The organism is Micromonospora sp. CNB394 (genome assembly GCF_000374985.1).
GTDB lineage: Bacteria > Actinomycetota > Actinomycetes > Mycobacteriales > Micromonosporaceae > Micromonospora > Micromonospora marina.
Window position 1 is genome coordinate 1 of sequence record NZ_KB895825.1, and the last position, 115,343, is coordinate 115,343.

The 115,343-nt window shown below is 71.4% G+C and carries 104 protein-coding genes (1 of these 104 running past the window's edge); 76 read left to right on the forward strand and 28 right to left on the reverse strand.

Features of this window, described 5'->3' with window-relative positions; translation table 11 throughout:
• From C569_RS33545 to C569_RS29515, 10 genes are all read left to right on the forward strand, one after another.
• The coding region (locus C569_RS33545) for a hypothetical protein (protein WP_018783754.1) at window positions 1–743 on the forward strand (743 nt) is incomplete at its 5' end.
• Between the two features lie 232 nt (window positions 744–975).
• Entirely contained in the window at window positions 976–2,298 is a 1,323-nt protein-coding gene (locus C569_RS0100010; RefSeq protein WP_018783755.1) for an ABC transporter substrate-binding protein, read from the forward strand.
• 5 nt (window positions 2,299–2,303) lie between these two features.
• A complete protein-coding gene (locus C569_RS29495) occupies window positions 2,304–3,260 on the forward strand; it encodes a carbohydrate ABC transporter permease (protein ID WP_018783756.1) in 957 nt (318 codons plus the stop codon).
• Window positions 3,257–4,171 (forward strand): carbohydrate ABC transporter permease, encoded by a 915-nt coding sequence (locus C569_RS0100020; RefSeq protein WP_018783757.1) that lies wholly within the window; start codon window positions 3,257–3,259, stop codon window positions 4,169–4,171. Before C569_RS29495 ends, C569_RS0100020 begins: the two co-directional genes overlap by 4 nt.
• Window positions 4,168–4,578, forward strand: a complete 411-nt coding sequence (locus tag C569_RS0100025; protein WP_026267520.1) for a VOC family protein — start codon at window positions 4,168–4,170, stop codon at window positions 4,576–4,578. Before C569_RS0100020 ends, C569_RS0100025 begins: the two co-directional genes overlap by 4 nt.
• On the forward strand, window positions 4,575–6,017 hold the full coding sequence (locus C569_RS29500; RefSeq protein ID WP_081635869.1) for a four-carbon acid sugar kinase family protein: 1,443 nt from the start codon (window positions 4,575–4,577) through the stop codon (window positions 6,015–6,017). Before C569_RS0100025 ends, C569_RS29500 begins: the two co-directional genes overlap by 4 nt.
• Window positions 6,010–6,849, forward strand: a complete 840-nt coding sequence (locus C569_RS31650) for an amidohydrolase family protein (protein WP_018783760.1) — start codon at window positions 6,010–6,012, stop codon at window positions 6,847–6,849. Before C569_RS29500 ends, C569_RS31650 begins: the two co-directional genes overlap by 8 nt.
• Window positions 6,846–7,943, forward strand: a complete 1,098-nt coding sequence (locus C569_RS0100040) for an isocitrate/isopropylmalate dehydrogenase family protein (protein ID WP_018783761.1) — start codon at window positions 6,846–6,848, stop codon at window positions 7,941–7,943. The genes C569_RS31650 and C569_RS0100040 overlap by 4 nt, the downstream gene beginning before the upstream one ends.
• Before the next feature lie 21 nt (window positions 7,944–7,964).
• On the forward strand, window positions 7,965–9,035 hold the full coding sequence (locus C569_RS29510) for a Gfo/Idh/MocA family protein (RefSeq protein WP_081635871.1): 1,071 nt from the start codon (window positions 7,965–7,967) through the stop codon (window positions 9,033–9,035).
• Window positions 9,032–9,697 (forward strand): GntR family transcriptional regulator, encoded by a 666-nt coding sequence (locus tag C569_RS29515; RefSeq protein WP_018783763.1) that lies wholly within the window; start codon window positions 9,032–9,034, stop codon window positions 9,695–9,697. Before C569_RS29510 ends, C569_RS29515 begins: the two co-directional genes overlap by 4 nt.
• 254 nt (window positions 9,698–9,951) lie before the next feature.
• Here C569_RS29515 and C569_RS0100055 read toward each other — a convergent pair whose 3' ends face one another.
• From C569_RS0100055 to araB, 8 genes are all read right to left on the reverse strand, one after another.
• Window positions 9,952–11,646 (reverse strand): hypothetical protein, encoded by a 1,695-nt coding sequence (locus C569_RS0100055; RefSeq protein ID WP_081635872.1) that lies wholly within the window; start codon window positions 11,644–11,646, stop codon window positions 9,952–9,954.
• 119 nt (window positions 11,647–11,765) lie between these two features.
• Window positions 11,766–12,593: a carbohydrate ABC transporter permease gene (locus C569_RS0100060; RefSeq protein WP_155945475.1), complete on the reverse strand. Its 828-nt coding sequence runs from the start codon at window positions 12,591–12,593 to the stop codon at window positions 11,766–11,768.
• A 2-nt stretch (window positions 12,594–12,595) separates the two neighbouring features.
• Window positions 12,596–13,537 (reverse strand): carbohydrate ABC transporter permease, encoded by a 942-nt coding sequence (locus C569_RS0100065; protein WP_081635893.1) that lies wholly within the window; start codon window positions 13,535–13,537, stop codon window positions 12,596–12,598.
• Between the two features lie 5 nt (window positions 13,538–13,542).
• On the reverse strand, window positions 13,543–14,808 hold the full coding sequence (locus tag C569_RS0100070; protein ID WP_018783767.1) for an ABC transporter substrate-binding protein: 1,266 nt from the start codon (window positions 14,806–14,808) through the stop codon (window positions 13,543–13,545).
• Between the two features lie 616 nt (window positions 14,809–15,424).
• Window positions 15,425–16,693, reverse strand: coding sequence for a glycoside hydrolase family 27 protein (locus C569_RS0100075; protein WP_036344920.1), 1,269 nt, complete (start codon window positions 16,691–16,693; stop codon window positions 15,425–15,427).
• A gap of 159 nt (window positions 16,694–16,852) precedes the next feature.
• The gene (gene araA, locus C569_RS0100080; protein WP_018783769.1) at window positions 16,853–18,346 is read right to left on the reverse strand and encodes an L-arabinose isomerase; all 1,494 of its coding nucleotides are present in this window, start codon (window positions 18,344–18,346) and stop codon (window positions 16,853–16,855) included.
• Window positions 18,343–19,041, reverse strand: a complete 699-nt coding sequence (locus C569_RS0100085) for an L-ribulose-5-phosphate 4-epimerase (protein WP_018783770.1) — start codon at window positions 19,039–19,041, stop codon at window positions 18,343–18,345. Before C569_RS0100085 ends, araA begins: the two co-directional genes overlap by 4 nt.
• Window positions 19,038–20,705, reverse strand: a complete 1,668-nt coding sequence (araB, locus tag C569_RS0100090) for a ribulokinase (protein ID WP_018783771.1) — start codon at window positions 20,703–20,705, stop codon at window positions 19,038–19,040. Before araB ends, C569_RS0100085 begins: the two co-directional genes overlap by 4 nt.
• A 232-nt stretch (window positions 20,706–20,937) precedes the next feature.
• Between araB and C569_RS0100095 the strand changes: the two genes are divergently transcribed.
• Window positions 20,938–21,972, forward strand: coding sequence for a LacI family DNA-binding transcriptional regulator (locus C569_RS0100095; protein WP_081635873.1), 1,035 nt, complete (start codon window positions 20,938–20,940; stop codon window positions 21,970–21,972).
• A 173-nt stretch (window positions 21,973–22,145) separates the two neighbouring features.
• Here C569_RS0100095 and C569_RS29520 read toward each other — a convergent pair whose 3' ends face one another.
• Together C569_RS29520 and C569_RS0100105 are read right to left on the reverse strand one after the other, a co-directional pair.
• Window positions 22,146–23,567 carry a serine/threonine-protein kinase gene (locus tag C569_RS29520; protein ID WP_018783773.1) on the reverse strand — a complete coding sequence of 474 codons (1,422 nt, stop codon included), beginning with the start codon at window positions 23,565–23,567 and terminating at the stop codon, window positions 22,146–22,148.
• A gap of 34 nt (window positions 23,568–23,601) precedes the next feature.
• Entirely contained in the window at window positions 23,602–24,600 is a 999-nt protein-coding gene (locus tag C569_RS0100105; protein ID WP_196806652.1) for a LacI family DNA-binding transcriptional regulator, read from the reverse strand.
• An 883-nt stretch (window positions 24,601–25,483) separates the two neighbouring features.
• Between C569_RS0100105 and C569_RS0100110 the strand changes: the two genes are divergently transcribed.
• The 4 genes from C569_RS0100110 (at window position 25,484) to C569_RS0100125 (ending at window position 31,175) form a co-directional block, all read left to right on the forward strand.
• Window positions 25,484–27,466 (forward strand): cellulase family glycosylhydrolase, encoded by a 1,983-nt coding sequence (locus tag C569_RS0100110; RefSeq protein ID WP_026267523.1) that lies wholly within the window; start codon window positions 25,484–25,486, stop codon window positions 27,464–27,466.
• Between the two features lie 388 nt (window positions 27,467–27,854).
• The gene (locus tag C569_RS0100115) at window positions 27,855–29,153 is read left to right on the forward strand and encodes a DUF1800 family protein (protein ID WP_036344922.1); all 1,299 of its coding nucleotides are present in this window, start codon (window positions 27,855–27,857) and stop codon (window positions 29,151–29,153) included.
• Between the two features lie 11 nt (window positions 29,154–29,164).
• Window positions 29,165–30,406, forward strand: coding sequence for a DUF1501 domain-containing protein (locus tag C569_RS0100120; RefSeq protein WP_018783777.1), 1,242 nt, complete (start codon window positions 29,165–29,167; stop codon window positions 30,404–30,406).
• Window positions 30,407–30,536: 130 nt separating this feature from the next.
• On the forward strand, window positions 30,537–31,175 hold the full coding sequence (locus C569_RS0100125) for a nitroreductase family protein (protein ID WP_155945488.1): 639 nt from the start codon (window positions 30,537–30,539) through the stop codon (window positions 31,173–31,175).
• A 42-nt stretch (window positions 31,176–31,217) separates the two neighbouring features.
• Here the strand turns inward: C569_RS0100125 and C569_RS0100130 are convergent, their stop codons facing one another.
• Both C569_RS0100130 and C569_RS0100135 read right to left on the reverse strand, forming a co-directional pair.
• Window positions 31,218–31,601, reverse strand: coding sequence for a hypothetical protein (locus C569_RS0100130; protein ID WP_231394697.1), 384 nt, complete (start codon window positions 31,599–31,601; stop codon window positions 31,218–31,220).
• A 201-nt stretch (window positions 31,602–31,802) separates the two neighbouring features.
• Complete coding sequence (locus tag C569_RS0100135) at window positions 31,803–32,639, reverse strand: MaoC family dehydratase (protein ID WP_018783780.1); 837 nt, start codon at window positions 32,637–32,639, stop codon at window positions 31,803–31,805.
• Between the two features lie 310 nt (window positions 32,640–32,949).
• Between C569_RS0100135 and C569_RS0100140 the strand changes: the two genes are divergently transcribed.
• The 8 genes from C569_RS0100140 to C569_RS0100175 all read left to right on the forward strand — a co-directional run bounded on the left by C569_RS0100140 (window position 32,950) and on the right by C569_RS0100175 (window position 42,897).
• Window positions 32,950–33,870 carry an ABC transporter substrate-binding protein gene (locus C569_RS0100140; protein WP_255327229.1) on the forward strand — a complete coding sequence of 307 codons (921 nt, stop codon included), beginning with the start codon at window positions 32,950–32,952 and terminating at the stop codon, window positions 33,868–33,870.
• On the forward strand, window positions 33,867–34,694 hold the full coding sequence (locus C569_RS0100145) for an ABC transporter ATP-binding protein (RefSeq protein ID WP_018783782.1): 828 nt from the start codon (window positions 33,867–33,869) through the stop codon (window positions 34,692–34,694). The genes C569_RS0100140 and C569_RS0100145 overlap by 4 nt, the downstream gene beginning before the upstream one ends.
• 2 nt (window positions 34,695–34,696) lie before the next feature.
• On the forward strand, window positions 34,697–35,527 hold the full coding sequence (locus tag C569_RS0100150) for an ABC transporter permease (RefSeq protein WP_141708154.1): 831 nt from the start codon (window positions 34,697–34,699) through the stop codon (window positions 35,525–35,527).
• Between the two features lie 73 nt (window positions 35,528–35,600).
• Entirely contained in the window at window positions 35,601–37,610 is a 2,010-nt protein-coding gene (locus tag C569_RS0100155) for a hydantoinase/oxoprolinase family protein (RefSeq protein ID WP_018783784.1), read from the forward strand.
• A gap of 4 nt (window positions 37,611–37,614) precedes the next feature.
• Window positions 37,615–39,177, forward strand: coding sequence for a class I adenylate-forming enzyme family protein (locus C569_RS0100160; protein WP_018783785.1), 1,563 nt, complete (start codon window positions 37,615–37,617; stop codon window positions 39,175–39,177).
• Complete coding sequence (gene purB, locus C569_RS0100165) at window positions 39,177–40,535, forward strand: adenylosuccinate lyase (protein WP_018783786.1); 1,359 nt, start codon at window positions 39,177–39,179, stop codon at window positions 40,533–40,535. The genes C569_RS0100160 and purB overlap by 1 nt, the downstream gene beginning before the upstream one ends.
• Window positions 40,532–41,281 carry an enoyl-CoA hydratase/isomerase family protein gene (locus C569_RS0100170; protein WP_081635875.1) on the forward strand — a complete coding sequence of 250 codons (750 nt, stop codon included), beginning with the start codon at window positions 40,532–40,534 and terminating at the stop codon, window positions 41,279–41,281. Before purB ends, C569_RS0100170 begins: the two co-directional genes overlap by 4 nt.
• On the forward strand, window positions 41,278–42,897 hold the full coding sequence (locus C569_RS0100175; RefSeq protein ID WP_018783788.1) for a thiamine pyrophosphate-binding protein: 1,620 nt from the start codon (window positions 41,278–41,280) through the stop codon (window positions 42,895–42,897). The genes C569_RS0100170 and C569_RS0100175 overlap by 4 nt, the downstream gene beginning before the upstream one ends.
• Before the next feature lie 5 nt (window positions 42,898–42,902).
• Here C569_RS0100175 and C569_RS0100180 read toward each other — a convergent pair whose 3' ends face one another.
• Window positions 42,903–43,739 (reverse strand): IclR family transcriptional regulator, encoded by an 837-nt coding sequence (locus tag C569_RS0100180; protein ID WP_018783789.1) that lies wholly within the window; start codon window positions 43,737–43,739, stop codon window positions 42,903–42,905.
• A 93-nt stretch (window positions 43,740–43,832) separates the two neighbouring features.
• Here C569_RS0100180 and C569_RS0100185 point away from each other — a divergent pair, with 93 nt between their 5' ends.
• Genes C569_RS0100185 through C569_RS0100240 form a run of 12 tightly spaced genes read left to right on the forward strand, consistent with a single transcriptional unit; the run spans window position 43,833 to window position 54,030 of the window.
• Complete coding sequence (locus C569_RS0100185; protein ID WP_018783790.1) at window positions 43,833–45,851, forward strand: hydantoinase B/oxoprolinase family protein; 2,019 nt, start codon at window positions 43,833–43,835, stop codon at window positions 45,849–45,851.
• The gene (locus C569_RS0100190) at window positions 45,848–46,831 is read left to right on the forward strand and encodes a tRNA U-34 5-methylaminomethyl-2-thiouridine biosynthesis protein (RefSeq protein WP_018783791.1); all 984 of its coding nucleotides are present in this window, start codon (window positions 45,848–45,850) and stop codon (window positions 46,829–46,831) included. Before C569_RS0100185 ends, C569_RS0100190 begins: the two co-directional genes overlap by 4 nt.
• Window positions 46,824–47,663, forward strand: a complete 840-nt coding sequence (locus C569_RS0100195) for a hypothetical protein (protein WP_018783792.1) — start codon at window positions 46,824–46,826, stop codon at window positions 47,661–47,663. Before C569_RS0100190 ends, C569_RS0100195 begins: the two co-directional genes overlap by 8 nt.
• Window positions 47,664–47,673: 10 nt before the next feature.
• Entirely contained in the window at window positions 47,674–47,964 is a 291-nt protein-coding gene (locus C569_RS0100200; RefSeq protein ID WP_018783793.1) for a BMC domain-containing protein, read from the forward strand.
• A 23-nt stretch (window positions 47,965–47,987) separates the two neighbouring features.
• Window positions 47,988–48,314, forward strand: coding sequence for a BMC domain-containing protein (locus C569_RS0100205; RefSeq protein ID WP_018783794.1), 327 nt, complete (start codon window positions 47,988–47,990; stop codon window positions 48,312–48,314).
• A complete protein-coding gene (locus tag C569_RS0100210; protein WP_018783795.1) occupies window positions 48,314–48,574 on the forward strand; it encodes a EutN/CcmL family microcompartment protein in 261 nt (86 codons plus the stop codon). The genes C569_RS0100205 and C569_RS0100210 overlap by 1 nt, the downstream gene beginning before the upstream one ends.
• Window positions 48,575–48,590: 16 nt before the next feature.
• Complete coding sequence (locus C569_RS0100215) at window positions 48,591–50,102, forward strand: 2-hydroxymuconic semialdehyde dehydrogenase (protein WP_018783796.1); 1,512 nt, start codon at window positions 48,591–48,593, stop codon at window positions 50,100–50,102.
• A complete protein-coding gene (locus tag C569_RS0100220; RefSeq protein WP_018783797.1) occupies window positions 50,099–50,893 on the forward strand; it encodes a 2-keto-4-pentenoate hydratase in 795 nt (264 codons plus the stop codon). The genes C569_RS0100215 and C569_RS0100220 overlap by 4 nt, the downstream gene beginning before the upstream one ends.
• Complete coding sequence (locus C569_RS0100225; RefSeq protein WP_026267527.1) at window positions 50,890–51,825, forward strand: acetaldehyde dehydrogenase (acetylating); 936 nt, start codon at window positions 50,890–50,892, stop codon at window positions 51,823–51,825. The genes C569_RS0100220 and C569_RS0100225 overlap by 4 nt, the downstream gene beginning before the upstream one ends.
• Window positions 51,822–52,853: a 4-hydroxy-2-oxovalerate aldolase gene (gene dmpG / locus C569_RS0100230; RefSeq protein WP_018783799.1), complete on the forward strand. Its 1,032-nt coding sequence runs from the start codon at window positions 51,822–51,824 to the stop codon at window positions 52,851–52,853. The genes C569_RS0100225 and dmpG overlap by 4 nt, the downstream gene beginning before the upstream one ends.
• Window positions 52,850–53,581: a 2-keto-4-pentenoate hydratase gene (locus C569_RS0100235; protein ID WP_018783800.1), complete on the forward strand. Its 732-nt coding sequence runs from the start codon at window positions 52,850–52,852 to the stop codon at window positions 53,579–53,581. Before dmpG ends, C569_RS0100235 begins: the two co-directional genes overlap by 4 nt.
• Complete coding sequence (locus C569_RS0100240) at window positions 53,578–54,030, forward strand: RidA family protein (protein WP_196806653.1); 453 nt, start codon at window positions 53,578–53,580, stop codon at window positions 54,028–54,030. Before C569_RS0100235 ends, C569_RS0100240 begins: the two co-directional genes overlap by 4 nt.
• A gap of 82 nt (window positions 54,031–54,112) precedes the next feature.
• On the opposite strand, the gene C569_RS0100245 is transcribed toward C569_RS0100240, so the two are convergent.
• Window positions 54,113–54,712 (reverse strand): TetR/AcrR family transcriptional regulator, encoded by a 600-nt coding sequence (locus C569_RS0100245; protein WP_018783802.1) that lies wholly within the window; start codon window positions 54,710–54,712, stop codon window positions 54,113–54,115.
• Window positions 54,713–54,840: 128 nt separating this feature from the next.
• Between C569_RS0100245 and C569_RS0100250 the strand changes: the two genes are divergently transcribed.
• Complete coding sequence (locus tag C569_RS0100250; protein ID WP_018783803.1) at window positions 54,841–56,076, forward strand: alkane 1-monooxygenase; 1,236 nt, start codon at window positions 54,841–54,843, stop codon at window positions 56,074–56,076.
• A 104-nt stretch (window positions 56,077–56,180) separates the two neighbouring features.
• Here the strand turns inward: C569_RS0100250 and C569_RS0100255 are convergent, their stop codons facing one another.
• Window positions 56,181–57,743 carry a S8 family serine peptidase gene (locus C569_RS0100255; RefSeq protein WP_026267528.1) on the reverse strand — a complete coding sequence of 521 codons (1,563 nt, stop codon included), beginning with the start codon at window positions 57,741–57,743 and terminating at the stop codon, window positions 56,181–56,183.
• A 694-nt stretch (window positions 57,744–58,437) separates the two neighbouring features.
• On the opposite strand from C569_RS0100255, the gene C569_RS0100260 reads away from it, so the two are divergent.
• The 19 genes from C569_RS0100260 (at window position 58,438) to C569_RS0100350 (ending at window position 84,337) form a co-directional block, all read left to right on the forward strand.
• Window positions 58,438–61,242: a carbohydrate-binding protein gene (locus tag C569_RS0100260; protein WP_155945476.1), complete on the forward strand. Its 2,805-nt coding sequence runs from the start codon at window positions 58,438–58,440 to the stop codon at window positions 61,240–61,242.
• A gap of 11 nt (window positions 61,243–61,253) precedes the next feature.
• Window positions 61,254–62,930 carry a ThuA domain-containing protein gene (locus C569_RS29525; RefSeq protein WP_018783807.1) on the forward strand — a complete coding sequence of 559 codons (1,677 nt, stop codon included), beginning with the start codon at window positions 61,254–61,256 and terminating at the stop codon, window positions 62,928–62,930.
• A gap of 436 nt (window positions 62,931–63,366) precedes the next feature.
• Window positions 63,367–64,569: an ROK family transcriptional regulator gene (locus C569_RS29530; RefSeq protein ID WP_018783808.1), complete on the forward strand. Its 1,203-nt coding sequence runs from the start codon at window positions 63,367–63,369 to the stop codon at window positions 64,567–64,569.
• A complete protein-coding gene (locus C569_RS0100275) occupies window positions 64,566–66,089 on the forward strand; it encodes a sugar ABC transporter ATP-binding protein (protein WP_018783809.1) in 1,524 nt (507 codons plus the stop codon). The genes C569_RS29530 and C569_RS0100275 overlap by 4 nt, the downstream gene beginning before the upstream one ends.
• Entirely contained in the window at window positions 66,086–67,210 is a 1,125-nt protein-coding gene (locus C569_RS0100280; protein WP_018783810.1) for an ABC transporter permease, read from the forward strand. The genes C569_RS0100275 and C569_RS0100280 overlap by 4 nt, the downstream gene beginning before the upstream one ends.
• Window positions 67,211–67,314: 104 nt before the next feature.
• Complete coding sequence (locus tag C569_RS0100285) at window positions 67,315–68,370, forward strand: substrate-binding domain-containing protein (RefSeq protein ID WP_018783811.1); 1,056 nt, start codon at window positions 67,315–67,317, stop codon at window positions 68,368–68,370.
• 35 nt (window positions 68,371–68,405) lie between these two features.
• Window positions 68,406–69,605, forward strand: coding sequence for a Gfo/Idh/MocA family oxidoreductase (locus C569_RS0100290; protein WP_018783812.1), 1,200 nt, complete (start codon window positions 68,406–68,408; stop codon window positions 69,603–69,605).
• 630 nt (window positions 69,606–70,235) lie between these two features.
• Window positions 70,236–71,396 (forward strand): inositol-3-phosphate synthase, encoded by a 1,161-nt coding sequence (locus tag C569_RS0100295; protein ID WP_018783813.1) that lies wholly within the window; start codon window positions 70,236–70,238, stop codon window positions 71,394–71,396.
• Window positions 71,380–72,348 carry an SCO3242 family prenyltransferase gene (locus tag C569_RS0100300; protein ID WP_018783814.1) on the forward strand — a complete coding sequence of 323 codons (969 nt, stop codon included), beginning with the start codon at window positions 71,380–71,382 and terminating at the stop codon, window positions 72,346–72,348. Before C569_RS0100295 ends, C569_RS0100300 begins: the two co-directional genes overlap by 17 nt.
• Window positions 72,345–73,346, forward strand: a complete 1,002-nt coding sequence (locus tag C569_RS0100305; RefSeq protein ID WP_018783815.1) for a sugar phosphate isomerase/epimerase — start codon at window positions 72,345–72,347, stop codon at window positions 73,344–73,346. The genes C569_RS0100300 and C569_RS0100305 overlap by 4 nt, the downstream gene beginning before the upstream one ends.
• Before the next feature lie 135 nt (window positions 73,347–73,481).
• The gene (locus tag C569_RS0100310; RefSeq protein ID WP_018783816.1) at window positions 73,482–74,105 is read left to right on the forward strand and encodes an EboA domain-containing protein; all 624 of its coding nucleotides are present in this window, start codon (window positions 73,482–73,484) and stop codon (window positions 74,103–74,105) included.
• The gene (locus tag C569_RS0100315) at window positions 74,106–74,957 is read left to right on the forward strand and encodes a TatD family hydrolase (RefSeq protein WP_018783817.1); all 852 of its coding nucleotides are present in this window, start codon (window positions 74,106–74,108) and stop codon (window positions 74,955–74,957) included.
• Window positions 74,957–76,177, forward strand: coding sequence for a metabolite traffic protein EboE (gene eboE, locus C569_RS0100320; RefSeq protein WP_018783818.1), 1,221 nt, complete (start codon window positions 74,957–74,959; stop codon window positions 76,175–76,177). The genes C569_RS0100315 and eboE overlap by 1 nt, the downstream gene beginning before the upstream one ends.
• On the forward strand, window positions 76,174–77,589 hold the full coding sequence (locus tag C569_RS0100325; protein WP_018783819.1) for an alkaline phosphatase family protein: 1,416 nt from the start codon (window positions 76,174–76,176) through the stop codon (window positions 77,587–77,589). The genes eboE and C569_RS0100325 overlap by 4 nt, the downstream gene beginning before the upstream one ends.
• A 330-nt stretch (window positions 77,590–77,919) precedes the next feature.
• Window positions 77,920–79,362, forward strand: a complete 1,443-nt coding sequence (locus tag C569_RS0100330; protein WP_018783820.1) for a Y4yA family PLP-dependent enzyme — start codon at window positions 77,920–77,922, stop codon at window positions 79,360–79,362.
• Window positions 79,359–80,678, forward strand: coding sequence for a pyridoxal-phosphate dependent enzyme (locus C569_RS0100335; protein WP_018783821.1), 1,320 nt, complete (start codon window positions 79,359–79,361; stop codon window positions 80,676–80,678). The genes C569_RS0100330 and C569_RS0100335 overlap by 4 nt, the downstream gene beginning before the upstream one ends.
• A gap of 7 nt (window positions 80,679–80,685) precedes the next feature.
• Entirely contained in the window at window positions 80,686–81,900 is a 1,215-nt protein-coding gene (locus tag C569_RS0100340) for an aminotransferase class V-fold PLP-dependent enzyme (RefSeq protein WP_231394672.1), read from the forward strand.
• Entirely contained in the window at window positions 81,897–83,135 is a 1,239-nt protein-coding gene (locus C569_RS0100345; protein WP_231394673.1) for an ATP-grasp domain-containing protein, read from the forward strand. Before C569_RS0100340 ends, C569_RS0100345 begins: the two co-directional genes overlap by 4 nt.
• Complete coding sequence (locus tag C569_RS0100350) at window positions 83,132–84,337, forward strand: acetyl-CoA carboxylase biotin carboxylase subunit family protein (RefSeq protein WP_018783824.1); 1,206 nt, start codon at window positions 83,132–83,134, stop codon at window positions 84,335–84,337. The genes C569_RS0100345 and C569_RS0100350 overlap by 4 nt, the downstream gene beginning before the upstream one ends.
• Before the next feature lie 82 nt (window positions 84,338–84,419).
• Here the strand turns inward: C569_RS0100350 and C569_RS29535 are convergent, their stop codons facing one another.
• From C569_RS29535 to C569_RS0100370, 4 genes are read right to left on the reverse strand one after another with little or no spacing between them, the layout of a single operon-like run.
• Window positions 84,420–86,336, reverse strand: coding sequence for an ABC transporter ATP-binding protein (locus C569_RS29535; RefSeq protein ID WP_018783825.1), 1,917 nt, complete (start codon window positions 86,334–86,336; stop codon window positions 84,420–84,422).
• On the reverse strand, window positions 86,333–87,130 hold the full coding sequence (locus C569_RS0100360) for an ABC transporter permease (RefSeq protein ID WP_018783826.1): 798 nt from the start codon (window positions 87,128–87,130) through the stop codon (window positions 86,333–86,335). Before C569_RS0100360 ends, C569_RS29535 begins: the two co-directional genes overlap by 4 nt.
• The gene (locus C569_RS0100365; protein WP_018783827.1) at window positions 87,127–88,122 is read right to left on the reverse strand and encodes an ABC transporter permease; all 996 of its coding nucleotides are present in this window, start codon (window positions 88,120–88,122) and stop codon (window positions 87,127–87,129) included. Before C569_RS0100365 ends, C569_RS0100360 begins: the two co-directional genes overlap by 4 nt.
• Before the next feature lie 35 nt (window positions 88,123–88,157).
• Complete coding sequence (locus C569_RS0100370; protein ID WP_018783828.1) at window positions 88,158–89,831, reverse strand: ABC transporter family substrate-binding protein; 1,674 nt, start codon at window positions 89,829–89,831, stop codon at window positions 88,158–88,160.
• Window positions 89,832–89,975: 144 nt separating this feature from the next.
• On the opposite strand from C569_RS0100370, the gene C569_RS29540 reads away from it, so the two are divergent.
• The 3 genes from C569_RS29540 (at window position 89,976) to C569_RS29545 (ending at window position 92,526) form a co-directional block, all read left to right on the forward strand.
• The gene (locus C569_RS29540) at window positions 89,976–91,244 is read left to right on the forward strand and encodes an MFS transporter (protein ID WP_036345023.1); all 1,269 of its coding nucleotides are present in this window, start codon (window positions 89,976–89,978) and stop codon (window positions 91,242–91,244) included.
• A 131-nt stretch (window positions 91,245–91,375) separates the two neighbouring features.
• Window positions 91,376–91,705 (forward strand): helix-turn-helix transcriptional regulator, encoded by a 330-nt coding sequence (locus tag C569_RS0100380; RefSeq protein ID WP_018783830.1) that lies wholly within the window; start codon window positions 91,376–91,378, stop codon window positions 91,703–91,705.
• Window positions 91,705–92,526: a cation diffusion facilitator family transporter gene (locus C569_RS29545; protein WP_036345025.1), complete on the forward strand. Its 822-nt coding sequence runs from the start codon at window positions 91,705–91,707 to the stop codon at window positions 92,524–92,526. The genes C569_RS0100380 and C569_RS29545 overlap by 1 nt, the downstream gene beginning before the upstream one ends.
• 29 nt (window positions 92,527–92,555) lie before the next feature.
• Here the strand turns inward: C569_RS29545 and C569_RS29550 are convergent, their stop codons facing one another.
• From C569_RS29550 to aztB, 5 genes are all read right to left on the reverse strand, one after another.
• Window positions 92,556–93,461, reverse strand: coding sequence for a trans-aconitate 2-methyltransferase (locus C569_RS29550; RefSeq protein WP_018783832.1), 906 nt, complete (start codon window positions 93,459–93,461; stop codon window positions 92,556–92,558).
• A gap of 17 nt (window positions 93,462–93,478) precedes the next feature.
• Window positions 93,479–94,660 carry a zinc metallochaperone AztD gene (aztD, locus tag C569_RS0100395; protein WP_026267532.1) on the reverse strand — a complete coding sequence of 394 codons (1,182 nt, stop codon included), beginning with the start codon at window positions 94,658–94,660 and terminating at the stop codon, window positions 93,479–93,481.
• An 81-nt stretch (window positions 94,661–94,741) separates the two neighbouring features.
• Window positions 94,742–95,653 (reverse strand): zinc ABC transporter substrate-binding protein AztC, encoded by a 912-nt coding sequence (aztC, locus tag C569_RS0100400; protein ID WP_018783834.1) that lies wholly within the window; start codon window positions 95,651–95,653, stop codon window positions 94,742–94,744.
• Window positions 95,650–96,843 carry a hypothetical protein gene (locus tag C569_RS0100405; RefSeq protein WP_018783835.1) on the reverse strand — a complete coding sequence of 398 codons (1,194 nt, stop codon included), beginning with the start codon at window positions 96,841–96,843 and terminating at the stop codon, window positions 95,650–95,652. Before C569_RS0100405 ends, aztC begins: the two co-directional genes overlap by 4 nt.
• Window positions 96,840–97,718, reverse strand: a complete 879-nt coding sequence (gene aztB / locus C569_RS0100410) for a zinc ABC transporter permease AztB (protein ID WP_018783836.1) — start codon at window positions 97,716–97,718, stop codon at window positions 96,840–96,842. The genes C569_RS0100405 and aztB overlap by 4 nt, the downstream gene beginning before the upstream one ends.
• Before the next feature lie 51 nt (window positions 97,719–97,769).
• Here aztB and aztA point away from each other — a divergent pair, with 51 nt between their 5' ends.
• From aztA to C569_RS0100430, 5 genes are all read left to right on the forward strand, one after another.
• A complete protein-coding gene (gene aztA / locus C569_RS0100415) occupies window positions 97,770–98,426 on the forward strand; it encodes a zinc ABC transporter ATP-binding protein AztA (protein WP_231394674.1) in 657 nt (218 codons plus the stop codon).
• Between the two features lie 96 nt (window positions 98,427–98,522).
• Window positions 98,523–98,702 (forward strand): 50S ribosomal protein L32, encoded by a 180-nt coding sequence (gene rpmF, locus C569_RS31895; RefSeq protein WP_081635878.1) that lies wholly within the window; start codon window positions 98,523–98,525, stop codon window positions 98,700–98,702.
• A complete protein-coding gene (locus tag C569_RS0100420; RefSeq protein ID WP_018783838.1) occupies window positions 98,699–99,931 on the forward strand; it encodes a GTP-binding protein in 1,233 nt (410 codons plus the stop codon). The genes rpmF and C569_RS0100420 overlap by 4 nt, the downstream gene beginning before the upstream one ends.
• Window positions 99,932–99,933: 2 nt before the next feature.
• Window positions 99,934–100,674 (forward strand): trans-aconitate 2-methyltransferase, encoded by a 741-nt coding sequence (locus C569_RS0100425; RefSeq protein WP_155945480.1) that lies wholly within the window; start codon window positions 99,934–99,936, stop codon window positions 100,672–100,674.
• 338 nt (window positions 100,675–101,012) lie between these two features.
• Window positions 101,013–101,420 (forward strand): Fur family transcriptional regulator, encoded by a 408-nt coding sequence (locus C569_RS0100430; protein WP_018783840.1) that lies wholly within the window; start codon window positions 101,013–101,015, stop codon window positions 101,418–101,420.
• Between the two features lie 29 nt (window positions 101,421–101,449).
• Here the strand turns inward: C569_RS0100430 and C569_RS0100435 are convergent, their stop codons facing one another.
• The 3 genes from C569_RS0100435 to C569_RS0100445 all read right to left on the reverse strand — a co-directional run bounded on the left by C569_RS0100435 (window position 101,450) and on the right by C569_RS0100445 (window position 103,697).
• Complete coding sequence (locus tag C569_RS0100435) at window positions 101,450–101,884, reverse strand: Fur family transcriptional regulator (protein WP_018783841.1); 435 nt, start codon at window positions 101,882–101,884, stop codon at window positions 101,450–101,452.
• Window positions 101,885–102,102: 218 nt separating this feature from the next.
• A complete protein-coding gene (locus C569_RS0100440) occupies window positions 102,103–102,366 on the reverse strand; it encodes a type B 50S ribosomal protein L31 (protein ID WP_018783842.1) in 264 nt (87 codons plus the stop codon).
• A complete protein-coding gene (locus tag C569_RS0100445) occupies window positions 102,363–103,697 on the reverse strand; it encodes a GTP-binding protein (protein ID WP_051090430.1) in 1,335 nt (444 codons plus the stop codon). The genes C569_RS0100440 and C569_RS0100445 overlap by 4 nt, the downstream gene beginning before the upstream one ends.
• Before the next feature lie 43 nt (window positions 103,698–103,740).
• Between C569_RS0100445 and C569_RS31900 the strand changes: the two genes are divergently transcribed.
• The 13 genes from C569_RS31900 (at window position 103,741) to C569_RS0100510 (ending at window position 115,182) form a co-directional block, all read left to right on the forward strand.
• Window positions 103,741–104,229: a winged helix-turn-helix domain-containing protein gene (locus tag C569_RS31900; protein ID WP_018783844.1), complete on the forward strand. Its 489-nt coding sequence runs from the start codon at window positions 103,741–103,743 to the stop codon at window positions 104,227–104,229.
• Between the two features lie 75 nt (window positions 104,230–104,304).
• The gene (gene rpmB, locus C569_RS0100455) at window positions 104,305–104,541 is read left to right on the forward strand and encodes a 50S ribosomal protein L28 (protein ID WP_018783845.1); all 237 of its coding nucleotides are present in this window, start codon (window positions 104,305–104,307) and stop codon (window positions 104,539–104,541) included.
• Window positions 104,541–104,708: a 50S ribosomal protein L33 gene (gene rpmG / locus C569_RS0100460; RefSeq protein ID WP_018783846.1), complete on the forward strand. Its 168-nt coding sequence runs from the start codon at window positions 104,541–104,543 to the stop codon at window positions 104,706–104,708. The genes rpmB and rpmG overlap by 1 nt, the downstream gene beginning before the upstream one ends.
• Window positions 104,708–105,013 (forward strand): 30S ribosomal protein S14, encoded by a 306-nt coding sequence (gene rpsN / locus C569_RS0100465; RefSeq protein WP_018783847.1) that lies wholly within the window; start codon window positions 104,708–104,710, stop codon window positions 105,011–105,013. The genes rpmG and rpsN overlap by 1 nt, the downstream gene beginning before the upstream one ends.
• A gap of 109 nt (window positions 105,014–105,122) precedes the next feature.
• Window positions 105,123–106,595, forward strand: a complete 1,473-nt coding sequence (locus C569_RS0100470; protein ID WP_196806654.1) for a choice-of-anchor M domain-containing protein — start codon at window positions 105,123–105,125, stop codon at window positions 106,593–106,595.
• Between the two features lie 131 nt (window positions 106,596–106,726).
• Window positions 106,727–107,971 carry a WxL protein peptidoglycan domain-containing protein gene (locus C569_RS0100475; protein ID WP_018783849.1) on the forward strand — a complete coding sequence of 415 codons (1,245 nt, stop codon included), beginning with the start codon at window positions 106,727–106,729 and terminating at the stop codon, window positions 107,969–107,971.
• A gap of 40 nt (window positions 107,972–108,011) precedes the next feature.
• On the forward strand, window positions 108,012–109,607 hold the full coding sequence (locus C569_RS0100480) for a TIGR03773 family transporter-associated surface protein (RefSeq protein ID WP_018783850.1): 1,596 nt from the start codon (window positions 108,012–108,014) through the stop codon (window positions 109,605–109,607).
• Complete coding sequence (locus tag C569_RS0100485) at window positions 109,604–111,202, forward strand: anchored repeat ABC transporter, substrate-binding protein (protein ID WP_018783851.1); 1,599 nt, start codon at window positions 109,604–109,606, stop codon at window positions 111,200–111,202. The genes C569_RS0100480 and C569_RS0100485 overlap by 4 nt, the downstream gene beginning before the upstream one ends.
• A gap of 11 nt (window positions 111,203–111,213) precedes the next feature.
• Window positions 111,214–112,194: a choice-of-anchor M domain-containing protein gene (locus tag C569_RS0100490; RefSeq protein WP_026267538.1), complete on the forward strand. Its 981-nt coding sequence runs from the start codon at window positions 111,214–111,216 to the stop codon at window positions 112,192–112,194.
• Window positions 112,191–112,934 carry an anchored repeat-type ABC transporter ATP-binding subunit gene (locus C569_RS0100495; protein WP_018783853.1) on the forward strand — a complete coding sequence of 248 codons (744 nt, stop codon included), beginning with the start codon at window positions 112,191–112,193 and terminating at the stop codon, window positions 112,932–112,934. Before C569_RS0100490 ends, C569_RS0100495 begins: the two co-directional genes overlap by 4 nt.
• Entirely contained in the window at window positions 112,934–113,839 is a 906-nt protein-coding gene (locus C569_RS0100500) for an anchored repeat-type ABC transporter permease subunit (RefSeq protein WP_018783854.1), read from the forward strand. Before C569_RS0100495 ends, C569_RS0100500 begins: the two co-directional genes overlap by 1 nt.
• Before the next feature lie 36 nt (window positions 113,840–113,875).
• Window positions 113,876–114,532, forward strand: coding sequence for a choice-of-anchor M domain-containing protein (locus C569_RS0100505; RefSeq protein ID WP_026267539.1), 657 nt, complete (start codon window positions 113,876–113,878; stop codon window positions 114,530–114,532).
• Window positions 114,529–115,182, forward strand: a complete 654-nt coding sequence (locus C569_RS0100510; RefSeq protein ID WP_026267540.1) for a choice-of-anchor M domain-containing protein — start codon at window positions 114,529–114,531, stop codon at window positions 115,180–115,182. Before C569_RS0100505 ends, C569_RS0100510 begins: the two co-directional genes overlap by 4 nt.
• 158 nt (window positions 115,183–115,340) lie before the next feature.
• Here C569_RS0100510 and C569_RS29560 read toward each other — a convergent pair whose 3' ends face one another.
• Window positions 115,341–115,343, reverse strand: the end of a protein-coding gene (locus C569_RS29560) for a helix-turn-helix transcriptional regulator (RefSeq protein ID WP_018783857.1). The gene runs 300 nt beyond the window's last position; 3 of the gene's 303 nt are visible here — the last part of the coding sequence; its start codon lies off the right edge, out of view; its stop codon occupies window positions 115,341–115,343.

Genomic DNA, 115,343 nt, shown 5'->3' on the forward strand with positions numbered 1-115,343 from the left:
CCGCGCAGGCCGCCGCGCCCGTTCTCAGCTATCCGTGTGAGCGGATCGCCTGGAGTTCGGACGGCAACTACCACGACCGTGACGACATCGGCGCGTCGGCGATGGCCCTGGCGCTGCTGGCCGAGCGGGGCCAGCAGTCCCGGCTGGTGCACTGGGACTACAACTCGCACCTGGGCAGCTCGACGGCGAGTTGGGAGCGGGACATGGTCACCGCGACCGAGGGTACCGGCGGTCAGTTCGGTTACGACGTGGCCGGTATCTTCCGTAACAGCCAGACGAATCTCAACGCCGCTGTGACCCACCTGCGGTCGGCGGTTGACGTCTCCACCGCCGCCAACCGGCTGTGCCTGGTCGGTGCCGGCCCGATGGGTGTGGTGTACCGGGCGTTGCAGGGCTCGAACACCGCGGCGCGTAAGCACGTCACGTTGATCTCGCACTCGGACTGGAACAACAACCACGACGACGATGACAACAAGTGGAACCTGGCCGACATCCGTCGCGACTTCCCGCAGGTGAAGTACAAGCGGATTCCGGACCAGAACGCCGGTCTGGGTACCGGTGGTGGTGAGGAGAAGTGGGCCTGGATGGCCGGTGACTCCGACCAGCGGCTGCGCTACGTGCACAACGTGGTCAACAACATCATGAACAAGAAGGGCGATGTCTCCGACGCCGGGATGATGTACTACGTGATCACCGGCGACGACTCCGGAAACGCCACCAAACTGCGCACCTTCCTGAAGTGACGGCGGGTGGGGCGGCGCCCCGGTTGGCGACATCCGCGGTCACGCCGCCCCGCCCACCGCCCGGGCAGTGCCGCGGGCTGCTCCGTGACCACCGGGGTGACCGACAGCGGCGCCGTCGTCCGTCACCGCCCGGCAGCGGGCCCGGACGACGTCTCTTCCCGAGACATCGAGACGAGCGGACGCGATCGATTCCACATCCCCACCACACCCTCTCGCCCCTCCTGGAGTAGCCATGGCACACCTGAGCCGCACCGGCATGTCCCGCCGTCACGCGCTGAGCCTCGGTCTCGGCGCCGGCCTCACCGCCGCCCTCGCCGCTTGCGGCGAGGATGGCACCTCGACCGCCGGCGGGACGTCGCTCGGCGGGGCCAGCCTCACCGGGCTGATGCGCGCCAGCTTCATCCCGGCCATCCATGACCTGCAGCAGAAGCAGGTGGCTGCCTGGGCGGACTCCCACGACGGGGCCGTCGAGCTGACCTTCGCCAAGGAGTGGCGGGAACAGATCGCCGCCGTCGTCGAGTCCCGTGCGGGCGAGGACCTCGGCGAACTCTTCGCCAATCAGGCACACATCTATGCGGACCGTCTGGTCGACCTCACCGATCTGTGCGAATCCGTCGGCGAACGCAACGGCGGCTGGTACGAGGTCGCCCGGGACGCCTGCGTCGTCGACGGTCGGTGGCGGGCCGTTCCGCGCGCCTACACCGCGCACGTGATGAACTGGCGCACCGACCTGTTCGCGCAGGTCGGGATCACCGAGTTTCCGAAGACATGGACCGGCCTGGTCGAGGTGGCGACCCGGCTGCGGGACGCGAAGCTTCCCCGGGTCGCACTCACCATGAGTCAGGCCGGGCCGAACGACTCGGCCAGCGTCGCCTACTCCCTGCTGTGGTCCTACGGCGCGGCCGAGGTGGAGAAGGACGGCAGGACCGTCGCCATCAACAGCTCCGAGACGCGTGCCGCCATCAAGGTGATGCAGGACTTGGCCGCCGTGAGTGCCCCGGAGATCTCCTCCTACGACGAGGGCGGCAACAACACAAGCTTCCTCGCCGGCAAGATCGCGGTGACCCAGAACGCCACGAGCATCTGGTACACCGCGCAGAAGCAGGCTCCGGACGTCGCGAAGAACATGAGCCATGCGCGCTACCCGGAGGGGCCGGCCGGTCACCAGCAGCTCGTCGAGATGAACTCGTTGGCGGTCTTCGCCCACAGCAAGCGGCTCGAACCGGCCAAGGACCTGTTCGGCCATCTGATGGACAAGGCGCAGCTCGGCGCGCTGGCCGAGATCGCGCTCACCTACTACACCCCGCTGCTGAAGAGCTACGACGATCTGCCTTCCATGCCGTGGAACTCCGAGGCCAAGCTGAGAGGGCTCAAGGGGCTGGCCGCCGGCGGACACATGCCGGGCTGGCCCGGGCCCGCTTCCCGGCAGTCGGCCCAGGCGTACAACAACCAGACGATCGTCAACATGTTCGCCCGCGTGATCAGCGGCAAGGCCAGTGCGGAGGAATCCATCCGGGTCGCCGAGGGCGAGCTCAAGAAGGTGTACGGGGGCTGACGTCGATGACCGTACGCACAGTCGACCGGGTCGCGGGGCCGCGAAGGCCGGTCCGATCCGGCCCACCGGCCGACCGCGAGCGGTGGTCCTTTCTGGACCGCGAAACCCCGCTGGGCTATCTGCTCGTCCTGCCGATGGCGGTGGTCGTGCTCGGGCTGGTGGGCTATCCGCTGGTGCTCACCGTGTGGTTCAGCCTGACCGACAAGTCACTCGGCAGCGACACGGTCTCCTTCGTCGGGCTGACCAACTACCTGGACCTGCTCGACGACCCGGTCTTCGCCCGGACCATGTGGAACACGTTCAACTACACAGTCACCGCAGTGTTCGCGAAGCTGGTGCTCGGCCTGGTGATGGCGTTGGCGCTCAACGAGGTACGTCGGTTCCGCCGGTTCTTCCGGGCCGCGTTCCTGCTGCCGTGGGTGGTGCCCTCGTCGTTGAGCGTGCTGGCCTGGATGTGGATGTTCCAGGCGGACTTCAGCGTGCTCACCTATCTCGGCCGGCAGGCCGGGCTGGTGGACGGCAACATCCCGTGGTTGGGCGAGGCGGGCTGGGCGATGGCAGCCGTGCAGACGGTCAACATCTGGCGTGGCGCCCCGTTCTTCGGGATCATCATCCTCGCCGGGCTGGCCACCGTACCCAAGGAGCTCGTCGAGGCGGCCGTCGTCGACGGCGCGGGCGCGTGGCAGCGGCTGCGGTACGTCATCCTCCCGCACCTGACCCCGATCCTCGTGGTGGTCACCCTCTTCTCGTTCGTGCAGACCCTCGGCGACTTCCAGATCGTCTGGATCCTCACCAACGGCGGCCCGGTCAACAGCACCCACCTGATCAGCACGCTGGCGTTCCGCACCGGTATCCGGGGCGCGGACATCGCGTCCGGTTCGGCGATCTCGTTCTTCGTGTTTCCCGCGCTCGCCGCGATCATCGCGCTGCAGCTGACCGTGATGCGACGAAAGGCGAAATGACCATGGTCACCGTGTCCGGCCGGGCCGCCCGGCCACCCCTGCCCGCGCGCTCGCCGCGCACCGTACGGCTGTTGCACCGCCTGAAAGTCGGCCGCCGACTGCTGATCACCGGCACGCTGACGTTGTTCACCGTCTTCACCCTGTTCCCGTTCGTCTGGATGGCGCTGACCTCGCTGCGTACCGGATCGGACCTCTACCGGGTCGCCGACCGTCCGTTCTCGGTCAGTGGGCTCACCCTCGACCACTTCCGGGAACTGCTCACCGAGACGAAGTTCCTCACCTGGACGCTGAACAGCCTCATCGTGGCGCTGTCGGCCTCGGCGATCGCGTTGGTCATCGGGGTGCCGGCGGCGTACAGCCTGGGCCGGTTGCGGTACCGCGGCGGCGCCGTGGTCGGCGTGATCGTCTTCTCCACCTACCTCCTCCCGCCGGCGTTGCTGTTCATCCCGATGAACGTCGTGGTCAACCGGCTGCACCTGGGCAACACGCTCGGCGCGTTGATCCTGGTGTACCTCACGTTCCTGGTGCCCTTCATCGCCTGGATGCTCTCCAGCTACTTCCAGAGCCTGCCGGTCGAACTGGCGGAGGCCGCCCGGATCGACGGTGCCAGCCGGCTGCGGGCGATGATGGTGATCGACCTGCCGTTGGTGCTGCCGGGCGTGGTCTCGGTGTTCTTCTTCGCCTTCACCCTCTGCTGGCAGGAGTACCTGTACGCGTTGACCTTCGTGCGCTCGGCCGACAAGCAGCCCGTCGCTGTGGGTCTGGTCAACGCGTTGCAGGTGGGTGACGTGTTCGCCTGGGGCCAGTTGATGGGTGGGGCGCTGCTCGGCGCACTGCCCGTGGTGATCATTTTCTCCTTCCTCATGGACTACTACCTGTCCGGCCTGACCGCGGGAGCGGTGAAGGGATGAGCATGCGCGAGTGGGTCCGAGGGCTCGACCACGTCGGCCTGGTGGTGCCCGACACGGAGCAGGCGCTGGCGCTGTGGCGGGACCGGCTGGGCTTCGCCGTCGCGCACGCCGAGGCGGTGAACGACGGCACGGTTCTGCTCACCCACCTCGACCTTGGCAACGTCCACCTGCAACTGGTGCAGCCACTGGTCCGTCCGCACCCGCTGCACGAGTGGCTGGACCGGCACGGCGCCGGCCTGCACCATCTCTGCTTCGAAGTGGACTCGGTCGACGTGGCCTGGCACGCCGAGGGGGTAGGCGTCCCGCCCGCCCAGCCGGCCCCGCACCAGGGGATCCGGGGCCGGCGGTCGGTCTTCCTCGATCCGTGCCGCTCCGGCGGCGTCCAGGTGGAGCTGACCGGCTCATGAGTCACTCGTCGACCGCGCCGGGCCTGGCGGGGCTGCCCGCAGCATGGGTGGGGCCGCTGGTGCCGCCACTGGCACAGCGGATCGCCGCCGAACGGCGTACGGTCGTCGTCCTCGACGACGACCCGACCGGCACGCAGACGGTGCACGGAGTACCCGTGCTGACCCGATGGGACGCCGCCGCCATCGCCGGGGAACTCTCCTCCGGTCCACCGGCGCTGTTCCTGCTGACCAACTCCCGGTCGCTCGATCCGGTCCGGGCCGCGGAGATCAACGCCCGGACCGGCCGGCAGATCCGTGCCGCGGCTGAATCCGCGCGGCGACGGGTCGTGGTCGTCAGCCGGGGTGACTCGACCCTGCGTGGGCACTTCCCGGACGAGACCCTGGCGCTCGCCGACGGCCTCGGCGGGGATTTCGACGGCGTTCTGCTGGTGCCCGCATTCCTGGAGGGCGGGCGGGTGACCGTCGACGGCCGGCATTGGGTGGCCGCCGTCGACGGCTGGACGCCGGTGGGCCGTACGCCGTACGCCCGGGACGCCACGTTCGGGTTCGGCTCGTCCGACCTGCCCGACTGGGTGGCCGAGCGCAGCGGCGGCCGGATCCCGCGGGAGAGCGTGCAGCTGCTGACGCTGCGCGAGCTGCGCACAGGCGGGCCGGCGGCCGTCTTCCGGCGGCTGTCCCGGTTGCGGGGCGGCGTCGTCTGCGCCTGTGACGCGGCCGAGCAGGCCGACCTCGACGTGCTGGTCGCCGGGCTCCTGGCAGCCGAGGCGGCCGGGGCGCGACTGCTCTACCGCACGGCGGCGTCCTTCGTCCGGGTCCGGGCGGGGTTGCCGCCGCGTAACCTGCTCACCGCCGGCGATCTGGGCCGGAGCTTGCGGACCGGTGAGGGAGGGCTGGTGGTGGTGGGCTCCCACGTGCCCACCACGACCGCCCAACTCGGCCGGCTGCTCGCCGACCCAGCGGTGGTGGGCGTCCAGGCCGACGCGGCGCTGCTCGCCGGGTCCGACCGGCAGGCGGCAACCGAGGTCGAGCGGGTGGCCGCGCTGGCCGACGAGGCGATGGCGGAGGGGCGGACCGCTGTGGTGCACACCAGCCGCCGGGTGTTGACCGCGTCGACGGCGGCGCGGGCCCTCGCCCGGAGCGTGCGGATCTCGACCGGGCTGGTACGGATCGTCGCCCGGACGACGGCACGGCCCGCCTTCGTGGTGGCCAAGGGCGGCATCACGTCCAGCGACGTCGCCGCGGAAGGATTGGGCATCAGCCGGGCCGAGGTGCTCGGGCAGGTGGTGCCGGGTGTGCCGGTGTGGCGGGCCGGCATGAACAGCCGTTTTCCCGGCCTCACCTACGTGGTGTTTCCCGGCAACGTCGGCGGCCCCGACGATCTGCTGGCAGTGGTGGCGAGGCTCGGTGGAGCCGATGGACAGGAGTCGACGCATGCGTGAGCCGTTGAATGAATACGACGTACACGCCACCGGGCCGGCGAGCCGCCGGTCGCCGTTGGTCGACGTGCACGGCCACTTCGGCCGCTCCGCCGCGACCGGATACACCGCGGGCGCCACCGAACTGCTCGCGGCGATGGACCACCACGGCATCGACACCACGCTCGTCATGCCACAGCCGTCGGCCGACCAGGACACCACCGACGAGGTGCACGCCGAGATCGGGGAGGCGGTCGCACGCCATCCCGGGCGGCTGTACGGCATCGTCAACCTCGACCCGCGGCTGCCCGACGCGGAGTACCGGCGACGGGCAGGAACCCTGCTCGACCAGCCGGGTTTCGTGGCGGTGAAGATCCACACTGCCGGGTTCGGGGTGGCTCCCGACGACCCGGTCTGCGACAAGGCGTTCCGGATCGCCGCCGACCACGACGTACCGGTGATGGTGCACACTGGCCTGGGCGGACCGCACACTCTGCCGCACCGCGTGGTGGAGCCCGCCCGCCGGTACGCCGGGCGGCCGGTGGTGCTCTGCCACGCCGGATTCGGCGCGTTCTGCGCCGAGGCGATCGAGGTGGCACTGGTCCTGTCGAGTGTCCACCTCGAACCGTCCTGGTGCCCGGCCTTCAGCGTCCGGCAGATGGTGCGTCGGCTCGGTGCCCACCGCGTCATGTTCGGCAGCGACCACATCGACAACATCCCGGTGGAACTGGCGAAGTTCGACGCCGTCGGCCTGACCCCCGGTGAACGCCGCCTCGTCTACGCCGGCACCGCGGCCACCGTCTTCGCACTCGAACCGTCCGCCCCCGCCACCCCCCGACCGGAGGTTTCCGCATGACCGCGTACCGCATCGCCGTACTGCCCGGAGACGGCATCGGTCCCGAGATCACCGCCGTCGCCACCGAGGTGCTGCACCGCCTCACCGCCGCGCACGGCGGGATCTCACTCGAACTCGACCCGTACGACGCGGGCGCCACCCGCTGGCTGCGCGAGGGCACGGTGATGACCGACGAGACGTACGACGCCTGCGTGCGGGCCGACGCCATCCTGATGGGGGCGATCGGTCTGCCCGAGGCGCGCCACCCGGACGGGCGTGAGGTCAACGGCGACGTCATCTTCCGGCTCCGCTTCGACCTCGACCTGTACGCCGGCATCAGGCCGGTCCGGTCCTGGCCGGGACTGACCAGCCCGCTGTCGGCCGCGCCGTCCGTCGACTACGTGGTGGTGCGGGAGAACGTGGAGGGCCTCTACGCTTCGCGGACCGGTGGCTGCAACGTACGGGAAGAAGTCGCCACGGACACCATCGTGATCACCGCGACCGGCACCCGGAAGGTGACCGAACAAGCGTTCCGGCTGGCCGGTAAACGTGCCGGCCGCCCCCGGGACGGCCGCCGGACGGTCACCTGCGTGGACAAGGCGAACGTGCTCGCCTCGTACGCGTTCTTCCGGCGCGTCTTCGACCAGGTGGCCGAGGACCATCCCGACATCGGCACCGAGCACGTGTACGTCGACGCGATGACCGCGTACCAGGTGCAGCAGCCCGACATGTTCGACGTGGTGGTCGCGGAGAACATGTTCGGCGACATCATCTCCGACCTGGCGGCGGCCACCGTCGGTGGGCTCGGTCTGGCCGCCTCCGGCGACATCGGTGACCGGCACGGGCTGTTCCAGCCCGCGCACGGCTCCGCGCCCACCATCGCCGGCAAGGGCGTCGCCAATCCGATCGCCACCGTGCTGTCGGCGGCCATGATGCTCGACTGGCTGGCGGACCGGCACGCGGATCCGGCCGCGGCCGAGGTGGCCAGGCTGATCGAGGAGGCGGTCGGCGACGTGCTCGCCGACGGCCGGGTCCGCACACCGGACCTGGGTGGGACCGCGGGCACCGCCGAGGTTGGTGCGGCGATCGTCGCGGCGGCGGGGCGGCGGCGGTAGGTGGAAGAGGGAGGAACGGGGATGGAACGACCCTTGCGGGGCCTGATGGTCGGTGCCGGCTACTTCGCGCCGATCCAGCTCGCCGCCTGGCGGGCGGTGCGGGGCGCGGAGATCCACGGCCTGGTCGGGCACCGTGATCCGGATCGGGTTGCGGCGGTGGCCGGCGAGGCCGGCGTCGGCTGGTCGGGGGTCGACCTCGAAGCGGCGATGGCGGAGGTCCGGCCCGACTTCCTGGACATCTGCACGCCGCCGGCCACCCACGGCGAGCTGATCCGGCTCGCGGTCGACCGCGGGTTGCCGGTGCTCTGCCAGAAGCCGCTTGCGCCGACCGTGGCGGACGCCGCGGAGCTGGCGGATCTGGCGCACCGGCACGGCGTGCCGCTCGTGGTCAACGAGAACTGGCGCTGGCAGCCGTGGTACCGGGAGGCGAAGCGGCTGATCGACGACGGCGTGCTCGGCCGGCCGTTCCACACCACCATGCGGATGCGGCCGGGCGACGGCTGGGGGGAGCGGCCCTACCCGGATCAGCCCTACTTCGCCGCCATGCCACGCCTGGTGCTGTTCGAGACGGGCGTGCACTACGTCGACACGACCCGCTACCTCTTCGGTGAGATCGACGAGGTTCGGTGCACGACCGCGACCGTCAACCCGGCCGTCACCGGTGAGGACCTGGTCATCGCGGTGCTGCACACCACCGGCGGCGGCATCGTGGTGTACGACGCCGACCGCTCGGCGGTGGCTCGGACGGTCCGCAGCCTGGCGTACGGGACGATGTCGGTGGAGGGTACGGACGCCACGCTGGAGGTGGCCGACGACGGCACCATGACCGTGCTGCGCCGCGACGGGCGGACGGCTCGGCACGACTACCGGATTCCGGACGGCTGGAAGGGCGGCTGCGCGACCGCCGCCCAGCAGAACTTCGTCGATGCCCTGCGGGGTCGCGCCGAGGCGGAGACGCCTGCCGCGGACTATGTCCGTACGATGCGGGTGGTGGAGGCCTGTTACCAGTCGGCCGCGTCGGGGCAGGCTGTCCGCATCCGGTCCGAGCGGGTGGCAGGTGTGCCGGAACCCGTGGGTGAGAGGCTGCCGTGAGCACTGAGACGACCTACCTTCCGCTGGAGGAGAGCACCTACCAGCGGGTGCGCGCGATGCTGCTCAGCGGCGAGATCCCGACCGGCCAGCCGGTCAACCAGAGCGAGGTCGCCGTCGCGCTCGGGGTCAGCCGCACACCGGTCCGCCGCGCTCTCGCCCGGCTGGAGGGCGAGGGCCTGGTCACCGCCGGCCCGCGCGGCTGGCACGCGGTGGGTTTCGACGCCGACCGGATGACCGCCGTCTTCGAGATCCGTGCGGTGCTGGAAGGTCTCGCCTGCCGCCTCGCCGCGGGCCGGGCCGGCCGCGCCGAGCTGGCCCGGCTGCGGGTGCTGTTCCAGGACGCCTACGAGCAGCTCACCACCACCGGTTCGGCCGAGGCGTACTACCAGGCGGATGTGGTGTTCCACCGGGCGCTGCTGGAGCTGGCCGGGGAGCCGCTGCTCAGCCGTACCGCCGAGGTGCACCACATACTCACGACGAGCCTCGCACCCGGGCTCTACCGCGACCCGCACGAGACGCATCCGGAGCACCTGGCGATCATCGAGGCGCTGGCGGCGGGCGACGCCGACCGGGCGGAGGAACTGGCCCGTGGGCACATCCGCGCGGCCGTGCCGAACATCCGCATTGGCGCCGTGTACGTGCCGGGCGCCGAAACCACCTGACGGTCGTCCCCGCTCCGGGCCCGTGTCCCGGTCGCCGATCCACGGTCCCAGCAGCTCGTACTCGGCCGCCTGGACGCCCTGCCGCTCGGCGGCCCGGGCCAGCGGCGCGGATCCGGTGACCGGGCCGGCGGTGAAGACCCGTTGGTTCGCGCTGCGCAGCGCTGGTCCACCACGACATGCCCCCGCACGTCGCGCCGCACCCGGTGGCGGTCGGCTGAACGGATCGGTGCGTGGCGCCGCCTGAAATTGTGACTTCACCGGAAGCTCAGCGCCGGCGAGCCGGAGATCACGAAACCACCCGTGGTCGTCGCGTTGCCCGCGGTGATGGCCTGACCGCCGATGCGCAGGTTGCGCACGGTCAACTCCAACGGTGCCTTCGCCTGCTTGACCAGGTTGCGGGGCAGATCCTTGCTGCCGTTGCCGCGCAACGAGTTGATCTCCGCTGCGCTGTAGAGCTTGTCCACGGTCGTGTCGGCCAACATGATGTTGCGGAAGGCCTGGGCGGCGGAGGTGTTGGACAGGGCCACGACCCGGGTGGTGGGTCCCATGATCCGGGTGCCGGTGATGCTGACGTTCGAGATGGTGCCCGAACCCCCGGCCTCCTGGTAGTTCAGCAGGCCCCAGTTGGAATTGGTGCCGGTCCATTCGGTGTGCAGCAGGGTGTTGTTCGTGGCCGTGATGTCGGAGATGGTCTTGGCGAACCAGCCGAGCTGGAACACCGCGCCGTTGTCCATCTGCCACAGAGTGTTGTTCTTGACGGTGGCGTTGGAGCTGTAGAGCTTGAAGGCGTCGTCGAAGGCGGAGATGAACGAGTCGCTGATGGTGCCGGTCAGGGCGGGGATGCCGTCGCCGTTCCAGCCCCAGTTGCCGAGCACCTTGACGTCCGAGATGGTGCCGCTGAAGCGGGACTCGTCGTCGCCCTGCTTGGCAGTGATCTCGTTGTCGCGGTGGCCGGTGACCACCCAGTGCGGGGCGTTGACCACTGTGACGTCGTGGAAGCGGAACTTGTCGGTGCCGAGCTGCACCATCTTCACGGTGTGCTCCCAGCAGTCGTAGCTGCACGAGGTGGTGCCGTTGGTCCGCTTGTCGGCCCGCCAGTCGAAGTCCTCACCGGAGAGCACGCCGCGGCCGGTGAGGGTGAAGCCCTGCTGGGTCGACTTGCTCACCGTGGCCGAGTCGATCGCGCCCTTGACGTAGGCGCCCCCGTCCAGGTGCACCCGCCGCACCGAGTCCGGCACCGGCCAGTAGCCGAGATTGTGCATGCCCCGCTTGAAGATGACAGTCGCCGAGCGGTCAGCCCGGGCGCGGTCGAAGGCGGTACCGGGGTCGACCACGTACGTGTCGGGAACGGTGCGCGACGGGTCGGCCACGGCGGCGCGGGAGTCGTCGGCGAAGAGCAGCATCCCGTCCAGCGGCAACTGCCGGAGACCGTCGTAGCGGTTGTCGACGAACTCCACCGGCAGCTTCGCCTTCGGCTTGTTGACCCGGATCTTGATCTGGCGCGCGGTGAGGCTCTTGCTGACGACGGTGAAGTCGCCGGTGCCGCGAACCTTGATGTCGGTCACCGCTCCGGCCGCGGCCGTCCGGGTCACCGTGACCGTCGGGCTGGTGCCGGCAGGGAACCAGAACGAGGCCCAGTTGAACGACCGGTTCTCCGCTCGGGCGTGGTCGCCACCGTCGCAGTCGGTGGTGGGGCAGGTCCGCGGCTTCGGGGCGGTGCGGTAGACCGACGGCTTCTTCCCCTCCACCGACACGGTGTAGGTCGACGACCTGTCGCCCGCCGGCAGCCCGGGAGTCTTCGCGACGGTCACCCCGGCGGCGGCTGCCGGGGTCCGGGGCAGGACGGGCTGCTGCCCGGCGTGCGCGCTGGTGATGCCAGTGACCGCCAGGCCGCCGGCGACGGCCACGCCCAGGGCCAGTGCCCCGAGGCGTCGACTCTTTCCTGCCATGTCCTTGCTCCTTCGGTGGTGGTGGGGATGTGGCGCCTCGGTCCGTCCCGGCCCGGCACAGCGAGGGTGGTACGGGAAGGACACTCCGCGGTGGTCTGGGAGGTTTCCGGACGCCGCGCCTACTTCTCGGCGCCGGCGAGCATGCCCTTGATGAAGTGCCGCTGCAGGAACAGGTACGCCAGCAGGATCGGGGCCATCGCGGTCAGCGACGCCGCGGCGGCGGCACCCAGGTTGCTGGTCTGCTGGGAGAAGAAGGAGCCGATCGCCGGGGCGATGGTGCGGACGTCCTGGGTGGTCAGCATGTAGACCGACATCTGGTAGTCGTTCCAGATGAACACGCCGGTCAGGATCGCCACGGTCGCCGTGACCGGTTTGAGCAGCGGCAGCACGATCCGGAAGAACACCCGGAAGGTGCCGGCGCCGTCCACCCGCGCGGCCTCTTCCAGAGCGGTCGGTACCGTGCGGATGAAGGCGGCGTAGAGGAACACGCTCAGCGGCAGCTGCCCGGTCACCAGGATCACGATGATGCCCCAGTAGGTGTTGACTCCGCCGAGTTGGTTCATCAGCGAGTACAGCGGCACGAGTACGCTCAGCGGTGGCACCATGATCGAGCCCAGCATCAGCAGCATCACCACGCGGTTCACCCAGGTGCCGCGGCGGGCGAGCGGATACGCGGCGAGCGCGCCGAGCAGACAGACCAGGACGGTGGCGACCGTGGTGATGACGAGACTGTTGACGATCGCCCGCAGGATGCCGCCCTGCTCGATGGCGATGCGGAAGTTGTCCAGGTAGGGACGCCCGGTCGGCGGCATCCACTGGGAACTCAGGTCGCTCTTGGGCTTGAGCGCCGTGGTGAGCGCGATGTAGAACGGGACCAGCTGGAGAACGGCGAAGGTGAGCAGGAAGCCGACCGAGGCCAGCCGGAACAGACGGTGTCCGAGCAACATGTTCACGCCTCCAGCCGGCGCTTGTTGAGGGCCGCGTTGAGCACCAGGGTCATGATCATGATCACGGCGAAGAGGGCGACGCCCATCGCGGCCGCGTACCCGGCGCTCTGTGCGTTGAAGTAGGTCAGGCCGATGAAGGTGGAGACCGAGTTGGTCGAGTAACCAGGGCCGCCGCCGGTGAGCACCTTGATCACGTCGAAGAGCTTCATGCCGCCGATCAGGTTGAGCACGATGCTGGTGGCGAAGGCGGGCTGCAACAGCGGCACGGTGATCCGGCGGAACAGCGCCCACCCCGACGCGCCGTCGAGCCGTGCGGCCTCGTAGTACATCGTCGGGATCGACTGCAGCCCGGCTAGGTAGATGATCATAGATAGGCCGACGAACTGGATCGTGTTGACGGCCACGATGATGGCCACCGAACCCGTCGTCGTGCTCAGCCACGCCTGCTGCTCACCCCCGAGCGCGACCACGATGTCGTTGAGGGCGCCGTTGTCGTACTGCAGCAGGAGGTAGTAGATGGTGCCCATGATGACCGGGGAGACCAGCACCGGCAGATAGATGATCGCGCGCAGCAGAGCCCGCCCTCGCATCGGCCGGTCCAGCGCGAGGGCCAGGCCCAGCCCGAGGACCTGCTGCAGGATCGTGCTGCCGAGTGCGTACACCAGGGTGTTGACGAAGACGGTTCGGAAGATGCCGTCGTCGAGTAGCCGTTTGTAGTTCTCCAGACCCACCAGGTGGTGGCCGGCGCTGTAGCCGTCCCAGTCGGTGAACGACAGCCCGATCCCGTTGACCAGCGGATACGCCGTGAACATGGCCAGCAGCGCCAACGCCGGCAGGTAGAGGACGTTCACCAGCCACTGCCGTTGCCGGAACGGCCTGGTGGGCCGGCGGTGCGTCGCGTCCGCGCTGCGACGCACCGCCGTGTCGGTGCCGCGCTCGACCATGTCGGTCACTTCGCCTGCGCGGAGAGCTTGGTGAAGTCGGTCTTGACCTTGGCGACACTGTCGGCGACGGTCGACTGCTTGGTGACCACACCGTCCGTGGTCTTGACGATGGTGTCCCAGGCGCCGTTGGGCATGTAGACCCGGTCGAAGTAGGGGACGGTCGGCACCGTGCCCGGCTGGACGTAGGTGTCGAAGCTGCTCTGCAGGCCGCCCAGGTCGGACTGGGCACTGGTCAGACCCGGCGCGGAGCCGGAGGCCTTGGCCAGCTTGGTCAGGTTCTCCGGCTGGGCCAGGAACGCGAGCAGTTCCTTGGCCTCCTCTGGGTGCTTGGTGTCCTTGTCGACGCCCAGAGCGTTCTTTTCGCCGCTGATCAGGTAGGGCTCGCCGCCGTTGGCGGTGGGCACCGGCATGAAGCCGATCTTCGCGTCCTTCTTGTACTCGAACGCCGAGGTGGCGACGAAGTTCATCAGGAAGCTGAACCCGGTCTTGCCCTCGGCCAGGGCGCGGGCGACGTTGTCCGTTGTCGCGGAGCTGTAGTCCTTGTTGAGCAGGCCGGCGTCGCGGAAGGAGCCGACGGTGTCGAGCACCTTGGTGTAGCTGTCCTCGGCGAACGTGCCCTCCTTCATGCTCTTCAGTTCGGCCTCGCTGAAGATGCCGGGCGCGATCCAGTCGACGAACAGGCCGGTCGGCCACTGGTCCTTGCCGGCCGCGTAGATCGGGGTCTTACCCTTTGCCTTGATCGCGGCGCCGGCCCGGCTGAAGTCGTCCCAGGTCCTGATGTCGTCGGGTTGGAAGCCGGCCTCGGCGAGTACGTCGGCGTTGTAGAGCAGGCCCGCGATGTCGGTGTCGACCGGCATGGCGTACAGCTCGCCGCCCGGGCCGAGCATCGCCGGCTTCAGCGCCGGTGCGAGGTCTTTGGCCCAGGGCTCGTTCTGCAACGGCATGAGGAACTCGCCGTAGCGCGACAGCGACCACCCGTGGGTCATCCAGATGTCGGGGATGTTCCCGGAGGCCAGTCGCACCTTCAGGTCACCTTCGTGGTCGGTGCTCGACGGAACGAGGTTGACCTTGACGCCGGAGTGATCGGCCTCGAACTTCTTGACCAGTTCCTGGTACTGCGCGTAGAGCGGCGAGTCCACCGCGGTGCCGGTGAGAAACTCCAGCTCCCCGCCCTTCGCGTCGCCGCCGGAGTCGGCGCCGCCGCCGGTGCAGCCGGTCAGGGCGAGTGTCAGTGCGGAGATCGCCGCGGTGATGACGAGGCGTCGTCTCATGGGTGTGTCCTTTCCAAGGGGCGGGCTGGTGTGCTCCCACCGTCAGGCGCGGCTTCGGGCGAGCTCGGAACCTTTCCGCGCCGGAACGGGATCGGATGAAGCGCCAGGCGGGTCGGCCGGGGCGTTGAGCGGCGTCGAAGGACGCGACGCCGATAGGTCGACGAGATCATCGCGATGCCTTTCAACGTCCGCCCAGGGCGGTACGGGACGCAGTGGTCAGGAGATTGTGACCGTTAACACTGAGCGTGAGTCTGACCGACGGAAAAGCAGGCGGTCAAGCGTCGCCATTGTTGCAGTTGAGTTACAGATGCTCGCTCAGCAGGAAGTTTGCGGGTTTGCGGGTTCGTCGTGGTACGGATGCATGCCCCTGTTACCGTTCTCAACAGACGAGTCGTCAGGGCTTTCGGTCCCCGCCTGCGACGGCCCTCGCGCCAGGGACGCGGCGGTCGAGCGGGGCCGGCCGCACCCGACGACGCGCTCACCTCAGCGGGCCACGCCGGCTTCCGCGTGGGTCTGCTGCGCCGGACCCGTCGCATGCTTGCCCGGGGGACCGTGCCGGTGTGTGGGCCGGCCGGGTCCGCGGTGCCACACCGGCAGGACCCGGCCGGCGCACCGGTTAGCCGAGATGCTGGACGCGGAACAGCCGTGCGCCGTGCGCCTCGATGCACATGCCGGCGTCACCGGAGGCCCTGCCGTGATCCGATCGGGCCCACAGATCGCGCAGCGTCACCTCACCGTCGATGCCCACCGCCCGCAGGTCCACTTGCACGTCCCGGTCGTCCTTGCCGACGTTGAACACCGCGAGGGCGGTGCTCGCCCCGCCGAGCCGGGAGGTCCAGACGATGACATCGTGCTCGCGGTACACCTCCCGGGCGCCGGAGCCGTCGCGCAGGACGGACAGCACCTCGGGGTTGGTCAGCAGATCGCGGGTTTCGTCGTCCAGCCGGGTGAGGTCGGTGCCCAGCATCAACGGGGACCGGGCCACGCACCACAGCGTCATCAACGTCGTCTGCTCGGGCCTGGTGAACCGGGTGTACCGGTCCCGTGCACCGGTCTCGCCCGAGCGCAGGGCGATCCGGCCCAGCGGCAGCATGTCGGCGTCCGGCCAGTGTTCCGGGCCGGCGTACGGCGCCCACGCGGCACAGATGTCGAACGCCTCGCGCAGGTCGCTCCACCGGTCCCAGAAGTCCGCCGTGGTGCGCCACATGTGCGCCCGGGAACTCAGATGACCCGCCTCCGCCACCGGCGTCGGCCCACAGGAGAGGCTCAGCACCATCTCCCTGCCGCACGCGTCCAGCGCGTTGCGCATCAGGTTGATCTCACCTCGGTGGTACGGCAGCAGCATGTCGTCGGCTTTGACGAAGTCCACTCCCCAGGAGGCGTAGAGCGCGAACAGTGAGTCGTAGTACTCCTGTGCCCCGGGTCGGGTGGCCTCGACACCGTACATGTCGGTGTTCCACGGGCAGATGGAGTTGGTCTGCGCGATGTCCCGCGCCGTGACGTCGCTGCCCAGGATCGGCGTGGCCGCGTGCACGGCCTGCCGGGGCACGCCGCGCATGATGTGGATGCCGAATTTCAGGCCCATCGCGTGGATCCGGTCGGCCAGCGGCGCGAAGCCCCGGCCGTCGGCCGCCGACGGGAACCGGTTCACCGCCGGTACCAGTCGCGAGTGCCCGTCCATGATCAGCGGCACGAACGGCCGGTAGGCGGAGCTGTGCGCGCCCGGCTCGTACCACTGGATGTCGACGACCAGGGTGTCCCAGCCGAAGGGAAGCAGCTCATCGGCCAGCACCTCGGCGTTGGCGAGGATCTCGGCCTCGGTCACGCTGGCGCCGTAGGTGTCCCAGCTGTTCCAGCCCATAGGAGGGGTGGCGGCCACGGTCATGTCGTTGTCCTGCTTCCTTGTCGTCGCTGACGAACGGTCGGTCCGAATCGACGCCGGCCGGCGTCGGCCGCCAGCCGGTCGTGGCCGGCGAGCGGCGCTCACCGCGAGCGCAGCGGTAGGGCGATGTCATCGTCGCGCCCGGGTGGTGGCCGGTCGGTGTCACAATCCGCGGGCGAGCCGGTGGTAGGCGCTGCTCCAGCGCAGCTCGTGGGCGAAGCGGCGGGACGTGGTCTCCGTGCCGATGAGCGCGAGTTCGACGCCGAGGATCTCGGCGAAGTCGTGGAGGTGCTCCCGGGTCAGTGCCGTGGAGAGCACGGTGTGATGCGGGCCGCCGGCGGCCAGCCAGGAGTCGGCGGAGGTGGTGAAGTCCGGATGCGGTCGCCAGACCGCCCGGGCGACAGGAAGCCGGGGCATCTCCGACGGCGGCCCGACCACCGTCACCTCGTTGGCGACGAGGCGGAACCGGTCTCCCAGGTCGCACATGCCGACCACCAGGCCCTCGCCCGGGTCGGCGTCGAACACCATCCGGACCGGGTCCTCCCGGCCGCCGATCGACAGCGGGTGGATCTCGACGCGTGGCGTCCGGGCCGTGATCGTCGGGCAGACCTCCAGCATGTGCGCGCCGAGGACGAGCTCCCGGTCGGGCTCCAGATGGTAGGTGTAGTCCTCCATGAACGAGGTGCCACCGGGCAGCCCCGCCGCCGTCACCTTCAACGCCCGCAGCAGGACAGAGGTTTTCCAGTCGCCCTCGCCGCCGAATCCGTAGCTGTCGGCCATCAACCGCTGTACGGCCAGGCCGGGCAGTTGACGCAGCCCGCCGAGGTCCTCGAAGTTGGTGGTGAACGCGGTGAAGCCGCCGTCGTCGAGAAAGTGCCGCAGCGCCAGCTCGATCCGGGCGGCGTAGCGCAGCGACCCGTGGCGTTCACCACCGGCCCGCAGCTCCGGTACGACGGCGTAGCGCTGCTCGTACTCCTCAGTCAGTTCCTTCACCGGAGCGCCGTCGATGGCGTCGACGACGGCGACGAGGTCGTTGACCCCGTACGTGTTCACCGAGACGCCGAAGCGCAGTTCGGCCTCGACCTTGTCCCCCTCGGTCACCGCGACGTCGCGCATGTTGTCACCGAAGCGGGCCACCCGCATGTTGCGCAGCGCCTGCACGCCGACGGCCACCCGGGACCAGTCGCTGATCCGGGCCAGCACGGTCGGATTGGAGACGTGACCGGAGACCGTCTTGCGGGTCTTGCCGAGCCGGGTCTGCACGAAGCCGAACTCGCGGTCGCCGTGCGCGGCCTGGTTGAGGTTCATGAAGTCCATGTCGATGGAGCTCCACGGCAGGTCCCGGTTGACCTGCGTGTGCAGGTGCAGCAGCGGCTTGCGTAGCGCGTCGAGACCGGCGATCCACATCTTGGCGGGGGAGAATGTGTGCATCCAGGCGATCACACCGACCACCCGGTCGTCGGCGTTGGCGGCGAGCATCACCTGGCGGATGGCAGTGGTGTCGGTGAGCACCGGCTTGGCCACCACCTCTGTCACGATCCCCGGGTGCCGGGCCAGCGCCACACAGATCTCGCCGGACTGGCGGGCGACCTGGTCGAGCACGTCCGGCCCGTACAGCCCCTGGCTGCCGGTGAGGAACCAGATCTGCGGCCTCATGGAGTCGGTTCTCCCTGCTGTCCGTAGACGTTCTGGTATCGGTGGAAGAGGCTGTCGATGTGCTCCTGCTCCAGGCGCGGTGGCCGGCCGAGCTGGTGCGCGACGTGCACCGTGCGAGCGACGTCCTCGAGCATCACCGCGGCCTTGACCGCGTCCCGGGCGTCGGTGCCGATGGTGAACGGGCCGTGGCCGCCCATGAGCACCGCCCGGCTGCGCGAGCCGCGCAGCGTCTCGACGATGCCGCGGCCGATGGAGTCGTCCCCGATCAGCGCGAACGGGCCGACCGGGATGTCCCCGCCGAACTCGTCGGCGACCATCGTCAGCACGCACGGGATCGGCTCGCGTCGAGCTGACCAGGCGGTGGCGTAGGTGGAGTGCGAGTGCACGACTCCGCCGACCTCCGGCAGGTGCCGGTAGACGTAGGCGTGTGCCGCGGTGTCCGAGGACGGGGAGCGGTCCCCGTCGACCGGTCGTCCGTGCAGGTCGGTGACGACCATCGCGGCCGGGGTCAGTTCGTGGTACGGCAGCCCGGAGGGCTTGATGACCATCAGCTCCTCGCCGGGAACCCGGGCCGACACGTTGCCGGCTGTCCAGACGACCAGTTCGTAGCGGGTCAACTCGGCGTGCAGCGCGCAGACGGTGTCCCGAAGCTGCGCGACGGCGGACCGCACGGCGGAGGCGGTGTGGATCGTCATGTGGTGGTCTCCCGTCGGATCGCCTTGAGGCGCCGCATGGCGTCGGTGCCGCCACGCCCGAAAAGGTCGTGCAGTTCGCGGTAGATGTCGAAGAGCCGCTGGTAGGCCGCGACGTTGGCCGCGATCGGCCGGTACGCCGCCACGACCCGGCCGCCCATGGCCGCGGCGGCGGTGGGTACGTCCGGGTAGGCACCGGCTGCCACCGCCGCGTGGATCGCGGAGCCGAGGGCGGGACCCTGCGCCGACACGACGGCCGACAACGGCAGATTCAGCACGTCGCTGTAGACCTGCATGAGGAACTGGTTCTTCGGCAGCCCACCGGCGACGATGAACTCGCGCACCGGCACCCCGGCGCGGGTGAAGGTCTCCACGATCACGCGGGTGCCGAAGGCGGTCGACTCCAGCAGAGCGCGGTAGATCTCTTCGGGTCGGGTGGTGAGGTCCAGGCCGAGCAGGAGACCGGACAGCTCGTGGTCGACGAGCACTGAACGGTTCCCGCTCCACCAGTCGAGGGCGACCAGGCCGTGCGCGCCGACCGGGTCGCGGGCCGCGAGGTTGGTGAGGTGCTCTTGCACCGAGATGCCTTGGGTACGGGCGTCGTCGACGTACGCCGGGGGAACCTGGTTGGCGACGAACCAGCCGAAGATGTCGCCGACCCCGGACTGGCCGGCTTCGTAGCCGGGGAGCCCGGCGACGATCCCGCCGTCCACGACCCCGCACATCCCCGGCACCTCCACGAGCCGGTCGCCGCTCATCACGTGGCAGGTCGAGGTGCCCATGATCGCCACCAGCTGGCCGGGCTCGACCGCCTGTGCGGCGGCGGCGGTGACGTGGGCGTCCACGTTGCCGACGGCCACCACCGTGCCCTCGGGCAGCCCCGTCCACCGGGCGGCGCGGGCGGTGAGCCGACCGGCCGCGGTGCCCAGTTCGCCGATCCGCTGGTCGAGCTTGTCCCGGACGAAGTTCCTGAAGCCGGGGTCGAGTGCCGCGAGGAAGTCCTCGTCCGGGTATCTGCCGTCCTGCCGGATGCCCTTGTAACCGGCGCTGCAAGCATTACGGACGTAGGTGCCGGTGAGCTGCCAGACGATCCAGTCAGCAGCCTCCACCCACCGGTCCATCGCCGCGTACGCCTCGGGTGCCTCCTCCAGCAGTTGGAGACCCTTGGCGAACTCCCACTCCGAGGAGATCAACCCGCCGTAACGGCCGAGCCAGCGCTCGTTGCGCTCGGCGGCCAGGGCATTGATCCGGTCCGCCTGGCGCTGGGCGGCGTGGTGCTTCCAGAGCTTGACGTAGGCGTGCGGTTCGCGTGCGAAGTGGGGGAGTTCGCAGAGCGGAGTGCCGTCGGCCAGCGTGGGCACCATCGTGCAGGCGGTGAAGTCGGTGCCGATGCCGATGACATCGGCCGGGTCGATCTTCGCGGCCCGTACCGCCTGGGGTACGGCGGTGCGCAGCACCGTGAGGTAGTCGGCGGGGACCTGGAGGGCCCAGTCCCGTGGCAGCTGTCGTCCGGTGCCGGGCAGCCTGGTGTCGATGACGCCGTGCGGGTACTCGCAGACGGCGGACGCCAGTTCCGCGCCGTCGCCCAGCCGGACGACCAGCGCCCGGCCGGAGAGGGTGCCGAAGTCGATGCCGACGACGTAGCGCGGTCTCTGTTGCCTGCTCATGTCCCGACTCCCATGTGCGGACGGTGCCAGCGGCACCTCGATTCGGCGGCAATTGTTAACGGTCACATATGATCCCGTCAACCCTGCTTCCCGCCTTGATGGCGGACACGAACGGGGAAAACTCGTGGAAACGAGGGTCGAGGGAGCCTTGAGTAGAGATCCATCTGTTACCGGTCTGGGTAACGATTTAGGTGTATCGCCGCCCGCGGTGCGGCCTGTTACCGTACGGGTCATGACCACACGCGCGCCCGCCCAAGGCGAGGACGCGGGCAAGGCCCGGACGCCTGTCATGCGCGATGTCGCGCGGCTCGCCGGCGTCTCGCACCAGACCGTCTCCCGGGTCCTCAACGGGCATGCCAACGTCAGTGACACCGCGCGTGAGCGGGTGGAGACGGCGATCGCCCAGCTCGGCTACCGCCGTAACGTCAGCGCGCGGGCACTCATCACGAAGCGGACGATGACGCTGGGCGTGGTAAGCGTGTCCGCGCAACAGTACGGTCCGGCGAGTACGCTGACCGGCATCTCTCAGGCGGCGCGGCAGGCCGGTTACTTCGTCAGCGTCACTGTGCTCGACACCGTCGACCGGCACTCCATGCGGTCCGCGATCGACCACCTGATGGCGGCTGCGGTCGACGGGGTGATCGTCATCGCGCCGGTCGGCCCCGTCGTCGAGGCGGTGGCCGGCCTCCCGCGCACGGTGCCGCTCGTGATGGTCGAGGCACGCGACGGTGAGCAGTCGGTCGCCGGCATCGACCAGGTCGACGGGGCCCGGGCCGCCACGCGTCACCTGCTCGAACTCGGGCACCGGACGGTGGCTCACATCCGGGGCCCGATCAACTGGTTCGAGGCAGACGCCCGGGTCAGCGGCTGGTTGACGGAGCTGACGGCCGCCCACGCTCCGGTTCCCGAGGTGCTTGTCGGAGACTGGTCCAGCCGGTCCGGCCACGAGGCCGGCCGGCGCATCCTCGAACGGTCCGACGTCACCGCCGTCTTCGCGGCCAACGACCAGATGGCGCTCGGCCTGCTCCGCGCACTCGAAGAGGCCGGGCGTTCGGTGCCCGGCGACATCAGCGTGGTGGGCTTCGACGACCTGCCGGAGTCCGAGTTCTTCCATCCGCCGTTGACCACCGTCCGGCAGGACTTCGCCGAGGTCGGCCGGCGCTGCCTCGCCGAGATCGTCGCCCGGATCGACGGCACGACGCCGCCCTCGGCCGGTCTGATCGTGCCCGAGCTGATCGTCCGGGACAGCACCGCCGCCCCCCGCTGAGCGCAACAGCGACGAACAGCGTCGTGCCGACCGGCAGCGTGAACTGAGCCGCACGCGCGGGCCCGCTCTCCCGCCCCTTCGACCTGGTCTCACCGCGCGGATACCCGCCGAACACACGCCGATGCCTGTCCCCCGCGCCGCTGCCTGTTCCCCGGGTCGGTGTGACGCCGGGATCAGCTGGCCGGCGTCGAGCGGGCGACGGCATCGCCGACGCGGTCGACGGCCTCACCGAGTGGCGTGGCCGCCGCCGCCGAGACGCCACCGTCGCGGATCTCGTCGGCGAGGCTGCGGCGCAGGTCCGCCACCAGTTGCGCCAGGTTGTCCGGACGCGCGTTCTGGTTGTTCACGACATTGACGACCTGGGCGTCGATCTTCTGCGCCGCACCCTCGGTGACGGTGCCGTCGACGAGGCCGCGACGGAGCAACTCCCGGAGCTCGGCCGCCGCGACGCCGACGGACACGGTCGGACTGGCGGGCGCTCCCGTCCTGGCCGGAGCCGCCCCCGTGGTCGAGGGCGCGGATGTCCGGGACGCGCTCGGCGGGCGGGTCGGCTTGCCGCTCGGCGACGAGCCGGGCGCCGTGGCCGACGGCGTCGGCCGGACCAGGGGCGGCCAGGAGAAAGTGGGTGTGGGCCGGCGGGCGGCGGGCGGCGGCGGCGTGCGGGTGAGCGCGACGATGGTCGTGGCCGCCGCGGCGGTCGCCACGACCATCGTGGCCACCGCGCCGATCACCGGTCCTCTCCACGGCCGGTCCCGGGTCGGTTCCAGCACCGCCGTCACGGTCCGGCCCGCCGGAGCGGGCACCGGCGGAGGAGTCTCGACCGTCCCCCGCCCGGCGGGCAGCGGATCGGTGAGACCACCGAGGTCGGCAGCGACCTCCGCGGCGGACGGTCGCCGGCTCGGCTCCCGCTCCAGACACCTGTCGCACACCCGCACCACCTCGGCGGGAAGTCCGGCGGGCATCTGGATGACCTCGCCCGGCGGTCTGCCGGTGAGCATCTCGACCAGCAGCGCGCCGAGGGAGTAGACGTCGGCCGCCGGATCGGCCGGAGCGTCGGCGAGACGCTCCGGCGCGAGGTACGGAGGAGTGCCGAAGGTCCAGCTTCGCTGCGGGCGGTCACCGATCCTCGCGGCGATGCCGAAGTCGAGCAGCTTCACGTCGCCGCCGGCAACCATCACGTTGTCCGGCGTGACGTCCCGATGGACGACACCGTGGGCGTGCACGGCCGCCAGCACCGCAGCCACCCGCCCGGCGATGCCGACGGCCTGACGCCAGCCGAGCGCTCCGGCGGCCAGGACGTCGAGCAGCGACTCCCCGGCGAGCATCTGCAGGACGAGGAAGGTGACCGTTGTCCCGTCGGGCGCCGTCGCCCGGCCGACGTCGTGCACGACCACCACGTCGGGGTGGGGAACGGACGCCATGGTGCGAGCCTCATTGCGCGTCAGTTCGTCCCGGTCCACCGGGACGTCCCGGTCCGGCCCGGGAAGCTTGACCGCGACGAGACGGTCCAGTTCCACATCCACGGCCCGCCAGATGACCGACATGCCGCCCGCGCCGATGCGTTCCAGCAGTCGGTAGCGGCCGCCCAGCGTCACGCCGGGTGCGGGCCATGGACCGGACGGTTGCTGATCAGGCAGACCCGCGACGGACGAGTTCGGTGGGAAGTATGACGGAGTCACTGCTGGGGCGGTCCTCGGTGATGTCGGCCAGCAGCAGCCGGCAGGCGATCCTGCCCAGCTGTTCGGCCGGTTGGCGGACGGTGGTCAGGGCCGGCTGGATCATGGTGGCCACGGGCGCGTCGTCGAACCCGACCAGGGCCACGTCGTCGGGCACGGCGCGGCCGACCCGTCGGAGCGCGTGCAGCGCGCCGACCGCCATCGCGTCCGAGGCGACGAAGACCGCGTCGATCGTCGGCGCCCGGCTGATCAGCCACTGCATGGCGTGCGTCCCGGACGCCTGGGTGAAGTCCCCGTACGCGGTGGCCACCGGCTCGATGCCGGCCTCCGCCATCGCCTCGCGGTATCCGGTGAGGCGGTCGGCTGCGGCGGGCAGGTCGGGCGGCCCGCCGATCGTGGCCACCCGGCGGCGTCCGCTCCGGAGCAGATGACGCACCGCCGTGCGGGCGCCACCGCGGTTGTCCACGTCCACGAAGGGGAGGTCGAGGCCGGCCGGTCGGCCGACACCGCGTACCGGTACCGGGGAGGCGGCCACCGCCCGGGCCACCGGGTGCTGGTGGGACGCGCCGACCAGGAGGACGCCGTCGGCCCCGCCGGTGAGAAGGTAGCGTTCGATGCCGGCCAGGTTGTCCCGCGCCGCGGTCAGGATCGGCATGGGGGAGCCGGGAATGGACAGTTCGGCCTCCGTGCCGGCGGCCAGTCGCGCGAAGAACGGGTCGGCGAACACCCGTACGGTCGGCTCGCAGATCACCAGGGCGACCACCGGCGGCTTGCGCAGGCCGTGCTGTCGGACGTCGCGGCGTACGTAGCCGAGCTGCGCCATCGCCGCGTACACGCGCTGCCGGGCGCCGGTCGTCACGCGGACGGAACCGGTGAGCACCCGCGACACCGTGGCCGGTGACACGTGGGCCGCCGCGGCGATCTGTTGGACGGTCGGCTGCGCGCGCATCATGCTCCGGCTCGATGTCGGGTACCGAGCGGTCGGCCGCCGTTCGTGGACAGGCGGGCGCGTCCGCGGCGCGACGAGCCCGGCGTTGGAGAGTGTGGGACGCAGGTCTCGTCGCGGGGTGCTTACTTCCCGGTGGCGGGGCCTGGCCTGACTCCGCCGGAATCACCGAAGCGTGGCACGGTCGGCGAGGACTGGCAAGGCCGGTGCACCGTGGCGGCCGGTGCCTCGACCGGAAGTAACCGGCCGCCCGGTCCCGGCGGCTGTCCGGCCGGGGCGGCGGGCGACGCATCCGTACCGGTCATCGCGGTCGGAGCATCGACAGCGGTGACCGGACATCGGTCGCCGGTGTCCGTCGGTGCGCAGGGTCGGCGTCCGGTGGGGCGGGGCGATGCCGGGGGCAGGACGCGCGGAGCGCTGAAACGCGTTTCAGCCAGAGCAGCGGACAGCGCGGGCAGCGTCGCGACGGCGGCCAGGGCCGCGGCGACGGTTGCGGCCGGCCGTGAGGGCCAGGACGCCGAGGACGGCCAGCATGCGCCGGGTACGCGTTGCCGCCAGTTGCATTGTTCCTCCTCGCGGTGCCGTCTCGGGACCGCCGTCGCCGACCGGTTCCGGTCGGGGTTGCGCAGGTGGGTGCGGGTCCAGGGGGCCGGTCACTACCTGGGCTTCGCCTGAAACGCTTATCACCGGCGCAGCCGGCGACCCTCGGGACGCCCTGATCGTGAACGGCGCGTGTCGTCACAGGTAATCGCGGGTTCACGCGGGCCCGCGCCGGGCACGGCACGGTGGGCGCTTCGCACGACTGGACGCGGCGACCCTCATCCTGCGTATGATTGTCGATGGAAGCGCTCCCAATCGCACCGCCAACACCACCACCAAAGGACAAGGCATGTCTGCGAAGAGATCCATGCGCGTCGTCGCGCTCGCGGCCTGTGTCGTCGTCGGGCTGTCAGCCCCGGCAACGGTATCGGCGGCGCCCCCGCCCCGAGCGGCACTGCCACCGGCGGCCGACAGCGCGGCACCCACCGAGGACTGGCTGCACACCGAGGGCAACAAGATCGTCGACGAGGCCGGCAACCAGGTCTGGCTCACCGGGGTCAACTGGTTCGGCTTCAACGCCACCGAGCGGGTCTTCCACGGCCTGTGGAGCGGCAACATCGAGACCATCACCCGGCAGATGGCCGAGCGGGGCATCAACATCGTCCGGGTGCCGATCTCTACCCAGTTGCTGCTGGAGTGGAAGGCCGGCCAGACGGTGATGCCGAACGTCAACCTGTCGGCCAACCCGGAGCTGGCCGGGATGAACAACCTGCAGATCTTCGACCACTGGCTCGAGCTGTGCGAGAAGTACGGCCTGAAGGTCATGCTCGACGTGCACAGCGCCGAGGCCGACAACTCCGGCCACATCTACCCGGTGTGGTGGAAGGGCACCATCACCCCGGAGAAGTTCTACCAGGGCTGGGAATGGGTCACCGCCCGGTACAAGACCAACGACACCATCGTCGCGATGGACATCAAGAACGAACCGCACGGCCAGCCGAACGAGTCCCCGCGGGCGAAGTGGGACGGCAGCACGGACGTCGACAACTTCAAGCACGCGTGTGAGACGGCGGGCCGGCGGATCCTGGCGATCAACCCGAAGGTCCTGATCCTGTGTGAGGGGATCGAAACGTATCCCCGGCCCGGCAAGACATGGGAGTCGCCGAAGACCAACCCCGACCTGAGCCCGAACTACTTCAACAACTGGTGGGGCGGGAACCTGCGCGGGGCGAGGGAGTTCCCGGTCGACCTCGGCGCGAACCAGGATCAGCTCGTGTACTCGCCGCACGACTACGGACCGCTGGTGTACGAGCAGCCGTGGTTCCAGGGCGACTTCGACAAGACGTCGTTGACGAACGACGTGTGGCGGCCGAACTGGCTGTACCTGCACGAGGACGACACCGCGCCGCTGCTGATCGGTGAGTGGGGTGGCCGGCTCGGCCAGGACGCCCGGCAGGACAAGTGGCTCAAGGCGCTGCGGGACCTGATGGGCGAGTACAAGCTGCACCACACCTTCTGGTGCCTCAATCCCAACTCCGGCGACACCGGCGGCCTGCTGCTCGACGACTGGAAGACCTGGGACGAGACGAAGTACAACCAGATCCTCAAGCCGGTGCTCTGGCAGCACAACGGAAAGTTCGTCAGTCTCGACCACCAGGTTCGCCTCGGCGGTGCCGGCTCGACCACGAGCATCACCCTCACCGAGCGCTACGCCGGTGGCAGTGCGGACGACACCGTCGCGCCGACCGCCCCCGGCCGGCCCGCCGCCAGTGACGTCACCGCCAACGCCGCCACGCTGACCTGGGCCGCCGCCACCGACAACGTCGGAGTCACCTCGTACGAGGTGCTGCGTGCCGTGGGCACCGCCCCCGCGACGGTGGTCGCCACGGTCTCCGGTACCAGCTACCGGGCGGGCAACCTCAGCGGCGACACGACGTACACCTTCACGGTGCGGGCCCGCGACGCCGCGGGTAATGTGTCGGCGCTCTCGCCGGCCAGAACCGTGACGACTCCGGCGGGCGGCAACGGTGGCGGCGGGTGCGCCGCCACGTACCAGCTGACCAACGCCTGGCAGGGCGGCTTCCAGGGCGACATCCAGGTGAAGAACACCGGTACCGCACAGATCAACAGCTGGACCGTGACCTGGACGAACCCCTCCGGCACCACCATCTCGTCGGTCTGGAACGGGAAGTTGACCACCACCGGTGGCAAGAACACGGTCAGCAACGAGCCGTACAACGGAAAGGTGGCACCGCAGGCCAGCACCACCTTCGGTTTCACCGGCACCGGTGCCGGCACCGCGCCGGCCGATCTGAGCTGCGCCGCGTCGTGACCGGACCCGCGCGACAGGCCGCGGGTCCACCGGCTCCGAAGACTCGTCGGTGCTGACCGGACACGGCCCGGCGGCGGTTCGCCCGCCCGCCGGGCCGTGTCCCCGCACCGTGCGCACGCGTTCAGGCCTCCCTCGACTGGGGCATCCCGACCGGCGACTCCTACCGTCTGCTGCCGGCCTGACCGGGGAGTCCAAGGGCGGCGTACCGGCGCCGGCCTCGGTGACGCCACCGGCAGCAGGCACAGCACGCGTCCAGGCGTGCGTCCGCCGGGACCGCCGGGGGTGACGGCTGCTGGTGGATGCCGGGTTCGTGTCGACCGACGCTTGTTTGTCCATCCCGGACCGAGTTCTTACCGTCGTCGTACATTCGTGCCGTAGCGTCGGCCGAATGAATGAGCGGGAAGCGGTGGCGCACCTGCTGCGCCGGGCGACGTTCGGGCCGACGGCCGAAGAAGTGGATGCGGCCGAACGCGACGGATTCGCCCGTACCCTCGATCGGCTGATCGGTCCCGACGGCCCGGATCGTGGTGCGGCGGCCACCCCGGCGCCGGTCCTCGGCCCGGACCCGGCCGCTCAACTCGATCGCGGGGCGACCCGGGAGCAGCGGCAGCAGGCCAACCAGCAGCGCCGGGAGCAGGCCACCCGGCTGCTGGACTGGTGGCTGGAACGAATGATCGCCGCCGAGCACCAGTTGACCGAGAAACTGCTGTTCTTCTGGCACGGGCACTGGGCGACCAGCGTGCAGAAGGTCCGATCCGCCGGGATGATGTCGACGCAGCTGGAGACCCTGCGCCGGCTCGGGCTCGGACCGCTGCCGCCGCTGGTGGACGCGATGGTGCGCGACCCGGCCCTGATCCGGTGGCTGGACGGGCAGCGGAACACCCGGCAGGCCCCGAACGAGAACCTCGCCCGGGAGCTGATGGAGCTGTTCACCCTCGGCATCGGTGACGCCTACAGCGAGGCGGACGTCCGAGAGGGTGCCCGCGCGCTGACCGGCTGGACGATCGACCGCAGCGGGCAGGCGCGGTTCGAGCCACGCCGCCACGATCCGGGACCGAAGACGATTCTCGGCGTCACCGCCGCCTTCGACGCCCGGTCGTACGCACGGCTGCTGGCCGAGCGGCCGGAGACCTCGCGGTTCGTGGCCGGCCGGCTCTGGTTCCGGTTCGCCGGCCCGCACGTGCCGCCCCCGGACGGGCTGGCCGGTGCCGACACCGCGGCGACGCTGCGCCGGATGTTCACCGCGCCGGACTTCGCGCGGACCCGGGACACCCTCGTCAAACAACCCGTCGAGTGGCTGGTGGGGGCGACGCGGCAGCTCGGGATCCGCCCGTCGGCCCTGTCCGAGAACCGTCGCCGGCAGCTGGTCACGGGCCTGAGCGCGCTGGAGCAGGTGCCGCTGCGCCCGCCCAGCGTCGGCGGCTGGCCGTCCGGGACCGCCTGGCTGACCACGTCGTCCGCGCAGGCCCGGCTGCGCGCCGCCGACCATCTCGCCGCTGCCGCAGCACCGGCGGTGCTGTCCCGGCTCGCGGCGGCCCCACGAGACGGTCGACCGGACGCACTGGCCCGGCTCCTCGTGGTCGACCGGTGGAGCGAGCGCACCCGCGCGGTCCTGGCCCCGCTGGCCGGTGAGCCCCGCCGGCTGATCATCGCCGGCCTGGTCAGCCCCGAATACACAGTCAGCTGAAGGAGATCGGTGTGGACATCCTGACTCGGCGACGGTTCCTGGTCGCCAGCGGCGTGGCCGGCGCCGCCGGCCTGGCGGCCGGTGCCGCCGCGTACCGGCTGGAGGACCTGCTGGCCACCGCCGGCGACCGCGACCCGGACGTACGTACGCTGGTTCTGGTCACGCTGTACGGCGGCAATGACGGCCTGAACACCGTCGTCCCGTACGCCGACCCGGCCTATCACGACGCGCGTCCCGAGCTGGCATACGCGGGGGAGGAGGTCAGGCGCCTCGATGACGAGGTCGGGTTGAACCCGGCGTTGGCCGGACTGCACTCGCTCTACGGCGAGGGCCGGCTCGCGGTGGTGCGTGGCGTCGGCTACCCGAAAGCCGACCGCAGCCACTTCCGGTCGATGGACATCTGGCACACCGCCGAACCCGAGCGCCCCGGTACCACCGGGTGGGTGGGCCGGTGGCTGGACCGCAACGGCGGGGATCCGCGACTCGCGGTCTCCTTCGAACCGGCACTGCCGCCGCTGCTGGCCGGGGAGCGCACGGCGGGCGCGTCGGTGTCGGTGAGCGGGCGGAGGGCCCCACGTGGCCTGCCGGAAACCGCACTGGGGGCGCTGGCGGCGGCGGAGCCGGGGGAGTCGGCCGCCCGGGCACGCGCCGCGGCCTGCTTCGCCGACCTGCGCGCGGTCGACCAGATGATCCGCGACGTCCGCGACGCGGCAGCGGACGAGGACGGCGACGAGGACGGGGAGACGGCTCCGGCCACCGCGACCGGCGGCGCCCGCACCTCACTGGACACGCAGTTGGACCTCGCCGCCGAGTGCATCGAGGCCGGCGTCACCACCCGCGTGTTCTCGGTGTCGCTGGGCGGGTTCGACACCCACGCCGACGAGAAGCAGCTGCAGGAGGTGCTGCTCGGGCAGCTCGATCGGGCGCTGACCCGATTCGCCGCCCGGATGGCGCGCACCGACGCGGGCCGGAAGGTGGTCGTCGCCGTCTACTCCGAGTTCGGCCGCCGGGTCCGGGCCAACGGCTCCGACGGCACCGACCACGGCACCGCCTCGAACGTGCTCCTCCTCGGCTCGGGCGTACGTGGTGGCCTGCACGGGGATCCGCCCAGCCTGACCGACCTCGACCGCGGTGACCTCAAGTTCACAGCCGACTTCCGGGACGTCTACGCGACCTTGCTCGAGTCGGTGCTGGACACCGAGCCGGAATCGGTCCTCGGCGGCTGGCGTGGCCGGCTGACCGGCGTGCTCTGAGGGCGGCCGCTGCTCGTCGCCCCGGCAGCACGCCTGGCCGGCAGGCCACGCGCCAGTCGCCGCGTGGTGGTCATCCGTCGGTGCCGTCCGGCACACTGACGTGATGTCAGTAGACGGACCAGCGGTGCCGATGCGGGCTGCTCCCCGCTCCGATGTGCCTGTCGACGAGGCGCTGGCCCGGGCACGTGCGTTCACCGCGAACCTGTCGGCCCGGCGCTCCGTCCGGCAGTTCGCCGACCGTCCGATACCCGAGGGCGTTATCGAGGAGGCCGTGCGGGCCGCAGGCAGCGCGCCCAGTGGCGCCAACCTCCAGCCGTGGCGGTTCGTGGTGGTCACCGATCCCGGCGTACGCCGCGCCCTGCGCGAGGCCGCCGAGGCCGAGGAGCGCGACTTCTACCGGCGGCGGGTCTCCGACGAGTGGCGGGACGCGCTGGCGCCGCTGGGCACCGACTGGCGCAAGCCGTTTCTGGAGACCGCACCGGCGCTGATCGTGGTGTTCGAGGTGCACAAGGGTCCGAGGTCGCCGAAGCCCTACTACGTCAAGGAGTCCGTCGGGATCGCCGTGGGATTTCTGCTGGCGGCACTGCACCAGGCGGGGCTGGCCTCCCTGACCCACACACCGAGCCCGATGCGGTTCCTCAACGAGATCCTCGATCGGCCCCGCGAGGAGCGCGGATACGTCGTGATACCGGTCGGATACCCGGCGGCGGACGCCGAGGTGCCCGCGATCGACCGCAAGCCCCTGGACGAGATCCTCGTTCGCCGATGAGGCGGATCCCGTGCTCTCGGTGCCCTGCGGTGGTGTCTCGCGTCAGCCGTCCGGTGTGAACAGACCCTGGACGCCGACCACGATCGCGATGAGACCGAAGACCGCGAGCAGCAGCCGGACGCCCGTGGCCTGCTTCGGCTGTTCGGCCTGCGGCGCCGCTCGCCCGGTCAGCCGGCTCCACAGCAGCGCCAGCCCGACGCCGATGCCGACCACCTCGAAGTGGAACAGCCGGGGGCCGGAGACGAGGTGGACGATGAGGTGGTACCCGCCGGTCACCAGCGCGACGAGGCCGACGATCCAGCCGACCGGGGCGGCCCGGCCGGCGAGGCGGCCGAGGTCGTCGCCGACCCGTGGCAACAGTCGCAGCAGCGGAGCGGCGAGTAGGAAACCGCCGACGATGTTGGCGAGGTCGAGCAGCAGTGCCATGATCACGAAGAGCCTCCATTCTGGCGAGCTGGCGTGGGAGCGTACCCACGGCACAGGGTCTCTTCCCGTTCCGGACCGGCGCCACGCCTGATCCGGGGCCGCGCCGGGTCCGTCCGCGCGCTTGTCGACGGCGCTCAGCCGGCGACGAACGGCGGGACGTGCTCCACCACGCGTCAGGACCTGCGAGTTCTCGTCCGGTGGTCATCGCAGGTCCAGTGCGCCCCGGTCGAGCACTGGCCGGCCCTGCCCGTCGAGCGCCTGGAACTGTGCACCACCCGGTCGGCGCCACACCAGCACGGTGAGGGTGTCGCCGGGGAGTAGGGGCGCGCTGAACCGGGCGCTGATCCGGCGGATGCGGTCGGGCTCGCCGCCGGCCACCGCGTTCAGCAGCGTACGGGCGGCGAAGCCGTACGTGCACAGTCCGTGGAGGATCGGGCCGGGAAGCCCGGCGGCGGCGGCGACCGCGGGATCGGAGTGCAGTGGGTTGCGGTCACCGCTGAGCCGGTAGATCAGGGCCTGGTCGGGGCGGATGTGGTGGTGGATGGTGTGGTCGGGCCGGCCCGCCGGGCACCGCCGCTGCAGGACCGGCGCCGGCCGGCCCTCGGCGCGGTCGGCGCGGATGACGAACATGGTCCGTTCGACGGTGGCCAGAGGGTGGCCGCCCCCGAGGTCGTGGATCTCCGACCGGTGATGGACCAGGGTGCCGCTGCCCCGGTCGTGGACGCCGGTGACGACGGCGGTGACGTGGGCCCGGCCGGCGGCCGGCAGCGGCCGGTGCAGGGTCAGGGTCTCGCCGGCGTGCCGCACGACGGCCGGTTCGCCGAGGGGTGGTGGGTCGGCGGCGAGCAGGGTGGCGAAGGTCGGGAGCGCGGCGTGCGGGTGGCCGGTGGAGTTCTCCGTGGTGAACCGGAGTTCGTCGGCGAGGCCGGTCTGTCCGGCGCCGACGCCGAGGGCGTAGAGGATGGTGTCGGTGGTGGTCCACGCCCGCTCGGTCGTCGTCGCCGCATAACGGCCGGATGACGAAAGTCGGGCCCTCACCGCCTCGTCGACACGTTCCGTGACCGGATTTTTCTGGCTTGCCGGTGGGCGAGATTTCGGATTCGCCGTACCAAGCGGGTTTTCCAGGCTCTTCATGGTTGTTCTCTTCCCGGTGCACGGGCGGTGGGATGGGGAAGTTCGGCTGGGTCTGCCTACTCTCTGTGGTGAAAGGCCGGTGGTCGTAGCTCTTGACGTTGTAAAGCGGCTCACAGTAGCGTCCCATATTAAGCAACCAAGACCACATTATGAGCCGCTTAAGTCTGGGGTAGCGATGAGAGTGCGAGTGCGGGCCGTGGCCGCAGCCCTGTTGATGACCGTTGCCGTGTCGGCGTGTTCCGAGAACCAGTCCTCCGGGGAGCCCGGCGGCGACACCGGCGCACCTTCCGTCGCCGTGAACTTCGGGGTCGGGGTCGATCCGGCGTACTCGCCGATCTACCTGGCGAATCAGGAGAACCTCTTCGAGCAGGCCGGCCTCGACGTGACAGTCACCCAGTACCAGGAGGGGACGGGCGGGCTCGACGCGATCCTGGCGAAGCAGGGCCAGGTCACGGCGAGCACCGAGTCGAGCCTGCTCAACCGGGCCACCCGTGGTGACATCAAGGGGCTCGCGGTCTTCTCGCAGTCGCCCGACTTCATCAAGCTCGTCGCGCGGGCCGGCATCGCCGACGTCGCCGGCATCAAGAAGTACGGCGTCGTGCCGGGCACCGTGAACGAGTACGCCACCAACAAGGTGCTCGACAACAAGGGCATCAGCCGTGACGCGGTCGAGTTCGTCAACGCATCGCCCGCCGAGATGCCGGCGCTGCTGCAACGCGGCGACATCGACGGCTACATCATGTGGGAGCCGTGGCCCTCGCGGGGCGTCGCCAACGGTGGCAAGGTGCTGCTGACCAGCGGCGAGGTCGGTTACGTCTACAACCTGGTGATCGGCGTCGACGGCGCCTGGTACGAGGCCAACAAGGAGGCGGCCAAGAAGATCGTCGACACCGTCGGCAAGGCGTGCGAGCAACTCACCGCCGACCCGGCAAAGGCCGGCACGGTCACCGAGAAGGCGATCAAGGTGCCGGCGGCCGAGGCGCAGAGCCTGCTCGAGGGCGTGCAGTGCCAGGTGCGGGACTTCACCGACGAGGACATCGAGCGGTACCAGGAGATCGCCCAGTTCCAGCAGGACAGCAAGATCGTGAACCAGAAGGCCGACCCGGCGACCGTCATGGTCAGGGGTGTGGCGTGAGCCGCTCCGGTTCACCGGTCTCCGTGCGCGACGTCGACATCCGCTTCGGCGATTTCGAGGCGGTCCGCGAGGCGAACCTGGACATCGCGAGTGGGGAGTTCGTCTGCCTGCTGGGCCCCAGCGGCTGTGGCAAGTCGACGCTGCTCAACGCGATCGCCGGGTTCGTCCGGCCGGCCGGCGGGGAGGTGACCTGCGCGGACGCGCCGGTCACCGGCCCCGACGTGTCGCGGGGCGTGGTGTTCCAGAGCGCCGAGGCCCTCTTTCCGTGGCTGACCGTGCGGCAGAACGTCGACTTCGGTCCGCGGATGCGGGGTGTCGGCAAGGCGCAGCGGGCCACCGCTGTCGACCGCTATCTGGCCATGGTCGGGCTCAGCCACAGCGCCGACCGGTTCCCCGGCCAGCTCTCCGGTGGCATGCGCCAGCGCGCGCAGTTGGCCCGGGTGCTGGCCAACGAGCCGTCGGTGGTGCTGATGGACGAGCCGTTCGGCGCGCTGGACGCGCAGACCCGGTTGGTGATGCAGGTCGAACTCGATCGCATCTGGCGGGAGACCGGCGCCACGATCGTGTTCGTCACCCACGACATCGGTGAGGCGATCCTGCTCGGCGATCGGATCGTCACGATGACCGCCGGCCCGTCCGCGGCGATCAAGAACGTCTACCCGTGCGACCTGCCCCGGCCTCGAGACCTGACCGACCCGGCGAGCGCCGCGCTCTTCCGCCGGCTGCGCGAGGACATCGGCGCCGAGGTGGCCCGGACCCTGCAGGCCCAGGGACTCGACGACGGGCACGACGGCCGCTTCGCCGGCGGCGACAGGGAGGCATGACCATGACCGTCGACGTGCGTACCGTGGCGCAGCGGGCCGGTCGGGACGCCCCCGGTCCGGCCCGTCGGCGCCGGTCCCGGCCCCGGCTGACCCGGATCGGGCTGTCGGTCCTGTCGGTCATGCTCGGTGTCGTCGTCTGGGACCTGGTCAGCCGCAACTACACCGCTTTCTTCCTGCCGTCGCCGCTGCTGACCTGGCGCGGCGCGGTCGACCTGGTCCAGGACGGCACGCTGTGGAGTTCGGTCAGCGCCTCGTCCACCCGGATCCTGACCGGCTGGGCGCTCGGTGTCGTGATCGGCGTACCGGTCGGGCTGCTGATGGGCTGCGTTCCGTGGCTGCGGCTGATGGTGGACCCGTACATCCAGTTCTTCCGGTTCGTGCCACCGATCGCCTTCGTCACGTTGGCGATCATCTGGCTCGGCCCCGGTGAGGCGTCGAAGATCGCGCTGATCTTCTACACCACCGTCTTCATCGTCGCGCTGAACACGCTGGCCGGCGTCCTGTCGGTCGACGAGCTGCGGCTGCGGGCCGCGCGGGCGCTCGGCGCGAACCCGGCCCGCACTTTGGTCTCGGTGGTGCTGCCGTCGACCGTGCCACACGTCGTCACCGGCGCTCGCCTGGCCATGGGCAACTCGTTCCTCACCATCGTCTCCGCCGAGATCGTGGCGGCGCAGAGCGGCCTCGGGTCGCTCATCTGGACCGCCCGCAACTACGCCAAGACCGAGTGGGTCTTCGTCGGCATCATCGCCCTGGGTCTGCTCGGCTACCTCTTCGACTGGATCCTGCGGGCCGTCACCAGCAGGACCCTGCGCCGCTACGGCGTCACCTTCTGATCCGACCACCCGTGACGGCGGCCCGGCGACGGCCGCCCGGGTCCGCGCGCCCACCACTATCGAAAGGCTCGCCATGCTGTGCATCGGCGTCGACATCGGTGGCACCTTCACCGACGTCATCGTGTACGAGCCGGCCACCGCCCGGCTCGCCGAGGCAAAGACCCTGTCCACGCCGGACGACCCGGCAGCGGCCATCTTCGAGGGCCTGGCCAAGCTCGGCGTACGCCTCGACGAGGTCGACCGCTTCGTCCACGGCACCACCCGGGTCACCAACGCGCTGCTGGAAGGTTCCGGTGAGCCGGTCAGCGTGGTGGCCACGGAGGGCTTCCGGGACGTCCTGGAGATGGGGCTGGGGCACCGGCCGCAGCTCTACAGCGTCAAGGAGGCGGGACGCCCGCCGCTGGCGCCGCGTCGGCTGCGGCACGTACTGCGGGAACGGATCGGCGCCGACGGCAGCGTCGTACGCGCGGTGGACCCTGCCGACCTCGACGCCGTGCTGGACCGGGTGGCCGCCGCCGGCCCCAGGGCCGTCGCCGTCTGCCTGCTGCACTCCTACCGCAATCCGGCGCACGAACGGGCGGCGGCCGCCCGGCTCGCCGAGCGGCACCCCGGCCTGATCTGCACCCTCTCCTCCGACGTGGTGCCGGAGCAGGGCGAGTACGAGCGTTTCGCGACCACCGTGCTCAACGCCAGCGTGCGGTCGACCGTCGCCGACTACCTGCGCGGACTCGGCACCGCGCTCGCCGCCGGCGGCTACGCCCACCCGTTGTCGATCATGACCAGTAGCGGCGGGGTCGTCTCCACCGACGAGGCCGGCCGGCTGCCGATCAACCTGGCACTGTCCGGTCCGGCCGGCGGGGTCGCCGCCAGCGTCCACGTCGCCGGTCTGGCCGGCTATCCGAACGTGATCACCTGCGACATCGGCGGCACCAGCACCGACGTCTGCCTGATCAAGAACGGCACCCCGTTGATGACGAACGACGGGAAGATCGCCGGCTACCCGAACCGCACCTTCCAGGTCGAGATCAACACGATCGGCGCCGGCGGCGGCTCGATCGCCTGGCGGGACGTCGGCGGCGAACTGCGGATCGGTCCGCGCAGCGCCGGCTCGACCCCCGGCCCCGCCGCGTACGGGCGGGGCGGCACCGAGCCGACGACCACCGACGCGCACCTGGTCGTCGGGCACCTCGACCCGCAGGAGAGCCTCGGCGGCGAGGTACGCCTCGACATCGCCGCCGCCCGCACGGCCATGAGCCGGCTCGCGGCCGAGTTCGGCCTCGACGACCTGGAGCTGGCGCACGGCATCCTGACCATCGCCACCGTCAAGATGACCAGCGCGATCAAGGAGATCTCGGTCGCCTGCGGCCACGACCCCCGCGACTTCGTGCTGATGCCCTTCGGCGGTGCCGGACCGATGCACGCCACCGCGCTCGCCGACGAACTGGGCATCCGCCGGGTGCTGGTGCCGCCGGTCCCGGGCAACTTCTCCGCGCTCGGCTTCGTCACCGCCCAGGCCCGGCACGACTACGTTCGGACGGTGCTGGCGCCGGCCGACGAGAGCGGGCTGGCCGCCGTCCGCGACGTCGTGGCCGAGATGAGGGACACGGCGCGGGCCCAGCTCAAGGCGGAGGACGGCGTCGAGCCCCACGATGTCACGTTCGGCCTGTCGGTCGGCATGCGGTTCCGGGGCCAGTCGTTCGATCTGGCCGTGCCCGTCCAGGACGTGCCGGTCACCGCCGAGGAACTGGTGGAGACGTTCCACTCCACCTACGCCGAGCGGTACGCGTACGCCCGGTCCGGGCACCCCGCCGAGATCGTCAACTGCCGGCTGACCGCGTTCGGCCCGCGGCCCTCCGTGCGGTTCGCGCCTCCGGCAGGCGCGGCGTCGCAGCCGGGCCGGACCCGGATCTACGGCGCGGACGGCTGGGCCGACGCCACCGTCCGGCGGCGCACCGAGCTGGCCCCTGGCTGCACTGTGCCCGGCCCGGCGGTCATCCGCGAGAACGGCAGCACCACCGTGGTCCGAGCCGGTTGGACCGCGACCGTCGACGACCACGGAAACCTGCTGCTCGTCAAGGAGTGACCCGGTGATCCCGCCCGCCTTCGACGCCACCGTCCTGGACCGCGCCGCCAACGAACCGGACCGTCCGCTGTACGCCTTCGACGATTGGGATCGGCCGGTGTCGGCCGGCGAGTTCGCCGACCTCGCCGGCCGAGGGGCGGCGGTGCTGGCCGCGCTCGGGGTCGGTCGCGGCGACCGGGTCGCGGTGTGGGCCGAGAACGGTCTCGGCTGGCTGGTTCTGCTGGCCGCCGCGGCGTGGCGGGGCGCCGCGCTGGTGACCCTGCATCCCGGCCTGACCGCCGCGGAACTCACCTCGGCGCTGGCCCGCAGCCGCCCCCGCCGCCTCTTCGTGGCCGAGCGGGTGCGGGACCGCGACGGCCGGGCCGTCGCCGCGCGCGCGGTCGCCGCGTTGCCGCCGGACGTACGCCCGGACGGCTGGCACGCGTTCGGCGACGACCTTTCCGCGCTGCCCGGCTGGACCGGCTCCGTGCCGACCCCGGCCGGGCACCCGGACGCGACCTTGAACATCCAGTTCACCTCGGGCTCGACCGGCCCGGCCAAGATGGTCTCGCTCAGCGCCCGCAACCTGATCGCCAACGCCCGCTGGACGGCCGACGCCGCCCGACTCGGCGCCGACGACCGGATCGCCTCGCCGTTGCCCCTGGCACACGCCGCCGGTCTCGGCAGTGGGGCCGTGCTGGCGCTGGTCAGCGGGGCGCTCTGGGTGTCGGTCCGCCGGTTCCGCTCCGAGCCGGTACTGTCCCAGATCGCCCGGCACCGGTGCACCGTGCTCCAGGCCGTGCCGACGATGGCGGCGATGCTCGCCGACACCGTCGAGCCCGCACCGGACCGCTTCGACCTGGCCTCGCTGCGGGTCGGCTTCCTCGGCGGCGCGGCCTGCGCGCCGGCGCTGATCGCCCGGACCCGGCGGGTGCTCGGGCTCGACCGGGTCGCGGTGGTCTACGGGCAGACCGAGGCCGGGCCGACGATCAGTGTCGACCCCGGCGACGGAAGCTGCGGGCCGCCCGGCGGAACCGTCGGCCGGATCGTGCCGGACCTGTGCGCCGTCGTCGTGATCCCCGGCACCCGGACCGGGCTGCCCGCCGGGCAGCCCGGCGAGCTGCTGGTGCGCGGCGAGTCGGTGACCACGGGCTACCTCGACGACCCGACGGCCACCCGGGCCGCGCTCACCGACGACGGGTGGCTGCGTACCGGTGACCTGGGTGCGCTCGACGGCGATCGGGTCCTCACCCTCACCGGCCGCGTCAAGGAACTGATCATCCGGGGCGGCGAGAACGTCAGCCCGGCCGAGGTGGAGGCGGCTCTGCTCGACGACCCGGCCGTCGCCCAGGCGTGTGTGCTCGGTGTGCCGTCACCGCGGTGGGGCGAGGAGGTCGGCGCCCTCGTCGTCGCCACCGCGGGTGCCGAAGCCGATCCCGGCCGGCTCACCGCGACCGCCGCCACCCGGTTGGCCCGGCACAAGGTGCCGACGCTGATCCGTACGGTGCCGAGGCTGCCGATGCTGCCGTCCGGCAAGGTCGACCGGCGTGCCGCGCTCGGCCTGCTCACCGGTGAAAAGGAGCGCTGATGCAACTCGGCTCGTGCTTCCTGGACTCGTTGACCGTCACCAGCTTCTTCGGCAACGCCGAGATGCGCGGGGTCTTCAACGACCGCCAGCTCATGCAGTCCTGGCTCGACGTGGAGGCGGCCCTGGCCCGGGCGCAGGCCGGCCTCGGTGTCATCCCGTCGACCGCGGCCGGTGCCATCACCGACGCGGCCCGGCTCGACCGGCTCGACACGGCGGTGCTCGCGGCCGACGCCGCCGACACCGTGCACCCGCTGGTGCCGCTGGTCCGGGCGCTGACCGCCGCGTGCGCCGGCGACGCCGGCCGATACGTCCACCTCGGCGCGACCACGCAGGACGTGATGGACACCGGGTTCGTGCTGCGGGCCCGGGCCGGTCTGGACATCGTCGCGCGCCAGGTCGACGAGCTGGTACGCATCCTGCGCCGGCTGGCGCTTCGGCACCGCGCCACAGCGATGCCGGCCCGCACCCACGGCCAGCAGGCGTTGCCGACCACGTTCGGGCTGCGCTGCGCGGTGTGGCAGAGCGAGCTGCAACGGCACCGGGCGCGGCTGGCCCAGATGCGGGCCCGGTTGCTGGTGACCAGCATGGGCGGGGCCGCCGGCACGATGGCCGGCTACGGCCCGCAGGCGTTCGCCGTGGAACGCGCGGTGGCGGACGAACTCGGCCTCGGCGTCGCGGACACCCCGTGGCATGCCACGTCGGACCGGTTCGCCGAGTGCCTGATGGTCCTCGGGCTGGTCGCCGCCAGCGCCGAGAAACTGGCCCGGGAGGTCTACTTCCTCGGTCGCACCGAGGTCGGTGAGGCGTACGAGCCGCAGCGCGCGACCCAGGTCGGCAGCAGCACCATGCCGCACAAGCGCAACCCGATCCGGTGCGAGGCTGTGATCGCCGCCGCCGGTACGCTGCGCGCGCAGGTGCCGCTGGCGTTGCAGACCATGGTCGCCCAGGACGACCGCGACATGGGTGTCGGCATGACGCTGTGGAAGCTGCTGCCGGAGTGCTTCATCCTCATCGGCGGCGCGCTGGAGCGACTGGTCGAGGTATTCGGCGATCTCGGCGTCAACCCGGACCGGATGCGGTCGAATCTGGATCTCACCGGCGGGCTGGTGCTGTCCGAGGCGGTCATGCTCCGTCTCGCCGGCCCGCTGGGCCGGGAACAGGCCCACCACCTGGTGATGCGGATCGTCCGCGACAGCCTGGACCAGAACCTGCCGTTCGCCGAGGTCCTGCGCGCCGACCCGCAGGTGGCCGCCGCCCTGCCCGGCGCCGACCTGGCCGGGCTGCTCGACCCGCTGTCGTACGTCGGCCACGCTGCCGCGCTCGTCGACCGGGCCCTTCTGACCTCGGAGTCACCATGACAACTGACCAGTCCGTGCTGCTGCACCGCTCGGGGCGATCGGCCCGGGTGACCCTGCACCGGCCGTCCCGGCGCAACAGTTTCGACCTCGCCATGCTCGCCCGCTTCGAGGACGTGCTGCACGAGCTGAGCCGCGACCGCACGGTCGAGGTGGTGGTGCTCAGCGGTGCGGGGACGGCCTTCTGCGCCGGCACCGACCTGCGGGAGCTGGCCGGTCTCGACGCCGGGACCACCATGCACGTGCAACGCCGCACCGCCGAACTCGTCGAGCGCTGGTACCGGCTGGAGCAGACCACTGTTGCCGCCTTCAACGGGCCGGCGATCGGCTCGGGCGCTGTGCTCGGGCTCGCCAGCGACCTGCGGGTGGCCGCCGACAGCGCGTTCTTCACCTTCCCCGAGGTGACCTTCGGCATCCCACTGACCTGGAGCGGCATGGCGATCCTCGCCGACCTGGTCGGCGCCGACCTGGCCAAGCGCTGGCTGCTGCTCGGCGAGCGCGTCGAGCCCGCGGACATGCTGGACCTGCGCCTGGTCACCGGGGTGGTCGACGCCGACGGGCTGCCGGCCGCCGTCGCCGGCATCACCGACCGGTTGCTCGCCACCTCGGCGGTCGGCCGCTCGATGACCAAGCGCGCCGCCCGGCTGGCCGGGCCGCGGTTCGACGCGGTGGCCAACGACTCCTACCTGGGCGCGCTGAGCGTGGCGTTGCGCCCGCCCGGCGACTACCTGGACGGGGGTACGCGGTGAAGGTCTTCGAGGCGATCGCCGACGCCGTCGTCGCGCACGGTGTCGACACCGTGTTCGGTCTTCTCGGCGACGCCAACATGTTCCTCGTCGCCGACCTGGTGGAGCGGCACGGCGTGCGGTTCGTCGCAGCCCGTAACGAGAACGCCGCGGTGATGATGGCCGACGGGTATGCCCGCAGCACCGGCCGGTGTGCGGTCGCCACCGTCACCCAGGGGCCGGGGCTCGCGGTGGCCGGTGCGGCGCTGACCATCGCCCGGCAGGCCCGCACGCCGCTGGTCCTGATCGCTGGGGACACCCCGCCGGGTGACCCGCTGCACGTGCAGCACTTCGATCAGCAGCCGTACGCGCTGGCGACCGCGGGCACGTTCGTGCCTGTGTCCGCCGCCTCGACGGCCGTACGCGACGTCGGGTCGGCCTTCCGGGCGGCCCGTGAGCTGCCCGGCCCGGTGGTGCTGAACGTGCCGATCGACCTCGCCGACGCGCCGGTGCCGCCCGGCCCGGTGGTCGCGGTGCCGGTGGTGCCCCGGGCGCCGCGACCCCTCGTGCCGGATCCGGCCGACGTCGAGGCGCTGGCGGAACGGCTGCGGTCGGCACGCCGCCCGGTGCTGCTCGCGGGCCGGGGCGCCGAACCGGCAGCGGCCGCGATCCGGGACCTCGCCGACCGGGGCGGGGCCGTGCTCGCCACCACGCTGATGGCCGCGGGCCTGTTCGCCGGGCACCCGTACGACCTCGGGGTGGCCGGCGGGCTGTCCCGGCCGCTGACCCGGCGGACGCTGGCGCGGGCGGACCTGGTGGTGACGTTCGGCGCCGGGCTCAACCGGTGGACCGCCGACCACGGCGCACTCTTCCGGGACGCGGAGGTGGTCAGCGTGGACGTCGACCCGGCGGCGATCGGGGCCCGCTGGCCGGTGACGGCCGGGGTGGTCGGCGACGCGGGGGAGACGGCGCGGGCGGTGTCGGCGGTGCTGGCTCCGGTGCACCGGCCGAGCTGGCGTAGTAGCGACCTGGCCGCCGGGCTGGCGGTCGCCGATCCGTTCGCCGGTCTTGTCGTCGAGTCCGCCGCCGACCGGATCGACCCCCGGGCGTTCATCCGGATCTGCGCGGAGCACCTGCCGCGCGAGCGGACCACTGTGGTCGGGGTCGGTCACTTCGGCGGCTGGCCCAACCTGCTGCTCGACTCGACCGCGACCGACCGGTCGTTCCTCGCGCCGTGGGAGTTCGGCAGCATCGGCGTCGGGCTGCCGTTCGCGGTGGGCGCCGCCGTGGGCCGGCCCGATCGGCCGGTGGTCGCCTTCGAGGGCGACGGCAGCCTGCTCACCGGGCTCGGTGAACTGGACACCCTGGCCCGGGTCGGCGCGCCGGTACTGCTGGTGCTGCTGGACGACGCCGCATACGGCGCGGAGGTACGCAAGCTGGCGCCGCGCGGTGCCGACCCGGGGTTGGCCCGCTTCCCCGAGCGGGATCTCGCGGCCGTGGCCCGCGCGCTCGGACTGCCGGCGTGGACCGTGACCGACGAGGCGGGCGCGCGGGTGGCCTTCGACGAGGTGCTGCCGCTGACCGGGCCGGCGGTGCTGCACGTGCGGGTACGCCCCGACGTGGTGCAGGAGCGGTTTTGACCGGGTCAGTCGCCCCAGACGTCGCCGAGACCGTAGCCGAGCTGGCGGGACAGCTCGTGGGCGGTCCGTCGGGCCGCGGCGGCCAGTTCCGCCACCCGGGCCTCGCCGAGCCGGAAGATCGGGCCGGAGATGCTGATCGCGCCGGTGACCCGGCCGTGGCGGTCGCGGACCGGCGCGGCCACCACCCGCAGCCCTTCCTCGCTCTCCTGGTCGTTGAGCGCCCAGCCCTGCTGCCGGACGGTCGCCATCCGGGCCACGAACGTGTCCAGGTCGGTGATCGTGTTGCCGGTCAGGGCGGTGAACGGCGCGGTGGCCAGCATGACCCGCAGCGCCGCGTCGTCGGAGTCGATCAGCAGGGCCTTGCCGGCGGCGCTGCACCACAGCGGGATGCGCCGGCCGAGCCGGGAGACGAGTTGAAGGTTGCGGGTGCCCTGCACGACGTGGATCGAGATCGCGTCGAGGCCCTCCCGGACCGACAGGTTGACGCTCTCGCCCTCCTCCTCGGCGAGCCGGTGCACCAGGGGGCGGGCGAGGGTGTGCAGGTCGAGACCGGCGAGGTAGCGCGCGCCGAGTTCGAACACGGTGACCCCGAGCCGGTAGTTCCCGTTCTCCTCGTTGCGTTGCAGGAAGCCGGCGTCGGCCAGCGCGCGGAACAGCCGGCTGGCGGTCGACTTGTGCAGGCCGAGTTCGCGGCTGACGTCGCTGACCTTTCGTTCGGCCTCGGTCCCGCGGAAGGCGAGCAGCACGCTGAGCGCGCGGTCCAGCGCCTGCGTGCCGGACTCCCGGGGGGCCGGTCCGTCGTCGGGGACGGCGTCAGTGGCGTACGACATCTTGCTTCCCATCTTCTCGGTTGCTAGGTTTCATAATATAACTCTAGGACCACATTATGGTCCAGCCCGCCACCGGGATCGAACCGGAACCAGTGAGGCATCCGCATGACTGTTAACCCGATCGACCTGGAAGTCGTCACCGAAGGTCTCATCTCGATCGTCCGGGAGATGCGACAGACGATCTTCCGCACGGCGCACTCGCCGGTGATCGCCGACGCGCAGGACTTCTCGTGCGCGCTGTTCGACCCGAAGGGGCAGATGGTCGCCCAGGGCCGGGACATGCCCGGTCACGTCATCGCCATGCCGGCCTCGGTGGCCGAGATCTTCGCCGACTTCGCCGACGAGATGCGCCCCGGCGACCTCTACATCGTCAACGACCCCTACCGCGGCGGCAGCCACCTCAACGACGTCACCCTGATCAGCCCGGTCTTCGTCGACGGCAAGCTCTTCCTCTTCCCCTGCGTGCGCATGCACTGGGCGGACATCGGCGGTATGACCCCGGGCAGCGTCTCCGGCCAGGCCACCGAGATCCTCCAGGAGGGGCTGCGGATCCCGCCGATCAAGTTGATCGACCAGGGTCGCCCCAACCGGGCCGCGTACGCCATCGTCTTCGCCAACGTGCGGATGGCCGACGAACGCCGTGGCGACCTCGAATCCAGCATCGCCGCCTGCCACACCGCCGAACGGCGGCTGCGCGAACTCGTCGCCCGCCACGGCGCCGACCTGATCGGCGAATCCGTCGCCGCCAACATGGACCGCACCGAACAGCGGCTGCGCGACATGATCCGGGCCCTGCCCGACGGCACCTACCGCTACGAGGACTACCTCGACCTCTACACCGACGGGGACTACGACGCCGCGATCGTCCGGTGCCGGCTCACCGTCGACGGCGACGAGATCGAGGCGGACTTCCGTGGCTCGTCGAAACAGGTCGCGGCCGTGGTGAACTCCTCCCGGGCGATGACCGTCGCGGGCGTCTTCATCGCGGTCAAGTCGGCGCTGGACCCGGGTGGCCTGGTGAACCACGGCGCGTTCCGGCCGCTGCGGGTGCTCACCGAACCGGGCACCGTCGTGCACGTCAGCCATCCGGCCCCGGCCAACGCGCACAGCGAGGTCCGCAAGCGGGTCATCTCGGCCGTGATGGCCGCCCTCAGCCAGGTGGCGCCCGACCTCATCGCCGCCGACCAGTTCGGCACCACCTTCCAGAACCTCATCGGCGGCGTCGACGAGCACACCGGACGGCCCTACCTTTACTACGACTACCCGGCGGGTGGCAACGGCGGATTCCTCGAATCCGACGGGCCCAGCGCCATGAACCCCGTCGACCTCGGTGACATCTCGACCATCCAGTCCGTCGAACGGCTGGAGACCGAGATCCCGATCCTCGTCGAGGCCTGCGAGCTGCGCACCGGTTCCTGCGGCGACGGGGTACGCCGGGGCGGGCTCGGCAGCCGGCGGGAGACCCGCCTGCTGGCCAGCGGCGGAGCGTACTCGGTGCAGACCGACCGAACCACCGTCCCCCCGTACGGGCTGCGGCACGGCGGCCCCGGAGCACCCACTGTGACCCACATCCGGCGGCCCGACGGCGAGCGCGTCGACTTCGCCACCCCCGGCAAGGTCGCCGGCTACCCGATGCGCGCCGGTGACGTGCTGGTCATGGAGTCGGCCGGCGGCGGCGGCTGGGGCGACCCGCTGGAACGGATGCCCGAGCACGTCGCCGAGGATGTGGGCCAGGAGTACCTGACCACAGCCGAGGCCGAGCGGCGCTACGGCGTCGTGCTCGACCCGGCCGGCTCCGTCGACGCGACCGCGACCGCCGCCCGCCGGCACCGGCTACGCGAGGAACGGCGCTGGCTGCGCACCACGGTCAGCCCTCGTCCGGCCTACACCGGCCGGCGTGGGCAGCGGCGGCTGGCGTACGTGGCTCCCGTCAGCGGCCTCGCCGAGGACGTCCTCGTCGAGATCCATGGTGGACATCCGGCCCCGCTGCGGGCCTGGATCCGGCACGACGCGGCCCTGGCCGCCGACGAACTCGCCCTCGACGACGACGGGCTCCAGATTCTCGGCACCGCCCCGCACGACCGTTCCTACGTGCGGGCGCTCACCGGGGAAGGACTGTCATGAGCAAGGTCTTCCGAGTGCCGCTGGCGCCGACCCGCGGTGGCGCCACCGCCGCACCCCGGGCCCCGCGCCCGGCCACCACGGGGCCGCCCCGCTGCGGCATCGTCGCCGGCTGTCTCAGCCCGCACCCGCCACATCTGATCTACGCCGAGAACCCGCCGCAGAACGAGCCGCGGTCCACCGGCGGCTGGGAGACGCTGCGCTGGGCGTACGAGCGACTGCGCGCCCGCATCCGCGAGGTGCACAAGCCGGACGTGCTCATCGTCCACGCCCCGCACTGGATCACGATGGTCGGCCACCACGTCAACTGCGTGCCGAACCCGCGCGGCATCTCGGTCGAGCCGATCTTCCCGCACCTGTTCCGCTACCGCTACGACTTCCGCAGCGACGTCGAACTCGGCGAGGCGATCGCCGAGGAGGCCAGCGGGCTCGGGCTGGTCACCCGCACGATGCGTGACGCCCGGGTACGCGTCGACTACGCCACCATCGGTGCCCTGCACCTGGCCAACCCGGCCTGGGACATCCCGGTGGTGTCGCTGTCGGCCAACAACAACCCGTACTTCTACTCCGACGCGTCGCTGGAGGAGATGGAGGTCCTGGGCGAGGCCACCCGGCGGGCCGTCGAGGCCACCGGCCGGCGGGCCGTGCTGCTCGCCTCCAACTCGCTGTCCCACCTGCACTGGCACGAGGAACCCGAACTGCCCGAGGACATGGAACGGGAACACCCGTACAACAACCACCAGTACCGGTGGGACATGAAGCTGCTGGAGGCGATCCGGCGCGGCCCCACCGCGCCGCTGCGCGAACTCATTCCCGAACACATCGAGGCGACCGCCTCCGAGACCAAGGCCGGCAGCCTCACCTGGATGCTCGCCGCGATGGGCTGGCCGAAGGTCGCCGGGGACGTGCTCGGTTACGGCACGATCATCGGCACCGGCAACGCGGTGGTGGAGTGGCTGCCCGAGGGGAGCCGGCATGGCTGACCGGACCGGGATCGTCGCCGGGGCGCTGCTGCCCGGCATGCCGCACCTGCTCGCGGACGAACCGGCGCCGAGCTGGTCGGCGCTGGCCGACGCCGCACGCGACGTCGGCGCCCGGCTGCGCCGCCTCGAACCGGACGTGGTGCTGCTGCTGTCGACCCAGTGGTTCACCGTCCTCGGCCACCAGTTCCAGTGCGACCCCAACCCGCGCGGCCGGCACGTCGACGAGAACTGGTACGCCTACGACTACGGCCTGCTCGACTACGACCTCCGGTTCGACGTCGACTTCACCGAACGCTGGGCCGCCCGGGTCCAGGCCAGCGGGTTGCAGGCGCGGCGGACCCGCTACGAGGGGTTCCCGATCGACGCCGGCACCATCGTCACCTCCGCGCTGCTCGACCCGGACCGCAAGCTGCGCTGGGCGCAGGTCTCCTGCAACCTCTACGCCGACGCCGGGACCCTCGCCGAGGTGGGCCGGGCCGGCGGCGCCGCCGCCCGCGACGCCGGCCTGCGTGCCGCCGTCGTCGTCGTGACCGGCATGTCCTCCGGGCTCCTTCAGGAGTGGATCGAGCCCGGCCAGGACCGCATCGGCGCAGCCGGCCACGAGCAGTGGAACACCCGGATTCTCGACCTGCTCACCGCCGGCAAGGTCGACGAGGCACTCGCCGTGCGGGAGGACTTCGCCCGGCAGGCGCAGGCCGACAGCCAGTTCCGGGCGCTGGCCTTCGCCGCCGGCGCGGGCGCGGCCACCGGCCCGGCTCACCTGCACGCCTACGGCCCGATCTGGGGCACCGGCGGCGCCGCCCTGTCCTGGAACCTGACCGACCACCACTAGAGGAGAGACCATGCGGAACATGGCCGTGGGCTTCGTCGAAGCCGAAGGCTTCACCCCCGTCTTCGACGCCGTCGACGCGATGGTGAAGGCCACCGAGGTCGAGGTGACCAAGGTCGTCCGGCTCGGCGGTGGCATCGTCGCCGTCGCCGTACGCGGTGACCTCGCCACCGTCGAGGAGGCCGTCGACATCGGCGAGGAGACCGCGCGGGCCAAGAGCCGCTCGGTGCGCTCGATCGTCTTCGCGAGCCCCTGCGACGCCGTCAGCGCGCTGGCGGCCGACCCCCAACTCGTCGGCAACTGACTTCCCGGTTAGGAGCACCAGACATGTCCTCCGACATCGCGATCGGAATCGTCGAGACCCGCGGCATCGTGGCCCTCTCGGCGGGTATCGAAGCCATGATCAAGACCGCCGACGTCCGGTGCGTCGGCGTCGAACGGGTCACCAGCGGCTACCTCGCCGTCGCCGTACGCGGCACCCTTGCCGCCGTCCGGCAGGCCGTCTCGGCCGGCGAGGCCGCCGTCCGCGCCCACGGCGAGCTGCGCAGCTCGCAGGTATACCCCAAGCCGCACCCGACTACCGCGGCGCTGCTCGACGGCCCGGAGACCGCCCGGATCCGCGAGGTCATGGCCGCCCTGCGCGGAGAAGGCTGATGGTGCTCGGCGAGGTCGTCGGCAAGGTGTGGGCGGACCGGATCCTGCCTCCGCTGCAGGGCCGGCGGCTCGTCCTGGTCCGGGTCCGGCCCGACGGCCCCGACCTGGTCGCCGTCGATCCGCTGAACGCCGGCGTCGGCACCACCGTGCTGGTCGTCACCGACGAGGCAGCCGCCGCGGTGGCCGGTGAGACCACCGTCGACGCCGCAATCGTGGCCCTGATCGCCGACTCCGCCGACTCCGGAGCCACCACCGCCTGACCGAAAGGTGCGCCTGATGACCGACGGGCCATGGTCCCCGAGCCTGCTCACCGGCAGACCGGCCGGCGAGCCGACAGTGCTGCCGAACTTCGTCGACGGCGAGTTCGACGCGTCCGGCACACGCTTCCCCAAGATGTCGCCGGTCACCGGCGAGACGATCCACCACGTCGCCGAGGCCGACGAGTCCACCGTGGACGCGGCGGTGTCCGCGGCCAGGGCGGCGTTGCGCGGCCCCTGGAGCCGGATGGGGGAGCGGGAACGCGCCGCGGTGCTGTACCGCGTCGCCGACGAGTTGGAGCGCCGGTTCGAGGACCTGGTGGCGGCCGAGGTCGGTGACACCGGCAAGTCGATCTCGCAGGCCCGGACGCTTGACGTCCCGCGTGGCGCGGCCAACTTCCGGGCCTTCGCCGAGATCGTGTCGACGGCGCCGACGGAGTCGTTCACCACCGGGACGCCCACCGGCGGACGGGCGCTGAACTACGCGGTGCGCAAGCCGGTCGGGGTCGTCGCGGTGATCGTGCCGTGGAACCTGCCGCTGCTGCTGCTGACGTGGAAGGTCGCGCCGGCGCTCGCCTGCGGCAACGCGGTGGTGGTGAAGCCGTCGGAGGAGACGCCGTCGTCGGCCACGCTGCTGGCCGAGGTGATGGCGGCGGCGGGGGTGCCCGACGGTGTCTTCAACGTGGTGCACGGGTTCGGGCCCGGCTCGGCCGGGGAGTTCCTGACCCGCCACCCGGGCGTGGACGCGGTCACGTTCACCGGTGAGTCGGCGACCGGCGGGGCGATCATGCGGGCGGCGGCCGACGGGGTGAAGGCGGTGTCGTTCGAGCTGGGGGGCAAGAACGCCGGCCTGGTCTTCGCCGACGCGGATCTCGACGCCGCGGTCGAGGGTTCGGTGCGGTCGTCGTTCACCAACGGCGGCCAGGTCTGCCTGTGCACCGAGCGGTTGTTCGTGCAGCGGGAGGTGTTCGACGAGTTCACCGCCCGGCTGGCCGAGCGGGCCGGGGAACTGGCGTTCGGCTGGCCGGCCGACGAGGCGACCGTGAACATGCCGCTGATCTCCCAGAAGCACCGGGAGAAGGTGCTGGGCTACTACGACCTGGCCCGCACCGAGGGAGCGACGGTGCTCGCCGGTGGCGGCGTACCCCGGTTCGACGACGGCCGCGACGGCGGCGCCTACGTCCAGCCGACGGTGCTGACCGGCCTGGCTCCCACCGCCCGGCTCAACCGGGAGGAGGTCTTCGGCCCGGTCTGCCACGTGGCGCCGTTCGACGACGAGGACGAAGCGTTCGCCCTGGCCAACGACAGCGAGTATGGACTGGCGGGCACCGTGTGGACCCGGGACGTCGGCCGGGCGCACCGGGCCGGCGTCCGGCTGGAGGCCGGGATCGTGTGGGTGAACACGTGGTTCCTGCGGGACCTGCGCACCCCGTTCGGCGGATTGAAGGCGTCCGGTGTCGGCCGCGAGGGTGGCGTCCACTCGCTGAACTTCTACTCGGAACTGACAAACGTCTGCGTGGACCTGTCATGAGCGACGTCGCACGGGCTGCGGGACTGCTCCGCGCCGCCTACGAGACCGGGAAGCCGGTCGCGCCGCTGCGCGGCGAGCTGGTTCCGGTCGGGGACGTCGACGTGGCGTACCAGGTGCAGCGAGCCCAGGTCGACGAGTGGGAGGCGGCGGGTCGGCGGCGGGTCGGGGCGAAGATCGGCCTGACGTCGCCGGCCGTGCAGCAGGCGTTCGGGGTCCACCAGCCGGACTTCGGGGTGCTATTCGCCGACATGGCGGTCCCCGACGGCGACGAGGTCGACCTCAGCCGGCTGTTGCAGCCCCGGGTGGAGGCCGAGGTTGCGTTCGTGCTGGGCACGGACCTGCCGTCCGAACAGCCGACGGTCGCCGACGTGATCCGGGCGACCGATCACGTCCTGCCGGCGATCGAGGTCGTGGACTCCCGGGTCGCCGGCTGGGACGTCTCCATCGTGGACACGGTCGCCGACAACGCCTCCTCCGGTCTGTTCGTCCTCGGCGACCAGCCGCACACGCTGTCGCAGGTCGACCTGCGGCTGGCCGGGATGGTGCTCGAACACGCGGGTGAACCGGTGTCGGTCGGCGCCGGCGCCGCCTGCCTCGGCCATCCCGTGCACGCGGTCGTCTGGCTGGCCCGGCGGATGGCCGTCGCGGGCAGCCCGCTGGCCGCCGGTGACGTCGTGCTCTCCGGGGCGCTCGGCCCGATGGTGCCGGTCACCGCCGGCGCGGCGTACGAGGCACGAATCTCCGGTCTGGGTTCGGTCCGGGTCTGTTTCAGTGCGGGGGTGCACCAGTGAGCACGGGCGTGGCGGTGATCGGGTCGGGCAACATCGGCACCGATCTGATGATCAAGGTGCTTCGGTTGTCGGAGTCGCTGCGGATGGTGGCGATGGTCGGCGTCGACCCGGGGTCCGACGGCCTCGCGCGGGCGCGCCGGCTCGGTGTGGCCACCACCGCCGACGGTATCGACGGGCTGCTGGCCATGCCGGAGTTCGCCGATGTGGCGGTGGTGTTCGACGCCACCTCGGCGGGGGCGCACCGCCGGCACGCCGAGGTGCTGCGCGAGCACGGCCGGCTGGTGGTGGACCTGACCCCGGCCGCGGTGGGCCCGTACGTGGTGCCCCCGGTGAACCTCGACGAGCACCTGGACGAGCCGAACGTGAACATGGTGACCTGCGGCGGGCAGGCGACCGTCCCCGTCGTCGCCGCCGTCGCCCGGGTGACACCCGTGCGGTACGCGGAGATCGTCGCGTCGATCGCGTCGCGTTCGGCGGGCCCGGGCACCAGGGCGAACATCGACGAGTTCACCGAGACCACGGCGCGGGCGATCGAGGTCGTCGGCGGCGCCCACACCGGCAAGGCGATCATCGTGTTGAACCCGGCGGAACCACCGTTGCTGATGCGGGACACCGTCTACTGCCTGTGCCCCGGCGGCGAGGTGGACCGAGCGGCAGTCGCGGCGTCGGTCGAGGCGATGGTCGCCGACGTCGCCGGATACGTGCCCGGCTACCGGCTCAAGCAGCAGGTGCAGTTCGACCCTGTCGACACCTACGTGCCGGCCCTGGGCGCCCGGTTCACCGGAGTGCAGGTGTCGGTGTTCCTGGAGGTGTCCGGGGCGGGTCACTACCTGCCGGCGTATGCCGGCAACCTCGACATCATGACGTCGGCCGCACTGCGGACGGCGGAACGGATGGTCGCACGACGCGCCGAGCGGGGGGTCCCGGCATGAATCGGCTGTACATCCAGGACGTGACGCTGCGCGACGGCATGCACGCGGTAAGGCACCGGTTCACCGTCGGCCAGGTCCGGTCGATCGCGACCGCCCTCGACGCGGCCGGTGTCGCCGCGATCGAGGTCGCACACGGCGACGGCCTTGCCGGGTCGAGCGTGAACTACGGGCACGGCGCCGCCTCCGACGCGGACTGGATCGCGGCGGCGGCGGAGGCGGTCACCACCGCCCGGCTGACCACGCTTCTGCTGCCCGGCATCGGCACGATCGCCGACCTGAGGGCCGCCCGCGACCTCGGCGTCACCAGCGTGCGGATCGCTACGCACTGCACCGAGGCGGACATCTCCGCGCAGCACATCGGGTGGGCGCGCGACAACGGCATGGACGTGTCCGGGTTCCTCATGATGGCGCACATGAGCGACCCGGCGGCACTGGCGGAGCAGGCGAAGCTGATGGAGTCGTACGGCGCGCACTGCGTCTACGTCACCGACTCCGGCGGCCGGCTGCTGACCCGGGACGTCGCCGAGCGGGTCGACGCGTACCGGCAGGTCCTCGACCCGGCCACGCAGATCGGCATCCACGCTCACCACAACCTGTCCCTCGGCGTGGCGAACAGCGTGGCGGCGGTCGAACACGGCACCGTCCGGGTCGACGCGTCCCTGGCCGGTCACGGCGCGGGAGCCGGGAACGCACCCCTGGAGGTCTTCGTCGCCGTCGCCGAACTGCACGGCTGGGAGCACGGCTGCGACGTGTTCGCCCTGATGGACGCTGCCGACGATCTGGTGCGGCCGTCGCAGGACCGGCCGGTCCGGGTGGACCGGGAGACGCTGACCCTCGGCTACGCGGGGGTCTACTCCAGCTTTCTGCGGCACGCCGAACGGGCGTCGGACCGTTACGGCATCGACGTCCGCTCGATCCTGGTCGAACTCGGCCGCCGCCGTATGGTCGGCGGGCAGGAGGACATGATCGTCGACGTCGCCCTCGATCTGGCCACCGCCCGGACCGCACCGACCGGAGGCAACCGATGACCGATGTCGACCAGCTCGCCGTGCACCTCGACGCCGCGGCGACCAGCCGGGTCGCGGTCCCGCAGCTGAATGCCGCCACCGGCCTGGACGTGCCCACCGCCTACCGGGTGCAGGAGGCCGTGGTGGCCCACCGGCTGGCCCGCGGCGAGCGTCTCGTCGGGGTGAAGCTGGGGCTGACCAGCCGCGCCAAGATGGCGCAGATGGGCGTCGACGAGGTCATCTGGGGCCGGCTCACCGATGCCATGCGGATTCCCGACGGCGGCACGATCCGACTCGCCGACCACATCCACCCGAAGGCGGAACCGGAGGTCGCCTTCCTCGTCGAGTGCAACGCCGTCACGGCTGTCGCACCGGCTATCGAGGTCATCGACTCCAGGTACGTCGATTTCCGCTTCACGCTGCCCGAGGTCGTCGCCGACAACACCTCGGCAAGCGGTTTCGTGCTCGGTGCCTGGCAGCCCGTGCCGGCCGGGATCGACAACTCCGGCGTGCTGCTGGAGGTCGACGGACGCGTCGTCCAGCTCGGGTCGACGGCTGCCATTCTCGGCGATCCCCGGCGGGCCCTGCCCGACGCGGTCCGCCTCGCGGGTGCCTGCGACCTGGAGCTGCCCGACGGTTCGGTCCTGCTCGCCGGCGCGGCCACGGCCGCCGTCCCGCTGCGCAGCGGGACGCACGTCCGGGTCACCGTCGAGCGGCTCGGTTCGGCGTCCCTGCGGGTCGCGCCGTGACCGGGCGGAACGATGCGCCCGGGGGTCACGCGAGTGGCCACGGCGGGGTGGTGCCGGGCCTGGCCCGGCCGCGCGGCCGGTTCCCGCACGTCAAGCTCGTCGGCGACCTCATCTTCGTCTCGGGCACGTCCAGCCGCCGGCCGGACGACACCATCGCCGGCGCCCGGGTGGACGCGATGGGTGTCACCGATCTGGACATCCGCGCGCAGACCCGCGCCGTCATCGACAACATCCGCGACATCCTGCGCTCCGTCGACGCCGACCTCACCGACCTGGTCCAGGTCACCACCTATCTGGTGAACATGAACGACTTCGGCGGCTACAACGAGGTCTACGCCGAGTACTTCGACGAGACCGGCCCGACCCGCACCACTGTCGCGGTCCATCAGCTACCGCACCCGCACCTGCTGATCGAGATTCAAGCGGTGGGGCGCCGCGCGATCCCCTGAAGGCGGTGAGCGGCGGAGCCTCTGCTCCTGACGCTCGGGCAACAGGGGTTGCTCCGTGGCCGTACGCGCCCATTGCGCTCGTTCACGCGGGCGGCGGGTCCAGGAAGCGTTGTGCCAGGCCGGCGATGACGTCGGCGGTGTTGTCGGCGGGCGCGGTCGGCAGCACGATGTGGCTGACGACCAATCGCGCGATGGATTCGGCGCCGACCGTGACGTCGTCGGCGGGCACCCCGGGCAGGTGCGTGTCCGCCCACTCTCGCAGCACCGTGACGGCAGCGGCCAGGGCCAGGTCGGCGCGGGTGGTCAGGTAGGGGAGCAGGGAGTCGGTGCCTCGGACGCTGTTGACGACGGCTTTGATCAGCGGGTCGGCACCGGCATGTGTCAGCACGAACGTGACGGCGGCGTGGACGGCGGCCCGCACGTCGCCGCCGTGAGCGGACAACGCGTCCCGCACACCGGTCATGAACCGGTCGATCTCGCGGTGGGCGACGGCTTCGCCCAGACCCGCCTTGTTGGTGAACTCGTTGTAGAGCGTCTGCCTGCTCACACCGACGCGGGCCGCCACGTCGGCCATCCGCACCGCGTCCCAGCCACGGTCGATCGCCAGGTCGCGGCCGGCGGCGATGACGGCGTCACGCAGGTGCTGGCGCGCGGCGTGGCGATAACGCGGGGAGCTGGCCATGGTGCGCCGAGTCTAGCGATTGGACACGCACATCCAGCGTGCCCAATAAATTGACGCGGATTGGATATTGTCAAGCGTAAGCGCCCGTGTGACAGTCGACACGACGGTCGACACCCCGGAGGCGGTTCATGCAGACCCCGATCGATGCCCCGGCGTTCGCCGCCGGGTGGCGTGACGGCAGGAAGCCCCTGTGGCCACTGGCTCTTCTCGTGCCGGTGCTGCCGATGCTGGCGTACGCGTTGTGGGAGGCCGGCGCGGGACCTGCCGCCTGGTGGCTCACCCCGGCGGTGGTCTTCGGACTCATCCCGATCGTCGACGTGCTGCTCGGTGACGACGGAGAGAACCCGCCCGACGACGTCGCCCGGCGGTTGCAGGAGGTCCGCTACTACCGCTGGATCACGTTCGTGTTCCTGCCGGTGCAGTACGCCGCCCTGCTGCTCGGAGCATGGGTGTGGACGCGCGGCGGTCTCGGTGCCGTCGGTGCCGCCGGCCTGGTCGCCACCATCGGAATCGTCAACGGCCTGGCCATCAACACCGCACACGAGCTGGGCCACAAGCGCGAGTCGGTCGAGCGGTGGATGTCGAAGATCGCGCTGGCGCCCACCGGGTACGGCCATTTTCATGTCGAGCACAACCGCGGGCACCACGTCCGTGTCGCCACACCGGAGGACCCGGCCAGCGCCAGGCTGGGGGAGAGCTTCTACGCGTTCTGGCCGCGTACGGTCTGGCGCAGCCTGATCTCGGCGTGGCGGCTGGAGTTCGGCCGCTTCCGGCTTCGGCACCGGAGTCCGTGGACGCTGCGCAACAACGTGCTCAACGCCGGGCTGCTGACCGTCGTGCTCTTCGTCCTGCTGATCGCGGTGTTCGGGTGGCAGCTCGTCCCGTTCCTGTTGCTGCAGGCGATCGTCGGCTTCTCGCTGCTGGAAGCGGTCAACTACCTCGAGCACTACGGCCTGTGCCGCCGGCGTACGGCCACCGGCCGCTACGAGAAGGTCGACCCGCGGCACAGCTGGAACAGCGACCGCCTCGTCACCAACGTGTTCCTCTTCCAGCTGCAACGCCACAGCGACCACCACGCCAACCCGCTGCGCCGCTACCAGACGCTGCGCAGCTTCGACGTCTCGCCGCAACTGCCCGGGGGTTACGCCTCGATGGTGCTGCTCGCCCTGGTGCCGCCGCTGTGGTACCGGGTGATGGACCCACGGGTCCTGGCGCACTACGGCGGCGACCTGACCCTCGCCAACCGCAACCCCCGCGCCGAGGCCCGCCTGCGTCGCCGCTACAGCCGGCCGTCGGCGGACACCACGGCGGTGCGCGCCGCCCGGCCCGACCCGAGCCTGGGTGCTCCCGGCCCACACCGCTGATCGTTTCGCGCAATGGCGGGCTGCCGACAGGGCACTTCAGACAGGTGCGGCCGGCTCGCGTGGCGGCGAGCCGGCCGCACCGTCGTGCGGTGTGGGTGGCGTGATCAGACGGTGAGGGTCCAGGTGTTGAGGTAGCCGGTGTCGGCGGAGTAGACGTCGCGCACCTGCAGCCGCCAGGTGCCGTCGGCCGCCTCCGAGGAGAGGTTGACGGTGTAGGTGGCGTTGACGTTGTCGGCGCTGTCGGAACCGCTGCTGTTCTTCAGCCGGTAGCTCGTGCCGTCCGGTGCGAGCAGGTCGACGACCAGGTCCCCGCGGTAGGTGTGGACGATGCTGACCGCGACGGTGGCGGTCGCCGAGGCGGCGCGTCCGCAACCGGAGATGGTGATGGCGCTGGTCACGGCGGAACCGGCGTCGGGGATCGCCACGTCGGTGCCGTTGGTCCCGGTGCAGCCGGGCGGCGGGGGCGGGGGCGGCGGGGTGCTGCCGTTGACGACGTAGAGCAGCTTGTTGGGGGAGCCGGTGCCGGGACTGGTCACGACGTTGCTGGTGGCGTTGTCGACCAAATAGTCGCGGACCTGCTGCGGGGTCCAGGACGGGTTGGCGCTGACGACCAGCGCCGCCGCGCCGACCACGTGCGGGGTTGCCATCGAGGTGCCGCTGATGGTGTTGGTGGCCGTGTTGCTGCTGTTCCAGGCGGAGGTGATCGACGAGCCGGGCGCGAAGATGTCCACGCAGGTGCCGATGTTGGAGAACGACGAGCGGGCGTCGCTGCTGGTGGTCGAGCCGACCGTGATGCCCTCGGCGGTGCGCGCCGGTGAGCTGTTGCAGGCGTTCGCGCCGTAGTCGTTGCCGGCGGCCAGGCCGTAGGTGATGCCGGACGCGATGGAATTGCGCACCGCGGCGTCCAGCGTGGTGTCGACGCCACCGCCGAGGCTCATGTTGGCGACGGCGGGCTTGACCGCGTTGGCGGTGACCCAGTCGACACCGGAGACGACGCCGGCGGTGGTGCCGCTGCCGGCGCAGTTGAGCACCTTGACCGCGACCAGTTGCGCGCCCTTTGCCACGCCGTACGCGGAGCCGCCGACGGTGCCGGCGACGTGGGTGCCGTGGCCGTTGCAGTCGGTGTTGTTGGTGTCGACCGTGTTGGTGCCCCAGGTGGCCCGGCCGCCGAAGTCGGTGTGCGTGGTGCGGATGCCGGTGTCGATGATGTAGGCGCGCACGTTGCTGGCGGTGTTCGGGTAGGTGTAGGAGTTGTCCAGCGGCCGGTTGCGCTGGTCGATCCGGTCCAGGCCCCAGGAAGGCGGGTTGGTCTGGGTGCCGCTGATCGACACGGTGTGGTTCTGCTGCACGTACGCCACGTCCGGGTCGGCGGCGATCCGGGCCGCGGCGCTCGCGTCGACCCGCACCTCGAAGCCGCGCAACGCGGCCCCCCAGGTGCGGGCGACCGCCCCACCGTGCCGACCGGTCAGCCGCCGGGCGGTGTCACCGACCCGGGCCCGGGTGACCGAGGCATCCCTGAACACGACGATGTAGCTGTCTGCGACAGCGGTGGCACCGCCCGCATCCCGGACCACGCCGACCCGGTCGGCCGCCATGGCGGGGGTGGCCGCCATCAGCATCGTCAGGGCCGCGGCCCCGGCGAGTGCGGACTTGCACGATGGACGCATCGCGTTCCTCCTCCAGCCGGAGCCGGGGCGTCGCGCTGCGGTGGCAGTGCGATCGATCGGCGCCGATTGACGACGATCGTAGGAGTCGTCCCGCCCTCAGGTAAATAGCAGATGATGGATACTTCGGAGATATGACGGGCATCGGGCGCACCGTCGAGCGCGGGCGGCGCCGGCGCGGGGAGGAAGCCCGTCGGCCGCGAACGCGGCGACATCACCGACCCCTCGGCCTGCTGCGGGTCGGCTGTCCGGGTCACCGGCTCGGCCGGACGGCGAACCTACGCCCCCCAAGCGGCCGGCGCAGCTCGACACCAATCGACAAAGCCGGATTCTTTTGGAGCAGGTGTTGCGCCCCCACCGTCCGTTGTGGTTTGTTTGTTGGGCCACCGGACGAACGGAGCGAACCCCCGAACCGGACCTTCCGGTCCTGCTCCCAGGGCTCCGGGGCAACCACACCACGGGCTCCGGAGCTTCTCGGTGCCGACCGGTCGGCGGACGTCACGAGCGATGTCGCCGGTCGTGGCGACGAGGGGTCCCGAAGCGCACGCTGACGGCCTCGGCACCCGTCACGCGGCTCCACCACCACCGCGGCTCCACCACCACCACCGCGGCTCCACCACCACCGCGGCACCCCCACCCCGGCATCAGCGCGGCGGCGCGCGCTCTGCCTGACTGACTCACAGTTCAGGAGAGGTAGATGCTCATGTCCCCGTCCCGTCCCGGGCGTCGATCGCGACTGCTGCACGCCGTGCTGCTGGCCTTCACCACCACCACGATGGTCGTCGGCGTGCAGTCTCCGGGGAGCGCCCACAGCGTCGATCCCGCCGACTACCAAGCCGTCCAGCTCGCCTCGGGCAGTGGCGACGTCGGCCAGCCGATGTCGTTGGCCCTCCTGCCCAATCTCTCCGTCGTGCACACCGCGCGCGACGGAACGGTCCGGATCACCGACAAGAACGGCAGCACCAGCGTTGCCGGGAAGCTCACCGTCTACACCCATGACGAAGAGGGCCTGCAGGGCGTCGGGGTCGACCCCAACTTCGCCAGCAACCGGTACATCTACCTCTACTACTCGCCGAAGCTGTCGACGCCGAGCGGCGACGCCCCGAAAACCGGCACCCAGGCGGACTGGAACGCGTGGAAGGGCGAGTTCTGGCTTTCCCGCTTCGTGCTCAAGACCAACAACACGTTGGATCTCGCCAGCGAGAAGGTGGTGCTCAAGGTCCCGAGCGACCGCGGCCTGTGCTGCCACGCCGGCGGCGACATCGACTTCGACGCGCAGGGCAACCTGTACCTGACCACCGGCGACGACACCAACCCGTTCGAGTCCTCCGGATCGTCACCGATCGACGAGCGCGCCGACCGCAACCCGCAGTTCGATGCTCAGCGGACCTCCGCCAACACAAACGACCTGCGGGGCAAGCTGCTCCGGATCAAAGTGAACGCGGACGGTTCGTACTCCATCCCGACCGGGAACCTCTTCGCGCCCGGTACCGCGAAGACCCGCCCGGAGATCTACGCCATGGGCTTCCGCAACCCGTTCCGAATGAGTGTCGACAAGCCCACCGGGATCGTCTATCTGGGCGAGTACGGCCCTGACGGCGGCGCGGTGGCCGGCCGTGGACCGGCCGGGCAGGTCGAGTTCAACCGGATCACCGGACCGGGCAACTACGGATGGCCGTACTGCACCGGGCTGAACACCAGCGCGGAGACGTACTGGGAGTGGACCTTCCCCAGCGGTCCGGCGACCGGGCAGTACAACTGTGCGGCACCGGTCAACAACTCGTTCCGCAACACCGGTCTGACCAACCTTCCGGCGGCCAAGCCCTCCTGGATCCGCTACGGCGGCTCCGCCGGTTCCCCGCCCGAGTTCGGCAGCGGATCGGAGTCGCCGATGGGCGGCCAGGTCTACCGCTACGACGCCGCCAGCGCGTCGACAGTCAAGTTCCCGTCGGCACTGAACGGGCATTACTTCGCTGCCGAGTACGGCCGTAAGTGGATCAAGGTCATCGACATGAACTCGGACGGGAGCTACGGTGCGATAAACAGCTTCCCCTGGTCCGGTGGGCAGATCATCGACACCGCGTTCGGTTCGGACGGGGCCTTCTACGTGCTCGACTACGGTGGTAACAACGCCACCCCGGGGATCTACCGGATCGAGTACATCGGCGGCGGGAACAAGGCGCCAAAGGCCGTAGTGACCGCGAACAAGACCTCCGGTCCGGCGCCGCTGACCGTGAGCTTCTCATCGGCCGGCTCGTCCGATCCCGACGGTGGGACGTTGACCTACTCCTGGAACTTCGGCGACGGGACCAGCTCCGCCGCCGCGAACCCGACGAAGACCTTCAGCAGCAACGGGACCTATCCGGTGACCCTCACCGTCCGTGACCCGCAGGGCGCCACCGGTACCGCAAACCTCACGGTGACCGTCGGCAACACCGCCCCGACCGTTACCTTCCAGGCCCCGACGACCGGGACGCTGTTCAGCTTCGGCGACTCGGTGCCGTTTCAGATCGGCGTCACCGACCCCGAGGAAGCCGCGATCGACTGCACGAAGGTCACCCTGACCTACCTGCTCGGTCACGACGAGCACGCTCACCAGATCACCTCCCGGACGGGCTGCTCCGGGACGATCACCATTCCGGTGGACGGGGAACACGACGAGACCGCGAACATCTACGGCGTCCTGCAGGCCAGCTACACCGACACCGCCGGGGCAACCGGCACCGCACAGGTCATCCTGCAGCCGCGGCACCGGCAGGCTGAGCACTACTCCACCCAGTCCGGGGTGCAGAAGGCCAGCCACAGCAACGCCGAGGGCGGCACGACGGTCGGCTTCGTGAACAACGGCGACTGGATCGCATTCCAGCCGTACCGGCTCAACAACGCCACCGCTTTCACCGCCCGGGTCTCGTCGGCCGGTGCCGGCGGCACCATCCAGGTGCGGTACGGCTCGGCCACCGGGACACTGCTCGGCTCGGTCACCGTGCCGGTCACCGGGAACTGGAACACCTTCACCGAGGTGAGCACTGCGCTGGCCGCCGCACCGAACGGGAGCGGTCCGCTGTACCTCGTCTTCAACGGTGGCGCCGGCAGCCTGTTCGACCTGGACGCGTTCACCTTCGCCACCGGCACCGAGGCGGAGTCGTTCAGCTCGCAGTCCGGGGTGAAGGTGGCCGGCCACCTCAACGCCAGCGGCGGAAAGACGGTCGGCTTCATCAACGACGGGGACTGGACCGGGTACGCGGCAGTGAACACCGCCGGGAAGACGTCCTTCACCGCGCGGGTCTCCTCAGGCAACGCGGGCGGCACCATCCAGATCCGCTCGGGCTCGGCGACCGGCACCCTGCTCGGCTCGGTGTCGGTGCCGGCGACTGGCGGGTGGGAGACCTTCCAGCACGTCTCGACCACACTGACCGGCTCCGCGTCCGGCCCGCTCCACCTGGTGTACCGCGGGTCCGGCACCGGATACCTGTTCGACGTCGACTCCTTCGTTCTGTCCTGAGGGGAGATGCCATGAAAGCCATCCGGCTCTCGGCCACACTCGCAGCCGTCCTGCTGCTGGTCGGTGGTCTCGCTCCGTCGGTGTCGGCTGCCGACCCCGCTTACCAGGTACTGGTCTTCTCCAAGACCGCGGGTTTCCGGCACGGCTCGATCGCCGCCGGCGTCCAGGCGGTGCGCGACCTCGGTGCGGCGAACAACTTCACCGTCACCGCGACCGAGGACGCGAACACCTTCACCACCGCCAACCTCGCCCAGTTCGAGGCGGTGGTCTTCCTGAACACCACGGGCGACGTGCTCAACACCAGCCAGCAGGACGCCTTCCAGGCGTACATCGAGGGCGGTGGCGGGTTCGTCGGGGTGCACGCGGCAGCCGACACCGAGCACGGCTGGCCCTGGTACGGCCAGCTGGTGGGTGCCCGGTTCGTGTCCCACCCGGCGGTCCAGTCGGCCCAGGTACGGGTGGAGAGCCGGGCGCACGCCGCGACCGCACACCTGCCGCAGACCTGGACCCGCACCGACGAGTGGTACAACTACCACGTCAACCCGCGGTCGTCCGCGCGAGTGCTGGCCAGCCTCAACGAGACCAGCTACTCCGGCGGCACCATGGGAGACCACCCGATTGTCTGGTGCCGCTCGATCTCCGCCGGCCGGTCGTTCTACACCGGGGGTGGGCACACCGACGCCTCCTTCACCGATCCGACGTTTCGCACCCACCTGCTGGGCGGGATCCGGTACGCGGCCGGCTTCGCGAAGTTCGACTGCCGAGCGGAGACCGGCTATACCACCCTCTACGGCGGGTCGACCGCCGGCTGGACGCAGGCCGGACCGGGTGGTTTCACCAACAGTGACGCGACCCTCAGCTCCTTTGGCGGCCGGGGCGTCTACTGGCACTCGGCCAAGGCGTTCCGGTCGTACTCCCTGAAGCTCGACTGGCGGCTGGCCGGCTCGGACGACTCCGGCGTGATGATCGGCGCGGACAGCACGTCCGGGACCACCCCGGCCGGCGGCTACGAGGTCCAGATCGGCGGCTCCGGCTCGGCGAACCAGGTGACCGGGGCGGTCTACGGGGCGAAGGCGCCGAACGCGTCGGCCCGGGACGCGGCGCTGAACCCGCCCGGCAGCTGGAACACCTACGAGCTGCTGGTGGAGGGCGAACGGATCCGGGTGTTCCTCAACGGCGTGCAGATCAACGATTTCACCAGCACCGACCAGAGCCGGAGTCTGCAGGGTTACATCGGCGTCCAGAACAGCGCGGCCGGTGACGGGGTTGCGTTCCGTAACATCCGGATCAGGGAGCTTGTCACATCCGTCAAGGTGGAGGGGGAATCCTATTCGATGTCGTCCGGAGTGCAGATCGCGAATCACTCGTCCGCCAGCGGAGGAAAGACCGTCGGATACGTCAACAATGGCGACTGGGTGGGGTACGCGGCGGTGAGCGCCGCCGGCCGGACGTCTTTCTCCGCCCGCGTCTCCTCGGCAACCGCCGGCGGCACCATCGAGGTCCGGTCCGGCTCGGCCACGGGAGCGCTGCTCGGGTCGGTGGCGGTACCGGGCACCGGCGGCTGGGGCACCTTCACCACGGTCAGCACCGCCCTGAGCAGCACCGGAACCGGCTCGCTCCACCTGGTCTTCAAGGGCGGCGGCGGATATCTGTTCGACGTCGACTGGCTCAGCCTCGACGGCGGCTAGGCAGCCGGTGGGGCCGGCGGACGCACCCGCCGGCCCCACCGCACCCCATCCGACCGGAGCGGCACCCGCTGCGCCGGCGACCGCGGCACTGGTGCCGAATAGGCTCGTCCGGGTCTCGCACAGTTATGTGCGAGATGCGTTCCGCCGGGCGGGAATAGGAGCACGTGTGTGCTGCCGGCAGAGCGTGCAATCGTTTCGTGAGTAGTCGGAGGCAGTGATCGGTGTCGTTGCTGAAGTGTTACGAAAGTATTTATTTCTCGGTCTTGTCGAGCCTCTCGGTCGCCTCTAACTTGATAGCCGACACGGCAGGGCGACCAAAGCGGCGGGGAAGGGGGTGAGACGGTTGGTCGTACAGGTTGAACCAACCGCCGCCCCGGCGCAGCCGGCAGATCTTCCGGCCGATCAGACCACTGTTCGCCGTTCCAACCTCTCCCTGGTGCTGCGTTACCTGAACACCAGGGGCCCGGCGTCCCGGGCGGCCATCGCCGCCGAGACCGGGCTGAACAAGACCACCGTCTCCAGCCTGATCAGCGAGCTGCAGGCCCGCGGCCTGGTGGTCGAGACCGGCCTGCGGCAGGCCGGCGCAGTTGGCCGCCCCGGGCGGGTGATCTCCCTCGACGGGGCCACCGTCGGCGCGCTCGGGCTGGAGATCAACGTCGACTACATCGCCACGCACGGCCTGGACCTGACCGGGCGGACGCTGATCGACCGGCGGATCGGCTTCGACGCGATGGGTTCCGATGTCGACCGTTCGCTGGAGCGGCTCGTCGCGGTGGTGCGCGAGGCGCTGGCCGACCTCGCCGCGGCGCGGCTACGGGTCATGGGGATCACGGTGGCGGTCCCCGGGCTGGTGAACGTGGAGACCGGCACCGTGCTGTACGCACCCAACCTCGGCTGGCGGGACGTCCCGGTGGCGCAGCGGCTGGCCGCTGGCTCGGCCCCGATCCCGGTGCGGGTCGACAACGACGCCAACCTGGCCGCCCTGGCCGAGTACACGGCGGGCGTGGCGGCCGGCACCCCCGATCTGGTCTACCTGACCGGGGAGGTCGGTGTCGGCGGTGGGGTCATCTCCGGCGGTCGGCTGCTGCGTGGTGGCGACGGCTTCGCCGGGGAGGTCGGTCACCTTCCGGTCGATCCGAACGGTGACCTGTGCGGCTGCGGGCGGACCGGGTGTTGGGAAACCAAGGTCGGCCTCGCGGCGCTGCTGCGGATGGCGGCGCCGGATCACGCCTACGGGCGCCCCGACAGCGGCCCGGTCCGGGTGCCGGAGGAGCGCCTGACGGAGATCGAACGCCGGCAGGCGGCGGGGGATCCCCGGGTCGAGCAGGCTCTGCGCGAGATCGCGCGGTGGCTCGGCATCGGCGGTGCCATCCTGGCCAACCTGCTGAACCCGCGGGTGATCGTCCTGGGCGGCTACTTCGCCCGGTTCCGCGGACATCTCATCGCCGAGGCGCAGGCGCAGCTGGACCGGTTGGTCGTGGCCGGGGCGGATGCCCGGTGCCAGTTCGTCGCCTCCGAACTCGACTTCCGGGCCGCCGCTCACGGCGCAGCCCACGTCGCGGTCGAACAGGTCCTCGCCGACCCGACGATGGTCGCCATGCTTCCTGCCAAGTCCCAACCCACCTGGAGGCGCCGATGACCGCCGAGACCGTGCTGCGGCTCACCGACGTGGTGAAGACCTTCCCGGGCGTGCGCGCCCTCGACGGGGTTCAGTTGGCGGTCCGTGCCGGCGAGGTGCACTGCCTGCTCGGGCAGAACGGCGCCGGCAAGTCCACACTCATCAAGGTGCTGGCCGGGGTGCACCGGCCGGATTCCGGGACCGTCGAGTGGCGCGGCGAGCCGGTGACCTTCGCCAACCCCCAGGCGGCGATGCGCGCCGGCATCGCCACCATCTACCAGGAGCTCGACCTCGTCGAGGACTTGTCGGTCGCGGAGAACGCCTTCCTCGGCCACGAGCCGCGCCGGTTCGGCTTCGTTCAGCGCGGCCACATGGCGCGGCGGACGCGGCAGATATTCGGCCGGCTCGGTCACGCGGAGATCCCGCCGAACCGGATGGTCCGTTCGCTGCCGGCCGCCGCCAAGCAGGTGGTCAGCATGGCCCGGGCGCTGTCGCACGAGGCCCGCCTGATCATCATGGACGAGCCGAGTGCGGTGCTGGCGCACGACGAGGTCGGCAACCTGTTCCGGATCATCCGGGAGCTGACCGCCCAGGGCATCGCCGTCATCTACATCTCCCACCGGCTCGAGGAGATCCGCGAGATCGGCGACCGGGTCACCGTACTGAAAGACGGCCGGACCACCGCGGCGAACCTGTCGGCCCGCGAGACCCCGACCCGCGACCTGGTCTCCCGGATGACCGGCCGCAGCATCGAGTACGTCTTCCCGGACCGCCCCGTCGAGGCGGCGGCCGGTGCGGAACTGCTTCGCGTCGACGGGCTGACCCGGGCCGGCGAGTTCGCCGACGTGTCGCTGTCCGTACGGGCGGGCGAGATCGTCGGTATAGCCGGACTGGTCGGTTCCGGCCGGTCGGAGCTGCTGGAGACCATCTACGGCGCCCGCCGGGCCGATGGCGGCACCGTCACGATGGGCGGGAAGGCGCTGCGTCCGGGCAGCGTGGGCGCGGCGGTCCGCGCCGGCCTCGGCATGGCGCCGGAGGAGCGAAAGAGTCAGGCGTTGCTGCTGGGCGAACCGATCTACCGCAACGTCACGCTGGCCACCTTCGGCCGGTACGCCCGAGGCGGGTTCACCGACACGGGCAAGGAACAGGTCGAGGCGGACCGCATCGCCGACAGCCTCGACCTGCGCCCCCGGGACGTCCGCCGGTCCGTGCGCACCCTCTCCGGTGGCAACCAGCAGAAGGTCGTGGTCGGGCGGTGGCTGCTCGGCGACACGAAGCTGTTGCTGCTGGACGAGCCGACCCGGGGCGTGGACGTCGGCGCCAGGACGGAGTTGTACCAGGTGATCCGCGCTCTCGCCGCCCAGGGCGTCGGCGTCCTGCTGGTCTCCAGTGAGGTCCCCGAGGTGCTTGGTCTGGCCGACCGGGTGCTGGTCATGCGGGAGGGCCGGGTCGTCCGCACGGCCCCGGCCACCGAACTCGACGAGAACACCGTGCTCGACCTCGTCATGGCGGGGTCCCTGATGGAAGGCGCACCGGCATGAGTGACGTGAAGGACACCTCTACCGCCGCGCCGGCGCGCGGGACGGATCTCCCGGCGCAGTCACCGCCGGTCGACCCGGCGGAGACCGTCCTGGCCAGTGAGAAGGCAGGCGGCAGGCTCTCCTGGTGGCACGGCGAGGGGGGCGAGGGCGCTCGGCGCAACCTTGCCCTGATCGGGGTCCTGGTCGTGCTGGTCATCATCGGCGCGGCCACCCGCTCCGATCTCTACTCCCGACCGGACTGGGTCTGGAACAACGTGTTGAGCATCCTCAAGCTCGCCTCGGTGGTCGGTGTGGTCACGGTCGGCATGACCTTCGTGATGATCGGCGGCGGCATCGATCTGTCGGTCGGCGCGATCGTCGCCCTTGCCGGAGTCTGGTGCACCACGGTCGCGACGCAGAGCTACGGCGCCGGCGGCATGATCTTCAGCGCCCTCACCGTCGGGATGGCGGTCGGCTTGGTAAACGGTCTGCTGATCTCGTACGGGCGGCTGGTGCCGTTCATCGCGACCCTGGCGATGCTGGTGGCGGCCCGCGGACTGGCCGCGGAGATCTCCGACAAGCAGACGCAGGTCTCGGACAACGGCTTCATCAACGGCCTGGCCAGTAGCAACGTGCTCGGCATTCCGCTGCTGGTCTACATCCTCGCCGCCGTCGTGGCCGCCGGCTGGGTGCTGCTCAACCGCACCACGTTCGGCCGCCGCACCGTCGCGGTCGGCGGCAACCCGGAAGCGGCCCGGCTGGCCGGCATCGACGTCAAGCGGCACACCCTGCTGCTCTACGCGCTCTCCGGTCTCTGCTGCGGCATCGCCGCCGTCATGCTCACCGCCCAGGCGAACTCCGCCCAGGCGGCGATGGCCAACCTGTACGAGCTGGATGCGATCGCCGCCGCGATCATCGGCGGCACGCTGCTCAGCGGCGGGCGGGGGACCATCACCGGCTCGCTGCTCGGAGTGATCATCTTCGCCACGATCACCAACCTCTTCGCCATCAACGGCCTCACCACCGAGGCCCAGAACATGGTCAAGGGCGGCATCATCGTCGCCGCCGTCCTGATCCAGCAGGTGCAGTTCCGCAGCCTCACCCAGTTCCTGGGCCGAAACCGGCTCACCCGCACCACCTGACCCCGTTCGAAACACCCTGCCGCAACCCCGGGCCATCGAGACCACGGCGGACGAAACTCATACACCCGAATCCCTTCAAACATTCCTGAAAACAGGAGGTCGTCATGACCCAGCACAGCCGCGACCTGTCGCGCCGCCGGCTGCTCTTCGGCGGGGCCGCGGTCGGCGCCGGTGTCCTGCTCGCCGGCTGCACCAGCAACGAGGAGCAGCCGACCGAGGCGCAGACCAAGGCGGCCAACGCCCCCGGCGGCAACAGCGAGCCCGGCAAGCAGGTGACGATCGGCTTCTCCGCCCCGGCCGCGGACCACGGCTGGATCGCCGCCATCACCAACAACGCCAAGGCGCAGGCCGGCACGTTCTCGGACGTGGAGTTCAAGACGGTCGAGGCCGGCGCTGACGCGGCGGCCCAGCGGGCCGCGCTGTCCACGCTGATCTCGCAGAAGCCCGACGTGATCGTGCTGCTGCCGCACGACGGCAAGGAACTCAACGCCTTCGGCCTGGAGGCGATGAAGGCCGGTATCCCGGTGGTCAACCTGGACCGGGCGTTTCCGGACGCGAAGGCCTACCGGTTGCAGATCAAGGGCGACAACTACGGCATGGGCGTGGCCGCCGCCACGTACATCATCGTGCAGCTGAAGGCGAATAACGTGGCCAACCCGGTGATCGGTGAGATCGCCGGCATGGACGAGCTGGAGTTGACCCAGGAGCGGTCGAAGGGCTTCGCGGACACGCTGGCCCAGGCCGGATTCAAGGTCGCCAACCGCCGGGCCGCCCGGTTCACCGCCGACTCGGGCCAGCAGGAGGCCTCCCAGCTGCTCCAGGCCCTGCCGAGGATGGACGCCCTCTGGAACCACGACGACGATCAGGGCATCGGCGTGATGGCCGCGATCAACCAGGCCAATCGCAAGGAGTTCTTCATGGTCGGCGGTGCCGGCTCGAAGAAGGCCATCGAGGACATCCAGGCGGACGACACCCCGCTGAAGGCCACCGTCACCTACAGCCCGTCGATGGCCTCCTCGGCCATCTCGCTCGCCCGGCTCATCGGGCAGGGCAGGGGCATGTCCGACCTGGTGGAACTCCAGGTTCCCAAGGAGATCATCCTCGCCTCCGAGACGATCACGAAGGAAAACGCGGGCGACTACCTGAAGCTCGGGTTCTGACACACCGGGGGAGACCCACATTGTCCACGACAGACATGCAACTGCGGGTCGGCATGGTCGGCTACGCGTTCATGGGCGCCGCGCACTCGCAGGCGTGGCGCACCGTGAACCGGGTGTTCGACCTGCCGGCGCGGGCCCGGATGGCGCTGATCTGCGGCCGCGACGCCGGAAAGGTGTCCGAGGCGGCGGACCGGCTCGGCTGGGACACGTCCACCACCGACTGGCGTGACCTGGTCACCCGGGACGACATCGACGTGGTCGACGTCTGCACCCCGGGGGACAGTCACGCCGAGATCGCACTCGCCGCGCTGGCCGCAGGCAAGCACGTGCTGTGCGAGAAGCCGCTCGCCAACACGGTCTCCGAGGCCCGGGCGATGGCGGCTGCTGCCGCCGCCGCCCAGGCCGTCGGGGTACGGTCGATGTGCGGGTTCAACTACCGCCGGGTGCCCGCGGTCGCGATGATGCGGCAGCTGATCGCCGACGGGCGGCTGGGGGTGGTCCGGCACGTCCGGGCGACCTACCTGCAGGACTGGATCGTGGATCCGCAGTTCCCGCTGGTCTGGCGTCTGCAGAAGGACAGGGCGGGCTCCGGCGCGCTGGGGGACATCGGCGCGCACATCATCGACCTGACGCAGTTCGTCACCGGTCAACTGATCAGCGGCGTCAGCGCGGTCACCGAGACGTTCGTCAGGGAACGGCCGCTGCCGGCCGGGTCCAGCGGCCTGGCCGCCTCAGTGGACGGTGACGGGCACCACCCGTCCGTCGGTCCGGTGACGGTCGACGATGCCGCGGTGTTCGTGGCCCGACTGGACGGCGGCGCGCTGGCCACGTACGAAGCGAGCCGGTTCGCCACCGGCCGCAAGAACGCCCTCCGGGTGGAGATCAACGGGTCGCTCGGCTCGGTGGTCTTCGACCTGGAGCGCCTCAACGAGCTGGAGTTCTACGACGCGACGCGACCCACCGCCGAGCAGGGCTTCAGCCGGATCCTGGTGACCGAGGGCGAGCACCCGTACATGTCGGCCTGGTGGCCGCCGGGCCACATCATCGGGTACGAGCACTCCTTCACCCACCAGATGCGGGACTTCATCGAGGCGGTGGCGACCGGGGTCGACCCGACGCCGTCCTTCTCCGATGCCCTGCAGGTCCAACTGGTGCTGGACGCGGTGACCCGGTCGGCCGAGCTGGGGTCCTCGTGGGCCGACGTGGAGCCGGCGCTGGTGACGGCCACCGCCTGAGACGCCTCCGGTACCGACCGGCGAGGACCGGCCGCGGTTGCGCCCCGCGGCCGGGTGCGGGTCGGGACCGGAGTACGTGCCAACGGGTTGCGGCCCGGGGGCGCGAGCAAGACGGTCGTCCGGTGCGGCCGGATCGGGATTCCCCGGTCGCACCGGAGGACCGCCGCCCCACCACCCACCACTCCGGGCGGCGCTCCACACGCCGTCCACCAGCAGCTCGGCCGGCGTCGCCGCGCGTCGCCGCTCGATCGTCCCGCTGCCGTCCGGCCGCGGTCACCCGGCTACCGGAGGACGCCGTGCCCTCATCAGCATCGCCCACCCGCCCCCTGCCCTCCCGTCAGTTCCGGGTGGACCGCGTCTGACGAGTCGTCCGGCCGGGCGCGGCGTCGTCCCGCTCGGGCCGGATGCGGGGGAGGCAGGGGCGAGACGCCGACCGTCCCTGCCTGCCAGCCCCGTCCGTCCGTACTCGCGCCGGATGCCGGCCCGGTGCCGTCACCGCCGACTTCGGCGCCGGCCGGCGAACCGGTCCCGGAGCGGGCGGCGGACGGGGCCCATCCGCACCGGAGACGGTTTCCGAACCGTCTTTTCGTATCTGTCAGATTCCTGGTTCCTCCGAGCGGAAGGAGCGTCATGCGTACGGGTGTCTGGCTGGTGGGGGCGCGCGGCTCGGTCGCGACCACCAGCATCGTCGGGGCGCTCGCCCTACGGGCCGGGCTGACCGGTCCGACCGGGTGCGTCACCGAGCTGCCCGGCGTGCGCGGGCCCGCCCTGCCGGCCTTCGCCGACATGGTCCTCGGCGGGCACGACGTCGTAACCACGCCGCTCGCCAAGCGGGCCGAGTCACTGGCCGCCGCGGGCGTCCTACCGGGCCGCCTGGTCGCCGCGCTGTCGGAGGAATTGGCGGCGGTCGAGCGGGAGTTGCGCCCCGCTCCCAGCGCAGGGACGCAGGCCGACCGGGCCGCGGCCATCGCGCACGACCTCACCGACTTCCGGCAACGGCACGGGCTGCCCTGCGTGGTGGTGGTCAACGTCGCCGCTACCGAGCCGGCACCCCGCCCGCACCCGGGCCACGCCGATCCGGCCGCGCTGCGGGCGGCTCTCGCCGGTCCCGACGAGGTGCTGCCACCCAGCTCGCTGTACGGGTACGCGGCGGTGACGACGGGCTGCCCGTACGTCGACTTCACCCCGTCCACCGGCCTGCGGCTGCCCGCACTGGCCGCGCTGGCCGACGCGCACCGGGTGCCGTACGCGGGTCACGACGGCAAGACCGGGGAGACCCTGATCAAGTCGGTGCTCGCCCCGATGTTCGCGATGCGGCACCTCGCCGTCCGGTCCTGGTCGGGTGTCAACCTGCTCGGCGGTGGCGACGGCGCGACGCTCGCCGACCCGGCAGCCAACGCCGCCAAGGTGCGCAGCAAGCAACGCGTGCTCGGCGAGACCCTCGGCTACCTCCCGCAGGGCGGCAGCCGCATCGAGTACGTCGAGGAGCTGGGCGACTTCAAGACCGCGTGGGATCTGGTCACCTTCGCTGGGTTCCTCGGCACCGGCATGCGGCTGGAGTTCAGCTGGCACGGCTGCGACTCGGCGCTCGCCGCGCCGCTGGTGCTCGACCTGGCCCGGCTGACCGCCGCGGCGCAGGCCACCGGCGTCGCGGGTCCCCTGACCGATCTCGCCTTCTTCTTCAAGGACCCGCTCGGCGACCCTTCCCACGCGCTCGCCGATCAGTGGGCCCGGCTGTGCGCCCTAGCCCACCGGCTGCACTCCGGAGGTGCCGATGCCCCGCCTCACTGACCTTGCCGAACTGGTCCGGGCGCCGGCCGCGCTGTCGGTGCCGGGAGACGTCGTTGCCGGTGCTGCCGCGGCGGGGGCGCTCGGTGCACGTACGCCCGCCCTGGCGACCGCCTCGGTGCTGCTGTACTGGGCCGGCATGGCCGCCAACGACTGGGCCGACCGGCGGCTCGACGCGGTCGAACGCCCGGACCGGCCGATCCCCAGCGGCCGGGTCGCCCCCGGCCTCGCGCTCGGCCTTGCCTCCGGCCTCACCGCCGCCGGGGTCGGGCTCGCCGCCGCCGCCGGAGGTCGGCGCGCGGCCGCCGTCGCGCTCCCGCTCGCCACCGTGGTCTGGGCGTATGACCTGGCCGCCAAGAACACCGCCGCCGGTCCGGCCGTCATGGCCGCCTGCCGGGGGCTGGACGTCCTCCTCGGTGCCTCCGGCGGCCGGCCGGTGCGGGCGCTGCCCGCGGCGGCGACCGTCGCCGCCCACACCTGGACCGTCACCGCCCTCTCCCGCCGCGAGGTTGACGGTGCCGATGCGGGCCTGCCGGTGCGGACCCTCGCCGGCACCGTCCTGGTCGCGGCCAGCGCCGTGCTTCCGTCCGCCCTCGACCGGCGCCTCGGCCGCGACCGGCGCGTCTGTTCGGACGCCGCCGCACCCCGCGCGGGCGCCGGCCCGCCCGGCCGGTCCCGGGGGCCCGGCCGGGGGAGCCCGGCAGCCGCCCTGGCCGCGGCCCTGCCCGTGGCACTGACCGGCTGGTACGTCGCCCGGTACGGCGCCGCCCAGCTACGGGTGGTCGCCGAGCCCACGGCCAGCCGGGTGCGCGCGGCCGTCGGCGTCGGTATCACCGGCCTGCCCACCCTGCAGGGCGCGCTGACCGCGCGGGCCGGTGCCGGCCTGCTGGGGCTGGCGGTGGCGGCGGCCGCGCCACTGTGCCGACGGCTCGCCCGGAAGGTCTCTCCGACATGACCGCCGCCCGCCCGCCCGCTCCCCGCACCGACCGGCCGCCCCACCACAGTGGCCCGGCCACCGGGGAGACCGGCGGCGGGCTGCGGTTCGGGTACGGCACCAACGGCTTCGCCAACCATCGCCTCGACGAGGCGCTCGCGGTGATCGCCGACCTCGGCTACGCCGGCGTCGCCCTCACCCTGGACCACGATCACCTCGACCCGTTCGCACCCGGCCTCGCGCGGCGCGTCGACGCCGTCGCCCGTCGGCTGTCCGCGCTCGGTCTCGGCGTGGTGATCGAGACCGGAGCCCGGTACCTGCTCGACCCGTGGCACAAGCACGCGCCCACGCTGCTGCACGACGACCCCGCCCGCCGCATCGAGTTCCTGCGGCGCGCGGTGGCCGTCGGCGCGGATCTCGGCGCCGAGGCGGTGTCCTTCTGGGCCGGCGTCCGGCCGGCGGCGGTGCCGCCCGCGGTGGCCCGGGACCGGTTGGTTGCCGGCTGCGCCACGGTGGTCGAGGCGGCCGACGCGGCCGGGGTGATGCTTGGCTTCGAGCCGGAGCCCGGGATGCTGGTCGAGGACATCGAGGACTGGCGCCGGCTGTCGGCCGCCCTCGGCGGCCCGGACCGCTTCGGCATCACCCTCGACATCGGGCACTGTCGCTGCCTGGAGCCGCTGCCGGTGCCCGATTGCGTCCGCGCGGTCGCAGCGCGCCTGGTCAACGTGCAGATCGACGACATGCGGCGGGGCGTACACGAGCACCTGGAGTTCGGTGCCGGCGAGATCGACTTCCCGCCGGTGCTGGCGGCGCTGCGCGAGGTCGGCTACGCCGGCCTGGTCGCGGTCGAGTTGCCGCGCCACTCGCACGCCGCGCCCGCCGTCGCCGCCCGCTCGCTGGACTTCCTGCGGGCCGCGGCGACCGGCCTGCCGGCTCCGCATGCCGCCGGGCGGCCGGTACCCGCTCCGCGGCTTTGCTCTTCCCCTACCGACGCGTCACCGGAGGCGGCGCACATGTAGGGGGAGAGCGCAGCAGTCCGGGCGTACCGCCGCCGCACCGGCGCATGCGAGGCCGGCCGAGCGCCGGACGCACCGGTTGGCACGAGGGAGAGTGCCGCCTCCCGGTTCGGGGAGTGGCGCCGACGGGAGGCATGAGTGACACCTGACGACCTACGGACGGCCCTGCGGGACGTACCGGACCCGGACTGGCTGGCGACGGCGCTGCGCCGGATCGCGGCCGAGCCGGCCGCGATCGCCCGGTTCTTTCCGGCCGCCGGCCGACGCTGCGGTCGGGCCGACCTGCCCGACCTGCCCGGCTGGACCGCCGACGAGGCGACCCGCGCGCTGCTGCTGACCAGCCTGCCGGCCGAGCACGTGGCGGGACAGGCCGAGGCGCTCTACCGGGCCGGGGACGCCGCCGAGAGGAGCGCGGTACTCAAAGCCCTGCCCCTGCTGCCGGTCGGCGCCGCCGGGGTGCCGTTGCTGCACGACGCGATCCGCACCAACGACACGCGGCTGGTCGCCGCGGCCCTCGGCCCGTACGCCCGGCACCTCGACCCGGCGGCCTGGCGGCAGGCGGTGCTCAAGTGCGTGTTCACCGGCGTGCCGCTGGCCGTGGTGGCCGATCTCGACGCCCGCGCCGACGGGACGCTGGCGGCCATGCTCGCCGCGCTCGCCGCCGAGCGGACCGCCGCCGGCCGAACCATGCCCGCCGACGCCACCGCGCTGCTCGACCGGCTCACCGCCGGCACCGGCCAACCCCACCACAGGGAGGCGTGAATGCGCATCTTCGACCCGCACATCCACATGACGTCCCGCACCACCGACGACTACGAGCGGATGGCCGCCGCGGGCGTCCGGGCCGTGGTGGAGCCGGCGTTCTGGCTGGGCCAGCCACGCACCAGCGTGGACAGCTTCGTGGACTACTTCGACTCGCTGATCGGCTGGGAGCCGTTCCGGGCCGGCCAGTTCGGCGTCCGCCACCACGCCACGGTGGCGCTGAACCCGAAGGAGGCGAACGACCCGCGCTGCCGCCCGGTGCTCGACCTGCTGCCCCGCTACCTGGAGAAGGACGGCGTGGTGGCGGTCGGCGAGATCGGGTACGACTCGATGACGCCCGAGGAGGACGAGGTCTTCGCCGCCCAGCTCGCCCTGGCGCTCGCGCACGACCTGCCGGCGCTCGTGCACACCCCGCACCGGGACAAGGCCCGCGGCGTCGAGCGCACGCTCGCGGTGGTCGCCGAGTCGGGCATCGCGCCGGGCCGGGTGGTGCTCGACCACCTGAACGAGGTGACCGTGGAGCTGGTCCGCGACACCGGCTGCTGGCTGGGCTTCTCGATCTATCCGGAGACGAAGATGTCGCCGCCGCGGATGGTGGAGCTGCTGAAGCGGTACGGCACCGAGCGGATGCTGGTGAACTCGGCGGCCGACTGGGGCCGGTCGGATCCGCTGCTGACCCGGGCCACCGGGGAGGCGATGCTGCTGGCCGGGTTCGACGCCGACGACGTGGACCGGGTGCTGTGGCGCAACCCGGTCGAGTTCTACGGCCGGTCCGGGCGGCTCGACCTGCGCGATGTGGACGCCCCGGAGTCGACGTTTGCCGGCAACTCGATCCTGCGCGGGGGCAGCTGATGCGGCTGCGGCACGCCGACGGGACCGTCGTCCACCTCGGTTACTGCACGAACGTGCACCCCGCTGAGGACCTCGCCGGCATTATCGCCCAACTCGACACCTATGCGGTACCGGTGCGCGAGCGGCTGGGTGCGGACCTGCTCGGGCTCGGCCTGTGGCTGGCCGCGCCGGTCGCCGCCGAGCTGGCCGCCGATGCCGGCGCCCGCCGGCGCCTGCGGGCCGAGCTGACCGCGCGGGCCCTGGAGGTCGTCACCCTCAACGGTTTTCCGTACGCGGCCTTCCAGGCGCCCGTTGTCAAGAGGGCGGTCTACCACCCCGACTGGACCACCCCGGGGCGGCTCGCGTACACGCTGGACCTGGCTCGGGTGCTCGCGGACCTGCTGCCCGCCGACGCGGCCCGCGGCTCGGTCTCCACCCTGCCGCTGGCCTGGCGGGATCCTTGGGACGCCGCCCGCGCGGACGCCGCCCGCCGCCGGCTCGATGAGCTCGCCGCCGGCCTCGCCGCCGTCGAACGGGACACCGGCCGCCGCGTGCGGGTCGGCTTCGAGCCGGAGCCGGGCTGTGCGGTGGAAAATACCGCGCAGGCCGTGGCTGCTCTGTCCGGAGTGGACGTCACCCGGCTCGGGATCTGTCTCGACCTGGCCCACCTCGCGTGTGCCTGGGAGGAGCCGGTGGCGGCCCTGGCGAGGCTGCGCGCTGCCGGCCTACCCGTCGTGAAGGTGCAGGTCTCGGCCGCGCTGGAGGCGGCCGACCCACTCGCCGGCGCGAACGCCCTGCGACGCTGGGTGGAACCGCGCTTCCTGCACCAGACGCGGAGTTCGGCGTGCGCGGCGGCGACCGCCGGTTCCGGCCGCGGTGCCCCGGCGGATCCGGCCGGACCCGGCTGGGCCGCCGACGACCTGGACGTTGCCCTCGACGCGGGGCTGCCCGGCCCGTGGCGGGTGCACTACCACGTGCCGCTGCATGCCCCGCCCGAACCGCCGCTGGACTCGACGCTGCCGGTGCTGCGGGCCGCGCTGGCGACGTTGTTCGCCGGCCCCGGCGCTGCCTGCGACCACCTCGATGTCGAGACGTACACCTGGGGAGTGCTGCCGGCCGCACGGCGGCCGCGCACCGCCGCGGAGCTGGCCGCGGGCATCGCGGCCGAGCTGGCCTTCACCCGCGCCGAGCTGGTGGCGCTCGGCCTGGCCCCGACCTGCCGGAAGGCGGCGACCCGGTGAGCAGGCAACTGGTCGTGCTGGACGTGGTGGGGGTGACCCCGCGGCTGCTCGCGCACATGCCCCGGCTGCGCGCGGTCGCCGACGCGGGGTTCCGCGCCGAGCTGGGCACCGTGTTGCCGGCGGTGACGTGCTCGGTGCAGTCGACGTTCCTCACCGGTGCGCCGCCCGCCGAGCACGGGATCGTCGGCAACGGGTGGTACTTCCGGGACCTCGGTGAGGTGCTGCTGTGGCGCCAACACAACGCCCTGGTCGGCGGCGAGAAGCTGTGGGAGGCGGCCCGCCGGGTAGCGCCGGGCTGGACCGTGGCGAACGTCTGCTGGTGGTACGCGATGGGCGCGGACGTGGACTGGACGGTCACGCCGCGCCCGGTCTACCACGCCGACGGGCGTAAGGACCCGGACTGCTACACCGACCCACCGGAGCTGCACGACTCGCTGACCGGAGCGCTGGGCACGTTTCCGCTCTTCTCCTACTGGGGACCGGGCGCCGGGCTCCCGTCGTCCCGGTGGATCTGCCGGGCCGCCGGGCGGCTCCTCGCCGAGCAGTCACCCGACCTGACCCTGGTCTACGTCCCGCACCTGGACTACGATCTGCAACGGTTCGGCCCGTCCGGCCCGCAGGCCGCCGCCGCGGCGGCCGAGCTGGACGCCGTGCTGGCGCCGCTGCTGGACGCCGCCCGGGAGCGGGACGCCACCGTCGTGGCGCTCTCCGAGTACGGGATCTCCGACGTGTCCCGGCCGGTGGACGTCAACCGGCTGCTGCGCTCGGAGGGGTTCCTGCGGGTGCACACGCAGGCCGGTATGGAGTACCTCGACCCGTGGACCTCCCGGGCGTTCGCGGTCGCCGACCACCAGGTCGCCCACGTGTACGTCCGGAACCCGGCCGACGTGCCGGCGGTGGCGAAGCTGTGCGCCGGGCTGCCCGGGGTGGCCGAGGTGCTCGACGCGGACGGCAAGGCGGCGTACGGGCTGCACCACCCCCGCGCGGGTGAGCTGGTGCTGGTGGCCGAGCCGGATGCCTGGTTCACGTACTACTACTGGCTCGACGACGACCGCGCGCCGGACTTCGCCCGGCTGGTGGAGATCCACCGCAAGCCCGGGTACGATCCGGCGGAGCTGTTCTTCGATCCGGCCGCCCCCGGTGCCGCGAGACGGCGGGCCGCCGTGGCGCTGGCCCGGAAGAAGCTGGGAATGCGGTACCTGATGAGCGTGGTCGGGCTCGACGCCGGCGCCCGCGCGGTCCGGGGCTCGCACGGGCGGCTGCCCACCGACGCGGACGACGGGCCGGTGCTGCTCTGCTCCGACGCGTCGGCAGCGCGGGACCGGGTCGCCGCCACCGAGGTGAAGGGGCTGCTGCTGGAACTCGCCGGACTGGCCCCGCCGCGCTGGAGTCGTTCGACGCGTTCGCGTTGATCCACGACGACATACTGGACTGCACGGCGACGTCCTGCACGGACACCGCCGCACCGCGCCTGGCTCGCCGGCGGGCGGCCGTCCGCGGCGCGCGGGTCCCGGTGCAGGTCCGGGCGTACGTCTCTGGTGCGGCGGGCGGCCCGAGGTCTGGCGGTGGGTCGTGCCGGTACGCATTTTGGTGGTGACTGGGGGTTGCGATTCGCGCCTCGGGCCGACACTATGGAAACGGGAATCGTTTTCAGCACGTTCGATGGGTGCGGCTGCGTTCCCACCGGCCCTGGGTGGATTCCCGGCGGCTTCAGTGGTGAAGGCGCCTGTACTGGGGGAAGTGTGGACACAGACCTGTTTCTGAAGCCGTCGCTGAGCGACTCGGTGCGCGGAATTCTCGACCAGCCGGACCTGTTGCCGGACATGGTCGAGGCGTTGGGCTCACCGTTGAACGTCGTGCTGCCGCACCAGATTACCGACAACGTCGAGCGGTACCGCGAGGTGCTGACCTCTCATCACCTGTGCGGCGAGGTCTTCTTCGCCCACAAGGCCAACCGGTCGAGCGCGCTGGTCCGCCAACTGGCCGCCGGAGACACCGGGGTCGATGTCGCGTCGCTCGGCGAACTGCGGCACGTGCTGGAGGCCGGATGCGCCGGCCGCCGGATCATGGCGACCGGTCCCAAGGACACCGACTTCCTGTGGCTGGCCGCTCGGGTCGGCGCTGTGGTCAACGCCGACTCCGTGCAGGAACTGGCCGAACTCGCCGCGCTGGTGGCCAGCCACCGCCTGCCGCGGGTGCGGGTCATGGCGCGACTGTCGGCGTTCGACTCCGCCGGCGTGCGGGTGTTGAGCCGACCCAGCCGGTTCGGGGTGCACGGTCGTGAGGTGGGCGTCGTGCTGGACCTGCTCGACAAGCATCGCGACGAGCTGGACCTGCTCGGTTTCGCCTACCACCTGGATACGAACGCGTTGACCGAGAAGGCGTTGGCGCTTGAGGGCTGCCTGCTGGCCATGCGCGAGGCGTCGGCGCGCGGGTTCTCGCCGTCGGCGATCGACATCGGCGGCGGGTTCGGCGTCAACTACCTCGCCGACCGTGAGGAATGGGACCGCTACACGACCGAACTCGGCCGGGCCGTCCTCGGCGTGCGCCCGGCGATGACCTGGCAGAACCACGGGTACGGACTACGCGCCGAGGCCGGCACGCTGCGCGGCGCTCTGGGTGTCTACCCGGCGTACCGGCCGGTTGCCGGCCCGGCCTACCTCGACGCGTTGCTGACCCTCGACGCGCCGACGCTCGGCCGGTCGATGGCGACCCTGCTGTTGGAGAGCCTCTACGACCTGCATGTCGAACCGGGCCGGGCGATGCTCGACCAGTGCGGCCTCACCGCCGCCCGGGTGGTGGAGGTACGCACCACCCATGCCGGCGACGTGCTGGTCCGGCTCGCGGCCAACTCCCGCGACATCAGCACCGAGGACCACGCCGTGTTGATGGACCCGGTGCTGCTGCCGCCCGGCTCCGGCGAGGACGATCCGGTCGGCGTGTACCTGTCCGGCAACCTGTGCCTGGAGGACGATCTCATCACCCGCCGGAAGGTGACCCTGCCCCGCCTCCCCGCGCCAGGCGACCTGGTGGTGTTCGTCAACACCGCCGGCTACTTCATGGACTTCGCCGCCGACCACGCCCTGATGCAGCCCATCGCTGCCAAAGCCGCCGTCTACCGAGCCGGCGGGACGTGGAAGTGGTGTCTCGACGAGCAGTACTGGCCCGTGAAAGGTGACCGATGAGGTACGACAGCATCCTGGACACGATCGGTGACACACCGCTGGTGCGGGTGGCACCGGAGGTGCACGGACTGCGCAACATCGACCTGTACGCGAAGTTGGAGATGCTGAACCCGTTCGGCTCCGTCAAGGACCGGCCGGCATGGAACATGGCCAAGGACGGCCTCGCGGGGGCGATCGAGCGCGGAGACTCGATCGTGGAGCTGTCGAGCGGCAACACCGCCAAGGCACTCGCCGTCATCGCGGCGATGCACGGGCTGCCGTTCAAGAGCGTCACCAACCGGATGAAGGTCCCCGAGATCAAGGACCTGTTGCTGCTGCTCGGCGCGCAGATCGAGGAGTTGCCGGGCCAGACCGAGTGTCTCGACCCGACCGACACCGAGGATCCGCTGACCCGCATGTACCGGATGCTCTCCGAGGAGGGCAGCGGCTACCTGCACACCGACCAGTACTTCAACCCGCGCAACCTGGAGGCGCACCGGATCTCGACCGCGCAGGAGGTCATCAAGGATCTCGACGGGCGCGGGCCGGACATCTTCATCGCCTGTGTCGGCACCGCCGGTTCGTCGACCGGTGTCGCGACCGTGTTGCGTGAGCACAACCCGCAGGTCGCCGTCGTCGGACTGGTGGCGCAGAAGTCGGACTTCATCCCCGGTATCCGCAACATCGACGAGGTGAACGAGGTCGGTCTCTTCGACCCGAGCAACTACGACACGATCGAGGCCGTCTCCGCGCAGGAGGCCATCGACGGGATGCTCACCCTGAACCGGCGCTGCGGCATGCTCGGCGGACCCACCGGCGGTGCGGCCTACTTCGGCGCGGTGCGTCATCTCAAGGCGATCGACGAAACCCTCACCGAGCGCCGCACGGCCGTGTTCATCGTGTGCGACCGGGTCGAGAGCTACATGAGCTACGTCCGTCAGCGCCGCCCCGACCTGCTCAAGCAACCGCCGCGGCCGAACTCGGTCGGCACGCTCACCGACGCCGAGGTCGCCGCTGCCGCCTCCGTCGACGTGGCGCAGGCGCGGCAGTGGATCGCCGAGACGGCGCCGCTGGTGGTCGACCTGCGCGGCGCGTTCGCCTACGCCGCGCTGCACATCGAGAATTCGGTCAACATCGTCGACGAACTCTTCGACGAACTGCTGCACGGCGGCCTGCCGATCGGGGCGTCGCGACCGGTGCTGCTGGTGTGCCCGGTCGGCGAGAAGTCGGCCCGCTACGCCGCGCTGCTGACCCGGATGGGTCATCAGGATGCGCGCAGCCTGCGCGGCGGCGTGGTGGCCTGGCGCGACGCGGGTGCCCCGCTGGTGCGGGACTGAGCCGGCCGTGACGACGACGATCCACGGCGGGGTGCTCGACCGGCTCGCGTCATGGCAGGACGGTCTGCGCGCGGAGTTCCCCATCTTCGAACGCAGTCCGGGTCTGGCGTACCTGGACAGCGCGGCCACCACGCAGAAACCGGCCGCCGTTCTCGACGCCGTGCATGAGTTCCTGACGACCGGCAACGCCAACGTGGGGCGGGGATCCCACCCGTGGGCGACCCGCACCACCGCACGGATCGAGGCGTGCCGGGACCGGATCCGGCGTGCGCTCGGTGACACCGGCGACGGGTCCACTGTCGACTTCACAAGCGGCACGAGTGACGGCCTGCGGGCCGTCGCGGACGACTGGCTCGCCGGACAACTGACCGACGGCGACGAGATCATCGTCCCGTTCGGTGATCACCAGTCGAACCTGCGCCCGTGGCTGGACCTGCGTGACCGCCTCGCCCGCACCGGCGTCGGGGTGACCGTGCGCCCGATGCCGGTCGACCCGGCCTCGGGCGACTACGACCACCGGGCACTGCCGTCGGTGGTCACCGGACGGACCCGGTTCGTCGCCACAACGCATGTACACCACGTCTTCGGCGCCGACATGAACGTACACCGCATCCGCGAGGTCGTCGGCCCGGACGTGCCGATCTGCCTGGACGCGGCGCAGAGCGTCGGCCACCGGCCGGTGTCGGTCGCCGACCTCGACGTGGACTTCGTGGTTTTCTCCGGCCACAAGATGCTCGCCCTGCCCGGAACGGGCGTGGTGTGGGCCCGCAACCGGCGCGGCCCGCGCTTCGCGCGCCGCGGCTGGGCCGGCACCCCGAACACGGCCGGGATCGTCAGCATGGCTGCCGCGTTCGACTGGCTCGACCGGGCCGGCCTCGCCGACATCCACGCCTGGACGACCGCGTTGTGCGTACGGCTCACCGACGGGCTGAGCCGGCTCCCCGGTGTGCGGGTGCTCGGCTGTCAGAACAGCCTCACCGCCGACTCGGACGTGCAGCGGCGGGACGGGATCGTGACGTTCCGGCACGCGGCGGTGCGCTCCGACGATCTCGGGTTCGTGCTCGCCGACGAGGGGCTGATGGTCCGGGCGGACAGTCACTGCCAGGCCGGTCGCGACACCGACGACCTGGCGGTGCGGGTGAGCGTGCACGTCTACAACACCCCGGACGAGATCGACCGGGTGCTCGCGGTGGTCGAGCGTTGCGAAAGGATGGGATCTTGAACAAGATCGTAGCGATGGTCGACGTGTACGCGCCCACCGTGCCGCTGGCGCAGGCGTTCCAGAGCGCCGGGGCGACCGTCGTGCGGGTGCAGAGCACCGCCCTGCCGCCGCCGGCGTACCGGCGGCATCCGGACCTGACGATGTTCTCCGCCAACATCGTGCACACCGGGGACTTCGCCGCGACCCGGGACGCGCTCGCCGCGCACCGCCCCGATCTGGTGATCACCGGCGGGGAGACCGGCGTCGAACTCGCCGATCAGCTCTCCGAGGCGCTGGGGCTGCCGACCAACGGCACCGCCCACAGCGCCGCGCGACGTGACAAGGCTGTCCAGAACGAGACCGTTCGCGCCGCGGGCCTGCGGGCCACCCGGCAACTCGTGGTCACCGACGAGGCGAAACTGCGTGCCTGGCACGCCGAAGTCGGCGGCCGAGTCGTGGTGAAGCCGGTCCGCAGCGCCGGCAACGACGGGGTCACCTTCTGCGACACCCCGGACGCGTCGTCGGCCGCCTTCCACGCGATCCTCGGCAGCACGAACGTCTTCGCCGAGTGCAACGAGACGGTCGTCGCCCAGGAGTACCTCGTCGGCACCGAGTACGCCGTCAACACCGTCAGCGCGAACGGCCTGCACCGGGTCACTGACATCTGGCAGTACGCCAAGATGACCGTCAACGGCGTCGTCGACCGGCACGCCGGGGTGTTCTCCACCCCCGTCGACGACGTGCCGGAGGTGGTGCGGTACGCGGGCGGCGTACTCGACGCACTCGGGGTGCGGCACGGACCCGCCCACCTGGAGATCATGGTCACCAGCGACGGACCGTGCCTGGTCGAGGCCGGCATCCGGCTCTGCGGCGGCGGCGCCGCCTACTACGCCACCCTTGCCGGTGGTGAGTCACAACTGGAGTGGACCGTGCAGGCGTACCTGGATCCGGTTCTGTTCGCGAACCGCCACCAAGAGCCGCACCGGGTCGAGCAGCACGTGGTGATGGCGTATCTGACCTCGCCGGTCGAGGGCATCCTGGAGGACTACCCGCTGCTGGACCAGGTGCGGGCGTTGCCCAGCTTCCACAGGGAGCACCTGGGGGTGCAGCCGGGCGAACATCTGCCGCGCACCGTCGACGACACGACCGAACCGCTGATGGTGGGCCTGGCGCATCCGGTCGCCCAGGTGGTCGCCGACGACTTCCGCGCCGTCAACTACCTCGACGGCGTCGGTTTCTACCGGCTCCGGGCATGACGCCCCAGCACGTCGTGGTCCTGCACCGGTGGCGGGCCGGGTACGCCGACTACGCCGCCTACCTGGATCACACCGCCCACGCGGTCACCTACGTCAGCACCGACGTCGGGGCCGACGCGGTGCCGGCGCACGCACGGGAGGTCGTCGTGGTGCCCGCCACCGACGACCTCTCCACGGTCTCCGGTGCGGTACGCGGACTCGCCGGTCGGCACGGCCCGCCGGTCGGCGTCGTCGCGCTGAAGGAGGACGACCTGCTCGTCGCCGCGCACCTGCGGACGGAGTGGGGCTGTCCGGGGCCGACGGTGGACGACACGCGCCGGTTCCGCGACAAGGTGGTGATGTGCCGGGCGGTCGCGGCGGCCGGGGTCGACGTTCCCGCGTTCGCGGCGGTCGACAGTGCGGGGGACGTGCACGACTTCGCCACGACGCACGGCTATCCGGTGGTGCTCAAGCCGCGCGACGGCAGTTCTGCCGCGGGGGTGCGGGTGCTGGACCGGCCCGCCGACGTGCCCCGGGAGGTGGCCGGGTCGATGGTCCAGGTGTTCAGTCCTGGTGTGCTGTACCACGTCGACGGGGTCTTCGACGGCGCCGCGGTCGCGGCGTGCACGGTGTCCCGCTATCTGCGCACCTGCCTGGAGTTCCGGTCGGGAATCGCGCTCGGCTCGGTGGAAGTCGATGACGCCGGCTTCCGGCGACGGGTGGAGGACTTCACCGGACGGGTGCTGCGGGCGCTCTCCACCGATCCGGTGGTGTTCCATCTGGAGCTGTTCGACGAGGGAGGCCGGCTGCGGTTCCTGGAGGTCGGTGCCCGGACCGGCGGCGCGGAGATCCCGTTCATGTGGCGGGAACTGCGCGGTTACGACCTGAACCGCGCCGCCTTCGACCTCGCCCTGGGGCGTAGGCCGGACATGCCGGCCCCGACGGCGGACGGGCCGGTCGGCGGGTTTCTGCTCGTGCCCGCCCCGGCGCAGCGGCCGTGCCGGATCGAGGCGTCCACCCCGATGATGGGGTCGGTGCCCGAGCTGTACGCGGAGGTGGTGCTCGAGCCGGGCGTGGTCCTGCCGGACGCCGACGCTTACTTCGAGCACGTCGGGGGCCGGTTCCGGTTCCGGGGGGACAGTACGGCGGCGGTGTCGGCGGCGGTGTCGAAGGTTGCCGCCGACTACCGCATCACGGGATCGACAGTGACCGCGGCGATGTGATCCCCGCTCGGGATCTGTGACCGCCAGGGGGCGCTCCGTCGCCATGCCGGGAATCGCGACGGTGCCTCCTGTTGTGCCGGACCTACCGGGCGGGGTGACCTTCAACGGCCGGGTGCGTGCCGAGCCCGCCGAGCGCATGGTCCGTGTGATGGCACGCGACCTGACGGCGGTCGACCGGGGCGAGCAGCGGTACCTGTCCACACCTCGCCCGATCCGGCGCGGACAGCTCCCGGTGCAGCGGGCAGCGCCGCCGGAAGGCGCATCCATCGGGGCGGTCGAGCGGGTCGGGCGGCTCCCCGGCGGGGGCGGACCCGCGTCCGGCTCGTGCCGCCGCCACATCGGCGACCGGTGTGGCGGCGACGAGCGCCCGGGTGTACGGGTGCGCCGGGGCGTACAGCACGTCGGCGGCCGGGCCGGTCTCCACCACGCGACCGGCGTACATGACCGTCACCCGGTCGACTGTGCGCCGCAGCAGCGTCAGGTCGTGCGAGGTCATCAGGAATGCCAGCCCGAAACGTTCCCGCAGGTCGGCGAGCAGATCCATGATGCCGACCCGCAGTGACGTGTCCAGTGCCGACACCGGCTCGTCCAGCAGCACCAGGCGGGGGCCGGGGGCCAATGCGCGGGCGATGGCGACCCTCTGCCGTTGTCCGCCGGAGAGCTGCCCAGGGCGGCGTCCGGCGTGTTCGTCCGACAGTCCGACGAGGCCGAGCACCTCCCGGGCGCGGGATCGGCTGTCCGGCCGTGACCATCCGTGCACCCGCAGCGGTTCGGCGACAACGTCGGCGACGGACATCGTGGGGTTCAACGACGAGGCGGGGTCCTGCATCACCATCTGCACCTGTCCGCGCAGCGCGGTCCGGTCCCGTCGGCGCAGCCCGGAGACGTCGGCGCCGAACAGCGCGATGGTTCCTTCCTGGGGCCGGCGCAGGGCGATGATCTCACGCAGGACGGTGGTCTTCCCGCAGCCGGATTCGCCGATGAGGGCGACCGCCTCGCCGGTGTCCACCGTGAGGTCGACGCCGTCGACGGCACGGACGACGGCCCTGCGCCGGACGGGGAAGTGCCGGCGCAGTCCGGTGATCCGCAGCGCCGCCCCGGCACCGGGCTCGGCCTGCTCGACCTCGGACGCGGTCGGCCCGACGTCTGATGCGGCCGCCCGCACCGCGGCAGCGAGTGGCCCGGCGCCGGCGGCCGTCACCTGCGCGACGGCGGTGGGCGGCTCGGCGCCCGACGCCGTCAGCAGGTCGCGTAGGTGGGCGCTGGCCGGTCGGCGGAACCGCTTCGTGACCGGCCCCTGCTCGACCAGTTCCCCCCGGCGCAGCACAGCTATCCGGTCGCACGATCGGGCCACCACCCCGAGGTCGTGGGTGATCAGCAGCAGTGCGGCTCCGGTCCGTGCCCGCACGTCGTCGAGCAGGTCGAGGATCTGCGCCTGCACGGTCGTGTCCAGCGCGCTCGTCGGCTCGTCCGCGATGATCAGGTCGGGGTCGTTGGCGATGGCCATGGCGATGGCGACCCGCTGCCGCATCCCGCCGGAGAACTCGTGCGGCAGCGCTCCGGCCCGCCGCCGTGCCGCCGCGATGCCGACCCGGTCGAGCAGTTCCACGGCCCTTTCAGTGGCGTCCCGCCGGCGCAGGCCCGGTTGGTGGACGGCGATCGCCTCGGCGACCTGGCGGCCCACCGGGATCACCGGTGTCAGTGCGGCGAGCGGGTCCTGATGGACCATGGCGACCTGCCGGCCACGGACAGCGGACAGCTCACGGTCGGACAGGCCGAGCAGTTCGCGGTCGGCGAGGCGCACCGATCCCTCCACTCGGGCGGTGTCGGGAAGCAGACCCATGACCGCGAACGCCGTCGCCGACTTCCCGGAGCCCGATTCGCCGACCAGGGCGACCGCCTCTCCGGCGGCGACGGTCAAGGTCAGGTTCCGCACGGCCGGCACCGGCCCGGTGCGGGTGCGGTAGGAGACCGTGAGATCACGGATGTCGAGCATCATGCGTCGTCCCGCAGCCCTTCGCCGAGCATCGCCGCCGCGAGTACGGTGGCGGTGAGGAAGCCGACCGGAGCGAGAAAGACCCACGGAAACGTCAGCGCGGAGCCGGTGCCGGTCGCGACCAGGGTGCCGAGCGAAACGTCCGGCGGTTGCACCCCGAATCCGAAGTAGCTGAGTCCGGCCTCGGCGAGGACGGCGGAGGCGACGTTCAGGGTGCAGTCGATCGCCAGCAGCGGCACCATCTGTGGCAGCAGGTGCCGGGTGACGATCCGGGTGGTGGAGGCGCCGGTGTTCTCGGCGGCCACGACGTAGCCGGCGACCCGTAGGCTCCGGGCGCGGGCGCGGACCACCCGCGAGGTCACCATCCACTGGAACGTCGCGATCAGTAGCACCAGCACCAGCCACGAGGAACCGCGCAGGGCCGGTGAGAGCACCGCGACGGCGAGGATCGGCGGCAGCACCAGGAGCACGTCGACGACCATCATGAGGACGCGGTCGGCGACGCCGCCGAGGTAACCCGCGACCGTGCCGACCAGTGCCGAGAGGGCGGTGGTGAGTACCGCTGCCAGCAGCCCGATCACCAGGGACTTCTGGAGTCCGCGCAGGCACAGTGCGAGCATGTCCTCGCCGAGCCGGGCGGTGCCCAGTGGGTGTGCGCCCGACGGGGCGGCGAGCACGTTGCGCAGATCCTGGTCGGTGTGGGTGAAGGGCAGCAGCAGCGGGCCTACGGCTGCCGCGAGCACCAGCAGTGCCAGCAGCCCGGCGCCGGTCAGCGCGATCGGGCGGTGAACGTTCACGTGCGGGTCCGTGGGTCGAGAAGTAGCAGCGCCAGGTCGGCCAGCCAGCCGACCATCACCACGAGGACGGCCATCAGCAGGGTGGCCGTGGCGACGACGTTCGCGTCCTGGCGTTCGATCGCTGTGACCAGCCAGTCGCCGAGGCCGTGCCAGCCGAAGATGCGTTCGGTGAACACGCCTCCGGCGAGGTGCAGGCCGAAACTGAACGCCACCAGCGGGGCCATCGGGATCAGCGCCATCCGCAGGCCGTGGCGGCGGACGGCGCGGCCCCGCCGCAGGCCCCGCCCCCGGGCCGCGCGCAGGAACTCGCTGTCGCGTACCTCCAGCATCGCGGCCCGCTGATAGCGGCTGTAGAACGCGATCTGCGGGAGGGCGATGGCGATCGTCGGCAGGACCAGGTGCCGCAGCCGGTCGCCGAGCGCGGCCCAGCCGGTGAGGTCGGAGCCGGGGGTCCGTTCACCGCTGAACGGCAGCAGGTCGGTGCCGGCGGCCTCGTTGACCGGTAGCCACAGGAGCTTCAGGACGGTGCCCAGCACGAATACCGGGATCGCCAGCAACAGCAGGGCGGTGGCCATCGACAGCTTGTCGGCGGCGCTGCCGGCGCGCAGCGCGCCCCAGATGCCGAACCCGCAGCCGAACAGCACCGCCAGCACGCCGCCGGGCAGGAACAGCCGGATGCTGGTGCCGGCGCGAGCGGACACCTCGCCGGCAATGTCGTGTCCGTCGGCGGTGGTGCCGAAGTCCCCGGTCACGGCGCCGGCCAGCCACTGCCCGAACCGGGGCAGCACCGGCAGGTCCAGGCCGAGGGCCGTGGCCCGTGCGTCGATGACGGACTGCGGCGTCGGCGGTTGGGTGGTGCGCAGTTCCGCGAGGGGGTCGAAGCTGAGCGCCGCGAGCGTGTAGGTGAGCAGCACTGCGGCCAGACAGACGCCGAGCCGGGCCGCCAGCCGGGCGAGGAGCCGGCCGACGGCGCGGACGGCGGAGGCCGACAACGCTGCGCCACGTCGTCGGCCCGCGCCGGGCGTTGTCACTTCATGAAGCCCGCGTTGGCGAAGCCGTAGCCGCCGAGGCCACGTGCGCCGTAGTTGGCGACGGTGCCGCGCACGGCGTAGGCGCCCGATTCCGGGTACAGCGGCAGGTGGTGTGCGTGCTTCCAGGCCAATTTGTCGATCTCGTCGATCAGGGCCGCACTCTTGGCCTGGTCGAACTCGGCGATGGCCTTGTCGTACAGCTCCTGGATACCGGGGATGACGACGCGACCGAAGTTGTTGCCCGCCTTGCCGTCGACCGGCACCTGGAACACGGGCCGGTCGTGCGAGATCGGGTACGGCGACTTCGTCCATTCGAACGCGATCAGGTCGAAGTTGCCCGGGAGCAGGTAGGCCTCCTGGAACCGTTCGGTCGGCACCGATTCGACCTCGACCTCGACTCCGACGGCGGCGAGCTGCTTGCCGATGACGCCGGAGACCGCCTTGCCGGTCGGGGTGGCCTGCACGACGAGGCGCAGGCTCAGCGGCTTGCCGTCCCTGGTGCGCACGGCCCCGTTGAGCTTCCAGCCCTGGGCGTCGAGCGCGGTGCGCGCGGCTTCGGGGTCGAACGGCAGTTCCTTCGAGTTGTCCCTGTAGGCGGCGTGACCCTGCGGGACGATGTGGTTGCCGACGGCCTTCGCTCCGGGCACGATCGGACCCACGACGATGTCGGTCACCTCCTGCGGGTTGACGGCCTGAGCGATGGCGACCCGCAGGGCGGTGTCCGACAGGAGTGCGCCGTCGGCGCCGTTGAAGGTGAGCTGACCCGCGCGCCGCTCGGACGCCTTCCTGATCTGCACGCCCGAGATGCCCTTGGCGCGGGTGAGCAGGTCGATGTCGCCGCCGATCGGGTACAGGTCGAGGCCGTTGTTTGCGAGTTCGTCGGCACGGGCGGCGGGGGCGAGCACCCGGAAGATCACCCGGTCGAGGGCGGGCCTGGTGCCCCAGAACTTCTCGTTGCGGCGCAGGGTGACAACCTTGCCGACGGTGTCGACGTCGGCGATCTCGAACGGGCCGGAGGTGACCTCCGGCCGGTTGAGCCACGCCTTGTTGAATGCCTCGGGGGTGGCGGTCACCTCGGTCGGGACCAGCGGCCGGAACAGGCCCTGCCAGTCGGCGAACGGCTTGGCGAAGGTGAGCACGGCCTCCCGGTCGGAGGCTCCGCGCTCCACGTTCGCCACGTCCTGGTAGCCGATGCTGTTGCTGATCTCGAAGCCCTTGTCGGCGCCGCGCAGCGCGTTCCAGTGGCCGCGAAGGTCCTCCCAGGACAACGGCCGGCCGTTGCTCCAGACCGCCTCCTCACGGATCTTGTAGCGGATCTTCTGAGGCTGGGTGGAGATCATCTCGATCGAGTCGAAGAAGGTCTTGTTCACCGCCGGGACGCCGTCGGCGGTGTCGAGGAACGCGCTGGGCAGGATCGCGTCAGCGAACTGGTAGGTCACAACGCGGGCGCCGTTTACCTGCTTGGGGTTGTAGTTGGTCGGCAGTGAGTCGATCGGCAACCGCAGGTCGCCTCCGTCGCGTAGGTTCGCGCGGTCCTGACGGTTGATGTCCTGGCCGGACGCCGGGGTGCCCGGCGACGCCTGCTGCGCCTTGTGGTCGGTGGAGCAGGCGGACGTGCCGAGGGCGACGGTGAGCAGCAGCGCCGCCGCCGTCTTGCGTGATAACCGCATGGCCGGAGCGATCCCCTTCATGGGTGCAGAAAGTTCAGTCGCCGTGACGGTACTGCAAATCACAACCATGTTCAATAATAGTGGCGACGCCCCGGGCTTCGACGATCGTGATACTACGGCGAGACCAGAAAACGAGAGGTGACGATGACCGACATCGACGAGGCGGCCGACGTCAGTGCGAAGCCGTTGCGACACAACCGGGACTTCTCCCGGTTCTGGTTCGGAGAGACGGTCTCCCTGTTCGGGGTCCAGGTCACCAACCTCGCGCTTCCGCTGACCGCCGTGATCGTGTTGAATGTCCGTCCGGAGGAGTTGGGACTGCTCCGCTCGCTCGCATTCCTGCCATTCCTGTTCCTGGCGCTGCCGTTCGGCGTCCTCGTCGATCGCAACGCCAAGCGGCCCCTGATGATCCTGGCGAACCTGGCCCGCGCCGTCCTGGTCGGCCTCGTCCCGGTCCTGGCGTTCGCGGACGCGCTGAGCATGCCGATCCTGGCAGCGGTCGTGCTCGCGATCGGCGTGTGCACGGTGCTGTTCGAGGTCTGCTGGCTCTCCTACGTGCCGGTGCTCGTCGAGAAGGAGCATCTGGTAGCCGCGAACGGGCGGGTCAGCGCCAGCTCGTCGGCGGCCGAGTTCGCCGGTCCCGGACTCGGCGGCCTGCTGGTCCAGGTACTTACCGCTCCCTACGCGCTGGCGGTGAACGCCGGCTCGTACCTGGTGTCGGTGTTCTCCCTGCTGACCATCCGGACGCCCGAGGAGGTCACCCCGTCGGCGAAGCGGCACCTCGGTAGGGAGATCGCCGAGGGCATCGGCTTCATCGTGCGCCAGCCCTACCTGCGGGTACTGGCGGTCGCGGGCGCGGCATTCAACTTCTGCTACATGTTCGTGGAGGCGCTGTTCGTCATCTACGCCGTGCGTGACCTGAACATGGCCGCGGGCACCATCGGCGGGATCCTCGCGGTGAGCGCGATCGGCGGTGTGCTCGGCGCGGCCCTCGCGGCCCGCCTGGTCGGCCGGTACCGGTTCGGGCGCGTCTACGTGGCGGCGGTCGTGGTCGGCTACGGCGGCCCGCTGCTCATCCCGCTGGTCGCGGGGCCCCCGGTGCTGGCCGTGGTGGTCGTGACCGCCGGTTTCTTCCTGATGCGCGCGGGGCTCACGGTGGCCAACGTGGCTGGTTCGAGCCTGCGGCAGGCGGTCACCCCCCGGGAGCTGCTCGGTCGTATGACGGCCGGGATGCGCACACTCATGTGGGGCATCGGCACCACCGGAGCGCTCGTCGGTGGCTTCGTCGGCGGGTGGCTCGGGCTGCGCACGGGGCTGTGGGTGGCCGCGGTGGGTTTCCTGGTGGCCGCGTTGCCGATCCTGCTGTCCCGTATCCCGCAGCTACGTGAGATGCCTTCTGCCGCCGACCGGTAGGACACCCGTTCCGCGACACCGCGACGGACCTGCCGCCCCACCAGGGCGCGACCCGCGACGGGTCGGACTGGGGTTCCGCCACCCGGTAGTACATGCTTCGCTGAATACAGAAAGCCGTGTACTGTCGCCGCATGAAGACGTTGACCCACGGGCAGGTTCTCGCCCGGTTCGGCCATGCCCTGTCCGATCCGTTGCGTGCCCGGCTGCTGCTCGCCCTGCGCGACGGCCCCGGCTATCCGGCGGACCTGGCCGACCTTCTCGGCACCAGCCGGCAGAACCTGTCCAACCATCTGGCGTGCCTGCGTGGCTGTGGCCTGGTGGTGGCGGTGCCGGAGGGCCGGCGTACCCGCTACGAGCTGACCGACGGCCGACTCGCCCATGCCCTCGGTGATCTGCTCGGCCTGGTTCTCGCCGTGGATCCCGCCGCGTGCGCCGCCCCGGTCGCGGACGGCTGCTGCTGATGGGCCTGCCGTTGAGCCGGCCCCGGCCTCGGCCCGCCATGCCGTCGGCCGGGCGGCGCGCGGTTCTCACCCGCCGGGTGCGGCTGCTGGTCGCCGCGACCATCATCTACAACGTCATCGAGGGGATCGTGGCGATCGCCGCCGGCACGGTCGCATCGTCGACCGCGCTGATCGGATTCGGCCTGGACTCCTTCATCGAGGTGGCGTCGGCGGCCGCGGTGGCCTGGCAGTTCGCCGGCCCTGACCCGCAGTCCCGGGAGAGGGTGGCGCTGCGCGTGATTGCGATCTCCTTCTTCGCCCTCGCCGGCTACGTCACCGTCGAGGCGGTCCGGTCGCTGTTCGGCGGCGCCGACGCCGAGCATTCCGTCGTCGGCCTGGTGCTGGCCGGGCTGTCGGTGCTGGTCATGCCGGTGCTGTCCACGGCACAACGCCGTGCCGGCCGGGAACTCGGCTCCCGGTCCGCGGTGGCCGACTCCCGGCAGACCCTGCTCTGCACCTATCTGTCTGCCGTCCTGCTCGTCGGTCTGGCGCTGAACAGCCTGTTCGGCTGGTCCTGGGCCGACCCGGTCGTCGCGCTGGTCATCGCCGGTGTCGCTGTCAAGGAGGGCCGGGACGCCTGGCGGGGCGACACTTGCTGCCAGGTCGTAGACACGGTGGCCGACCCTGCCGGCACGGCGGACGGCTGCGGCTGCCATCCGGGCAGTTCCTGCTGCGTCGGCGGAGTCGACATGACCTTCCGGCGGACGATCGGGTCGGGTGCCGACGAGAACTGCTTCGGGTCCTCACCGGGGGAGCCGCACTCCCGCGCGCATCGCCACTGATCGGGAGACCGGGACGTGTCGATCCGGGCTCACCGGACCTCCGCCCGCACGATGTCCATCGGGCCGGGGGTCGCGTCGAACCCGGCGGCCGTGAGTTCGGCGACGATCGCCTCCGGCGACACGACGAACCACCGGTACGCGGCCGTGACCTCACGTACCAGCCGATCGGAGTCGTCGAGCACCCGGTAGCGCATCTGCCACCGGAGGGCGCCCGGGCCGTCCGGCTGGGCCGCGCCGCTGCCCACATAGGTGTGGGAACCCACCCGCACCGTCACAAAGTCCGACTCAGGGATCGCCATCGGCTCCGCTGGCGGCTGCGCGTTGACCACCAGCGGCGCACCGTCGGCGAGCCGGTCGCGCAGCCGCCTCCACAACTCGCCACGCGCGTCGGGTTCCAGGTGCCCGATCATGTTCATCGCGACCGCACCGCCGATCCGGTCCGGCAGGGCGGCGTCCTGCGCTCCGGAGGCCACCACCGTGACCCGCTCCCGTAGGTCCGGGGCGGAACCCAGCCGGGTGAACAGGGCGCCGCGCTGGACCGCCGACGGCTCGACCGCCACGATCCGCGCGGCCGGCAACGCCTGGGCGATGATCAGGGTGCCGAGCCCGCTACCTGCGCCGAGGTCCAACACCGGTCCCGCCTGCGGTGCGGCACCGGCCAGCGCGGCCAGCACCGGGCCCCGCAACGCCTGCCAGGCGTCGTGGCTGAACAGGTCGAGGAACTCGCCCGACTCGTGGTACTCGTCGTCGCTCATCCGTGCCCTCTCGTCGTCGCCGTTGACCGGACCGGACCGGACCGGACCGGACCGGACCGGACCGCGGCCCGGCCGGGGGTCGTGCGGCTGGATGACAATCATCTCCGGCAGCAGCGGAAGGTTGTCGCCGTCGGCAGGAAGACAAACGCCACCGGCGGTGAAGACGAGGTTCGCCTTCACCGCCGGTGACCGGGATGTCAGTGCTCCGACATCGTGCCGCTGATCTCGTTGGGGACCGCGTCGAGGGTCACCGAACCGGCGACCTTGCCGGTGGTGAGGTCGAGCCGGTGCACCTTCTTGGTGGCGGGCTCGGTGACGTAGGCGTCGTCACCGCGGACGAAGAGGGCCGGGCGTGGCTCCTGCCAGTCCATCGGCTCCTTCCAGGCGCCGACCACCGGCCACGAGGCGGTCAGCTTGCCAGTGGCGGGGTCGACCACGTGCAGCTTGCCGTCGGTGCCCAGGATCAGGCCCTCGCCCTGCGGGCCGCGGGCCATCGAGCGGAAGCTGTAGCTGACACCCTTGGGCATCGGCACGACCTGGAGCTTCTGGGCTGCCGTGTCGATGAGCGCGAACTGCTCGGGGAACTCACGCTCCGCGTCCGGGTCGACCTTGTAGTCGCCGAGCAGCACCGGAGACTGCTCGGTGCCGACCTGGGTGGCGACGGCGCCGTACGCACCAGCGCTCTTGACCTTCACGAAGGCGCCGTTCTTGAACAGCAGCACGCCGTCCTTGCAGCCGAGCCCCACGACCTCGCCCTGGGCGACCGCCTCGCCGTGGACGCCGGGGCACTCCTCGCTGCGGGCGATCTCCTTGCCGTCCTTGTCCAGCGCGATCGCTCCCGGGCGGGACTCATCCGTGCCGAGGGTCACCACCATGGTGCCGTCGGCGAGTTCCACGGCTACGCCGTGGTGCGGCTGGGCGGTCTTGTAGGTGCGTCCCTCGGGCTTGCCGTCGGTGAGCTTCTTCGGGTCGAAGCTGTGCACCTCGCCGGTGCCGTCGGTGAACAGGACCGTGCGGTCGCCGTGCAGCACGACGTGGCCGGGCTTGGCGCCCGGGTAGCTGATGTCGGTCATCTTGCCGGCGGTCGCGTCGAGGACCTGGAACCCGGACTCGGTGGAGACGAACACACCCGTGTCGTTGCCGGCCGGGTTGATCCGGTTGAAGCCGGGCAGGGTGACGTCGTGCGCCACCTTCAGCGCTTCGCCGTCGAGCACGTAGATGCCGCCGTCGTAGGTGATCGCCACCGGCTCCTGCACCGCGGCCGCGGCGGATGTTTCGGCCGCCGGTGTGGTCGCCTCGTCCGAATCGGACGCGCACGCGGTGAGCGCCAGCGTGGCCGCCACCAGGGCGGCTGCGCTGCTGACTTTACGATGCCTCACGAACTGCTCCCTCAAACTGAAACTGACAATCATTTTCACTTACCCTACAGGGGGCGCCTCCCGGCCCGACGCCGGGGTGTCTCAACCTGACAGGCCGCCGATGATCGCCTCGGTGTTGAAGCGCATCATGCCCAGGTAGCTCGGGGCGCCGCCGTCGGCTTCACTGAGCGACTCCGAGTACAGGGCGATCACCTTGACACTGACGCCGGCTTCGGAGACGAGGACCTCGGCCAGCTTGGCCGGCTGTGAGGTGTCGACGAAGATCGCCGGCACCCGGTGGGTCCGGATGGCGGTGACCAGCGAGGCGAGATCCGACGCACTCGGCGACGCGAGCGTCGTGCCGCTCGGGATGATCGCGCCGATGACCCGGAAGTCGTAGCGGTCGGCGAGGTAGCCGAAAACGTGGTGATTGGTGACCAGGACCCGGCGCTCGGACGGGATGGCGGCGAACCGCCGCGCGAGGTCCGCGTCCAGCTCGCCGACCTTTTTCGCGTACGCGTCCGCGCGCTCCCGCACCGCGCGGGCGTCCACCCCGTCGACGTGCTCGATGATCTCACCGGCGAGCAGCCGTACCACGGTGACCATTCGGGCCGGATCCGTCCAGAAGTGCGGATCCGGCAGACCGGCGGCGTCGCCGTCCCCGTACTCCATCGGGTCGATCCTGGTCCCCACCTCGACGGTCGGGACCTTCTCGGACTTCGCCGCCTCGACGTGGTGCAGGACGCCCTCTTCCAGCCCCAGCCCGTTGTAGACGACCAGGTCGGCCGTCTGCATGGTGTACGCCTCCCGGGCCGAGATGGCGAACGAGTGCGGGTCGGCGTTCGGCTTCATCAGCACGCTGACCTCGGCCTCGCCGCCGACGATCTCGGTGACGACGTCGCCGAGGATGTTCGTGGTGACCACGATGCGCGACTCGTCGGCCGAGGTGCAGGCCGCGCCGCCGGTCAGCAGGGCGCCGACGGCGAGCGTCGCGAAGAGCTTCCGTGCCCTCATCGGCCGACCTCCAGGACGAGATCCGGTCGCTCGGCGACCTTCAGCGTACGGGCGGTGCGCAGCCCGTCGCGGTAGTCGATCTCGTGGATGACCTGGCCCTCCGGATCGGCCAGGTAGGCGCGGTCGGCGTCCAGCGTCAGGCCGGTGGCACGCAGCGGCTTCTGGGCGAGGACCTTGCCGGTCCCGAGGTCGTAGCTGATCAGCGTGTCGGAGGCGTCGAGGGCGAGCACCGTGCTGCCGTCCGCCGGTGACGCGGCGGCCACCAGGTCGCGGCCGGTGGCCGGCACGTACCGCAGGGTGGCCTTGGCGGCGTTCACCGACCAGATGCCGGTGCGGTCCGCCACCGCGGCCTCGTTGCTGCGCGGCCGGTAGCCGAACCCGCCCGGCGGGACCGGTGTGCGCGGGGAGGCAAGCACCCTGGCGGTCAGCTTGTCGCCCTCCTGCTTGATCCGGACGATGCTGTCCTCACACGCGATCACCGCGCCGCCACGCAGGACGGCCCACCCGCGGGGCGCCGCGCAGGGCGCCTCGAAGGCGCCGGTCGGCTGGCCCTTCGCGTCCGTGGCGACGATCCGGTCAGCCGGTCGTTGCGGGTCGTCGCCCATGGCGACGAGGAGTTGCTCCGCGTACGGCACGGCCAGCGGCGTGGAGCTGTTCGAGTCGATCGAGGCCAGCTCGGCGACCCGGCCGGCCTCGAGTTCGCGTCGGTCGAGAACCGTCACCTTGCCGTCGGCGGTGCCGACCGTGGTGTGGGCCTCGAAGCCGGCGACCGTCCGGACCGGGGCGGCCAGCGACAGGGTTCCGACGGACCGGGACGGTGCCCGGTAGTAGTGGACATGGTCGGTGTGGTCGACGGTCCACACGCCGGCGTCGACGATCTCCAGAGCGCGGTCACCGTCGTCGACGTAGACGAAGCGCCCGTCCTCGGTGAGCCGCTCGGCGGCGACCGACAGGCCGACGTCCTTCTCCGATCCGGTGCTCAGGTCGTGCAGGCGCAAGTGCTGCGCGCCGCGGGTCGCGTACGCGATGGCCGACTGCGGCTCGGCCAGTTCCTCGGCGCCTTCCACGTAGCCGTGTGGCGTCTCCTCGACGTCTTGCGGTTGTTGTCTCGGCGAGCCGCACGCGGGGATCGCGAGCGCGAGGCCCAGGGCGGCCACGCCGAAGAACCGTCTGGTGGTGCCGATGATCACAAACTTCCTTCCGGTACCGGGTGGGGGGCGGGCGTGCGGGCCGGCGACCGACGGCGTCGCACCGCGGTCGTGACCCGGCGCACGCCGAGAATCACGAAGAACAGCAGGACCGCGACGGCCGCGATGGTGGCGCCGGCGGCGGTCGCCGCGTGCCACGAGAGCCACAGGCCGGCCACGGTCGCGGCCGAGCCGATGCCGAAGCTGGTGAGCATCACCGCCGGGAGCCGCCGCGCGACGAGCATCGCCGCCGCCGAGGGCGCGATCAGCATGCCGAAGGCGAGCAGGGTGCCGACGACGCTGAAGGCGACCGCCATCGTGATGGTGAGCAGGGCCAGCATCACGGCGTTGGCGATCTCGGGGCGCAGACCGAGGGTCCGGGCCTTGCGCGGGTCGAAGGTGAGTGCCAGGAACGGCCGGTAGCAGACGGCGGAGGTCACCGCGATCACGGCGACCGCGCCGGCGAGCAGCAGCAGGTCGGGCCACCGGATGGCCAGCACGTCGCCGAACAGGAACGCGGTCAGGTCGGTCGCGAAGGACCGCGAGTGCGAGACGACGATCACCCCGACCGAGAGCATCCCCACGAACAGCAGCCCGATGCTGGTGTCGCGCCCGAACTCGCGGCTGTGCCGCAGGGCGTTGACGCCGACCGCCATGGCGAACGCGCTCGCGGCGGCCCCGACGACGAGGTTGCCGCCGAAGATCGACGCGATGGCGACACCGGGCAGCATGCCGTGGCTCATCGCCTCGCCGAGGAAGGTCATGCCGCGGGCGATCACCCACACGCCGACCAGGGCGCACGCGGCGGCCAGCAGGACGCCACCGATGAGCGAGCGGACGACGAAGGACACGGTGAACGGTTCGAGCAGCGACGCCATCACCGGAGCGACTATAGTGCAACTGATAATCGATACCATTTAGGGGGAGTGGTGGGCACCGAGGTCCTGGCCGTCGAGAACGTGGCCTTCCGGTACGCCGGAGTTCCGGTCCTGCGGGACGTGAACCTGCGCGTGGAAGCGGCCTCCACGGTCGCCGTGACCGGCGCGAACGGCTCCGGCAAGAGCACGCTGCTGCACCTGCTGGCCGGTGTCGAGCAGCCGGCCGAGGGCAGCGTCCGGCGGCGGGCCGGCTGCCGGCTGGCCCTGCTCCCGCAGCGAACCGGCGACATCGACGCGCTCCCGCTGACCGTAGCCGAGTGCGTGCGGATCGGCCGGTTCCGGCCGCGCCGACGCCTGAACCGCGACGACCGCGCCGCCGTGACCGTGATCATGGAGCGACTCGACCTCGCCCACCTTGCCCGGCGGCGACTGCGGGAACTGTCCGGCGGGCAGCGTCAGCGCGCCCTCATCGCCCAGACCCTGGTCCAGGCCGCCGACGTCTACGTGCTGGACGAGCCCACTGTCGCTCTCGACGCGACGAGCCGGCGACACGTCCACGACCTGCTCGCCGAGCGGGTCCGTGCCGGCGCGGCGGTCGTCTTCGCCAGCCACGACGCCGCCGACGCCACCCTCGCCGACCGCACGGTGCGACTCACGGGTGCGCTGGGCCACTCCGTCGGCGACGCCGCGGTCCACCACGGACCGTGATCGTCGGAACCGCTTCGCGCCACACCCCACCGCGTGTCAGAAAACGAAAACCGGTACCGGTAGTGTCGAGTCTGACCGGTGGAAGAAGGAGATCTCATGGCCGTACCGAAGCGGAAGATGTCGCGGTCGAACACCCGGCACCGGCGCTCGCAGTGGAAGGCGAGCGTGCCGCAGTTGACTCCCTGTCCCTGTCCGCGCAGGGAGATGGTGGTGCCGCACCGGGCCTGTACGCACTGCGGCCTGTACAAGGGGCGTCAGGTGGTGGATCAGCCGTGACGGGCCGGTTGCCGGTGACCGTGCTGTCGGGGTTCCTCGGCGCGGGCAAGACGAGCCTGCTCAACCATGTGCTCGCCAATCGGGACGGGTTGCGGGTGGCGGTGATCGTCAACGACATGAGCGAGGTGAACATCGACGCCGCGCTGGTCCGCGACGGCGGGGCGTTGTCGCGTACGGAGGAGCGGCTGGTCGAGCTGACCAACGGGTGCATCTGCTGCACGCTGCGCGACGACCTGCTCGACGAGGTGGCCCGGCTGGCGCGGTTGGGCCGGTTCGACTATCTGCTGATCGAGTCCAGCGGGATCTCCGAGCCGATGCCGGTGGCCGCCACGTTCGCCTTCGGGGTGGAGGGCGGGCAGATCCTGGACGACCTCGCCAGACTGGACACCACTGTCACTGTGGTCGACGCGGCGGGCCTGCTGGCCCGGATCGAGGCGGGAGAGACGCTGGAGGCGCGCGGCCTGGCCGCGTACGAGGGGGACGATCGCAGCGTCGCCGACCTGCTGGTCGACCAGATCGAGTTCGCCGACGTGCTGGTGGTGAACAAGACCGATCTGGTGTCCCCGGAAAACCTGACGGTGGTGGAGGCGCTGTTGACCCGGCTCAACCCGGCCGCCCGGCAGGTCCGTGCCGTGCGCGGTCGGGTGTCACCGGCGGCGATCATGAATACCGGCCGGTTCGACCTGGATCGGGCGGAGACCGCGCCCGGCTGGGTGGCCGAGCTCAACGGTGAGCACGTGCCGGAGACCGAGGAGTACGGCATCTCCAGCATCGTGTTCCGCGACCACCGGCCGTTTCACCCTCAGCGCCTGTGGGAGCTGCTTGCCAGCGGCCTGGATGCCTTCGGTGTGGTGCGGTCGAAGGGGTTCCTGTGGCTGGCCAGCCGCCCGGACGTGGTGGCGCTCTGGTCCCAGGCCGGGCCGTCCGGTCGGTGCGATCCGGCCGGGGTGCCGGTCGCGGTGTCGGGGGAGTGGCCGGAGGATCCCGTCGAGCGGGCGGAGCTGGAGTCCCGCTGGCATCCGGTGTTCGGTGATCGCCAGCAGGAACTGGCCCTCATCGGCGTCGGCCTCGACGGCGACGGACTCCGGGCGGCACTGACCGCCTGTCTGCTCACCGACGCGGAGGTCGCCGCCGGGGAGCTCGGATGGCGGTCCCTTCCCGACCCGTTCCCCGAGTGGGACCTGGGCGACCTGGACCACCACGACCACGTCGAGCCGGTCCGGGTCTGATCATGTCGATGATGCTTGCTCCCGCTCCCGCTGCCGTGGCCCGGTGGCGGCGGGACTGGGAAACGGTGATGCGGTTCTACCAACCGGGCCGGGACGAGTTCCTCTCCGCCGGCCTCGCTGCGGTGGAACAGACGCTCGGACGCTCACCGGAGCGGGTGCTCGATGTCGGTGGTGGGCCCGGTACCACCGCCGAGGCGATGCTGCGGCGGTGGCCCGGCGCCCACGTCACCGTGCTCGACGTCGACCCGGCCCTGCTGGCGTTGACCGGCACCGCGATGCCGCACGTGTCGACCGTGCGGGCCGACATCGCCACCGAGCAGTGGCTGGCGTCCGCCGGTGGCCCGTACGACGTCGTGCTGGCGCTGATGACCGTGCACTACCTGACCGCAGACCGGGTGCGCGACTGGTACGCCGAAGCCCGGCAACTGCTGCGACCGGGCGGGCTACTTCTCGTCGGTGACGCGATGCGGGACGCTGCGTCCGTGGTACCGGCCCCGCCGGCAGGCGGAGGCGCCGACCCCTGGGCGGCGTGGTGGTCCATGCTCGGCGGCGAACCGGCGATGGCGCCGCTGCTTCGCCAGCGGGCAGCCGTCCTGACCGGCCTCGCCTGCGCCGAGTTCATCGCGCCGGTCCACTGGCACCGGGATGCCGCCCGTCGAGCCGGCTTCGCCGACGCGACGGTGCTCCACCAGCGAGCTGATCATGTCCTGGTCTCCTTCCGCCGTCCCGGGGACATCCGATGAGTACCAGCGCGGTCACCGGTGTCTACGGCGACGGTCATCGCCGCCGTGCGCTTCGCCAGCGGGGGAGACAGGGCGTTCCGGAGGACCCGGCGAAAGACGTCGGTGCCCTTCGCGAAGCGGTGCGGGCCAGCCGGTACGCGGTCCTGATCCGGGCGGGCTGCCTCGGTGCCTGCCATCGGGCACCCGCGCTGCTCCTGCTCACCGCCCCGGCGGCAGGCGGGCGACCGGCGCTGATCGGGCCGGTCGGGACAACGCGGCACCGTCGAGCTGTCGGTCGGCATCACCGTCGCGGTGCTCCGAGTGCCGGCCCCGGACGGAGCAGAAAAAGGTGACAGTCGATGACAACGAATCCGATCCCCGGTGCCGTCCGCAACACCCGACAGCGGGCGAAGGTGGTCGAGCTGCTCAGCCGCTCGGACGAGTTCCGCAGCGCACAACGACTGCACGCGGAACTCCGTGAGGGGGGAGCGGTGGTGGGCCTCACCACCGTCTACCGCACGTTGCAGGCACTTGCCGACGCGGGCGAGGTGGACATCCTGCGCCTGCCCACCGGAGAGCAACTGTTCCGGCGGTGCAGCCGTACCCACCACCACCACCTGGTGTGCCGGCACTGCGGTCGCACCGTCGAGATCACCGGACCGGCTGTCGAGGCGTGGGCCCGCCGCACCGCCAGCCAGCACGGGTTCACCGACGTCAACCACACCCTGGAGATCATGGGCACCTGCGCCGAGTGCGCCACCCGGTGACTGCCGGCTCGTCGGAGCCGGTGCCAGGATCAGGTTGCCGGGGTCGCGGTGCAGGTGGCGCAGTGCCCGTGCAGGTCGATCCGGTCGGCGTGCGGGGTGAAGCCGGTGGCCGCCCGTAGCTCGCGGAGCCACGTCTCCACCAGATGCGGCGGGCACTCGGTGACCAGGCCGCAGTCGTCGCAGAGCAGGTGTTGGTGCGGGGTGTCCGGGCAGCGACGATAGGCGCGTTCCCCACCTACCTCGAAGGTGTGCAGCAACCCGACCTCGGCGAGCCGGTGCAGTGCGCGGTACACGGTGCTGAGGCCGATCCGGTGACCGGCGCCGGTCAACGCCGAGTGCACGGCCTGCGCGGTCATCGGATGGGTCCGGCCGGTCAGCGCGGCGAGGATGGCCTGCCGTTGCCAGGTGGTGCGTACGCCGCTTGCCCGCAGCGGCGTGTCGGCGGCAGGTGTGGTCTCGCTCATGGCCGGTCACCTACGCCGGCCGACGTGGACGCTTCGCGCCTCGACGACCCGGCCACACGTCACGTGCCTGCCAGGGCGCGGGTCATGCCGGCGCCGCCACGGCCGCCGGCGACCGCGAGCCGGTCGCCGGCGGCGACCAGCTCGCGGGGTACCAGGGCCGGTCGGCCGTGGCGGCGTCGACGGGCGGGCCGTACGCGCCGTCCAGCCGGCGCGCGCGGTCATCGGGGTTGTTGCGGTCCGCGGCGGGCGTACTTGGCGCGGAACTTCTCGACCCGGCCCTCGGTGTCGAGCAGGCGCTGTTTGCCGGTCCAGAAGGGATGGCTGGCCGACGAGATCTGGACGTCGATGACGGGGTAGGTGTTGCCGTCGGTCCATTCGATCGTCTGGTCGCCGGTGGCGGTGGAGCGGGTGAGGAAGGCGAAGTCGGCGCCCTTGTCTCGGAAGACGACCGGGCGGTACTCGGGGTGGATGCCGGGCTTCATGCGGGGTTCTCTCCTTGGGTGTCGGTGTCGGTGTCGGTGTCGGTGTCGGTGTCGGTGTCGGTGTCGGCCGGCTCCTCCGTCCCGAGGGGAAAGCAGCCGGCGAACGGGTCGGGGTAGGTGCGCCAGATCTCCTCACCGTCGGCGAGTTCGGCGTCGGTGAGCAGGCACCCGGCGAGGGTGCGGTGCAGGTCGACGGGGTCGGTGTCGAGGCCGATGAAGACCAGGTGCTGGTGCCGGTCGCCGTAGTAGGGATCCCAGTCGAGGGCGGCGGCGAGGCGACGCTGGTCCTCGACGTGCTCCCAGTGCTGCTCCGGCAGGCTCACCAGCCAGTATCCGAGGGAACCCATGGCCAGGCCGCCACCGGCGAACTCCCAGGCGACCACGGTGTCGGGCTGGCTGGCCAGCCAGAGGTACCCGCGCGAGCGGACCATCTCGGCGTTGACCTCTTCGAGGACGTCGTGTAGGCGCTGCGGGTGGAACGGCCGGCGGGCACGGAAGACGGCGGAGACGACGCCGCAGTCGGACTCCGGCTCGTGCGCGCCGAGGGTGTAGCCCTGCAGGCCGCGGTTCAGGATCCCCGGGGTCTCCGGCCGGTGCCGGTGGGTGTGGCGAAGGTGCCGGGTCAGCGTGCCGGCATCGACGAGGTCACCGTCGACGCGGACCTGCGCCGCCCACGGTGCCATGCGTTGCAGCAGCACGGACAGGCGACTGGTGTCGTAGGCGCCCTCGCGGGACTCGCCCCACAGGACGAGCGTGTCGGCGAACTCGATCTGCCGGACCACGACGTCGGCCAGCGCCCGGTCGTCGTTTTCGGCGGCCGCGATGCCGAGGGCGGTCAGGTCGTCCGTGCTGGCCAGGCCGTCGAGCAGGTGCTCGGCGTCGACCACTGTGACGTAGGAGTCGACCCGGATCAGGTCGGTGATCGGGGCGCCGTCGACGAGGCAGTGCGCGCAGACGGCGGCGACCGCCTCCGGTTCGACCACCTCGGGCAGCATCAGCAGCAGGTCGCGGTGCGGCTGGGCGCGGGCCAGCCGGGCGAGGGTGGGTAGCACGTCCTCCCGCAGCGTGCAGGAGACACATCCGTGCGCCAGGGTGATCCGCTCGTCCTCGAGCACGCCGGCAGCGTCGCGCACGATGCGGTGCACGGTGCCGGCGGCCAGGTCGGCGAGATCGTGGCGCACCAGCACCAGCGCCGGGTCCGCTGCCAGCAGCGTGCGGGCGACCGCGTACGTCGCGGATGGCCAGAAGCCGCTGAGCACCGTCAACGACGGGCGGGTGTCAGCCGTCGTAGCGCCGGGCTCGGCGGGTGCGAGCGGTGACGTCGACATCACAATCCTCTCGACACGAACTGAAAACGGTTGTCATTATAGGCACATGATGGCCGACCAGCGGGTGGGGGTTTCGATGGAGGACGACGGTGCCGTGGTGGTCACCATCCGGCTGGGGGGCTCGACGGGGCCTCCTGACACCGACGCGACCCGCCTGCTCCGGCTGGTGGGCCGCATAGCCGCCCGCCAGGCCGGCGGTGGGGTCGAGCCTTCTGCCGAGCGGGACAGGCACCTGCTGCGGGTCGTCCCGCACGCGCGCGCGGTCTACTGCGACGGCCGCGAGATCCCGCTCACCCGGCGCGAGTTCGATTTGATCCGGCACCTCGCCGACCATCCCCGACGAGTGTTCACCCGGGACCAGTTGCTCGATCGCGTGTGGGGACACCCCTTCACCGGCAATCGGAGCGTCGACGTCCACGTGCGGCGCCTGCGGGTCAAGCTCGGCGCCGACCTGCCGGTGATCGCCACCGTCCGCGGCGTCGGCTACCGGCTCGGATCCGCCATGTCGGTCGAGGTGGTGGACGACCCCGGCTGAACGGTGTCCGATCGGCTGATGTAGAAACGAAAACCGTTGTCGTTACCGTTCGTCTGAACCAAGAGGAGTTGAGTCGTGTCCCGACGCTGTGACGTCACCGGGGCGGAGCCGAGCTTCGGCAACGCCGTTTCCCATTCGCACCGGCGCACCCGTCGCCGGTGGAACCCGAACCTGCAGAGCCACCGTTACTGGCTGCCGTCGGAACGACGGTGGGTCAGCCTCACCCTGACGGCGAAGGCGCTGAAGACGGTTGACCGTAAGGGCATCGAAAAGGTCGTTGCCGAGATGCGCGCCCGGGGAGTGAAGCTCTGATGGCCAAGCAGACCGACGTCCGTCCGATCGTGCGGCTGCGCAGCACCGCCGGTACCGGCTACACGTACGTCACCCGCAAGAACCGCCGCAACGACCCCGACCGCCTGGTGCTGCGCAAGTACGACCCGGTCGTGCGCCGGCACGTCGAGTTCCGTGAGGCCCGCTGATGGCGAAGAAGAGCCTGAGCAACCGTCAGGCCCGCCGGGAGGACCTGGTCGCCCGGCATGCCGACCGCCGGGCGGAGCTGAAGCGGCTGATCGCCCACCCGGACACCGACCCGGCCGTACGCGCTGACGCGGTCCGCTCGCTCGGCCGGCTCCCGCGCGACTCCAGCCCGGTCCGGCTGCGCTCCCGGGACCAGATCGACGGCCGTCCGCGAGGCGTGTTGACCCGCTTCGGGTTGTCCCGGGTCCGGTTCCGGGAGTTGGCCCTGCGCGGCGAGCTGCCAGGGGTCCGCAAGGCGTCCTGGTGACGGTCGCCGTCACCGGTCGGGTGCGGGCCACCGCCCCGCGCCGGCTGCCGCCCGCACCGGGCGACATGTACCACCGCGCGCGGACGCGCGCGGCGTGGAAAGGGGAGGTATGAATGCGACATTGAGGGCTCGCGGTTTCGCGGCCCTGATCGCCGGGGCGGTGGTGGCCGCCGGCGCGGTGCTGGCGCCCACCGCGGCGTCGGCGGCCGAGAAGGTGGTGCTGTCCAAGGGCCACACCGACGCGGTCGACGTGCACTACGCCGACGGCGAGCTGTCCCTGAAGGTGAGGGACGACACGGGCAGCCCGATGGTGATCCGGGATCCGGCGGACGTCACGTTCCAGGTGCTGCCGCAGGCGGCGATGGAGGTGCCGGATGACCCCCGGTTCGCGTTCCTGGGCCCGGCCGGTTCACAGATCTGGCTGCTGCCGATGACGCAGGACCCGGATCTGCTCTGGCCGGGCTGGAACACCACCGAGCTCGACTCGGGTGTGTTCGAGGGGAACAAGGTGCGGCTGAGTCTGGTCGGCGTGGAGGGACCGGGCAAGGTCACGCTGTTCACGCAGGACTCGTTCGGCGGACCGATCGTCAAGTTCCGCAGCGAGGACGGGCTGCCGGACGCGATCGACGTGCCGGTGCACACCCACGCGCATTCGAACTGGGCGTTCAGCGCACTGGGCAACTACACGCTGAAGTTCCAGGCCGACGCGACGCTGACCAACGGCACCACGGTCAGCACCGGGGCGGTCGACTACTCGTTCGTCGTCGGCGAGCTGTCCGGCGGTGGGCCGGAGGTCAGCCTGTCGGTCAGCGGGATGGCGGACGAGTACCAGCCCAACGACACGGTCACGCTCACCGCGGTGCAGACGCCGCAGACCGAGCTGGACCACTACCACTGGTTCAGCAAGTGTCCGGACGCTGCCGACTGGAGCATCATCCCGGGTGAGGCGGGCGCGAGTTACTCGTTCACCGCGACCCGGGAGTTGAACGCCTGCGAGTACGTGGCCAAGCTCTACGACGACGACCACGAGGTCGTGGCGACCAGCGAGCCGGTGACCCTGTGGGTGGCGTTCCCACCCCAGGAGCCGGGCGCCTCGCAGACGATCACCGCGTCGATCGCCGAGACGCAGGGCTCGCTGGTGATCAGCGTCAACCCCGACGACCGGGCCGTGGTGCTGCCGTCCGCGCAGCTCAACGCGGCCGGTGACAGGTGGGAGAGCAACGGTGAGCTACGGCCGGTCACGGTGACCGACACCCGCGCCGGCCAGCCGGGATGGAGCGCCTCCGGACAGATCCCGGCGGACTTCGTCGGCCCGGACGGGGCGACGTTCAGCGCCGGCTACCTCGGCTGGACCCCGCGTGTCCTGGCCCAGGCCGACGGGCAGGGCGTGGTGCCCGGCCCGGTGGTGGCGCCGTACGTCGTCGGAGCCGGCGGCGGTCTCGGCAACAGTGCGGTGCTGGGCTCGGCGCCGGACGGCGCCGGACGGGGTACCGCACAGTTGGGCGCGGACCTGCGGCTGAGTCTGCCCACCGAGACGGCGGCAGGGACCTACACCGCGACCCTGACCCTCACCGCCATCTGATCGCACCAACCCGTCCGGTGGTCGGGCCGTGAGCCCGGCCACCGGACGACCGCGCGGGGTGGGTGCGTCGTCGCCGCGACCCGCCCACCCCGCACCTCCCCTCGCACCCCAGGAACGGACCCGTCCCCGCAATGCGCCTGCTCGCCACGATCGCCGCCGGGATCGGCCTGCTCGGTGTGGTCCCCGCACCACCTGCCTCCGCGCTGGCCGCACCCGCCCCCTCCACCCCGCCGGCCACGCAACGGACGTCGCCGGCACCGTCGCCCGCCGCCGCGACCTGGGGCGTGGCTCCGTCGACCGCGCGTGGACCGAACGGCCGGCCGGCATTCAGCTACAAACTCGACCCGGGCGCCGTCCTGACCGACTACGTCGGCGTCACGAACCACTCCAACCGCCCGCTCACCCTCGACCTCTACGCCAGCGACGCGGTCACCACCACGCGGGGCGGGTTCGACCTGCTGGCCGCCGACCAGAAGCCCACCGACGTGGGCTCCTGGGTCCGCCTCCCGCGCCGCACGGTGACCATCCCCTCGGCGTCCCGCCTGGACGTGCCGTTCACGCTCACCGTGCCGCGCAACGCCACCCCGGGAGACCACGCCGGAGGGATCGTCGCCTCGCTGACCGACGTGGGAAGCGACGCGCGGGGCAACCAGGTCGCCGTCGACCACCGGGTCGGTGCGCGCATCTACCTGCGGGTGACCGGTGAGCTGCAGCCGACGCTCACCATCCAGGATCTCCGGGTGCGGCACACCGGGTCGATCAACCCGCTGGCCGGGGGTACGGTCATCGCCACGTTCACCGTCCGCAACACCGGCAACGTCAGGCTCGCCGGGCAGCCCGTGCTCGGCGTGGCCGGGCCGTTCGGCCTGGCCCGAAAGTCCGTCACCGGTGCGGCTCTGCCGGAGATCCTGCCCGGCGGCGAGCTGACCACCACCGTACGCATGCCGGGTGTCCCGCCGCTGTTCCGGCTCACCGCGGACGCGACGGTCACGCCGGCCGCCGTCGGCGACCAGGTCCTCGATCCACCACCGCGGGCCAGCACGGACCGGGCCGCCGTCTGGGCCGTGCCCTGGCCGCAGCTGGCCCTGCTCGCCCTGTTCCTGCTCGCCGGCTGGGCGCTTGTCGCGGCCCGGCGCCGGCGGGCGGCGCAGGTCGCACAGGCGGTGGCCGCAGCCCGGGAGGAGGGCCGCGCGCAGGCTCGTCGGGCACCGGACGGCCAGGACGGGACTGTGGCCGCCGACGGAGAGCGCCCGGTCGCCGGTAGCGGCGGGTCAGCAGCCGATGACCGCTCGACGCCGGACGTCGATCGTGTCGGCCCGGCTCAGGACAACCGACATTCCACCAAGGACGACACGGGGAAGGACGACGAGAAGTGACGCGGCTACGCCTGGAGAACGACCAATGAGGATGAGCAGCATGCGCGCCGGCGCCGCGAGCCTTGCCGCCGTCGTGCTGGCACTGACCCCAGCGGCGACGCCGGCCGCCGCCGTACCGGATGCCGTCACCGCGGCCGGCGCCGACCTGGTCTCGGTCGCGCTCGACGGTGACAGGATGTCGCTGCGGTTCCGGAACGCCACGCAGGCGGCCGGCGACGCGGCCGGAAGCGATCCGGCGGAGGTGGTGCTCGGCCCGGACGGCGGACTGGCCGGCCGGGTGCCGGACGGACCGGCCTTCGCCTTCCTCGGACGGCCGGGCCACGCCCTGTGGGCGCTGTCCGCCGGTGACACCGGGTTCCCGGCCCTGGACACCACCGGGGTACGCCCCGGGGCCGTCGCCGACGACCGGGTGACCCTCACGCTGGACTCCGTCGAGGGGCCGGGGACGTTCACCGCCTACACGGTGTCCGGCCTCGGCGCGGCGACCCCGCTGTTCGGCAACGGTCCGGGCGCACCGGATTCGACGCGGCTGCCGGCCGGCACGCGTACCGGTGGCGTGGTCTGGGCCTTCGACGCCGCCGGTGAATACCGGCTCACGCTGACCGCGTCGGCCGTCCTGCCTCCGGGCGCGACGGCACGGGCCGAGGCGACGTACCGGGTGACGGTGCCGACGATCACTCCGGCCGGCCAGTCGGCGCCCGCGCCGCTGGAGCCGGCCGTGCAGCCGAACGCGCGGGCCCTCGCCGTTCCGAAGGCTGCCGCCGCCGCGCCGAAGCCCGCCGCCGCGCCGAAGCCCGCCGCCGCCGCGCCGCCGGCGGCGGCCGCCCCCGCCCCGGACCGTCAGGTGATCAGCGACGGGCACGTCGACATGGGCCCGCAGCTCGACGGCGAGTCCTGGACCATCCGGATCAAGGACGACCGCAGCAGCCCTCCGGTCTGGCGGGAGACCGCCGACGTGGTCCTGCACGCCAAGGACAAGGCGAAGATCACGGTGCCCGCCGGAGCCGACTTCCTCGGTAAGCAGGGCGACACCGTGTGGGTGCTCCCGCAGACCCAGCAGGCGGGTCTCGTCTGGCCGGGCTGGAACACCCAGCACGCGTCCGTCGTGTCGGGCGTCAAGGGCAGCGTCACGTGGACGCTGAAGGGGGTCAACGGACCCGGTCGATTCTCGCTGTTTTTGACCGGCTCGTTCGGTAAGGCCGACGTGCTGTTCGACTCGGCCAAGCCGTTCCCGCAGAAGCTGGACATCCCGCTCAACACCCACACCCATGGCAACTGGGCGTTCAGCAAGCCCGGTCTGTACCGCCTGGCGGTCCAGATGAGTGGCACCACCACCGGCGGCAAGGCGGTCACCGACACGAAGACGCTCACCATCGCCGTCGGCGACAGCACCGATCCGAATGTCGGGTTCGGCCCCGGGTCCGGTTCTGGTTCTGGCTCCGGCTCCGGCTCCGGCTCCGGGTCCGGCTCCGACGGCGACGGCGACGGCGGTTCGGATCAGGGCGGCGGCGGCCCGCTGCCGCGTACCGGAGCCGGTTGGGTGCTCACGGCCGCTGCGCTGGGTGTCGTCCTGGTGGCGGTCGGAGCCCTGCTGTTGCTGCTGGCCCGCCGCCGCGGCGTCCTGCGGACCGGGTGACGGCGGTGCCGAAGACTGGTAGCCGCCGGCTCGGCGCGCAGCGGCTGCTCCTGCTGCCGCTCCTGCTGGCCGCGGTGCTCGTCGGCGGCTGCCGGTCGGAGGTGGCGTTGAGCTCGCAGGACGAGCGGGTCCAGGTCCTGACGACCACCGGAATCCTGCGGGATCTGGCCCGCAACGTCGGCGGCGACCGGGTGACCGTGACCTCGATGGTGCCGGACGGGGCCGATCCGCACAGCTACGAGCCGTCGCTGCGGGACATCCGCGACGTGGTCTACGCCGACGTGGCGTTCAGCAACTACCTCCTGCTGGAGGAGCAGGCACTCATCAAGGCGCTGGACGCCAACCTGCGTGACGGCGTACCGAACATCTCGCTGGCCGAGGGGGCGGTGAAGTACGCGGCGGAGATCATTCCGCTGGTCGAGGACGTCTCGCTGGACACCATCTGGCTGGGCATGCGGGTACGCGGCACCGGTGCGGAGCAGGGCGCGAACCGTTCCTCGGAGGTGCTGCTCAGCGCGACCGCCGTGGACGGGCCGGGCCGGATGTACGCGTACCTGACCGAGTCGTTCGGCAACCCGTCGTTCTACGTCGACTCCGGCGACGGCTTCGAGGCCGCCAACGGGTACCGGGACGACACCGCGACGCTGCCCCCGGACGCGCACACCCACATGAGCTGGGCGTTCACCGAGCCGGGAATCTACCGGCTGACCATGCAGGCGCGGCTGGCCGTCGATCCGCAGACGGCGCCCGTACCGATGGGAGAGCAGGTGTTCACCTTCGCCGTCGGGGTCGACCCGCACTCGGTGCCGGGGATGTCGGAGGTGCTGACCGGCGGGCACGCCGACGTCACCGTCGACCTCGACCAGCGGCGGCTGTACCTGCTCGCCGACCCGGAGGGTGGCGGCGAGGCGACCCAGCGGGTGTACGACCCGGCGCGAACCGTGATCGGGGTGCCGAACAAGGCACTGTTGGAGGTACCCGGCGACCGGCGGTTCCGGTTCCTCGGCCGGCCCGGCACCCAGGTCTACCAGCTACCGCAGGCGGTCCTCGGCAAGCACGTACACGGTGAGATTGACCCGCACCTGTGGCAGGACGTCCGCAACGCCATCGCCTACGTGCAACTGATCCGGGACACCCTGATCGGGGTGGACCCCGAGGGCGCCGCCGCCTACCGGGCGAACGCCACGGCCTACATCCGGCAGCTGGAAGAACTCGACTCGTACGTCCGGGACACCATCGCGCAGATCCCACCCACGCGGCGTCACCTCGTCACCACACACGACGCCTTCGGCTACCTGGGCAAGGCGTACGGGGTGCAGATCTCCGGCTTCGTCACACCCAACCCGGCCACCGAGCCGAGCCTCGCCGACCGCCGCAAGCTCACCGAGACGATCCGCAACCTGCGGATTCCCGCCGTGTTCCTGGAGCCGAATCTGGCGGCCCGGTCCGCCACGTTGACCGAGGTGGCCCGCGAGGAGGACCTGCGGATGTGCCCGATCTACGGCGACGCGTTCGACCGCGACGTCACCACCTACGTGCAGATGATGCGGTTCAACGCCGAATCGCTGCGCGACTGCCTGACCGAGGACACGTGATGGAGGAACCAGTGACGCCAGGACGGGCGCGCCGCCGCACCCGCGCGACCACACTCATCCGGCTGGGGGCACTCTCGGCGTCGCTCGTGCTGGCGACAGCGCCTACCCCGGCGCGGGCGGCCGAGCCGACGCCGGACCTCAGCCAGTCGATCGCGGCCGACCAGCCCCTCGCCACCGGGCGGGCTACGCTCGCCGCCGGACATGTCGACATCGGTCCCCGCTACGTCGGCAATCGGTGGACGCTGCTGATCCACGACGGCACGCAGGCGCAACCGGTGTGGCGTGACCCCGACGACACGCTGTTGCGGGTGTCCGACGCCGCGCTGCAGACCGTGCCGGACGACCCGGCGTACGCCTTCCTCGGCATCGAGGCCGGAAAGCGGGCGTACGTGGTACCGCAGGTCCAGGACCGGAATGTCGTCTGGCTGGGCTGGAACACCCAGGACCCCCGGGTGATGCAGACCATCGACCGGGGCGCCACCCTGACCCTGCTCGGTGTACGTGGTCCGGGAACCCTCACCACCTACCTCCAGTCGGGCAACTTCGCGGCGCCGCAGCCGCTCTGGCGATCCGCCGAGTCGAAGGCCCAACCCTTCTGGGCCGAGGTCAACACCCACACCCACGCCAACTGGGTCTTCTCCGCCCCGGGGGTCTACCTGGTCGCGGTGCAGGTCTCGGCCGACCTGGTCGACGGGAAGAAGGTGTCGGCGACCGGCACGCTGCGTTTCGCGGTGGGCGATGCGACCAGCGCCGACGACGCCTTCGCCGCCGAGGCGGACACGCCCGTACCCGCCGGTCCGGAGCCGCCCGCCGAGAACCCGGTCGATGCCGGCGAGCGGGCCGGCGGCGCCCCGGCGTTGCTGATCGCGGCGCTGGCCGGGACGGCGGTCGCGCTCGCTGCCGGCCTGGTCGTCCTGTTGCTGCGCGGACGTGGCGCCCGACGGCGGGCCGAGCGGGAACGCGCCGTCGCCTCGCCGGAGGGCCGGCGGTGAGAGCACTGGAGATCGAGGGGTTGGACGTCGATCTCGGCGGCCGGCCCGTCCTGCGGGACGTCACGCTGCATCTGGATCGCGGCGAACTGGTGGGACTGCTCGGGCCCAACGGTGCCGGCAAGACCACCCTGCTGCGTGCCGTCCTGGCCCTGATCCGCACCCGCGGCGGCCGGGTGCTGGTGGAAGGTGAGCCGACCCGCCCCGGACGGTCGGGGATCGGGTACGTCCCCCAGCGTCACGAGTTCAACTGGGACTTCCCGATCTCGGTGGAACAGGCGGTGATGAGCGGGCGCACCGGACGGATCGGTCCGCTCCGCCGTCCCGGTGTGGCCGACTGGCGTGCGGTCGGCGACGCGCTCGACCGGGTGCAGCTCACCGGCCTGCGCCGCCGGCCCGCCGGTGAACTGTCCGGTGGGCAACGCCAACGCGTCCTGGTCGCGCGGGCGCTCGCGCTCGCGCCGAGCATCCTGCTGCTCGACGAGCCGTTCACCGGACTCGACATGCCCACCCAGGAACTGCTGGGCGACCTGTTCACCAGCCTGGCCCGGGAGGACCGGGCGGTGCTGATGACCACCCACGATCTGGTCGCCGCAGTGGACTCCTGTACCCGGCTGGTCCTGCTCAACGGGCGGGTCGTCGCCGACGGCCGGCCTGCGGACCTCCAGGACCCCGCGCTGTGGACGGAGACCTTCGGTGTGAGCGCGACCTCTCCACTGCTGAAGCTCGTGCGGGCGGCCTGATGTCGATCACCGAATTCCTCACCGACCTGTTCAATCCCGACCTGGCGTTCCTGCCCAAGGCGCTGGCGATCGCGGTGATGTCCAGCATCGTCTGCGGGGTCGTCGGCTGTTACGTCGTCCTGCGCGGGATGGCGTTCATCGGCGACGCGGTGGCCCACGCGGTCTTCCCCGGCATCGCGGTCGCCTTCGTGCTGCAGGGCAGCCTGGTGCTCGGTGGGGCCGTCGCCGGCGTCGCCACCGCCTTGCTGATCGCGATCTTCTCGCAGAACCGGCGCGTCAAGGAGGACTCGATCATCGGTGTCTTCCTGGTCGGCGCGTTCGCCCTCGGCATCGTGATCATCTCGTGGGCGCCCGGGTACGCCGGGTCGTTGCAGCAGTTCCTGTTCGGCTCGATCACCGGCATCCCGGACCGGGACCTCTACGTCGTCGGTGGGACGGGTCTGGTCATCCTCGGTCTGGTGCTGGCGCTGCACAAGGAGTTCGTCGCGGTCTGCCTGGACCGGGAGATGTCCCGCTCCATGGGGCTTCCGGTCTTCTGGCTCGACATCGCGCTCTACGTCCTGGTGACCCTGGCCGTGGTGATCTCCCTGCAGACGATCGGAAACATCCTCGTCCTGGCGCTGCTGATCACCCCCGCCGCGGCGGCCCGCCTGCTCACCGACCGGCTTGCCGTGATGATGCTGCTCGCTCCGCTGATCGGGGGCATCTCGGCGCTGGTCGGGCTGTACCTGTCCTGGAGCTACGACACGCCGGTCGGCGGCACCATCGTCCTGGTCGCCACCGCGGTCTTCCTCACCGCATGGCTGTTCGCCCCCCGGCACGGCCTGGTGACCAGGGGACGCCGATCAGTCGGGCGTGACACCTTTCCCCGCCTCAGCGAAACGACTACCATTTCCAATAAGTGACAGTCCATCGAGGACTGCCGAGAGAGGAGTCTTTACGTGCGTAGCACCGTGCGTCATCTGCTGGCGTCGGGTGTCCTGGGCGTAGCGCTGGTCGCGACGGCACTGCCCGCGCAGGCCGCCACCACGTCGGTTCTGACGGTCAACGCCGGCCACCTCGACGTCGTCGACGTCGCCTACGAGGACGGCTCGCTGGAGATCGGCGTCCACGACGAGGACAACGACATCGAGTACGGCGCCGACGAGGTCAAGCTGGTCGTCAAGCGCCAGGCCAAGGTCACTGTTCCCGCCGACCCCGCCTTCGCGTTCCTCGGCACGCCGGGCGTGTCCAAGGTCTGGATCCTGCCGGAGATCCAGAACGAGAATCTGATCTGGCCGGGCATCGCCGCCGAGGAGGTCGAGGCCGGCGTCTTCACCGGCGATTCGTTGACGCTCTCCGTCCGGTCGGTCACCGGCCCGGGCCAGCTCGCCATCTACACCGAGAACGCCGTGGGCCAGCCGAGCATCCTGGCCGACAGTGGCGACGGGCTCCCCGACGCCCTGCCCCTGACCGCAGGGGACCACACGCACGCCAACTGGGCGTTCGACAAGGCCGGCACCTACTGCGTGACCGTCCGGGCCACCGGCACCCTGGCCGCCACCGGCCAGCGGGTCACCTCCGCACCCGCCACGCTGCGTTTCGTCGTGAAGGCCTGAGCGCGATGCGCATCCGCAACCGCCTCCTCGCCGGTCTGGTCCTGACCGCCGCACTGCTCGCCGGCACCACCACGCCCGTCGCCGCCGCGCCGCTCGTGCTCACCAGCGGCCACGTCGACGTCATCGACGTCGACTACGCCGCCGGCGCACTCACCGTCGCCGTCCTGGACGGCACCGGCCCCACCGACGTCGAGCGCAACCCCGCCGACGTGGTCTTCCGGGTGCCGAACACGGCCAAGGTCAGCGTGCCGGGCGGATCGGCCTGGACCTTCCTCGGCACCGGCGGCCAGGCCTGGGTGCTGCCGCAGTCCAACACGGCCGGGCTGCTCTGGGCCGGCTGGAACACCACCGAGGTGCCCACCGGCGTCTTCCAGAACAACCGGGTCACCTTCAAGCTCACCAACGTCTCCGGACCGGCGGGCTTCAGCATCTACACCGTCTCCGGTGGCACCCCGAGCGTGCTGTTCGACAGCGGCAACGGGCTGCCGGACAGCCTGAACGTCAACCGCAACACTCACTCCCACGCGAACTGGGGCTTCGACGCCGCCGGCACCTATGCCGTCACCTTCGAGGTCACCGGTAAGCTCGCCGCCACCGGAAGCACCATCACTTCGGGCCCGAAGACCTTCACGTTCGAGGTGCTGCCCTGACCCGCCTGAGGTCCGTCACCGGTTCGATCCTTCCCTGAGGTAGGGGCGCCACCGAACGGTGATCGCGGCCGGCGCGGAGCCTGCCCACCCGGCTCCGCGCCGGCCGCCGACGGGACTCGGCGCACCGGCGCCCGGCGGGTGCGGCCTCCTCAGCGCCGTCA

Coding starts and splice junctions, on each gene's coding strand:
- C569_RS0100220 (WP_018783797.1), top strand. CDS start 50,099: ATGAGCGACGTCGCACGGGCTGCGGGACTGCTCCGCGCCGCCTACGAG.
- C569_RS0100440 (WP_018783842.1), bottom strand. CDS start 102,366: ATGAAGCCCGGCATCCACCCCGAGTACCGCCCGGTCGTCTTCCGAGAC.
- C569_RS0100295 (WP_018783813.1), top strand. CDS start 70,236: ATGCGTACGGGTGTCTGGCTGGTGGGGGCGCGCGGCTCGGTCGCGACC.
- C569_RS0100060 (WP_155945475.1), bottom strand. CDS start 12,593: ATGTTGCTCGGACACCGTCTGTTCCGGCTGGCCTCGGTCGGCTTCCTG.
- C569_RS29540 (WP_036345023.1), top strand. CDS start 89,976: ATGACCGACATCGACGAGGCGGCCGACGTCAGTGCGAAGCCGTTGCGA.
- C569_RS29495 (WP_018783756.1), top strand. CDS start 2,304: ATGACCGTACGCACAGTCGACCGGGTCGCGGGGCCGCGAAGGCCGGTC.
- C569_RS0100250 (WP_018783803.1), top strand. CDS start 54,841: ATGCAGACCCCGATCGATGCCCCGGCGTTCGCCGCCGGGTGGCGTGAC.
- C569_RS0100140 (WP_255327229.1), top strand. CDS start 32,950: ATGACCGTTGCCGTGTCGGCGTGTTCCGAGAACCAGTCCTCCGGGGAG.
- C569_RS0100290 (WP_018783812.1), top strand. CDS start 68,406: ATGCAACTGCGGGTCGGCATGGTCGGCTACGCGTTCATGGGCGCCGCG.
- araB (WP_018783771.1), bottom strand. CDS start 20,705: ATGAGCAGGCAACAGAGACCGCGCTACGTCGTCGGCATCGACTTCGGC.
- C569_RS0100115 (WP_036344922.1), top strand. CDS start 27,855: ATGAATGAGCGGGAAGCGGTGGCGCACCTGCTGCGCCGGGCGACGTTC.
- C569_RS0100285 (WP_018783811.1), top strand. CDS start 67,315: ATGACCCAGCACAGCCGCGACCTGTCGCGCCGCCGGCTGCTCTTCGGC.
- C569_RS0100475 (WP_018783849.1), top strand. CDS start 106,727: ATGCGCCTGCTCGCCACGATCGCCGCCGGGATCGGCCTGCTCGGTGTG.
- C569_RS0100425 (WP_155945480.1), top strand. CDS start 99,934: ATGTCGATGATGCTTGCTCCCGCTCCCGCTGCCGTGGCCCGGTGGCGG.
- C569_RS0100470 (WP_196806654.1), top strand. CDS start 105,123: ATGAATGCGACATTGAGGGCTCGCGGTTTCGCGGCCCTGATCGCCGGG.
- C569_RS0100025 (WP_026267520.1), top strand. CDS start 4,168: ATGAGCATGCGCGAGTGGGTCCGAGGGCTCGACCACGTCGGCCTGGTG.
- C569_RS0100170 (WP_081635875.1), top strand. CDS start 40,532: ATGACAACTGACCAGTCCGTGCTGCTGCACCGCTCGGGGCGATCGGCC.
- C569_RS0100020 (WP_018783757.1), top strand. CDS start 3,257: ATGACCATGGTCACCGTGTCCGGCCGGGCCGCCCGGCCACCCCTGCCC.
- C569_RS0100095 (WP_081635873.1), top strand. CDS start 20,938: ATGACCACACGCGCGCCCGCCCAAGGCGAGGACGCGGGCAAGGCCCGG.
- C569_RS0100195 (WP_018783792.1), top strand. CDS start 46,824: ATGGCTGACCGGACCGGGATCGTCGCCGGGGCGCTGCTGCCCGGCATG.
- C569_RS0100190 (WP_018783791.1), top strand. CDS start 45,848: ATGAGCAAGGTCTTCCGAGTGCCGCTGGCGCCGACCCGCGGTGGCGCC.
- dmpG (WP_018783799.1), top strand. CDS start 51,822: ATGAATCGGCTGTACATCCAGGACGTGACGCTGCGCGACGGCATGCAC.
- C569_RS0100300 (WP_018783814.1), top strand. CDS start 71,380: ATGCCCCGCCTCACTGACCTTGCCGAACTGGTCCGGGCGCCGGCCGCG.
- C569_RS29500 (WP_081635869.1), top strand. CDS start 4,575: ATGAGTCACTCGTCGACCGCGCCGGGCCTGGCGGGGCTGCCCGCAGCA.
- C569_RS0100200 (WP_018783793.1), top strand. CDS start 47,674: ATGCGGAACATGGCCGTGGGCTTCGTCGAAGCCGAAGGCTTCACCCCC.
- C569_RS0100150 (WP_141708154.1), top strand. CDS start 34,697: ATGACCGTCGACGTGCGTACCGTGGCGCAGCGGGCCGGTCGGGACGCC.
- C569_RS0100235 (WP_018783800.1), top strand. CDS start 52,850: ATGACCGATGTCGACCAGCTCGCCGTGCACCTCGACGCCGCGGCGACC.
- C569_RS0100010 (WP_018783755.1), top strand. CDS start 976: ATGGCACACCTGAGCCGCACCGGCATGTCCCGCCGTCACGCGCTGAGC.
- C569_RS0100305 (WP_018783815.1), top strand. CDS start 72,345: ATGACCGCCGCCCGCCCGCCCGCTCCCCGCACCGACCGGCCGCCCCAC.
- C569_RS0100245 (WP_018783802.1), bottom strand. CDS start 54,712: ATGGCCAGCTCCCCGCGTTATCGCCACGCCGCGCGCCAGCACCTGCGT.
- C569_RS0100185 (WP_018783790.1), top strand. CDS start 43,833: ATGACTGTTAACCCGATCGACCTGGAAGTCGTCACCGAAGGTCTCATC.
- C569_RS31900 (WP_018783844.1), top strand. CDS start 103,741: ATGATGGCCGACCAGCGGGTGGGGGTTTCGATGGAGGACGACGGTGCC.
- C569_RS0100105 (WP_196806652.1), bottom strand. CDS start 24,600: ATGATGCGCGCGCAGCCGACCGTCCAACAGATCGCCGCGGCGGCCCAC.
- C569_RS0100110 (WP_026267523.1), top strand. CDS start 25,484: ATGTCTGCGAAGAGATCCATGCGCGTCGTCGCGCTCGCGGCCTGTGTC.
- C569_RS31650 (WP_018783760.1), top strand. CDS start 6,010: ATGCGTGAGCCGTTGAATGAATACGACGTACACGCCACCGGGCCGGCG.
- aztC (WP_018783834.1), bottom strand. CDS start 95,653: ATGAGGGCACGGAAGCTCTTCGCGACGCTCGCCGTCGGCGCCCTGCTG.
- C569_RS0100370 (WP_018783828.1), bottom strand. CDS start 89,831: ATGCGGTTATCACGCAAGACGGCGGCGGCGCTGCTGCTCACCGTCGCC.
- purB (WP_018783786.1), top strand. CDS start 39,177: ATGCAACTCGGCTCGTGCTTCCTGGACTCGTTGACCGTCACCAGCTTC.
- C569_RS0100040 (WP_018783761.1), top strand. CDS start 6,846: ATGACCGCGTACCGCATCGCCGTACTGCCCGGAGACGGCATCGGTCCC.
- C569_RS29525 (WP_018783807.1), top strand. CDS start 61,254: ATGAAAGCCATCCGGCTCTCGGCCACACTCGCAGCCGTCCTGCTGCTG.
- C569_RS0100125 (WP_155945488.1), top strand. CDS start 30,537: ATGCGGGCTGCTCCCCGCTCCGATGTGCCTGTCGACGAGGCGCTGGCC.
- C569_RS0100155 (WP_018783784.1), top strand. CDS start 35,601: ATGCTGTGCATCGGCGTCGACATCGGTGGCACCTTCACCGACGTCATC.
- C569_RS0100255 (WP_026267528.1), bottom strand. CDS start 57,743: ATGCGTCCATCGTGCAAGTCCGCACTCGCCGGGGCCGCGGCCCTGACG.
- C569_RS0100070 (WP_018783767.1), bottom strand. CDS start 14,808: ATGAGACGACGCCTCGTCATCACCGCGGCGATCTCCGCACTGACACTC.
- C569_RS0100280 (WP_018783810.1), top strand. CDS start 66,086: ATGAGTGACGTGAAGGACACCTCTACCGCCGCGCCGGCGCGCGGGACG.
- C569_RS0100315 (WP_018783817.1), top strand. CDS start 74,106: ATGCGCATCTTCGACCCGCACATCCACATGACGTCCCGCACCACCGAC.
- C569_RS0100130 (WP_231394697.1), bottom strand. CDS start 31,601: ATGGCACTGCTGCTCGACCTCGCCAACATCGTCGGCGGTTTCCTACTC.
- C569_RS0100435 (WP_018783841.1), bottom strand. CDS start 101,884: ATGAGCGAGACCACACCTGCCGCCGACACGCCGCTGCGGGCAAGCGGC.
- C569_RS29535 (WP_018783825.1), bottom strand. CDS start 86,336: ATGATGCTCGACATCCGTGATCTCACGGTCTCCTACCGCACCCGCACC.
- C569_RS0100500 (WP_018783854.1), top strand. CDS start 112,934: ATGTCGATCACCGAATTCCTCACCGACCTGTTCAATCCCGACCTGGCG.
- C569_RS0100210 (WP_018783795.1), top strand. CDS start 48,314: ATGGTGCTCGGCGAGGTCGTCGGCAAGGTGTGGGCGGACCGGATCCTG.
- araA (WP_018783769.1), bottom strand. CDS start 18,346: ATGAGGCCGCAGATCTGGTTCCTCACCGGCAGCCAGGGGCTGTACGGG.
- C569_RS0100335 (WP_018783821.1), top strand. CDS start 79,359: ATGAGGTACGACAGCATCCTGGACACGATCGGTGACACACCGCTGGTG.
- C569_RS0100215 (WP_018783796.1), top strand. CDS start 48,591: ATGACCGACGGGCCATGGTCCCCGAGCCTGCTCACCGGCAGACCGGCC.
- C569_RS0100480 (WP_018783850.1), top strand. CDS start 108,012: ATGCGCGCCGGCGCCGCGAGCCTTGCCGCCGTCGTGCTGGCACTGACC.
- rpmG (WP_018783846.1), top strand. CDS start 104,541: ATGGCCAAGCAGACCGACGTCCGTCCGATCGTGCGGCTGCGCAGCACC.
- C569_RS0100350 (WP_018783824.1), top strand. CDS start 83,132: ATGACGCCCCAGCACGTCGTGGTCCTGCACCGGTGGCGGGCCGGGTAC.
- C569_RS29510 (WP_081635871.1), top strand. CDS start 7,965: ATGGAACGACCCTTGCGGGGCCTGATGGTCGGTGCCGGCTACTTCGCG.
- C569_RS0100180 (WP_018783789.1), bottom strand. CDS start 43,739: ATGGGAAGCAAGATGTCGTACGCCACTGACGCCGTCCCCGACGACGGA.
- C569_RS0100075 (WP_036344920.1), bottom strand. CDS start 16,693: ATGACCGTGGCCGCCACCCCTCCTATGGGCTGGAACAGCTGGGACACC.
- eboE (WP_018783818.1), top strand. CDS start 74,957: ATGCGGCTGCGGCACGCCGACGGGACCGTCGTCCACCTCGGTTACTGC.
- C569_RS0100380 (WP_018783830.1), top strand. CDS start 91,376: ATGAAGACGTTGACCCACGGGCAGGTTCTCGCCCGGTTCGGCCATGCC.
- C569_RS29545 (WP_036345025.1), top strand. CDS start 91,705: ATGGGCCTGCCGTTGAGCCGGCCCCGGCCTCGGCCCGCCATGCCGTCG.
- C569_RS0100430 (WP_018783840.1), top strand. CDS start 101,013: ATGACAACGAATCCGATCCCCGGTGCCGTCCGCAACACCCGACAGCGG.
- C569_RS0100055 (WP_081635872.1), bottom strand. CDS start 11,646: ATGGCAGGAAAGAGTCGACGCCTCGGGGCACTGGCCCTGGGCGTGGCC.
- C569_RS0100260 (WP_155945476.1), top strand. CDS start 58,438: ATGCTCATGTCCCCGTCCCGTCCCGGGCGTCGATCGCGACTGCTGCAC.
- C569_RS0100065 (WP_081635893.1), bottom strand. CDS start 13,537: ATGGTCGAGCGCGGCACCGACACGGCGGTGCGTCGCAGCGCGGACGCG.
- C569_RS0100205 (WP_018783794.1), top strand. CDS start 47,988: ATGTCCTCCGACATCGCGATCGGAATCGTCGAGACCCGCGGCATCGTG.
- aztB (WP_018783836.1), bottom strand. CDS start 97,718: ATGGCGTCGCTGCTCGAACCGTTCACCGTGTCCTTCGTCGTCCGCTCG.
- C569_RS0100275 (WP_018783809.1), top strand. CDS start 64,566: ATGACCGCCGAGACCGTGCTGCGGCTCACCGACGTGGTGAAGACCTTC.
- rpmF (WP_081635878.1), top strand. CDS start 98,523: ATGGCCGTACCGAAGCGGAAGATGTCGCGGTCGAACACCCGGCACCGG.
- C569_RS0100085 (WP_018783770.1), bottom strand. CDS start 19,041: ATGACGATCCACACCGCCTCCGCCGTGCGGTCCGCCGTCGCGCAGCTT.
- rpsN (WP_018783847.1), top strand. CDS start 104,708: ATGGCGAAGAAGAGCCTGAGCAACCGTCAGGCCCGCCGGGAGGACCTG.